This is a genomic window from Pseudomonas algeriensis, from assembly GCF_048847255.1.
Classification (GTDB): Bacteria; Pseudomonadota; Gammaproteobacteria; order Pseudomonadales; family Pseudomonadaceae; genus Aquipseudomonas.
The window spans coordinates 1-105,516 of sequence record NZ_JBKKRK010000020.1 but is presented as its reverse complement, the minus strand read 5'-3'; the positions used below and the strand labels follow the sequence as shown (position 1 = coordinate 105,516).

101 protein-coding genes, 4 tRNA genes, 2 pseudogenes and 2 riboswitches are annotated in these 105,516 nt (G+C 60.8%); of the genes and pseudogenes, 71 read left to right on the top strand and 36 right to left on the bottom strand.

From position 1 onward, the window contains the following. Positions 1-272 precede the first annotated feature (272 nt). A complete protein-coding gene (locus tag ACLK1G_RS23145) occupies positions 273-587 on the bottom strand; it encodes an antibiotic biosynthesis monooxygenase family protein (RefSeq protein WP_420767518.1) in 315 nt (104 codons plus the stop codon). Continuing rightward, positions 584-1,294 carry a CTP synthase C-terminal region-related (seleno)protein gene (locus tag ACLK1G_RS23140; RefSeq protein WP_420767517.1) on the bottom strand — a complete coding sequence of 237 codons (711 nt, stop codon included), beginning with the start codon at positions 1,292-1,294 and terminating at the stop codon, positions 584-586. The genes ACLK1G_RS23145 and ACLK1G_RS23140 overlap by 4 nt, the downstream gene beginning before the upstream one ends. 14 nt (positions 1,295-1,308) lie before the next feature. On the opposite strand from ACLK1G_RS23140, the gene ACLK1G_RS23135 reads away from it, so the two are divergent. Next, positions 1,309-2,256, top strand: a complete 948-nt coding sequence (locus ACLK1G_RS23135; protein WP_420767516.1) for a LysR family transcriptional regulator — start codon at positions 1,309-1,311, stop codon at positions 2,254-2,256. Positions 2,257-2,259: 3 nt separating this feature from the next. Here the strand turns inward: ACLK1G_RS23135 and ACLK1G_RS23130 are convergent, their stop codons facing one another. Next, complete coding sequence (locus tag ACLK1G_RS23130; protein ID WP_420767515.1) at positions 2,260-2,868, bottom strand: TetR/AcrR family transcriptional regulator; 609 nt, start codon at positions 2,866-2,868, stop codon at positions 2,260-2,262. Positions 2,869-3,051: 183 nt separating this feature from the next. On the opposite strand from ACLK1G_RS23130, the gene ACLK1G_RS23125 reads away from it, so the two are divergent. Beyond that, entirely contained in the window at positions 3,052-4,110 is a 1,059-nt protein-coding gene (locus tag ACLK1G_RS23125; protein ID WP_420767514.1) for an MBL fold metallo-hydrolase, read from the top strand. An 18-nt stretch (positions 4,111-4,128) separates the two neighbouring features. On the opposite strand, the gene ACLK1G_RS23120 is transcribed toward ACLK1G_RS23125, so the two are convergent. The 3 genes and pseudogenes from ACLK1G_RS23120 to ACLK1G_RS23110 all read right to left on the bottom strand — a co-directional run bounded on the left by ACLK1G_RS23120 (position 4,129) and on the right by ACLK1G_RS23110 (position 5,655). Then, complete coding sequence (locus ACLK1G_RS23120; protein WP_420767513.1) at positions 4,129-4,446, bottom strand: helix-turn-helix domain-containing protein; 318 nt, start codon at positions 4,444-4,446, stop codon at positions 4,129-4,131. Between the two features lie 82 nt (positions 4,447-4,528). Further along, positions 4,529-4,636, bottom strand: a pseudogene (locus tag ACLK1G_RS23115) (helix-turn-helix domain-containing protein); the annotation flags it as partial. Positions 4,637-4,671: 35 nt separating this feature from the next. Then, on the bottom strand, positions 4,672-5,655 hold the full coding sequence (locus tag ACLK1G_RS23110; protein WP_420767512.1) for a hypothetical protein: 984 nt from the start codon (positions 5,653-5,655) through the stop codon (positions 4,672-4,674). 460 nt (positions 5,656-6,115) lie between these two features. Between ACLK1G_RS23110 and ACLK1G_RS23105 the strand changes: the two genes are divergently transcribed. After that, positions 6,116-6,340 (top strand): hypothetical protein, encoded by a 225-nt coding sequence (locus ACLK1G_RS23105; protein ID WP_420767511.1) that lies wholly within the window; start codon positions 6,116-6,118, stop codon positions 6,338-6,340. 205 nt (positions 6,341-6,545) lie between these two features. On the opposite strand, the gene ACLK1G_RS23100 is transcribed toward ACLK1G_RS23105, so the two are convergent. The 5 genes and pseudogenes from ACLK1G_RS23100 to ACLK1G_RS23080 form a co-directional block, all read right to left on the bottom strand. Next, positions 6,546-6,866, bottom strand: coding sequence for a helix-turn-helix domain-containing protein (locus ACLK1G_RS23100; protein ID WP_046062559.1), 321 nt, complete (start codon positions 6,864-6,866; stop codon positions 6,546-6,548). Then, positions 6,844-7,215: a type II toxin-antitoxin system RelE/ParE family toxin gene (locus ACLK1G_RS23095; protein ID WP_420767510.1), complete on the bottom strand. Its 372-nt coding sequence runs from the start codon at positions 7,213-7,215 to the stop codon at positions 6,844-6,846. The genes ACLK1G_RS23100 and ACLK1G_RS23095 overlap by 23 nt, the downstream gene beginning before the upstream one ends. A 292-nt stretch (positions 7,216-7,507) precedes the next feature. Then, positions 7,508-7,952, bottom strand: a pseudogene (locus ACLK1G_RS23090) (BRO-N domain-containing protein); the annotation flags it as partial. Between the two features lie 63 nt (positions 7,953-8,015). After that, positions 8,016-9,263 (bottom strand): ribonucleotide-diphosphate reductase subunit beta, encoded by a 1,248-nt coding sequence (locus ACLK1G_RS23085; protein WP_024776511.1) that lies wholly within the window; start codon positions 9,261-9,263, stop codon positions 8,016-8,018. A gap of 485 nt (positions 9,264-9,748) precedes the next feature. Next, entirely contained in the window at positions 9,749-10,012 is a 264-nt protein-coding gene (locus tag ACLK1G_RS23080) for a DUF2790 domain-containing protein (protein ID WP_420767509.1), read from the bottom strand. A 420-nt stretch (positions 10,013-10,432) separates the two neighbouring features. Here ACLK1G_RS23080 and acs point away from each other — a divergent pair, with 420 nt between their 5' ends. The 13 genes from acs (at position 10,433) to astE (ending at position 25,408) form a co-directional block, all read left to right on the top strand. Next, positions 10,433-12,388, top strand: a complete 1,956-nt coding sequence (gene acs, locus ACLK1G_RS23075) for an acetate--CoA ligase (RefSeq protein WP_420767508.1) — start codon at positions 10,433-10,435, stop codon at positions 12,386-12,388. Between the two features lie 710 nt (positions 12,389-13,098). Next, positions 13,099-13,872, top strand: a complete 774-nt coding sequence (locus tag ACLK1G_RS23070) for an ABC transporter substrate-binding protein (RefSeq protein WP_420767507.1) — start codon at positions 13,099-13,101, stop codon at positions 13,870-13,872. Positions 13,873-13,961: 89 nt separating this feature from the next. After that, positions 13,962-14,651: an ABC transporter permease gene (locus ACLK1G_RS23065; RefSeq protein WP_420767506.1), complete on the top strand. Its 690-nt coding sequence runs from the start codon at positions 13,962-13,964 to the stop codon at positions 14,649-14,651. After that, on the top strand, positions 14,648-15,346 hold the full coding sequence (locus ACLK1G_RS23060) for an ABC transporter permease (RefSeq protein ID WP_420767505.1): 699 nt from the start codon (positions 14,648-14,650) through the stop codon (positions 15,344-15,346). Before ACLK1G_RS23065 ends, ACLK1G_RS23060 begins: the two co-directional genes overlap by 4 nt. A gap of 56 nt (positions 15,347-15,402) precedes the next feature. Further along, entirely contained in the window at positions 15,403-16,167 is a 765-nt protein-coding gene (locus ACLK1G_RS23055; protein ID WP_420767504.1) for an ABC transporter ATP-binding protein, read from the top strand. Between the two features lie 112 nt (positions 16,168-16,279). Next, positions 16,280-17,260, top strand: a complete 981-nt coding sequence (gene argR, locus ACLK1G_RS23050; RefSeq protein WP_420767503.1) for a transcriptional regulator ArgR — start codon at positions 16,280-16,282, stop codon at positions 17,258-17,260. Positions 17,261-17,538: 278 nt separating this feature from the next. Beyond that, positions 17,539-18,759: an aspartate aminotransferase family protein gene (locus ACLK1G_RS23045; RefSeq protein ID WP_420767502.1), complete on the top strand. Its 1,221-nt coding sequence runs from the start codon at positions 17,539-17,541 to the stop codon at positions 18,757-18,759. Positions 18,760-18,994: 235 nt separating this feature from the next. Continuing rightward, on the top strand, positions 18,995-20,014 hold the full coding sequence (gene aruF / locus ACLK1G_RS23040) for an arginine/ornithine succinyltransferase subunit alpha (RefSeq protein WP_420767501.1): 1,020 nt from the start codon (positions 18,995-18,997) through the stop codon (positions 20,012-20,014). 47 nt (positions 20,015-20,061) lie between these two features. After that, the gene (astA, locus tag ACLK1G_RS23035; protein ID WP_420767500.1) at positions 20,062-21,087 is read left to right on the top strand and encodes an arginine N-succinyltransferase; all 1,026 of its coding nucleotides are present in this window, start codon (positions 20,062-20,064) and stop codon (positions 21,085-21,087) included. After that, on the top strand, positions 21,084-22,553 hold the full coding sequence (gene astD, locus ACLK1G_RS23030; RefSeq protein ID WP_420767522.1) for a succinylglutamate-semialdehyde dehydrogenase: 1,470 nt from the start codon (positions 21,084-21,086) through the stop codon (positions 22,551-22,553). The genes astA and astD overlap by 4 nt, the downstream gene beginning before the upstream one ends. A 131-nt stretch (positions 22,554-22,684) precedes the next feature. Continuing rightward, the gene (gene astB, locus ACLK1G_RS23025; RefSeq protein ID WP_420767499.1) at positions 22,685-24,031 is read left to right on the top strand and encodes an N-succinylarginine dihydrolase; all 1,347 of its coding nucleotides are present in this window, start codon (positions 22,685-22,687) and stop codon (positions 24,029-24,031) included. Between the two features lie 69 nt (positions 24,032-24,100). Continuing rightward, positions 24,101-24,388, top strand: coding sequence for a topoisomerase II (locus ACLK1G_RS23020; protein ID WP_420767498.1), 288 nt, complete (start codon positions 24,101-24,103; stop codon positions 24,386-24,388). A 12-nt stretch (positions 24,389-24,400) separates the two neighbouring features. Beyond that, complete coding sequence (gene astE / locus ACLK1G_RS23015; RefSeq protein WP_420767497.1) at positions 24,401-25,408, top strand: succinylglutamate desuccinylase; 1,008 nt, start codon at positions 24,401-24,403, stop codon at positions 25,406-25,408. A gap of 134 nt (positions 25,409-25,542) precedes the next feature. Here the strand turns inward: astE and ACLK1G_RS23010 are convergent, their stop codons facing one another. After that, a complete protein-coding gene (locus ACLK1G_RS23010; protein WP_420767496.1) occupies positions 25,543-26,052 on the bottom strand; it encodes a 6,7-dimethyl-8-ribityllumazine synthase in 510 nt (169 codons plus the stop codon). 98 nt (positions 26,053-26,150) lie between these two features. Further along, positions 26,151-26,318, bottom strand: a riboswitch (FMN riboswitch). A 182-nt stretch (positions 26,319-26,500) separates the two neighbouring features. On the opposite strand from ACLK1G_RS23010, the gene ltaE reads away from it, so the two are divergent. The 7 genes from ltaE to ACLK1G_RS22975 all read left to right on the top strand — a co-directional run bounded on the left by ltaE (position 26,501) and on the right by ACLK1G_RS22975 (position 32,459). Further along, positions 26,501-27,505, top strand: coding sequence for a low-specificity L-threonine aldolase (ltaE, locus tag ACLK1G_RS23005; protein ID WP_420767495.1), 1,005 nt, complete (start codon positions 26,501-26,503; stop codon positions 27,503-27,505). 146 nt (positions 27,506-27,651) lie between these two features. Beyond that, the gene (gene alaS / locus ACLK1G_RS23000) at positions 27,652-30,273 is read left to right on the top strand and encodes an alanine--tRNA ligase (RefSeq protein WP_420767494.1); all 2,622 of its coding nucleotides are present in this window, start codon (positions 27,652-27,654) and stop codon (positions 30,271-30,273) included. 85 nt (positions 30,274-30,358) lie between these two features. Further along, the gene (locus ACLK1G_RS22995; RefSeq protein ID WP_039591870.1) at positions 30,359-31,600 is read left to right on the top strand and encodes an aspartate kinase; all 1,242 of its coding nucleotides are present in this window, start codon (positions 30,359-30,361) and stop codon (positions 31,598-31,600) included. 184 nt (positions 31,601-31,784) lie between these two features. Next, positions 31,785-31,973, top strand: coding sequence for a carbon storage regulator CsrA (gene csrA, locus ACLK1G_RS22990; RefSeq protein WP_003178872.1), 189 nt, complete (start codon positions 31,785-31,787; stop codon positions 31,971-31,973). 62 nt (positions 31,974-32,035) lie between these two features. Beyond that, a tRNA-Ser gene (locus tag ACLK1G_RS22985) sits at positions 32,036-32,126 on the top strand. Positions 32,127-32,233: 107 nt separating this feature from the next. Then, positions 32,234-32,310, top strand: a tRNA-Arg gene (locus ACLK1G_RS22980). A gap of 72 nt (positions 32,311-32,382) precedes the next feature. Beyond that, a tRNA-Arg gene (locus ACLK1G_RS22975) sits at positions 32,383-32,459 on the top strand. A gap of 40 nt (positions 32,460-32,499) precedes the next feature. Here the strand turns inward: ACLK1G_RS22975 and ACLK1G_RS22970 are convergent. After that, positions 32,500-32,991: a cell envelope protein SmpA gene (locus ACLK1G_RS22970; protein WP_420767493.1), complete on the bottom strand. Its 492-nt coding sequence runs from the start codon at positions 32,989-32,991 to the stop codon at positions 32,500-32,502. Positions 32,992-33,312: 321 nt separating this feature from the next. Here ACLK1G_RS22970 and mgtE point away from each other — a divergent pair, with 321 nt between their 5' ends. After that, the gene (gene mgtE / locus ACLK1G_RS22965; RefSeq protein WP_420767492.1) at positions 33,313-34,755 is read left to right on the top strand and encodes a magnesium transporter; all 1,443 of its coding nucleotides are present in this window, start codon (positions 33,313-33,315) and stop codon (positions 34,753-34,755) included. Between the two features lie 132 nt (positions 34,756-34,887). On the opposite strand, the gene ACLK1G_RS22960 is transcribed toward mgtE, so the two are convergent. Continuing rightward, entirely contained in the window at positions 34,888-35,214 is a 327-nt protein-coding gene (locus ACLK1G_RS22960; RefSeq protein WP_003178899.1) for an Arc family DNA-binding protein, read from the bottom strand. 524 nt (positions 35,215-35,738) lie between these two features. Here ACLK1G_RS22960 and ACLK1G_RS22955 point away from each other — a divergent pair. From ACLK1G_RS22955 to ACLK1G_RS22935, 5 genes are all read left to right on the top strand, one after another. After that, positions 35,739-35,815: transfer RNA gene (locus ACLK1G_RS22955), tRNA-Arg, on the top strand. Between the two features lie 218 nt (positions 35,816-36,033). Next, entirely contained in the window at positions 36,034-37,641 is a 1,608-nt protein-coding gene (locus tag ACLK1G_RS22950; protein ID WP_420767491.1) for a response regulator, read from the top strand. Next, a complete protein-coding gene (locus ACLK1G_RS22945) occupies positions 37,634-38,326 on the top strand; it encodes a sensor histidine kinase (RefSeq protein WP_420767490.1) in 693 nt (230 codons plus the stop codon). The genes ACLK1G_RS22950 and ACLK1G_RS22945 overlap by 8 nt, the downstream gene beginning before the upstream one ends. A 217-nt stretch (positions 38,327-38,543) precedes the next feature. After that, the gene (locus tag ACLK1G_RS22940; protein WP_420767521.1) at positions 38,544-39,785 is read left to right on the top strand and encodes a glutamine synthetase family protein; all 1,242 of its coding nucleotides are present in this window, start codon (positions 38,544-38,546) and stop codon (positions 39,783-39,785) included. A 70-nt stretch (positions 39,786-39,855) separates the two neighbouring features. Next, on the top strand, positions 39,856-41,223 hold the full coding sequence (locus ACLK1G_RS22935) for an MFS transporter (RefSeq protein ID WP_420767489.1): 1,368 nt from the start codon (positions 39,856-39,858) through the stop codon (positions 41,221-41,223). A gap of 66 nt (positions 41,224-41,289) precedes the next feature. On the opposite strand, the gene ACLK1G_RS22930 is transcribed toward ACLK1G_RS22935, so the two are convergent. From ACLK1G_RS22930 to flgA, 4 genes are all read right to left on the bottom strand, one after another. Continuing rightward, positions 41,290-42,036: a flagellar brake protein gene (locus ACLK1G_RS22930; RefSeq protein ID WP_420767488.1), complete on the bottom strand. Its 747-nt coding sequence runs from the start codon at positions 42,034-42,036 to the stop codon at positions 41,290-41,292. A 92-nt stretch (positions 42,037-42,128) separates the two neighbouring features. Next, positions 42,129-42,596 carry a flagella synthesis protein FlgN gene (locus tag ACLK1G_RS22925; RefSeq protein ID WP_420767487.1) on the bottom strand — a complete coding sequence of 156 codons (468 nt, stop codon included), beginning with the start codon at positions 42,594-42,596 and terminating at the stop codon, positions 42,129-42,131. A 48-nt stretch (positions 42,597-42,644) separates the two neighbouring features. Continuing rightward, positions 42,645-42,959, bottom strand: a complete 315-nt coding sequence (gene flgM, locus ACLK1G_RS22920; protein WP_420767486.1) for a flagellar biosynthesis anti-sigma factor FlgM — start codon at positions 42,957-42,959, stop codon at positions 42,645-42,647. Positions 42,960-43,131: 172 nt separating this feature from the next. After that, positions 43,132-43,896, bottom strand: coding sequence for a flagellar basal body P-ring formation chaperone FlgA (flgA, locus tag ACLK1G_RS22915; protein ID WP_420767485.1), 765 nt, complete (start codon positions 43,894-43,896; stop codon positions 43,132-43,134). A gap of 78 nt (positions 43,897-43,974) precedes the next feature. Between flgA and ACLK1G_RS22910 the strand changes: the two genes are divergently transcribed. The 6 genes from ACLK1G_RS22910 to flgE all read left to right on the top strand — a co-directional run bounded on the left by ACLK1G_RS22910 (position 43,975) and on the right by flgE (position 49,057). Next, positions 43,975-44,901 carry a chemotaxis protein CheV gene (locus ACLK1G_RS22910; RefSeq protein WP_420767484.1) on the top strand — a complete coding sequence of 309 codons (927 nt, stop codon included), beginning with the start codon at positions 43,975-43,977 and terminating at the stop codon, positions 44,899-44,901. A 54-nt stretch (positions 44,902-44,955) separates the two neighbouring features. Then, on the top strand, positions 44,956-45,783 hold the full coding sequence (cheR, locus tag ACLK1G_RS22905) for a protein-glutamate O-methyltransferase CheR (protein WP_420767483.1): 828 nt from the start codon (positions 44,956-44,958) through the stop codon (positions 45,781-45,783). Between the two features lie 354 nt (positions 45,784-46,137). Then, complete coding sequence (gene flgB, locus ACLK1G_RS22900; protein WP_420767482.1) at positions 46,138-46,545, top strand: flagellar basal body rod protein FlgB; 408 nt, start codon at positions 46,138-46,140, stop codon at positions 46,543-46,545. Positions 46,546-46,548: 3 nt separating this feature from the next. After that, a complete protein-coding gene (flgC, locus tag ACLK1G_RS22895) occupies positions 46,549-46,992 on the top strand; it encodes a flagellar basal body rod protein FlgC (RefSeq protein WP_039591882.1) in 444 nt (147 codons plus the stop codon). Between the two features lie 15 nt (positions 46,993-47,007). After that, positions 47,008-47,730 carry a flagellar hook assembly protein FlgD gene (gene flgD / locus ACLK1G_RS22890; protein ID WP_420767481.1) on the top strand — a complete coding sequence of 241 codons (723 nt, stop codon included), beginning with the start codon at positions 47,008-47,010 and terminating at the stop codon, positions 47,728-47,730. A gap of 28 nt (positions 47,731-47,758) precedes the next feature. Further along, a complete protein-coding gene (gene flgE / locus ACLK1G_RS22885; protein WP_420767480.1) occupies positions 47,759-49,057 on the top strand; it encodes a flagellar hook protein FlgE in 1,299 nt (432 codons plus the stop codon). Positions 49,058-49,278: 221 nt separating this feature from the next. On the opposite strand, the gene ACLK1G_RS22880 is transcribed toward flgE, so the two are convergent. Next, positions 49,279-52,170, bottom strand: a complete 2,892-nt coding sequence (locus tag ACLK1G_RS22880; RefSeq protein ID WP_420767479.1) for a ribonucleoside-diphosphate reductase subunit alpha — start codon at positions 52,168-52,170, stop codon at positions 49,279-49,281. Positions 52,171-52,995: 825 nt separating this feature from the next. On the opposite strand from ACLK1G_RS22880, the gene ACLK1G_RS22875 reads away from it, so the two are divergent. Both ACLK1G_RS22875 and ACLK1G_RS22870 read left to right on the top strand, forming a co-directional pair. Beyond that, on the top strand, positions 52,996-53,718 hold the full coding sequence (locus ACLK1G_RS22875; RefSeq protein ID WP_420767478.1) for a response regulator: 723 nt from the start codon (positions 52,996-52,998) through the stop codon (positions 53,716-53,718). Then, entirely contained in the window at positions 53,715-55,325 is a 1,611-nt protein-coding gene (locus ACLK1G_RS22870; protein ID WP_420767477.1) for an ATP-binding protein, read from the top strand. The genes ACLK1G_RS22875 and ACLK1G_RS22870 overlap by 4 nt, the downstream gene beginning before the upstream one ends. A gap of 47 nt (positions 55,326-55,372) precedes the next feature. Here ACLK1G_RS22870 and ACLK1G_RS22865 read toward each other — a convergent pair whose 3' ends face one another. Continuing rightward, complete coding sequence (locus ACLK1G_RS22865) at positions 55,373-56,098, bottom strand: 4'-phosphopantetheinyl transferase family protein (protein ID WP_420767476.1); 726 nt, start codon at positions 56,096-56,098, stop codon at positions 55,373-55,375. Between the two features lie 197 nt (positions 56,099-56,295). Beyond that, the gene (locus ACLK1G_RS22860; RefSeq protein WP_420767475.1) at positions 56,296-57,084 is read right to left on the bottom strand and encodes a dienelactone hydrolase family protein; all 789 of its coding nucleotides are present in this window, start codon (positions 57,082-57,084) and stop codon (positions 56,296-56,298) included. A gap of 143 nt (positions 57,085-57,227) precedes the next feature. Here ACLK1G_RS22860 and ACLK1G_RS22855 point away from each other — a divergent pair, with 143 nt between their 5' ends. The 3 genes from ACLK1G_RS22855 to ACLK1G_RS22845 all read left to right on the top strand — a co-directional run bounded on the left by ACLK1G_RS22855 (position 57,228) and on the right by ACLK1G_RS22845 (position 59,941). Next, positions 57,228-57,827, top strand: a complete 600-nt coding sequence (locus ACLK1G_RS22855; protein WP_420767474.1) for a hypothetical protein — start codon at positions 57,228-57,230, stop codon at positions 57,825-57,827. A gap of 93 nt (positions 57,828-57,920) precedes the next feature. Next, positions 57,921-58,598: a response regulator gene (locus tag ACLK1G_RS22850; RefSeq protein WP_420767473.1), complete on the top strand. Its 678-nt coding sequence runs from the start codon at positions 57,921-57,923 to the stop codon at positions 58,596-58,598. Continuing rightward, the gene (locus tag ACLK1G_RS22845; RefSeq protein WP_420767472.1) at positions 58,595-59,941 is read left to right on the top strand and encodes an ATP-binding protein; all 1,347 of its coding nucleotides are present in this window, start codon (positions 58,595-58,597) and stop codon (positions 59,939-59,941) included. Before ACLK1G_RS22850 ends, ACLK1G_RS22845 begins: the two co-directional genes overlap by 4 nt. A 59-nt stretch (positions 59,942-60,000) precedes the next feature. Here the strand turns inward: ACLK1G_RS22845 and ACLK1G_RS22840 are convergent, their stop codons facing one another. After that, positions 60,001-60,999 (bottom strand): AraC family transcriptional regulator, encoded by a 999-nt coding sequence (locus ACLK1G_RS22840; protein WP_420767471.1) that lies wholly within the window; start codon positions 60,997-60,999, stop codon positions 60,001-60,003. Between the two features lie 333 nt (positions 61,000-61,332). Between ACLK1G_RS22840 and ACLK1G_RS22835 the strand changes: the two genes are divergently transcribed. Both ACLK1G_RS22835 and ACLK1G_RS22830 read left to right on the top strand, forming a co-directional pair. Continuing rightward, positions 61,333-62,664 (top strand): dicarboxylate/amino acid:cation symporter, encoded by a 1,332-nt coding sequence (locus ACLK1G_RS22835; RefSeq protein ID WP_420767470.1) that lies wholly within the window; start codon positions 61,333-61,335, stop codon positions 62,662-62,664. A gap of 308 nt (positions 62,665-62,972) precedes the next feature. Continuing rightward, positions 62,973-64,154, top strand: a complete 1,182-nt coding sequence (locus ACLK1G_RS22830; protein WP_420767469.1) for a CaiB/BaiF CoA transferase family protein — start codon at positions 62,973-62,975, stop codon at positions 64,152-64,154. A 116-nt stretch (positions 64,155-64,270) separates the two neighbouring features. Here ACLK1G_RS22830 and ACLK1G_RS22825 read toward each other — a convergent pair whose 3' ends face one another. Both ACLK1G_RS22825 and ACLK1G_RS22820 read right to left on the bottom strand, forming a co-directional pair. Beyond that, the gene (locus tag ACLK1G_RS22825) at positions 64,271-64,765 is read right to left on the bottom strand and encodes a SprT family zinc-dependent metalloprotease (RefSeq protein WP_420767468.1); all 495 of its coding nucleotides are present in this window, start codon (positions 64,763-64,765) and stop codon (positions 64,271-64,273) included. A gap of 159 nt (positions 64,766-64,924) precedes the next feature. Continuing rightward, positions 64,925-65,527, bottom strand: a complete 603-nt coding sequence (locus ACLK1G_RS22820; RefSeq protein ID WP_420767467.1) for a Yip1 family protein — start codon at positions 65,525-65,527, stop codon at positions 64,925-64,927. A gap of 317 nt (positions 65,528-65,844) precedes the next feature. On the opposite strand from ACLK1G_RS22820, the gene ttcA reads away from it, so the two are divergent. Beyond that, positions 65,845-66,669, top strand: coding sequence for a tRNA 2-thiocytidine(32) synthetase TtcA (gene ttcA / locus ACLK1G_RS22815; protein ID WP_030142418.1), 825 nt, complete (start codon positions 65,845-65,847; stop codon positions 66,667-66,669). 66 nt (positions 66,670-66,735) lie between these two features. Next, positions 66,736-67,410: a DNA-3-methyladenine glycosylase I gene (locus tag ACLK1G_RS22810; protein WP_420767466.1), complete on the top strand. Its 675-nt coding sequence runs from the start codon at positions 66,736-66,738 to the stop codon at positions 67,408-67,410. Between the two features lie 114 nt (positions 67,411-67,524). Here ACLK1G_RS22810 and ACLK1G_RS22805 read toward each other — a convergent pair whose 3' ends face one another. From ACLK1G_RS22805 to arsC, 3 genes are read right to left on the bottom strand one after another with little or no spacing between them, the layout of a single operon-like run. Continuing rightward, entirely contained in the window at positions 67,525-67,947 is a 423-nt protein-coding gene (locus ACLK1G_RS22805; RefSeq protein WP_420767465.1) for a DUF2069 domain-containing protein, read from the bottom strand. After that, a complete protein-coding gene (wrbA, locus tag ACLK1G_RS22800) occupies positions 67,940-68,545 on the bottom strand; it encodes an NAD(P)H:quinone oxidoreductase (RefSeq protein ID WP_420767464.1) in 606 nt (201 codons plus the stop codon). Before wrbA ends, ACLK1G_RS22805 begins: the two co-directional genes overlap by 8 nt. Continuing rightward, the gene (gene arsC / locus ACLK1G_RS22795) at positions 68,542-68,895 is read right to left on the bottom strand and encodes an arsenate reductase (glutaredoxin) (protein WP_420767463.1); all 354 of its coding nucleotides are present in this window, start codon (positions 68,893-68,895) and stop codon (positions 68,542-68,544) included. Before arsC ends, wrbA begins: the two co-directional genes overlap by 4 nt. A 104-nt stretch (positions 68,896-68,999) precedes the next feature. Between arsC and ACLK1G_RS22790 the strand changes: the two genes are divergently transcribed. Further along, complete coding sequence (locus tag ACLK1G_RS22790) at positions 69,000-69,467, top strand: TlpA family protein disulfide reductase (protein WP_420767462.1); 468 nt, start codon at positions 69,000-69,002, stop codon at positions 69,465-69,467. A gap of 55 nt (positions 69,468-69,522) precedes the next feature. Here ACLK1G_RS22790 and ACLK1G_RS22785 read toward each other — a convergent pair whose 3' ends face one another. The 3 genes from ACLK1G_RS22785 to ACLK1G_RS22775 all read right to left on the bottom strand — a co-directional run bounded on the left by ACLK1G_RS22785 (position 69,523) and on the right by ACLK1G_RS22775 (position 73,390). After that, complete coding sequence (locus tag ACLK1G_RS22785) at positions 69,523-69,927, bottom strand: META domain-containing protein (protein WP_420767461.1); 405 nt, start codon at positions 69,925-69,927, stop codon at positions 69,523-69,525. Continuing rightward, on the bottom strand, positions 69,927-70,361 hold the full coding sequence (locus ACLK1G_RS22780; RefSeq protein WP_420767460.1) for a hypothetical protein: 435 nt from the start codon (positions 70,359-70,361) through the stop codon (positions 69,927-69,929). The genes ACLK1G_RS22785 and ACLK1G_RS22780 overlap by 1 nt, the downstream gene beginning before the upstream one ends. A gap of 278 nt (positions 70,362-70,639) precedes the next feature. Continuing rightward, positions 70,640-73,390 (bottom strand): response regulator, encoded by a 2,751-nt coding sequence (locus tag ACLK1G_RS22775; protein ID WP_420767459.1) that lies wholly within the window; start codon positions 73,388-73,390, stop codon positions 70,640-70,642. A gap of 217 nt (positions 73,391-73,607) precedes the next feature. Here ACLK1G_RS22775 and ACLK1G_RS22770 point away from each other — a divergent pair, with 217 nt between their 5' ends. From ACLK1G_RS22770 to ACLK1G_RS22740, 7 genes are all read left to right on the top strand, one after another. Next, positions 73,608-74,330, top strand: a complete 723-nt coding sequence (locus tag ACLK1G_RS22770) for a response regulator transcription factor (protein WP_420767520.1) — start codon at positions 73,608-73,610, stop codon at positions 74,328-74,330. Continuing rightward, positions 74,317-75,738, top strand: coding sequence for a histidine kinase sensor domain-containing protein (locus ACLK1G_RS22765; protein ID WP_420767458.1), 1,422 nt, complete (start codon positions 74,317-74,319; stop codon positions 75,736-75,738). The genes ACLK1G_RS22770 and ACLK1G_RS22765 overlap by 14 nt, the downstream gene beginning before the upstream one ends. Before the next feature lie 185 nt (positions 75,739-75,923). Continuing rightward, positions 75,924-76,826 carry a cysteine synthase CysM gene (cysM, locus tag ACLK1G_RS22760; RefSeq protein ID WP_420767457.1) on the top strand — a complete coding sequence of 301 codons (903 nt, stop codon included), beginning with the start codon at positions 75,924-75,926 and terminating at the stop codon, positions 76,824-76,826. Then, positions 76,826-78,196 (top strand): 23S rRNA (uracil(1939)-C(5))-methyltransferase RlmD, encoded by a 1,371-nt coding sequence (rlmD, locus tag ACLK1G_RS22755; RefSeq protein WP_420767456.1) that lies wholly within the window; start codon positions 76,826-76,828, stop codon positions 78,194-78,196. The genes cysM and rlmD overlap by 1 nt, the downstream gene beginning before the upstream one ends. Positions 78,197-78,296: 100 nt before the next feature. Continuing rightward, on the top strand, positions 78,297-80,543 hold the full coding sequence (gene relA / locus ACLK1G_RS22750; protein ID WP_030142406.1) for a GTP diphosphokinase: 2,247 nt from the start codon (positions 78,297-78,299) through the stop codon (positions 80,541-80,543). Between the two features lie 65 nt (positions 80,544-80,608). Next, positions 80,609-81,442, top strand: coding sequence for a nucleoside triphosphate pyrophosphohydrolase (gene mazG, locus ACLK1G_RS22745; protein WP_420767455.1), 834 nt, complete (start codon positions 80,609-80,611; stop codon positions 81,440-81,442). Positions 81,443-81,468: 26 nt separating this feature from the next. Further along, positions 81,469-82,008, top strand: coding sequence for a DUF2058 domain-containing protein (locus ACLK1G_RS22740; protein WP_420767454.1), 540 nt, complete (start codon positions 81,469-81,471; stop codon positions 82,006-82,008). A gap of 140 nt (positions 82,009-82,148) precedes the next feature. Here the strand turns inward: ACLK1G_RS22740 and ACLK1G_RS22735 are convergent, their stop codons facing one another. From ACLK1G_RS22735 to purM, 4 genes are all read right to left on the bottom strand, one after another. After that, complete coding sequence (locus ACLK1G_RS22735; protein WP_420767453.1) at positions 82,149-82,343, bottom strand: hypothetical protein; 195 nt, start codon at positions 82,341-82,343, stop codon at positions 82,149-82,151. Positions 82,344-82,626: 283 nt separating this feature from the next. Continuing rightward, positions 82,627-83,340, bottom strand: coding sequence for a DUF3108 domain-containing protein (locus ACLK1G_RS22730; protein WP_420767452.1), 714 nt, complete (start codon positions 83,338-83,340; stop codon positions 82,627-82,629). Positions 83,341-83,348: 8 nt separating this feature from the next. After that, positions 83,349-83,999 carry a phosphoribosylglycinamide formyltransferase gene (gene purN / locus ACLK1G_RS22725; RefSeq protein WP_420767451.1) on the bottom strand — a complete coding sequence of 217 codons (651 nt, stop codon included), beginning with the start codon at positions 83,997-83,999 and terminating at the stop codon, positions 83,349-83,351. Continuing rightward, positions 83,999-85,057, bottom strand: coding sequence for a phosphoribosylformylglycinamidine cyclo-ligase (gene purM, locus ACLK1G_RS22720; protein ID WP_420767450.1), 1,059 nt, complete (start codon positions 85,055-85,057; stop codon positions 83,999-84,001). Before purM ends, purN begins: the two co-directional genes overlap by 1 nt. 365 nt (positions 85,058-85,422) lie before the next feature. Here purM and ACLK1G_RS22715 point away from each other — a divergent pair, with 365 nt between their 5' ends. From ACLK1G_RS22715 to ACLK1G_RS22695, 5 genes are all read left to right on the top strand, one after another. Continuing rightward, complete coding sequence (locus tag ACLK1G_RS22715; RefSeq protein WP_420767449.1) at positions 85,423-86,481, top strand: DUF2066 domain-containing protein; 1,059 nt, start codon at positions 85,423-85,425, stop codon at positions 86,479-86,481. 32 nt (positions 86,482-86,513) lie between these two features. After that, positions 86,514-87,587, top strand: coding sequence for an AI-2E family transporter (locus ACLK1G_RS22710; protein WP_420767448.1), 1,074 nt, complete (start codon positions 86,514-86,516; stop codon positions 87,585-87,587). 169 nt (positions 87,588-87,756) lie between these two features. Further along, positions 87,757-88,461, top strand: a complete 705-nt coding sequence (hda, locus tag ACLK1G_RS22705; RefSeq protein WP_420767447.1) for a DnaA regulatory inactivator Hda — start codon at positions 87,757-87,759, stop codon at positions 88,459-88,461. Positions 88,462-88,722: 261 nt separating this feature from the next. After that, on the top strand, positions 88,723-89,349 hold the full coding sequence (locus tag ACLK1G_RS22700; protein ID WP_420767446.1) for a C40 family peptidase: 627 nt from the start codon (positions 88,723-88,725) through the stop codon (positions 89,347-89,349). Positions 89,350-89,514: 165 nt separating this feature from the next. Continuing rightward, entirely contained in the window at positions 89,515-90,048 is a 534-nt protein-coding gene (locus ACLK1G_RS22695; protein WP_420767445.1) for a C40 family peptidase, read from the top strand. Positions 90,049-90,127: 79 nt separating this feature from the next. Here ACLK1G_RS22695 and ACLK1G_RS22690 read toward each other — a convergent pair whose 3' ends face one another. Continuing rightward, positions 90,128-91,438, bottom strand: coding sequence for a PQQ-dependent sugar dehydrogenase (locus ACLK1G_RS22690; RefSeq protein ID WP_420767444.1), 1,311 nt, complete (start codon positions 91,436-91,438; stop codon positions 90,128-90,130). 185 nt (positions 91,439-91,623) lie between these two features. After that, positions 91,624-92,208, bottom strand: coding sequence for a hypothetical protein (locus ACLK1G_RS22685; RefSeq protein WP_420767443.1), 585 nt, complete (start codon positions 92,206-92,208; stop codon positions 91,624-91,626). A gap of 160 nt (positions 92,209-92,368) precedes the next feature. After that, positions 92,369-92,578, top strand: a riboswitch (cobalamin riboswitch). 81 nt (positions 92,579-92,659) lie between these two features. Here ACLK1G_RS22685 and cobO point away from each other — a divergent pair. From cobO to ACLK1G_RS22615, 14 genes are all read left to right on the top strand, one after another. Continuing rightward, positions 92,660-93,271: a cob(I)yrinic acid a,c-diamide adenosyltransferase gene (cobO, locus tag ACLK1G_RS22680; RefSeq protein ID WP_420767442.1), complete on the top strand. Its 612-nt coding sequence runs from the start codon at positions 92,660-92,662 to the stop codon at positions 93,269-93,271. Then, positions 93,268-94,680: a cobyrinic acid a,c-diamide synthase CobB gene (locus tag ACLK1G_RS22675; RefSeq protein WP_420767441.1), complete on the top strand. Its 1,413-nt coding sequence runs from the start codon at positions 93,268-93,270 to the stop codon at positions 94,678-94,680. The genes cobO and ACLK1G_RS22675 overlap by 4 nt, the downstream gene beginning before the upstream one ends. Beyond that, the gene (gene bluB / locus ACLK1G_RS22670; RefSeq protein WP_420767440.1) at positions 94,677-95,327 is read left to right on the top strand and encodes a 5,6-dimethylbenzimidazole synthase; all 651 of its coding nucleotides are present in this window, start codon (positions 94,677-94,679) and stop codon (positions 95,325-95,327) included. The genes ACLK1G_RS22675 and bluB overlap by 4 nt, the downstream gene beginning before the upstream one ends. Next, complete coding sequence (gene cbiB, locus ACLK1G_RS22665; RefSeq protein WP_420767439.1) at positions 95,324-96,232, top strand: adenosylcobinamide-phosphate synthase CbiB; 909 nt, start codon at positions 95,324-95,326, stop codon at positions 96,230-96,232. The genes bluB and cbiB overlap by 4 nt, the downstream gene beginning before the upstream one ends. After that, positions 96,225-97,217 carry a threonine-phosphate decarboxylase CobD gene (gene cobD / locus ACLK1G_RS22660; protein WP_420767438.1) on the top strand — a complete coding sequence of 331 codons (993 nt, stop codon included), beginning with the start codon at positions 96,225-96,227 and terminating at the stop codon, positions 97,215-97,217. Before cbiB ends, cobD begins: the two co-directional genes overlap by 8 nt. Further along, positions 97,214-98,665, top strand: a complete 1,452-nt coding sequence (locus tag ACLK1G_RS22655) for a cobyric acid synthase (RefSeq protein ID WP_420767437.1) — start codon at positions 97,214-97,216, stop codon at positions 98,663-98,665. The genes cobD and ACLK1G_RS22655 overlap by 4 nt, the downstream gene beginning before the upstream one ends. Before the next feature lie 132 nt (positions 98,666-98,797). Further along, positions 98,798-99,319 (top strand): bifunctional adenosylcobinamide kinase/adenosylcobinamide-phosphate guanylyltransferase, encoded by a 522-nt coding sequence (gene cobU, locus ACLK1G_RS22650; protein WP_420767519.1) that lies wholly within the window; start codon positions 98,798-98,800, stop codon positions 99,317-99,319. Then, the gene (gene cobT, locus ACLK1G_RS22645; protein ID WP_420767436.1) at positions 99,316-100,371 is read left to right on the top strand and encodes a nicotinate-nucleotide--dimethylbenzimidazole phosphoribosyltransferase; all 1,056 of its coding nucleotides are present in this window, start codon (positions 99,316-99,318) and stop codon (positions 100,369-100,371) included. The genes cobU and cobT overlap by 4 nt, the downstream gene beginning before the upstream one ends. Continuing rightward, on the top strand, positions 100,368-100,943 hold the full coding sequence (cobC, locus tag ACLK1G_RS22640) for an alpha-ribazole phosphatase family protein (RefSeq protein ID WP_420767435.1): 576 nt from the start codon (positions 100,368-100,370) through the stop codon (positions 100,941-100,943). The genes cobT and cobC overlap by 4 nt, the downstream gene beginning before the upstream one ends. Positions 100,944-100,945: 2 nt before the next feature. Further along, positions 100,946-101,677 (top strand): adenosylcobinamide-GDP ribazoletransferase, encoded by a 732-nt coding sequence (locus ACLK1G_RS22635; RefSeq protein ID WP_420767434.1) that lies wholly within the window; start codon positions 100,946-100,948, stop codon positions 101,675-101,677. 71 nt (positions 101,678-101,748) lie between these two features. Beyond that, entirely contained in the window at positions 101,749-102,153 is a 405-nt protein-coding gene (locus tag ACLK1G_RS22630) for a MarR family winged helix-turn-helix transcriptional regulator (RefSeq protein ID WP_030142382.1), read from the top strand. A 52-nt stretch (positions 102,154-102,205) separates the two neighbouring features. Beyond that, positions 102,206-103,414 carry an MFS transporter gene (locus tag ACLK1G_RS22625; RefSeq protein WP_420767433.1) on the top strand — a complete coding sequence of 403 codons (1,209 nt, stop codon included), beginning with the start codon at positions 102,206-102,208 and terminating at the stop codon, positions 103,412-103,414. A 182-nt stretch (positions 103,415-103,596) separates the two neighbouring features. After that, a complete protein-coding gene (locus ACLK1G_RS22620) occupies positions 103,597-104,145 on the top strand; it encodes a glutathione peroxidase (protein WP_420767432.1) in 549 nt (182 codons plus the stop codon). A 112-nt stretch (positions 104,146-104,257) separates the two neighbouring features. Next, positions 104,258-105,480 (top strand): IS3 family transposase gene (locus tag ACLK1G_RS22615; protein WP_420765165.1). Its coding sequence is split into 2 segments (ribosomal slippage): positions 104,258-104,609 and positions 104,609-105,480, totalling 1,224 coding nucleotides; the frame shifts between segments, so codons are not numbered across the junction. Positions 105,481-105,516 lie beyond the last annotated feature (36 nt).

The following is a 105,516-nucleotide window of genomic DNA, read 5'->3' as shown; positions in this document are numbered from 1 at the left end:
CCCCCACCCGTGGGGGTGACCCCGGGTTTGTTGGGGGGGGCGCGCGCCTGCTCGCGATAGCGGTGGATCAGCCAGCATCATCGTGACCGGCACGCCGCCATCGCGAGCAAGCTCGCTCCCACTAGGAATTGGTGCTGAACAACGAAGGTGTGACCACCGGGGAATAGTGTGGGAGCGAGCCTGCTCGCGATAGCGGTGGATCAGCCAGCATCATCGTGACTGACACACCGCCATCGCGAGCAAGCTCGCCCCCACTGGTTTTGTGGCCGATATCAAGTCTGGCGTTGGAAGGCATAGTCCCGTTCGACTTTGCACACCCTCGTCTGGCAATGGGCATACCAGGTCGCGCGGCCTCGCTCACGGATCGCGCTGTGTTCAGGATGCTGCTTCCACGCCAGGATTGCAGCTTCATCGCGCCAATAGGACACGGTGATTCCCAGGCCGTCGTCGCCACGGGCTGATTCGATGCCGAGAAATCCGGGTTGCTCCTGGACAAGGGTCAACATGTGCTCGGCGGCTTCGGCGTAGCCTTGGTCCCCGTCGGTACGCAGGGAAGTGAAAATCACGGCGTAATAATGGGCGCTCATGTCCTTTCCTCCGCGCAGGCTTCGACAAACGCGCTGACCAGCGGCGGCACGCGGCCTTCCAATGCTGCGCGTTCAGGCTGGAACAGCGTCGCGACAAAAAACGGATGGCCTTGAAGTTCAACCGCTCGCAGGCCGCCGTCCGAATCCCGGGCAACGGCGTGCAGCCGCTGATTCAACAAATCCTTTTCCAAATCCGGGTTGACGCCAAAACGGCAATGGTAGCCCTCCGATACCGTCCGGCGGCCGTAAGCCTTGGCAATCAACGACTCCGCATCGAGTTGAAGGCTGTCGATGGTTTCCACCAGCGCACAGCTCAGCGGCGTCAACAGTGCCCGTTCAGCTTCGGGGGAAGTTTCGCCGTGGACGGCGTCGGCCCAGCCCATCACGTTGCGGGCGTATTCCAGCACCGCATGCTGAAAACCGCCGCAGGTGCCGAGGAAAGGCCGACGCTGTTCGCGGGCAAAACGAATGGCCCGTAAGGCCCCTTCTTCATGTTGGTACGGGCTGCCGGGTACGCACCAGACACCGTCGAAATCCTCCAGCACGGCGGTGTTGGTGATGTGCGACGTTCCCAGCCATTGGAAGCGGATTTCATGGCTGGTTTGCTTGCCCGCGAGCTCGAGTGCGAGGGGGATCGCCCGGTGAGCGGTGATTTGAGGGTCGTGATCGCCGATCAGGGCGATGTTTAAAGGACGTTGTTTATCCATGGGAGGCTCGCCGCTTGTTGATTCCTGGTGGCCACTATAGATTGGCGTTCACGCAATCAATATTGGCGTTCACCCAAGTGATCAATGCAGCGACGCACTATCGTCTGGACTACCCCGATCTATCCCTGATCCTCGCGCTGGTCCGTGGCGGCTCGCTGTCCCGGGCCGCTCGCCTCCTGCAGGTGGACGTGTCCACGGTGTTTCGTTCGGTACGTCGGCTGGAGGCGGCCTTGGGCCTGCCCTTGTTTGAAAAAAGCCGCTTTGGATATTTGCCCACGAGCCTGGCCCAGGCGTTGGCCGAACAAGCCGAGCGCGCCGAGCAGGCGTTGGAGGCGGCGCGAGTGGGCGTGGAGCAGGGCGGTGAGGTGATTAGCGGGACGGTACGCCTGACCTGCAGCGACTCAGTCCTGCAAACGTTGTTGCTGCCGGCGCTGGCGCGTTTCATGCCCGCTTATCCGGCGTTGAGTCTTGAGTTGAGCACTTCGAACGACTTCGCCAACCTCAGCCGCCGCGATGCCGACATTGCGTTGCGACTGACCCGTACACCGCCGGAACACCTGGTCGGTCGCAACCTGGGTCATGTGGCTTACCGGGTATGCGCCGGCGCTACGTATCTTCGCGCGGCGAATGCAGATGACCTGGCCGCCATGACCTGGATCGCGCCGGATGATTTCCTCCCCGACCACCCCACGGTGGCCTGGCGTCGCCAGCATCTACCCGGCGTGGTGCCCGCCTATCGCTGTAACAGCATGCTCTCGGTCACCGAGCTGGTGCGGGCCGGCCTGGGGGTTGCGGCGCTGCCGGACTTCTTGATCGATGAAGGCAAGGGCCTGATGCCTTTGGGCGAACCGCTGGAGGGTTACGACACGGCGCTGTGGCTGCTGACCCGTCCGGACTGCCGGGCCTTGCGTTCGGTGGTGACCTTGTTCGATGAATTGGGGCGCAATTTGCGGTGGGGCTGAGGTTCAGGCTTGGTACCGATTCAGGAACATGTCGAGGGCCGATTCGATCACGTGGGTTTGTTCCTCCTGGGTCAGGCTCGGTTGCCCCATCGACACCTGTGGCCAGAACGCAAACGTCTTGAGCAACCCGTGCATCTGTTGGGCGGCAAATGCCGGCTCCACGGGTTTCAAGCGGCCATCGGCCTGGGCTTGGCGAATCCAGGCAGCCAGGCCTTCCTCGCGCTGCCCCATGCGCGACACCATGTCCTGGGCTCGCTCCGGGGAATGAATGGTTGCGGCGATGGCGATGCGCGCCAGGTCGAGAAAATTCTCGTTCGCCAGCAATTGCAGTTTGGCTTGCAGCAACGTTTGAAGCTGCTCCCGTAGCGGCGTTTGCGGGCTGTAGGGCATGTCCTGTTCTGCGGTGATGCTGTTCCATAACCGATTCAGGATTTCGGCAAACAGTTCTTCCTTGCTTGGAAAGTGGTTGTACACCGTGCGCTTCGACACGCCTGCCGTCGCCGCGATCTTGTCCATGCTGGTGATTTCGAAACCGCTGTTGCGGAATTCAGCAATCGCGGCCTGGAGAATGGCTTCGCGTTTTCGCTCGGTAAGGCGCTGCGGTGCGGTCATGGGCAGTTCGTCGGCAAAGGAAAATTACACTCGGTAGTTTACTTGCTCTTTCGATTCATGCAATCTGGAAACTACACCGAGTGGTGTAGTTTTGAATAAGGCGGCTGAGCGTACATGCAACGGCCATTCAGCGTCCCGCAACGGCGAAGCGCATACGTGCGGACGCCCTGGAGTTATCGCACCATGACCCATCCCTCTTGTTCGACCAACCATCCTCCTGCCCATGAGTCCTCGCGGCAAGACCAGGGCAAATATCGCAACCATGTCTTCACGCCGCGTGAAGGATTTGGCACGACCCTGCGCATCATCTGGAACATGATTTTCCACAAGCCCCGCTCCACCCGTCCTGCGGGCGCCATCGATGTACAACCGTTGAGTCGAGCCGCGCTGCTGGCCGCGCCGAATCACAGCGCCTTCCGCCTCGGTCATTCCACGGTGCTGCTCAAGCTGCGGGACAAGTTCTGGCTGACCGACCCGGTGTTCTCCGAGCGTGCTTCACCCGTGCAATGGGCCGGCCCGAAGCGTTTTCATCAACCACCCATCAGCCTGGAAGAATTGCCGCCGATCGAAGCGGTGATCCTGTCCCACGATCATTACGACCACCTCGACCATCAAGCCATTCTCAAGCTGGCGGCCAAGACCCGTCACTTCCTGGCGCCCCTGGGCGTGGGCGACACTCTGGTCAAATGGGGCGTCGACGCCGGCAAGGTGCGCCAGTTGGACTGGTGGCAGGGCACCGAGGTGGACGGTATCGATTTCATCGCCACGCCTTCCCAACATTTTTCCGGTCGAGGCCTGTTCGACAGCAACAGCACCTTGTGGGCCTCATGGGTAATGATCGATGGCGACACGCGAATCTTCTTCAGCGGCGACACCGGTTACTTCGAAGGTTTCAAGCGCATCGGCGAGCAATACGGCCCTTTTGACCTGACGCTGATGGAAACCGGCGCCTATAACGTGGATTGGCCCCATGTCCATATGCAGCCGGAGCAGACCTTGCAGGCCCATATCGATCTCAAGGGCCGTTGGCTACTGCCAATCCACAACGGCACATTCGACCTGGCGATGCATGCCTGGTATGAGCCTTTCAATCGCATCCTGGCCCTGGCCGCGGAACGCAACGTTTGTATCACCACGCCGCAAATGGGCGAAGCCTTCACCCTGACGCAACCGCAACGTGGCCGCGCCTGGTGGCTAGACGTGAAGCCCTCGGCATATCAGGACCAAGCCGGTATTGCCTAGCACCTGCGCAAGTCGATGTTATTCGATCATCCCGTAATCGGGCCGCCCCATAGGGTCTGGCGTCGCGCCCTTGATGTTCATGCCGCGCCCCGGTGCGAAGCCAGGGAAGAACACCAGACCCTCGGCTTCCAGACGAAACGCCAAGGCCAGGCGGGTCACGTCTAGCAACTCGCCACCGGCCTCGAAGCGGCGGATGGCCTTGACCGAGACGCCGGATTGCCGGGACAACTCCTCGACACTCCAGCCCAGCATGGCTCGGGCCTGCGCACTGTGGGCGGGGGTGAATTGATAGACAGCGATGCGTTCCAGGGTGGTTTTGATTGCGAGAGAGGCCATGGGGTGCTCCAAAGCTGTGGGATTCGAAAATACTGTGTTTTTGTACAGTTGTTTTGAGTCCCGATCAATCTCATTTTTTTGATCAATGACCGGCGGTCATCTCCAGCCAGGTGCTCGGAGCATGGCTAAGCGTCCAGCGAAACATGGTGGAAAACGCCGCTGGGCTGTCATAGCCCAGGTCCAGGGCAATGGGTTTACGCAGGCTCGTACGGGCCTTCAGCCGGATCAGTCTTCAGCCAACCCCGGCGCCTCCCGAATAATGAAGTGATCCAGGTTCTCGATATTGGCACTGAACACCCCGAACGTTTCTTCGGGGTTCTTCTTGCTCGGCACCTGCTTCAACTCCGGCGTGACGCCATAAAAGAAGCAATACAACGGCGCATCACTGTCGATGGCGTGCTTGATCTCTGCCAGGAACGCCTTGCGCTTGCGGTAGTTATCGATCAGCTTCTTGCTCAGGTAAGCGTTGACCGAGTAAGGTTTTTTCTTCGCCTCGTCCGGCTGCTTGAACCAGACCTTTGCTTCGAAGTCGATGCGAAAGCTCAGGGTGTAATCCTTTATCTCCTTGATCTTGCCCCAGTAAATCAAGCCCTTATTGTCCTGCAAATACTCGATCTTCTTGAAGAACGATCCGTAGGGCGCCGTGTGCTCGCCAATCTTCAACGGCATGCGCTTGAGCAGGTCCTTGTTATCGAAATTCGAAACGAAACATTCCACCGGGTGGGCGAAGACACTGGTTTTGTCCGGTGTTGAATCCTGCGCGGAATGAGCGTTATCACCGTGGGAAGATACGGATGAGAGCGTAGGCCGATTCGCTTCAACGTTGTCAGACGGGGCGGACGGCTTGCGCACGTACTGACGCCGAGTCAGTAACAACTCCGACGGAAAATGCTCCTCGCGGTCGTCATCTGCTTCAACGCTTTGCGCATCAAGCCCTGGCGTTTTCGGACTGACATAAGGGCAGCCTTCGATATGCTGGGTCGTCGGCTGATTCTTGAAATGCGGCGTGCGGATGTAATTGACGTTCTTGGCATTGAACGTCGTCAGCCGATTCCCCTCATCAAACGCCGCCCGACAGGCATCGTTGGGGCACTGAAAGCGCTCCTTGGCCGAATCGAAGGCCATGGTCTCGTCGAAATTCAGGTCCCGAACGTCATAGATCGAAAGCTTGGCATCGAGGCTGAGGCAATAGGCGGTGTCGAATTTCATCGGGGCTCGGGTCGGTGAGAGGAGGTGTATTAATACCGAAGGGCAGGGCGGGATGCACCCAAAGTTTCAACCCATCACAAAGCTCCTGTGGGAGAGCTTGCTCGCGATTCCCAAAACCAACCCGACCATCAAACTTGCTACCCACCTGTGCCCTGACATTAACCAGTGCCGAGGGAGCTTGCTCCCGTTGGGCTGCAAATCGGTCCCCCGGTTTTACGGCCCCAAACTTGTATGAATCGGTATCATAATGCCGGTTATACCCTGACCTTTCAGATAATCGGCAATATACTGCCGGAAACAGCGAATAAGAAACTTCGATGAAAAAGAATACCGGTGAACGGCGCAGGGAAATTATTGACGATATCGTCATACAGCATGTGACGGGGATCGAAACCTTGGGAACCGCTGTTCGCCGGCTACGGCTTGAGGTGACCGGACTGGATCAGGAGACCTTGCTGCCATGTGCAAGATGTCGACCAAGGCCCTGTACCAGATCGAGAAGGACAAGGGTAACCCGACCATCAATACCCTCGAAGCTATTCTGAGAAAGTTCGGGCTGCGACTGGGGCTGACCAAGGCTGCCACAAACCTTTACGCGCCGCCTCCTGAACAGAGAAAAATGGACGCCAGAATGCCCGTTCGCGGCGCCAATCCTAAACGTAAGTCGCTAGATAGCTCGGGATAGTTGCCGCTCCACGAGTTACTGGGAAGGACGCTGGTGACAAGGAGGCGACCGAATAAGTGTATGGCCTGTCTCGGAGCTGGTGGGCAGGTTCATTCATGAAAAAGCCCCCTACAGGGGCTCAATTTAATCTTGCGGTGGTTTTTGATTGTTGTCCGGTGGATTTTTCACACCTTCGGTCGTCAGTTCGTCTCCGGCTCCGTGCCTGCTAGGCCAGTATTTCGATACCGTGTTTTTCCACGATACTGAGCAGCTTAAGGGCCATCCCTCCTGGACGTTTGTCGCCGGCTTCCCACTGCTTAACTGTCGATGCGCTTGTGTTCAGGTAGCGGGCAAAAACCGGCTGACTGACGTGACTGCGCAGACGAATTTTCTTGATCTGGGCAGGTGGGATCTCAGCAGGCACCTCAGCAATGCAGGTCTCATCGAATTCCCGCATGGTGGCCTTGTCGATAGCGCCGATTTTCAGCAGTGCCTCAGCCGAGCTATGAATCGACTCGAAAGCCTCACTTTTGAATTTTTTCGCCATTACATATCTCCAAAAATTCTTTTCCATCCAGCAGATGCTGGACTTGCTCCTTGCTCAAGCCTTTATAGGCATCAGCAAGCATCTTAAACGCGGCCAGCTCTTTTTCAGTGATGTTGTCCTGGTCTTTCTTAGCAAACAGAAACTGATAAACCCAATAGCTACGACCCTTGGCAAGGATGATCGAGCGGTGACGATTTTTATTGAGGCGTTTTTTCCAGACGCCTCCGCCCAAATCATCGGCTTGTCCGTTCACTACCTCCTGCACCGCCTTGCAGAGAGCAGCATCTGTGATCGTTGCCTTCTTTGCTGCAGCAGCAAAGGTCTTCGTTTTGAATACCCTCATTGGCATAAGCTTTCCCTTTGATGTGTAAAGCTACCACTCAGTGGTATAGGTGTCAAAAACCTGAATCTTGCAGATAGCGTCATCTAGTATGGGGACGGGGAACGCGGCCGTGAGGGAGCGGGGCTCTGATATTGTTTCAACACATCGCAAAACCTGTGCGAGTGAGCAGCAATCGAGCCACATCACCAACGCCAGTGGCGAGGGAGCTTGCTCCCGCTGGGCTGCGCAGCAGCCCCAATTCCATATGACCAACAAAAAGCCGTCCCCCGAACACGGGCGACGGCTTCCGATTGAACGCTCAAAACCCTCGCAAAATCCGAGAAGCTTTCCGCCACCAGGATTCATGCTGGCTAAACGGATCATCCACCAACACCGCCGGCATATCCCGCAAGCGAATCCATGGCTCATCCTGCCAGTGCAGCATGCAGAGCGACATCTTCGGCCAATCCAACACGCTCAACGTAGGCCGTTCCACCTTATGGGAGTAGCGCTCATCCCGCAGGGTTGGCACCACCTGATGCGTGATCCACTCACGCAGCAATCGATCTTCAGGGCAGTAGTGATAAACCAGCAATGCATAGACGCCTGACTCGCTCAGCATCACGTTCTTCGGTCAAGCCGTGGACATGCACGAGCATGATCCGGCGCTGGACAGGATCAAGCTTTCGGGTCATGCGTTCATCGAGGTGCTTGCTCATCAAACGCCCCAAATCGGATGCGCTGAACCAAGCCTGGTTTTGAATGTAAAAAACCCCGCTTTCACGGGGTTTTCAGTGACGCATGCAGCCTAGGATTTTCCTTTCGAATCAATCCCAGCTCAAAGCCCCACCCGTTTGATACTCAATCACCCGCGTCTCAAAGAAGTTCTTCTCTTTCTTCAAGTCCATGATCTCGCTCATCCAAGGGAACGGATTCGTCGTGCCCGGATACTCTTCCTTCAAGCCAATCTGCGACAGACGACGGTTGGCGATGAACTTGAGGTAGTCCTCCATCATCGCCGCGTTCATGCCCAGCACGCCGCGAGGCATGGTGTCGCGGGCGTATTCGATTTCCAGTTGGGTCCCTTGCAGGATCATCTGGGTCGCTTCTTCCTTCATCTCGGCGTCCCACAGGTGTGGGTTTTCGATTTTGATCTGGTTGATCACGTCGATGCCGAAGTTCAGGTGCATGGATTCGTCGCGCAGGATGTACTGGAACTGCTCGGCGACGCCGGTCATTTTGTTGCGGCGGCCCATGGACAGGATCTGGGTGAAGCCGCAGTAGAAGAAGATGCCTTCCAGAACGCAGTAGTAGGCGATCAGGTTGCGCAGCAGCTCTTTGTCGGTTTCCGGGGTGCCGGTTTCGAACTTCGGATCGGAGATCGAACGGGTGTATTTCAGGCCCCAGGCGGCTTTCTTCGCGACCGATGGGATCTCGTGGTACATGTTGAAGATTTCGCCTTCATCCATGGCCAGCGATTCGATGCAGTACTGGTAGGCGTGGGTGTGGATCGCCTCTTCGAACGCCTGGCGCAGGATGTACTGGCGGCATTCCGGGTTGGTGATCAGGCGGTACACGGCCAGGACCAGGTTGTTGGCAACCAGGGAGTCGGCGGTGGAGAAGAAGCCCAGGTTGCGCATTACGATGCGGCGTTCGTCGTCGGTCAGGCCTTCCGGGTTTTTCCAGAGGGCGATGTCGGCGGTCATGTTGACTTCTTGCGGCATCCAGTGGTTTGCGCAGCCGTCCAGGTACTTCTGCCAGGCCCAGTCGTATTTGAATGGCACGAGCTGGTTGAGGTCGGCGCGGCAGTTGATCATGCGCTTTTCATCGACGGCGACACGGGCGGAGGCGCCTTCGAGTTCGGCGAGGCCTTCGGCGACGTCGAGTTTGTCGAGGGCCGCCTTGGCGCGAATGATCGCGGCCGAGTCGCTGGCCGTCACGGCGCGGGCTTCGAGGGCGGCGGCACCGCCGGCGCTGTCGAGGCGGTCCATGTTGGCTTCAGAAGCGTGGCCGGCGTTGGCGCCTTTTACGGCAACTTCGCCGTCTTCTTTGTCGAATTCGTCCCAGCTCAGCATGACGTGTCGTCTCCTGCGTGAGGGCCAGATGCCCGATAAGGCCTACTGGCCGCGGTGGATCTTGAAAAATCGTTTGTTGCAGCAGCTGACGCAGGCAATAAACAGAAAAATGTACGGGTCATTCCGGAGCGGCGGTAGAGCGGGAAGGCGATTGCCCCCTGCGTTGGCTCCAGGCTGGCGTGATCCCTGTAAGGGAATATTGCAGGCCCGTTTAAGGCGGCATTATAAGGACTTTTTTGCCTACGTGGTGCGGCGAAATAGCTCACGGGAGGGGTGGTGAGGGGCGTATCCGCATGGGAGCGCGGGTTTACAAGGCTTTGGCCGCTGAAGTTTTTTTTCGCATGGATAGGGCGACGACTTTTTTTGATCACAAAATGATCGATTTTTGCCTTTTTGCACTACATGTTGTGTTTTCTGGCGCTTTTTGGTGGCTCCAGACACAACCAGGCCCGATCGGTATCGGGCCGTGGGATTGCTGGTTGTGATCAGCTGTCGGAACAACCGTTGCCCAGCACGCGGTAGCGCAGGATGTGGCGTTGGCCCTTGGAGTCTTCGTATTCCATTGTTGCCGGGACCACTTCGCAAACGTTCGGGATCGTGCTCATGGAAAGGACCTTGGCAATGTCCAAGTGGCTGGAGTAGGTGTACTCCTCGATAGCCGGTTTTTGCTGCGCGAGATCGGTCGGGGTTTCGTCAGCCATCGCGGTGGTGCAGAGGCTGCCGAGGACCAGAACCCATAAAGCTTTCATCTGTATTTCACCTTTGTTGAGGTCGAGTGGGGGCACGCAGCCTTTTTGGGGCTGCGTGTGGAGCGAGTTTTGGAAGTTGGATCAACGGCCTTCGTGGGGGCTGTGTTGCGTCAATCGTGTTTGCCGGTTGGCGAGGTGGATTTTAGAAGTTGGGGGCGGGGGCAAACAGACTCGGTTTTGATAAACACTGTTGGTTGATCTGGTAACAATCGGCTGACTTTTCGTTGGATCGATGATGGCTGACCCAGCGCCTTCGCGAGCAGGCTTGCTCGCCACATGAAGATATCTTCAAGTGCGTTTGCCAGTTAGTACCGACATTTTGTAGGGACTTGTTACTACCATCGTCGAATGGTTCTATAGGCCCGCCCCGGGCTACAACGGGATCATACAAAAACAACTATTGTCACCGAGGTAAGAAAGATGAGTGCGGCTTCTGTGTATCCCGTTCGTCCCGAGGTAGCGGCCAATACGCTGACTGACGAGGCGACCTACAAGGCCATGTACCAGCAGTCGGTCGTCAACCCGGACGGCTTCTGGCGCGAGCAGGCCAAGCGCCTCGATTGGATCAAGCCTTTCACCACGGTGAAGCAGACTTCTTTCGACGACCACCATGTCGACATCAAGTGGTTTGCCGATGGCACCTTGAACGTTTCCTATAACTGCCTCGACCGACACCTGGCCGAGCGCGGCGATCAAGTCGCGATCATCTGGGAAGGCGACGATCCTTCCGAGAGCCGCAATATCACCTATCGCGAGCTGCACGAAGAAGTCTGCAAGTTCGCCAACGCCTTGCGCGGCCAGGACGTGCATCGCGGCGACGTGGTGACCATCTACATGCCGATGATCCCCGAGGCCGTGGTAGCGATGCTGGCCTGTACCCGCATCGGCGCGATTCACTCGGTGGTATTCGGTGGCTTCTCTCCCGAGGCCCTGGCCGGTCGGATCATCGACTGCAAATCCAAAGTGGTGATCACCGCCGACGAAGGCATTCGTGCTGGCAAGAAAATCCCGCTCAAGGCGAACGTCGACGATGCGCTGACCAACCCGGAAACCAGCAGCATCCAGAAAGTCATCGTGTGCAAGCGCACGGCGGGCAACATCAAGTGGAACCAGCACCGCGACATCTGGTACGAGGACCTGATGAAGGTCGCCGGCACCGTATGCGCGCCGAAGGAAATGGGCGCCGAAGAGGCCCTGTTCATCCTCTACACCTCCGGTTCCACCGGCAAGCCCAAGGGCGTGCAGCACACCACGGCTGGCTACTTGTTGTACGCCGCGCTGACCCATGAGCGGGTGTTCGACTACAAGCCAGGCGAGATCTACTGGTGCACCGCCGACGTGGGCTGGGTCACCGGCCACAGCTACATCGTCTATGGCCCGCTGGCCAACGGTGCGACCACGGTGCTGTTCGAAGGCGTGCCGAACTACCCGGACATCACCCGGGTGGCCAAGGTGATCGACAAGCACAAGGTCAATATTCTCTACACCGCGCCTACCGCCATTCGCGCGATGATGGCCTCTGGCACCGCCGCCGTCGAAGGCGCCGATGGCAGCAGCCTGCGCCTGCTGGGTTCGGTGGGCGAGCCAATCAACCCGGAAGCGTGGGATTGGTACCACAAGAATGTCGGCAAGGAGCGTTGCCCGATCGTCGATACCTGGTGGCAGACCGAAACGGGCGGTGTGCTGATCAGCCCGTTGCCAGGCGCTACGGCGTTGAAGCCAGGTTCCGCTACTCGGCCGTTCTTCGGTGTTGTGCCGGCACTGGTGGACAACCTCGGCAACCTGGTCGAAGGCGCTGCCGAAGGCAACCTGGTGATCCTCGATTCGTGGCCAGGCCAGGCGCGTACCCTGTACGGCGACCATGACCGTTTTGTCGATACCTATTTCAAGACCTTCAGCGGTATGTATTTCACCGGCGACGGTGCGCGTCGCGACGAGGACGGCTACTACTGGATCACCGGCCGGGTGGATGACGTACTCAACGTGTCGGGTCACCGCATGGGCACCGCCGAGATCGAGAGCGCAATGGTCGCCCACCCGAAAGTCGCCGAAGCGGCGGTCGTGGGTGTGCCGCATGACATCAAGGGGCAGGGCATTTATGTCTACGTCACCCTCAATGCCGGCGAAGAGACCAGCGAGGCCCTGCGCCTGGAACTGAAGAACTGGGTGCGCAAGGAGATCGGTCCGATTGCCTCGCCGGATGTCATTCAGTGGGCGCCGGGCCTGCCGAAGACCCGTTCCGGCAAGATCATGCGCCGCATCCTGCGCAAGATTGCCACGGCGGAATACGACGGTTTGGGTGATATTTCCACCCTGGCCGATCCGGGTGTGGTGGCGCACCTGATCGAGACGCACAAGACCATGAACGTCGCCTGACGGTCGCATGTAGTACCCAAGAGCCCCGCCCGGTATTTGCCGGGTGGGGTTTTTTATATAGGCCTGCGGCGCTCACTTTTGTGGCGAGGGGATTTATCCCCGTTGGGCTGCGAAGCAGCCTTAAAGCCAGGCAACTCGGTGTATCAGAAAGAATGAGTGGTGTGACTTGGGGCTGCTTTGCAGCCCAGCGGGGATAAATCCCCTCGCCACAGGGTTTGGTGTTGGCTGGCGGGATGGATGAATAAATATCGGCGTTCAATGTAAGAAGCGTCGGAACGTTACCGGTGTTTCGAAATGTGTAACCAAAGGCGCCACAACGGGGCGATGTGAAACGCCAAGCCCCGTCGCAGGGCGTTTTCACGCACCTCGAAAAACAAGCCGACACGCTGTGCTTGCCGGATTAGAAGGGTTTGCCAATAATGGGCCCGCTATTTGCAGCATGGATCGGTTCCCTTTCCTTTGCTCTTGCATGTATTTGCGGGGCTGTCAATGTGCTCGAACAGCTTTCTCGGTGCTTCTGTAATTTGTTGTCGCATTGAAGAAATATCGGCTTCGGGCCTGTCGTTAGAATGCCGATCACTCGCTCGTCGTGGCCTGCGTTGAATAAAATGCGCGCTTGTCGGACGCAGCACCAAAGTTCGTTCCACCCATTCGCATATTGGGCTGTTGCTCACTCTGCCGTTTTCGCCCTTTACCGATGGAGTCCCAAGATGAAGAAACTTGTGCTGCTTGGCGCCCTGGCACTGTCCGTGCTGTCCCTGCCGACCTTCGCTGATGAGAAGCCCCTGAAAATCGGTATCGAAGCCGCTTACCCTCCGTTTGCCTCCAAGGCTCCGGACGGCAGCATCGTCGGCTTCGACTACGACATCGGTAATGCGCTGTGTGAAGAGATGAAGGTCAAGTGCGTGTGGGTCGAGCAAGAGTTCGACGGCCTGATTCCGGCGCTCAAGGTACGCAAGATCGACGCGATCCTGTCGTCGATGTCGATCACCGAAGATCGCAAGAAATCCGTTGATTTCACCAACAAGTACTACAACACCCCGGCCCGTCTGGTGATGAAGGCCGGCACCCAGGTCAGCGACGGCCTGGCCGAGCTCAAGGGCAAGAACATTGGCGTGCAGCGCGGTTCGATTCACGAGCGTTTCGCACGTGAAGTCCTGGCCCCGCTGGGTGCCGAGATCAAGCCGTACGGTTCGCAGAACGAGATCTACCTGGACGTCTCCGCCGGTCGCCTCGACGGCACCGTGGCCGACGCCACGCTGTTGGATGACGGTTTCCTGAAGACTGACGCGGGCAAAGGCTTTGCGTTTGTTGGCCCGGCCTTCACCGATGTCAAATACTTCGGTGACGGCGTGGGTATCGCGGTTCGCAAGGGTGACGCGTTGAAAGACAAGATCAACACTGCAATCGCTGCCATTCGCGAGAACGGCAAGTACAAGCAGATCCAGGATAAATACTTCGCCTTCGACATCTACGGCAAGTAACACGTCCCGCCACTGCGGCGAAATGGCGCAAGCAACAGGATTTCTGCGGTTTGCGCCATTTTTTCATCCCACTTTCGAGGACCTGAATCATGTTGAAAGGCTACGGGGCTGTCATCCTCGATGGCGCATGGTTGACGCTTCAGCTCGCCTTGTCGTCCATGGCCCTGGCCATCGTCCTGGGGTTGATCGGTGTCGCGCTGCGCCTCTCGCCGGTCCGTTGGCTGGCGTGGCTGGGCGACCTGTATTCGACGGTAATCCGCGGCATTCCGGACCTGGTGTTGATCCTGCTGATTTTCTACGGCGGCCAGGACTTGCTCAACCGTGTGGCGCCGATGCTTGGCTATGACGACTACATCGACCTGAATCCGCTGGCGGCCGGTATCGGCACCCTGGGTTTCATCTTCGGCGCCTACCTGTCGGAAACCTTCCGCGGCGCGTTCATGGCCATCCCCAAGGGCCAGGCGGAGGCGGGCATGGCGTACGGCATGAGTGGGTTCCAGGTGTTTTTCCGAGTGATGGTGCCGCAGATGATCCGACTGGCGATCCCGGGCTTCACCAACAACTGGTTGGTACTGACCAAGGCCACCGCGCTGATTTCCGTGGTGGGCCTGCAGGACATGATGTTCAAGGCCAAGCAGGCGGCGGATGCCACCCGCGAGCCTTTCACCTTCTTCCTCGCAGTTGCGGCGATGTACCTGGTGATCACCAGCGTTTCGTTGCTGGCATTGCGTCACCTTGAGAAGCGCTACTCGGTAGGCGTAAGGGCGGCTGATCTATGATCTTCGACTACAACGTCATCATTGAAGCCTTGCCGCTGTACTTCAACGGCTTGCTGACCACCCTGAAGCTGTTGGCCTTGTCGCTGTTCTTCGGCCTGTTGGCGGCGCTGCCCCTGGGGCTGATGCGGGTGTCCAAGCAGCCGGTCGTCAACATGACGGCGTGGCTCTACACCTATGTGATTCGCGGCACGCCGATGCTGGTGCAGTTGTTCCTGATCTATTACGGGCTGGCGCAGTTCGCCGTCGTGCGCGAAAGCTTCCTCTGGCCGTGGCTGTCCAGCGCGACGTTCTGTGCGTGCCTGGCGTTCGCCATCAATACCAGCGCCTACACCGCCGAAATCATCGCCGGCAGCCTGCGGGCCACGCCCAACGGTGAGATCGAGGCGGCCAAGGCGATGGGGATGTCGCGCTACAAGCTGTATCGCCGGATCCTGCTGCCCTCGGCCCTGCGCCGGGCGCTGCCGCAATACAGCAACGAAGTGATCATGATGCTGCAGACCACCAGTCTCGCGTCCATCGTCACCTTGATCGACATCACTGGTGCCGCGCGCACGGTGAATGCGCAGTACTACTTGCCGTTCGAGGCCTACATCACGGCCGGCGTGTTCTACCTGTGCCTGACCTTCATCCTGGTGCGCCTGTTCAAGCTGGCCGAGCGCCGCTGGCTGGGTTACCTGGCCCCGCGCAAGCACTGATAACGCATCGATCCGATCGACTGCTCAACGATTGACGTTTTGTGAGAACCGACCGCATGTACAAGCTTGAAGTCCAAGACCTGCATAAACGCTATGGCAGTCACGAAGTGCTCAAGGGCGTGTCCTTGAAAGCCGCCGCCGGCGATGTGATCAGCATCATCGGCTCCAGTGGCTCCGGCAAGAGTACCTTCCTGCGTTGCATCAACCTGCTTGAGCAACCCCATGCCGGCAAGATCTTCCTCAACAACGAAGAGTTGAAGCTCGTAGCAGGCAAGGACGGCGCCATGAAGGCCGCGGACCCAAAGCAACTGCAGCGCATGCGTTCGCGGTTGTCGATGGTGTTCCAGCACTTCAACTTGTGGTCCCACATGACCGCCCTGGAAAACATCATGGAAGCGCCGGTGCATGTATTGGGCGTGGCCAAGGCCGAAGCGCGGGAGAAGGCCGAGCACTACCTGAACAAGGTCGGCGTGGCCCATCGCAAGGACGCCTACCCAGGCCACATGTCCGGCGGCGAGCAGCAGCGCGTGGCGATCGCCCGGGCGCTGGCGATGGAGCCGGAGGTGATGCTGTTCGATGAACCGACTTCGGCCCTCGACCCTGAATTGGTGGGCGACGTGCTCAAAGTGATGCAGGCGTTGGCGCAGGAAGGCCGGACCATGGTGGTGGTGACTCATGAAATGGGCTTTGCCCGCGAAGTGTCGAACCAGTTGGTATTCCTGCACAAAGGCATCGTTGAAGAAAGCGGCAACCCACGGGAAGTGCTGGTCAACCCGCAATCGGAGCGCCTGCAACAATTTCTGTCGGGCAGCCTCAAGTAATCGCTCCCGTTACGCACCGGATTGGATCATGCTGCGCGCCATGCGCCAGATGGTCTAGTTTGGTTGCAGCCGCTTTCGGCTTTAACACTGTTTTCGCTTCGGATTGCCCGCCATGACTGCCCATCGAATAGGTTTCCTGATTTGGCCCAGCACTAAAGCCTTGACGCTGGCGCTGGCCGAGGAGGCCTTGCGTGTCGCCCAGCGCGTGCATCCGGACGTGGTCTACGAATTGTCGTTCCTGCAAGCCGAGCCACCGGCCGAGGGCGCCTGGCAGTTACCCGGTGAATCCTGGGTCGGCAAGCTCGAAGGTCTTCAGAAACTGTTTCTGGTGGCCGACGAGCCACCAACGACGCTGGCCTCGCCGCTGAGCAGCGCCCTCAAGCAATTGGTGCGCGCAGGTTGCGTCATCGGCGGTTTGTCCGCTGGCGTCTATCCGCTGGCGCAGTTGGGTTTGCTCGATGGCTATCGAGCTGCCGTTCACTGGCGCTGGCAAGATGACTTCTCCGAGCGCTTCCCCAAGGTCATCGCCACCAGCCATTTGTTTGATTGGGACCGCGATCGCCTGAGCGCTTGCGGCGGCATGTCGGTGCTTGATCTGCTGTTGGCGGTGCTGGCCCGGGACCACGGCGCCGAACTGGCTGGCGCGGTGTCGGAAGAACTGGTGGTCGAGCGCATCCGTGAAGGCGGCGAGCGCCAGCGTATTCCGTTGCAGAACCGCCTGGGTTCCAGTCATCCGAAGCTCACCCAGGCCGTGCTGTTGATGGAAGCCAACATCGAAGAGCCGTTGACCACCGACGAGATCGCCCAACATGTGTGCGTGTCCCGCCGGCAGCTGGAGCGGATCTTCAAGCAGTACCTTAATCGCGTGCCGAGCCAGTATTACCTGGAGCTGCGCCTGAACAAGGCCCGGCAGATGTTGATGCAGACCAGCAAATCCATCATCCAGATCGGCCTGTCCTGTGGTTTCTCCTCGGGGCCACACTTCTCCAGCGCCTACCGCAACTTCTTCGGCGCGACACCGCGGGAAGATCGCAACCAGCGGCGTAGCAGCAGCCCGTTCGAATTGTCCTCGGTTCCGTCCGAGCGCGGCTAAATGGTAAGACTGCGGATAGAGCGGTCAACACAAAAACTGCTCCCACAGGTGTTTTGTGCCTGGCAGTGGAAATGTGGATGCAGGCACCTCAAATACACCGGCAACGTTTAAACTGCGCCATTGCGACGCTATTTGTCGCATTGCCGTAAACCCGCGCAAAACGTGGGTTGGCGCTATAAGAAGTTGTCGCTTGGCGGCAAGGCCGGGCTGAAAACTGTCCTTACAATCCTTACCAAGCTCGCCAGTTCCAGGCGGGTGTTCCTCTTCAGGAGACTCCGATGTCCGTTGAGCAAGCCGCGGTACAACGCGCCGATTTCGACCAGGTGATGGTTCCCAACTATGCACCTGCAGCCTTCATTCCTGTGCGTGGTGCCGGTTCCCGCGTGTGGGACCAGTCCGGTCGCGAGCTGATCGACTTTGCGGGCGGTATCGCGGTCAACGTACTGGGCCATGCCCACCCGGCGCTGGTCGGTGCACTGACCGAGCAGGCCAATAAGCTGTGGCACGTATCGAACGTGTTCACCAACGAGCCAGCCCTGCGCCTGGCGCATAAACTGGTCGATGCGACCTTCGCCGAGCGCGCATTCTTCTGCAACTCCGGCGCCGAAGCCAACGAGGCCGCTTTCAAGCTGGCCCGCCGGGTCGGGTTCGATCGGTTCGGCAGCGAAAAATATGAAATCATCGCCGCGCTCAACAGTTTCCACGGCCGGACGCTGTTCACCGTCAACGTAGGCGGGCAGTCGAAGTACTCCGATGGTTTCGGCCCTAAAATTACTGGCATCACCCACGTTCCTTACAACGACCTGGCGGCTCTGAAAGCGGCGGTCTCGGACAAGACCTGCGCCGTGGTGCTGGAACCCATCCAAGGCGAGGGCGGTGTGTTGCCGGCCGAGTTGGCCTACCTGCAGGGCGCCCGTGAACTGTGCGATGCACACAACGCACTGCTGGTTTTCGACGAAGTGCAGACAGGCATGGGCCGTAGCGGCGAGCTGTTCGCCTACATGCATTACGGCGTGGTCCCGGACATCCTCACCAGCGCCAAGAGCCTGGGCGGTGGTTTCCCGATCGCGGCGATGCTCACCACCGAAGCGCTGGCCAAGCACCTTGTCGTCGGCACCCACGGCACCACCTACGGCGGCAACCCGCTGGCCTGCGCGGTGGCCGAAGCGGTAATCGATGTGGTCAATACCCCTGAAGTGCTCAATGGCGTCAAGGCCAAGCACGACAAATTCAAGACCCGGCTGTTGCAGATCGGCGAGAAGTACGGCCTGTTCACCCAAGTGCGTGGCCTGGGTCTGCTGATCGGTTGTGTGCTGAACGACGCCTGGAAGGGCAAGGCCAAGGACATCTTCAACGCCGCCGAACAGGAAGGCCTGATGATCCTGCAAGCCGGCCCGGACGTGATCCGCTTCGCTCCGAGCCTGGTGGTGGAAGACGCCGACATCGACGCCGGCCTGGACCGCTTCGAGCGGGCCGCGGTGAAGTTGACCCAAGGCTGAAGCTGGACTGGATCCCTTGTGGGAGCGAGCTTGCTCGCGATGGCGGCGGATGAGCCAGTATCAAAGTGACTGACACACCGCTATCGCGAGCAAGCTCGCTCCCACAGGAGTCTTGCAGTGGCTGAAAAATCGAAGACCGCCGCAAATGTAGTCATGGGCCAGGGTATTCGTTTAGTTTTTTTCTGTGTATCGATCTTACGGTCGAACCCTTTATTTCAAGTTAAGGAGTGACACCATGCTGGTGATGCGCCCCGCGCAAATGGCTGATCTGGGCGAGGTACAGCGTCTGGCTGCGGACAGCCCGATCGGTGTCACTTCCTTGCCGGATGACGTGGAACGCTTGAGCGACAAGATCGCCGCAAGCGAGGCCTCGTTTGCCGCCGAAGTCAGCTTCAATGGTGAAGAAAGTTATTTCTTCGTTCTCGAAGACACCGCCACCGGCAGATTGGCCGGCTGTTCGGCCATTGTCGCTTCGGCGGGTTATTCCGAACCGTTCTACAGCTTCCGCAACGAGACCTTCGTCCACGCTTCCCGTGAGCTGAAGATCCACAACAAGATCCACGTACTCTCCCAGTGCCACGACCTGACCGGCAATAGCTTGCTGACCAGCTTCTACGTGGTCCCGGAACTGGTGGGTTCGCCGTGGTCGGAGCTGAACTCGCGCGGGCGTCTGCTGTTTGTCGCCAGCCACCCGGAGCGTTTCGCCGATTCGGTGGTGACCGAGATCGTCGGCTATAGCGACGAAAACGGCGACTCGCCATTCTGGGACGCCATCGGTCGCAACTTCTTCGACCTCAACTATGCCGCAGCCGAGCGCCTGTGCGGGTTGAAAAGCCGGACCTTCCTCGCCGAGCTGATGCCGCATTACCCGATCTACGTGCCGCTGTTGCCGGATGCCGCCCAGGAAGCCATGGGCCAGGTCCACCCGCGCGCGCAGATCACCTTCGACATCCTGATGCGCGAGGGTTTCGAGACCGATCACTACATCGACATCTTTGACGGCGGCCCGACCCTGCACGCTCGCGTCTCGGGGATCCGCTCGATCGCCCAGAGCCGCGTGGTGCCGGTGAAGATCGGCGAAACCGTCAAGGGCGCCGGGCGGCAGTACCTGGTGGCCAATGCCCAACTCCAGGATTACCGCGCCGTGTTGCTCGACCTCGACTACGCGCCAGGCAAACCTGTGACGCTGGACATGGAAGCAGCCGAAGCCCTGGGTGTTGGCGAAGGCGCCAGCGTGCGCCTGGTAGCGGTTTAAACAGCAGTTTTCGCGGGTGGCATGAGCGGCCCGTTCGAGGAGATAGCATGATCGTTCGTCCCGTACGCAGCAGCGATTTACCCGCTCTGATCGCCCTGGCCCGCAGCACCGGCACCGGCCTGACCACCTTGCCGGCCAATGAAGAGCGTCTGGCCCATCGGGTTGGCTGGGCCGAAAAGACCTTTCGCGGCGAAGCTGGGCGTGGCGACGCGGACTACCTGTTCGTGCTCGAAGACGATGACGGTCGCGTGGTGGGTATTTCCGCCATCGCAGGCGCCGTGGGGTTGCGTGAGCCTTGGTACAACTTCCGGGTTGGCCTGACAGTCAGTGCTTCCCAAGAGCTGAACATCTATCGGGAGATCCCGACGTTGTTCCTGGCCAACGACCTGACGGGCAATTCCGAGCTGTGCTCGCTGTTCCTCCACGCGGACTACCGCAATGGCCTCAATGGCCGGATGCTGGCGAAGGCGCGGCTGCTGTTCATCGCCGAATTCCCACAGCTGTTCGGCAACAAGATCATCGCCGAGATGCGCGGCATGTCCGACGACAACGGGCGCTCGCCGTTCTGGGAAAGCCTGGGCCGGCACTTCTTCAAGATGGAGTTCAGCCAGGCCGACTACCTGACCGGGGTCGGTAACAAAGCGTTCATCGCCGAGCTGATGCCCAAGTTCCCGCTGTACACCTGCTTCTTGTCCGAGGACGCCCGGGCGGTGATCGGCCAGGTCCATCCCGACACCGAGCCGGCGCTGTCGATGCTCAAGAGCGAAGGATTCAGTTACCAGGGCTACGTCGACATCTTCGACGCTGGCCCGGCCATCGAGTGCGAGACCGGCAAGATCCGCGCGATCCGCGACAGCCAGGCGCTGGTTCTGGCCGTTGGCACGCCCGGCGATGACGCCACGCCATTTCTCATTCATAACCGCAAATGCCAGGACTGCCGCATCACGGCTGCGCCGGCGCGTTTCGCCGCGGGCACCCTGGTGGTCGATCCACTGACCGCCAAACGTCTTCAACTCAACGCTGGCGACCAGGTGCGTGCCGTGGCGTTGTCTGCCGCTCGGGAGTCGAAATAATGAAATCGTTGTACATCGCTGGAAGTTGGCTGGAAGGCCAGGGCGACGTCTTTGAGTCGTTGAACCCGGTGACCCAGCAAGTGCTGTGGTCTGGAAAAGGCGCGACGGCGGCGCAGGTGGAGTCCGCCGTGCAGGCGGCGCGCCAGGCATTCCCGGACTGGGCGCGACGCTCGCTGGATGAGCGCATCCAGGTGTTGGAAGCGTTCGCCGACACCCTGAAGACGCACGCTGACGAATTGGCCCGTTGCATTGGTGAGGAAACCGGCAAGCCCTTGTGGGAAGCCGCCACCGAAGTCACCAGCATGATCAACAAAGTCGCCATCTCAGTGCAGAGCTACCGCGAGCGCACCGGCGAGAAAAGCGGCCCTCTGGGCGACGCTACCGCCGTGCTGCGCCACAAGCCCCACGGTGTGGTGGCGGTGTTCGGTCCTTACAACTTCCCCGGTCACTTGCCCAACGGGCACATTGTGCCTGCGCTGCTGGCGGGCAATTGCGTGTTGTTCAAGCCCAGTGAGCTGACGCCGAAAGTCGCCGAGCTGACGGTCAAGTGCTGGGAGGAGGCGGGCCTGCCGGCAGGTGTGTTGAACCTGCTGCAAGGCGCGCGGGAAACCGGTATTGCCCTGGCGGCGGAACCAGGGATCGACGGGCTGTTCTTCACCGGGTCCAGCCGTACCGGCAATCTTCTGCACCAACAGTTCTCCGGTCGCCCGGACAAGATCCTCGCCCTGGAAATGGGTGGCAACAATCCGTTGGTGGTCGATGAGGTGGCCGACGTCGATGCGGCGGTGTACACCGTCATCCAGTCCGCATTCATTTCCGCCGGCCAGCGCTGCACCTGCGCGCGCCGCCTGCTGGTGCCGGAAGGCGCCTGGGGCGATGCCTTGCTGGCGCGCCTGGTGCAGGTCAGCTCGACCCTCGACGTCGGGGCCTTCGACCAGCAACCGGCGCCGTTCATGGGCTCGGTGGTTTCCCTTGCCGCCGCGAAGGCCCTGATGGATGCGCAAAACCATTTACTGGGCAAGGGCGCCGTGCCGCTGCTGGCCATGACCCAGCCGCAACCCCAGGCTGCGTTGTTGACGCCAGGGATCCTCGATGTCACTGCCGTGGCCGAGCGCCCCGACGAGGAATTGTTCGGGCCGTTGCTGCAGGTCATTCGCTACAAGGATTTCGCGGGGGCGATCAGCGAAGCCAACAATACTCAATATGGCCTGGCCGCCGGCTTGCTTTCGGATTCCCAGGAACGCTACGAGCAGTTCTGGCTGCAAAGCCGCGCCGGTATCGTCAACTGGAACAAACAACTGACCGGCGCCGCCAGCAGCGCGCCGTTCGGCGGCGTTGGTGCCTCGGGCAACCACCGCGCCAGCGCTTATTACGCGGCGGATTATTGCGCGTATCCGGTGGCTTCGTTGGAGACACCAAGCCTTGTGATGCCGGCTGCCCTGACCCCCGGCGTGAGAATGGTGTGAACCCCGATCGCGAGCAAGCTCGCTCCCACAAGGATTGCGCAGAACCTTGTGGGAGCGAGCTTGCTCGCGAAGGCCGCGCCGCGGTTGTTACTTGATGCCAATAAAAAACAGATTCTCGTGGAGCCTCGCTGATGAAATCCTATGAAGTCAACTTTGACGGTCTGGTGGGGCCGACCCATAACTACGGCGGGCTTTCCTACGGCAACGTCGCCTCCCAGAGCAACAGCCAGCAATCTTCCAACCCCAAGGAAGCGGCATTGCAGGGCCTGGCGAAAATGAAAGCGCTGATGGACATGGGGTTCCAGCAAGGGGTGCTGGCGCCGCAGGAGCGCCCGGACGTAGCGGCTTTGCGCCGGCTGGGCTTTGCCGGCAGCGATGCCCAGGTCATCCAGCAGGCCGCCAAAGAAGCCATGCCGCTGCTCGTTGCCAGTTGCTCGGCCTCGAGCATGTGGGTTGCCAATGCCGCCACCGTCAGCCCGAGCGCCGACACGGCTGACGGTCGCGTGCATTTCACCGCCGCCAACCTCAACTGCAAATACCACCGCAGCATCGAACACCCGACCACCAGTCGCGTGCTGGGGGCGATGTTTGCCAACGCGCAACACTTCGCCCACCACGCCGCATTGCCGGCGGTGGTACAGTTCGGCGACGAAGGCGCGGCCAACCACACGCGTTTCTGTCGCGCCTATGGCGAAGCCGGTGTCGAGTTCTTCGTGTTCGGTCGCAGTGCATTCGACAGCCGTTTCCCGTCGCCACAGAAATACCCGGCGCGCCAGACCCTCGAAGCGTCCCGCGCCGTTGCCCGCCTGCACGGCTTGAGCGAAGAGGGCGTGGTCTACGCCCAGCAGAACCCGGCGGTGATCGACCAGGGGGTTTTCCACAACGACGTGATCGCAGTGGGCAATGGCGAGGTGTTGTTCTATCACGAGGATGCGTTCCTCGAGACCGACAAGATGCTGGCCGAGCTGAGCAACAAACTCGCCAAGGTTGGTGGGAAATTTCAGTCGGTGTGTGTACCGCGTTCGGCGGTCACCGTGGATGACGCGGTGCGTTCCTACTTGTTTAACAGCCAATTGCTTTCGCGTCCCGATGGCTCGATGCTGTTGATCGTGCCGGAAGAGTGCCGCAGCAACGAACGCGTCTGGCAGTACCTGCAAGGCCTGACGGGTTCTGGCGGGGTCATCCGGGAAGTGAAGGTCTTCGACCTCAAGCAAAGCATGCAGAACGGTGGCGGCCCGGCGTGCCTGCGGTTGCGCGTGGCGTTGAACGAAACCGAACTGGCCGCCGTCAACCCAGGGGTTATCATGACCGCGCCGCTGTACGATTCGCTGACCCAGTGGGTCGAGCGCCACTACCGCGACCGCATGGCCGAAAACGACCTGGCGGACCCGCAGTTGCTGCTTGAATGCCGGTCGGCCCTGGATGAGCTGACACAAATCCTTAAACTTGGCTCGGTCTATCCTTTCCAGATCAATTGAAAGCGCGCGCGACCTGACTACAGTCAAAGCAGGGCGCGTTGCCTTATCCCCAGACGAGAATGTAAAAACATGAGCGATACCCTGCAGCTGATTCTTGAAGACACCGACGGCACGCAACTGGAAACCTCCTGCACCCGCGTCGCGGTGATGTGGCAGGGCAAGGAACTGTGGATCCAGCAGGACGGCCGTGGTCAGTTGCTGATCGGCGTCGACGTGGAGGAAGGAGACGAGGAATACGCCAACCTGCTGTTGCGTCCGTTGGCGACCAACCTGGTCAGCCTGCAACTGGAAATGGAACCGGCAGACGTCGGCGACGATGACCATATCCATGGCCCGGATTGCGGCCACGACCATTAAGGAAACCGCATTATGCTCGCCCTCGGCAAACTGCTTGAACTGACCCTCGCCGGCCGTGAACCAGCGGAGAAGACTCAACTGACTGTCGAAGGCGTACGGATGCGCTGGCTGAGCGAGGGCGCGCTGGAGGTCAAGCCGCCCGAAGCCCGGGATAATGGCCTGGATCTGCTGCTGTCGGCGGGTATCCACGGCAACGAAACCGCGCCGATCGAATTGCTTGACCGGCTGTTGCATGACGTTGCCCGTGGCGACCTGAAGCCCCGGGCGCGCATTCTGTTCCTGTTCGGAAATCCCGAGGCAATCCGTCGCGGCGAGCGCTTTGTCGAGCAGGACGTCAACCGGCTGTTCAATGGTCGTCATGAGTTGAGTGGCGGGCCCGAAGCGTTGCGCGCCTGTGAGCTGGAGCGCCTGGCCGCAAGTTTTTTCAGCGTGCCGGACCGCAGCCGTCTGCACTACGACCTGCACACCGCCATTCGCGGCTCGAAGATCGAGCAGTTCGCCCTGTACCCCTGGAAAGAAGGCCGCCAGCACTCACGCCGTGAACTGGCGCGCCTGCGCGCGGCGGGCATGGAAGCGGTGTTGCTGCAGAACAAGCCCTCCATCGTATTCAGCGCCTACACCTACGACCAGCTCGGTGCCGAATCCTTCACCCTGGAACTGGGCAAGGCCCGGCCGTTCGGGCAAAACGACGGCGTCAACGTCAACTTGCTGGAAACCCGTCTGCAGCAGATCATCGAAGGCAATGAACCCGAGCTGGAGGACAGCCTGGACGGCCTGCAACTGTTCAGCGTGGCGCGGGAAATCATCAAGCACAGCGACAGCTTCCGCCTGAATCTGCCCGCGGACATCGAGAATTTCTCGGAACTGGATAAAGGCTATGTGCTGGCCGAAGACATCGCCCAGACCCGCTGGGTGATCGAAGAAGAGGGCGCCCGGATCATCTTCCCGAACCCCAAGGTGAAGAATGGTTTGCGGGCCGGCATCCTGATCGTGCCAGCGACTGACGAAAACTTGGCCTGACCCGAATCTCACGCACGCCGCTGAACCCCTGTGGGAGCGAGCTAGCTCGCGATAGCTGAGTGTCAGCGACAAGGATGTCGGCTGGAGCACCGCTATCGCGAGCAAGCTCGCTCCCACAGGTTTTTTAGCGGCTTTTAAACCGCTACCGCCCGCTGCTCACTGCGACGCAACGCCCGAGTCTTATGCAGCGTATCGGCACACGTCTTCGCCGCTTCCTGACCCTTGTGTACGAAGTGCTCGAAGAAAAACTTCTGGTGTTCTTCGCCTGCATGGAAGTGATGCGGCGTCAACACGACCGAGAACACCGGTACCTCGGTTTCCAATTGGACCTGCATCAGGCCGCTGATGACCGATTGGGCGACAAACTCGTGGCGGTAGATCCCGCCATCCACCACCAGGCCGGCAGCGACGATACCGGCGTAACGGCCGGATTTGGCCAGCAACTTGGCGTGAAGCGGGATTTCAAAGGCACCGCCGACTTCGAAGAAGTCGATGTCGCTTTCCTGGTAGCCCTGGCTGATCATTTCGGCGACGAAGCCTTTGCGGCTCTGGTCGACGATTTCCTTGTGCCAGCAGGCCTGGATGAACGCGACGCGCTCGCCCGGATGGGTTTTGGTCTTGCTGTCGATTGCGGTGGGTTGCATGTTCTGGTTCCTGTTTGTGTAAAAAACAGGGCGTCATGAATCGAAGGGGATTCGAGGGTACGCCGCGCGCAGAGTCGCAGTCGGCCCTTGGGTGTCGATCCCGTTCTCTCTTCATCCGGACTATGACCGTCGGCCCCGGGATCACACCGAGTCTGCTGACCTTGCCGCTGCACCGCGAAAGCCGTGTAGTGCCAAGCGCTCGCGGGCTATGCGCATTGCGCGCAATTACCGCCGGTGGGGAATCGCACCCCGCCCTGAGAACGTTTTGCCGACACATTTTGTGACGGCGGAGGATTTTTAACACATAACCCCTGTGGGAGCGAGCAAGCTCGCTACCACAGGTGATTTGGATGGTTCGTGTGGTCCTGGGCTTGATTATTCCGCGCCATGCCCGCAGTAATTGCCCTTAGAAAGGGAATTTTCCCCACCAGAACCCGAGGCCAGATTCATGAGTGTTATCGATCTTCGCAGCGACACGGTCACCCAACCCTCCGCCGGCATGCTGGATGCCATGGCCAGCGCGCCGACCGGCGACGATGTGTATGGCGAAGACCCGACTGTCAACCGTCTCGAAGCCGAGCTCGCCGAGCGCTTGGGTTTTGCCGCGGCACTGTTCGTGCCCTCAGGCACCATGAGTAATCTGCTGGGGTTGATGGCCCATTGCGAGCGCGGCGACGAATATATCGTCGGCCAGCAAGCCCACACCTACAAATACGAGGGCGGCGGCGCGGCGGTGCTTGGTTCGATCCAGCCGCAACCTCTCGAAGTGCAGGCGGATGGCTCGTTAGACCTGGCGCACGTCGCGGCGGCGATCAAGCCCCACGATTTCCACTTTGCCCGCACACGACTGCTAGCCCTGGAAAACACCATGCAGGGCAAGGTGCTGCCGCTGGATTACCTGGCCCGAGCCCGGCGCTTTACCCAGGAGCATGGGCTTGCCCTTCATCTGGACGGGGCACGGTTGTACAACGCCGCCGTCAAGCTGAATGTCGATGCCCGGGAAATCACCCAACATTTCGATTCGGTGTCGGTGTGCCTGTCCAAGGGGCTGGGGGCTCCGGTGGGCTCGGTGCTGTGCGGCACGGTCGAGCTGATCGGCAAGGCCCGCCGGCTGCGTAAAATGGTTGGCGGGGGGATGCGCCAGGCCGGGATCCTCGCTGCGGCGGGGCTGTATGCCCTGGACCATAACGTCCAGCGCCTGGCTGATGACCACGCCAATGCTCAGAGGCTCGCCGAAGGCTTGCGCGCGGCGGGCTACGAGGTCGAGCCGGTGCATACCAACATGGTCTACGTGCAAATGGGTGAGCGGGCCGAGGCGATCAAGGCGTTTGCCGATGAGCGGGGCGTCAAGCTCAGCGCGGCTTCACGGCTGCGAATGGTGACGCACATGGACGTGAGCGCGGCGCAAATCGATCACGTGATCACCACTTTCGTCGAATTTTCCCGCCAATGACCCGGGAACCGGGGTAATTGATAGTTTCTATCGCATAAACACGCTGTACCCCACGCGAAGGGCCGATATAATGCGGCCCTTTGCCGTTGCTCCGTCTGTTGACGTTTTGCACAGGCCTTTGGCCGCAGCCTCCGTGGAAGAACCTAATGAAAAGCGCAGAAATCCGTGAAGCCTTCCTTCGCTTCTTCGAAGAGCAAGGCCACACCCGAGTAGCCTCCAGCTCTTTGATTCCGGGCAACGACCCGACCCTGCTGTTCACCAACGCGGGGATGAACCAGTTCAAGGACTGCTTCCTGGGCCAGGAAAAACGTGCCTACACCCGTGCGGTGAGCAGCCAGAAGTGCGTGCGCGCCGGCGGCAAGCACAACGACCTGGAAAACGTCGGCTATACCGCTCGTCACCACACGTTCTTCGAGATGCTGGGCAACTTCAGCTTCGGTGATTATTTCAAGCGTGACGCCATTACCTTTGCCTGGACGTTCCTCACGTCTGACAAATGGCTGAACCTGCCCAAGGAAAAACTTTGGGTAACGGTCTATGCCACCGACGACGAAGCCTATGACATCTGGACCAAGGACGTCGGTGTCCCGGCTGAGCGCATGGTGCGCATCGGCGACAACAAGGGTACGCCCTACGCGTCGGATAACTTCTGGACCATGGGTGACACCGGCCCATGTGGCCCTTGCACCGAGATCTTCTACGATCACGGCGCCGACATCTGGGGTGGCCCACCGGGCTCGCCGGAAGAAGACGGTGACCGCTATATCGAAATCTGGAACAACGTCTTCATGCAGTTCAACCGCACCGCCGATGGCGTGTTGCATCCGCTGCCAGCACCGTCGGTGGACACCGGCATGGGCCTGGAGCGGATCAGCGCGGTGCTGCAGCACGTTCACTCCAACTACGAAATCGACCTGTTCCAGAGCCTGCTGAGCGCGTCGGCCAAGGCCATCGGCTGCACCAACGACAACCAGGCTTCGCTGAAAGTAGTCGCTGACCACATCCGTTCCTGCGGCTTCCTGATTGCCGACGGTGTACTGCCTTCCAACGAAGGACGCGGTTATGTGCTGCGCCGGATCATCCGCCGCGCCTGCCGCCACGGCAACAAGCTGGGCGCCAAGGGCAGTTTTTTCTATCAGATCGTCGGGGCGCTGGTGGCCGAGATGGGCGAAGCCTTCCCGGAACTCAAGACCCAACAGGCGCATATCGAGCGCGTGCTCAAGGGCGAAGAAGAGCAGTTCGCCAAGACCCTGGAGCAAGGCCTGAAGATCCTCGAGCAGGACCTGGCCGAACTCAAGGGCAACGTGGTCCCGGGCGATGTGGTGTTCAAACTGTACGACACGTACGGCTTCCCGATGGACCTGACTGGCGACATCGCCCGCGAGCGCAACCTGACCCTCGACGAGGAAGGTTTCGAGCGCGAGATGGAAGCCCAGCGTGTGCGTGCGCGCTCCGCGAGCTCCTTCGGCATGGACTACAACAGCCTGGTCAAGGTTGACGTGGCGACCGAGTTCACTGGCTACGCCGCGACCACCGGTTCGGCCAAGATCGTCGCCATCTATAAGGATGGGCAGTCGGTCGACATCCTGAGCGAAGGCCAGGAAGGCGTGATCGTGCTGGACAAGACACCGTTCTACGCCGAATCCGGCGGCCAGATCGGCGACAGCGGTTACCTGCAGGCGGGCAACTCGCGCTTCGATGTACGCGATACCACCAAGACCGGCGGTGCCTTCCTGCACCACGGCGTGCTGGCTTCCGGCAGCCTGATGATCGCCGCCCCAGTGGCCGCTCATGTCGATGCCGAGGTTCGCCACGCGACTTCCCTGAACCACTCCGCCACGCATTTGCTGCACGCAGCGTTGCGCCAGGTGCTGGGCGAGCATGTCCAGCAGAAAGGCTCCTTGGTGGACAGCCAGCGCCTGCGCTTCGACTTCAGCCACTTCGAAGCCATCAAGCCTGAGCAGATCAAGGCGCTGGAAGACATTGTCAACGCGCAGATCCGCAAGAACTCACCGGTAGAAACCGAAGAAACCGATATCGAGACCGCCAAGCGCAAGGGCGCGATGGCGCTGTTCGGCGAGAAGTATGGCGACAGTGTCCGTGTACTGAGCATGGGCGACTTCTCCGTTGAGCTGTGCGGTGGCATCCATGCCAATCGCACCGGCGACATCGGCCTGCTGAAGATCATCAGCGAAGGCGGCGTGGCCTCCGGCGTGCGACGTATCGAGGCCGTCACTGGCGCAGCGGCGCTGGCGTACCTCAACGCGGCGGAAGAACAACTCAAGGAAGCGGCCAGCCTGATCAAGGGCAGTCGCGACAACCTGATCGACAAGCTGTCGGCTGTGCTGGAGCGCAACCGCGCGCTGGAAAAGCAACTCGAGCAGTTGCAGGCCAAGGCCGCCAGCGCCGCGGGCGACGATCTGTCGGCCCAGGCCGTGGATGTCAAGGGCGTGAAAGTGCTGGCCGCGCGTCTCGACGGCCAAGACGGCAAGGCCTTGTTGGCGCTGGTCGATCAACTGAAAAACAAACTCGGCCGCGCAGTGATCCTGCTCGGCGGTGTCCATGAGGAAAAGGTCGTTCTCGTCGCAGGCGTGACCAAAGACCTGACTGGCCAACTCAAAGCCGGTGATTTGATGAAGCAGGCCGCTGCGGCAGTGGGCGGGAAGGGCGGTGGTCGTCCAGACATGGCGCAAGGCGGCGGTACCGATGCCGGCGCCCTGGACGCGGCATTGGCCCAGACCGTTGCATTTGTAGAGCAGGGTATTTAAGGCGGCGCCCCGGGTTCGCCAAGGCGGACCCGGCCGCTGTTGAGTGATTATTTGGGCGCCCTTCACGGGCAGAGGCGGCTTTGAAATGGCTTTGATCGTACAGAAATTTGGAGGCACCTCGGTCGGCACCGTCGAGAGAATCGAACAAGTCGCCGACAAGGTTAAGAAATTCCGTGACGCTGGCGATGACCTGGTGGTCGTGCTGTCGGCAATGAGCGGCGAGACCAACCGTCTGATCGATCTGGCCAAGCAAATCAGCGGCGACCAGCAACCGGTCCCCCGCGAGCTGGATGTGATCGTTTCCACCGGCGAGCAGGTGACCATCGCCTTGCTGGCCATGGCGCTGATCAAGCGTGGCGTGCCGGCGGTGTCCTACACCGGTAACCAAGTCCGTATCCTGACGGACAGCGCGCATAACAAAGCGCGTATCCTGCAGATCGACGATCAGAAAATTCGTGGTGACCTGAAGGCCGGTCGTGTCGTGGTTGTCGCCGGTTTCCAGGGCGTGGATGAGCACGGCAACATCACCACCCTTGGTCGTGGCGGTTCCGATACCACTGGTGTCGCGCTGGCAGCAGCCCTCAAGGCTGACGAGTGCCAGATCTACACCGATGTGGATGGCGTCTATACCACCGACCCACGGGTTGTGCCCGTGGCTCAGCGCCTGGACAAGATTACCTTCGAAGAGATGCTGGAAATGGCCAGCCTCGGTTCCAAGGTATTGCAGATCCGCGCGGTTGAATTCGCCGGCAAGTACAACGTTCCGCTGCGCGTCCTGCACAGCTTCAAGGAGGGTCCGGGCACCCTCATTACTATTGATGAAGAGGAATCCATGGAACAGCCGATCATTTCCGGCATCGCTTTCAACCGCGATGAAGCCAAGCTGACCATCCGTGGCGTGCCAGACACTCCCGGCGTGGCCTTCAAGATTCTGGGGCCGATCAGTGCCGCCAACATTGAAGTCGACATGATCGTGCAGAACGTTGCGCACGATAACACCACCGACTTCACCTTTACCGTGCACCGCAACGACTACCAGTCCGCCGAAGCCGTGCTCAAGAAGACGGCCGACGAGATTGGCGCCCGGGAAGTGGTGGGCGATACCAAGATTGCCAAGGTCTCGATCGTTGGTGTTGGCATGCGCTCCCACGCGGGCGTGGCGAGCCGCATGTTCGAGTCCCTGGCCAAGGAAAGCATCAATATCCAGATGATCTCCACCTCGGAAATCAAGGTTTCCGTGGTAATCGAGGAGAAGTACCTGGAACTCGCCGTGCGCGCCCTGCACACGGCTTTTGAACTCGACGCCGCAGCCCGACAGGGCGAGTAAGGCGTTGCCTGAGGGCGCGGCTTCGACCGCGCCCTTTGTTTTTCTGAATGGCATGTTCCAAAACTGTTCTTTTGCACCCGCTGGTCAATACTAGGCCTGTGGGCCGCGAGCGTTTCGGTTGTAGGACCCATGCCCTTTTTTTGCAGACTGTTGTTCCTGAACTGAATCGCGTGAGGAGAAACGTATGCTGATTCTGACCCGTCGGTGCGCAGAGAGCCTGATTATTGGCGATGGCGAAATCACCGTGACCGTGCTCGGCGTCAAAGGAAACCAAGTGCGTATCGGCGTCAATGCGCCGAAGGAGGTCGCTGTGCACCGGGAGGAAATCTACCTGCGTATCAAGAAAGAGAAGGACGACGAACCAAGCCATTAATTTTTATCGATTTTTATGTTTGCAAACGGGGATGAAGGTGGTTAATATACGCCCCGTGTTGCGGAGAGCTGGCCGAGTGGCCGAAGGCGCTCCCCTGCTAAGGGAGTACACCTCAAAAGGGTGTCGGGGGTTCGAATCCCCCGTTCTCCGCCATTATTCGTTTAGTGCGCTGTTATCTTGCTTGATCGGTAAGTGGTTGAAATTACTGAAAAAAGCGCTTTACAAAAAGATTCGGCGACCTATAATGCGCGGCAACAAATGCACTCGTAGCTCAGCTGGATAGAGTACTCGGCTACGAACCGAGCGGTCACAGGTTCGAATCCTGTCGAGTGCACCATTTAAGAGTTGCTTGCAGCAATGCAAATAACTTGGCTTCAACCAGTTGTGATCTGGTATAAAACCACAACTTGCACTCGTAGCTCAGCTGGATAGAGTACTCGGCTACGAACCGAGCGGTCACAGGTTCGAATCCTGTCGAGTGCACCATACACCAAGAAGCCCGCGTTTAACGCGGGCTTTTTGCTGTCTACGATTTGCCTTTCACGCATCCCTTCTCGTCGAACACGACCTCTGCGCTCCGACCTTTCTGTGTCTTGTAGGTGTACCGAGTGCTCGAATTTCGAACCTTGATCGTATCCGGTTTGCCAAGCGCGCTGACGACGTCTTGTTCGCTCATGCCGACAACGATTCGTCGCTTCAGGATGGCTTCGCGGCGCTGGTTGGTGTTGATCTGGTTTCCACAGCTGTCCTCGAGTTGGCCAACAATGGTCGGTTCCTTGCGTCTGGTTTTGTTGCTGGATGTTTGCCGACCTTCGGCTTCGGGCAGCATCGGCTCGATAGGGGGCGGGCTGTATGTATGAACCTGCTGCATTGTCAGGGTTTCTCCCGGCTCGCAACTGAGGGTTGTGAACGTGATTTTCCCAGCACTGTTCTCGCAGCGGTGCACAACGTGATCGGCAGCCCAGAGAGGCAGGGAGGGCAGGGTGGCGAGCAGAAACAGATAGCGGCTTACGGGCATGCTGCCGTCCTCCTTGACGGTAAATAAAAAAGGATAGCTGTGACATTTCTCCCTGGGGCTGTGTTTTCTTTTCAGGATAAGTCGTCGTAGAAACAGACGTTCAGCCTGTGTTCAGGTTTGTCTCGCAAGCACTTGTTCTTGCCATGATTTTTTAACGTGTTACGGCGCCAAGCGGTGTATGATTGCGCCCGTCAGCCCCGCCGGGGCTTTGGAATATCTTCATGGACTTACCCAGTAGTTACTCAATATCTCTTTTTGCCAATCATGAATTAACTGATTGATCCTTCCGGCGTGCTCCACTGCTGGGAGTGGAGTTCGCCTATGACTGAAATAGAAGTAAAAAAAACGCAGGAAAGCCTTCAGGATCGCCTCGCTCAAGTCGTTGAGCTGTTGCATCGCCAGCGCGTCGTGGAAGACCTCACGCATCGCCAGGAAGGTCCGCATTCCGATCGGGTCGAGAACCTGGTACATCGGCAGAATCTCGTCGAGTTGCAACGTAAGCTCGATGATCTGCACTCGGCCGACGTTGCCTACATCCTTGAAGCCTTGCCGCTGGAAGAGCGTCTGACCGTCTGGCAATTGGTCCAGGCCGATCGCGACGGCGACATCCTGCTCGAAGTGTCCGACTCGGTTCGTGAAACCCTGATCGCAGACATGGATGACCATGAGCTTCTCGCCGCGGCCAAGGAGATGGACGCCGACGAGCTCGCCGACCTTGCTCCCGAATTGCCACGCGACGTTGTCCATGAGCTGATGGAAGCTCTTGATGGTCAACAGCGCGAGCGTGTGCGTTCGGCATTGTCCTATGACGAGGAGCAGGTCGGTGCGCTGATGGACTTCGAGATGGTGACGATCCGCGAGGATGTCAGCCTTGAAGTGGTTTTGCGTTATCTGCGGCGACTCAAGGAATTGCCGGGCCATACCGACAAACTCTTTGTGGTCGATTATGACGGCGTGCTCAAAGGCGTTCTGCCTATCAAGCGTCTTTTGGTCAACGATCCGGAGAAGCAAGTGGCCGAGGTGATGGCCAGCGACCCTGTGAGCTTCCATCCTGACGAAAACGCCTACGATGCGGCCCAGGCATTCGAACGTTACGACCTGATTTCTGCGCCGGTGGTGGACAAGAACGGCAAGCTGATCGGCCGTCTCACCATCGACGAAATGGTGGACTTGATCCGTGAGGAAAGCGAAAGCGAAGTCCTCAGCATGGCGGGTCTGCGGGAAGAAGAGGACATTTTCGCCTCGGTCTGGAAGTCCCTGCGTAACCGTTGGGCCTGGCTGGCGATCAATCTGATCACGGCTTTTGTCGCGTCCCGCGTCATCGGCCTGTTCGAAGGCTCCATCGAAAAGCTGGTCGCACTGGCGGCGTTGATGCCCATCGTTGCCGGTATCGGTGGTAACTCCGGCAACCAGACCATCACCATGATTGTCCGCGCCATGGCATTGGACCAGGTCAGTACCGGCAATACGTCGCGTTTGATGCGCAAGGAACTGGCCGTTGCGTTGATCAATGGCGTCATCTGGGGAGGGGTGATCGGGGTCGTGGCGTACTTGCTGTATGGCAGCTGGTCGCTGGGCGTGGTCATGACTGCGGCGATGACGCTCAATCTGCTGTTGGCCGCGCTGATGGGCGTCTTGATCCCCATGACCCTGGCGCGCCTGGGGCGCGACCCAGCAATGGGTGCGAGCGTAATGATCACCGCCATGACGGACAGCGGCGGGTTTTTCATCTTCCTGGGCTTGGCGACGATTTTCCTGCTCTGAGTGGCTTATCAAGAAGCCCGCCTGACTGGCGGGTTTTTTTCTGGGCGATGGTTTCCCCGCCCCCCCTCCAGGTCGCCAAACGCCGGGCGAAAAAAAGCCAGCGTTAAGCTGGCTTTATTACCCTGGACACGATCAGGACGCGTCAGCGGCCATTTCGGCATCATGAGCAATCAGCGAAACGAGGGCGTTCTGCTGGCGATGGGAGAGTTGTCGGAAGCGTTGAAGCAACTCGCGCTCGTGCAGCGACAGCTCCGGGCTGTCCAGGCGCATGCTCAATTCTTCACCCAACGCACCTTCCTGAATCAGGCTTTGCTCAAGGCGCGCGATGATTTCAGAGTTCATGCTGCGGTGATGATTACGAGCCACCTCGGCAATGCGTTCCCGCATTCCGTCTGGCAGACGCACGACGAACTTGTCAGCCGTACGGCTGGAATAAATTGCCTGTTTCAATGGGCGCATATTTATTTAACCGGTTAGTTCAGGGGAGCGGTTCTGGGGATTGGCCGCAGGATGTCGATAGGACAAGGCCCGTTGCCAAATGTTCAACCTGAATGTTAGGAGGCCGCATCATGCCTCAAAATTGCCAGATCATTGGCGCCAATTCTGTGACAAATTCTGATCCGGGTAAAGGCGTTATGCCAGTACTCTTCTCAAAAAATGCGGACTGGTTTGAAAAACACACAGGTTCCGCATTTTGTGACCACTGCATCGTGTCGTTGTGCCATACCGTTGGGCGGATAACCGATACGCAACTAAACGTCTGCCGTTCTAGTTACGTATAGGATAGTGGCAAAAGGCCGATTTACTAGGCCCGGAGGCTGTGGACAGATGAATGGCGCCATATTTGGGCGGCCTTCCCTTGGCGTGGCGTAAGGGCCGTACTATTTGCCTACACTTAATAGGCAGCGACGACATGACAAACGCGAGAGTGGCCGTTAACATGCTCGCCGTCCAACGCACCGCGTTTCTCGTGGTCGACCCGTGTCTCAGTAGCTCAATTGGATAGAGCATCCCCCTCCTAAGGGGAAGGTTGGCAGTTCGAACCTGCCCTGGGACACCATTATTATCCCGCAGCCCTGCAAGTCCCCACGATCTTCTAACGGAACCCCGTTTGCGGCCGATAACCCGATGAGTCTCCTTTCCTGACGTCCCGGCGTCCTGGAACGGCTCGCGGTATGCGTCGCGGCTGTCTATCATCTGCGCGCTTTGCCGGCCGTGAGACGGTGTTTCGTTTGTTTTGCCATTGAGTTCATTTTCTTATTTGCCTGGACATCCTTGATGCTGGCGTACCACCAAAAAAGTTTTCTGATCGTCGATGATTTCTCGGATTTCCGCAGCTCCGTCCGGTCGATGTTGCGGGAGTTGGGCGTCAAGGACGTGGACACCGCCGATACCGGTGAAGTAGCGCTGCGCATGTGTTCGCAGAAGCGTTATGACTTCATCTTGCAGGATTATCACCTGGGCGACGGGCGCAAGAACGGCCAGCAGGTGCTGGAAGACCTGATGGTCGAGAAGTTGATCAGCCATGAGAGCGTGTTTCTCATGGTGACCGCCGAGACCAGCCAGGCCATGGTGCTCAGCGCCCTGGAACATGAGCCGGATGCGTACCTGACAAAACCATTCAATCGCTCCGGCCTGGCCCAGCGGTTGGAGCGCCTGGAGCAGCGCAAAACGTTGCTCAAACCGATCCTGCAGGCGCTCGATCGTGGCAAGCCGATGGAAGTGCTCAATGCTTGCATCGCCCTGTGCAAGCAGGACCCGCGCTACGGCCCACTGTGCCTGCGTTATCGGGCCGATGCGCTGCGCGACTTGAATCAGAACGAGGCCCTTGAGCGGTTGTACAACTCCATCATCGCGGATCGCCCGTTGCCGTGGGCGTACGCGGGGTTGGGAAAGTTGTTGTTCAAGCGCGGGCAGATAGGCGAAGCCAAGGCTGTCTATGAAAAGGCCCTGAAAGTCTTTCCGATGATGCCGGCCCTGTACGACGGCATGGCCGACGTGTTGGTGGCTGAAGGCGACACGAAGCAGGCCCAGAACGTATTGGAGGAAGCGGTGCGGTTGTCGCCGTTGGCGGTGCGTCGGCAGTCGCTGCTGGGCAAGCTGGCGATGACCAACGAGGATTACGAGACCGCGTCGAAAGCCTATCGCCAGGCGGTCGGGCAGGGCGCGCAATCGCGATTCAAGGATCCGGAGAGCAACCTTGGCCTGGCCCATGCCTTGATCAGCAAGGGCAGCGAGAAGGGCCTGGACACCCGGACGAGGCTGGAAATCAACACCACGCTTAGCGCGGTGGCGAAAGATAACCCCAGCGATCCGGGCCTGCAGGTCCGGGCGCGGCTGATGAAAGCAACGAGCCTGTTGCTCAATGATGCCGAAACCGCCGAAAAGCTCACCGAGCAAGCCTTGCAGCGTCTCGACGGCATGGAACAGTTCATGAGCGCCGAAGCCGCGCTGCTGGTGGCCAAGCAGCTACAGATGCTCGGCCAGACCAGCGCCGGCGAATCGATGCTCAAGAACTGCGCGGAGATCTATGGCGATGATCCGACGGTGATGCAGGGCATTGCCAAGCTCACCGACGACCCGAATATCCTTAACCAGGGCAACGCCGCCGCCGAGCTGAATCGCGAAGGCGTGCGTGTCTACAAGACCGGCGCGTTGCCCGAGGCGCGGGAATTGTTCCGGCGTGCACTGAAGCTGCAGCCGAAGAACATCAGTATTGCCCTGAACATGGCGCAATCCCTGCTGCACGGCACCGATACCAGTGTTGAATCGCAGCTGCTGCAGGAATGCCGTGCCTGCCTGAAACTGGTGGGCATGATGCCCGACACCGATGCGCGTTTTGCGCGTTATCAGAAACTGCGAAGCAAGGCATTTGGCGATGAATGACAGCGAACAAGCTCTCGATTTCTCCACGGTGATCGCGTCTACCGTGCATGACATGAAAAACTCCCTGACTCTGCTCATGCAGGCTCATACGCAATGGCTCGAGCGCCTGCCGGAACCTGCGCGGCAGACCTCGGAGCAGGGCGTGATGGAGTTCGAGTTTGCCCATCTCAATGGGCTGCTGGTGCAGTTGCTCGGGTTGTACAAGCTGGGCGTGAATCAATTGCCGCTGCATCCGGCCTACCACGAACTGGATGACTTCATCGAAGCGCAGTTGGCCGGCCATCAGGACGTGTTCCGCAGTCGCGGGATCATGGCCACCTATGAGGTCGATCCGCTGAGCCCGCTGGGTTTCTTCGACCGTGAGCTGATCGCGTCGGTGCTCGACAACATGATCAACAATGCCATTCGCCACGCGCGCCAGGCGTTGTTGATCAGCGTGAGCGACGAGGCTGGGCAATTGGTGCTGACCATCAATGACGACGGCGAAGGCTACCCGGCCGAAATGATCGAGCGCCAGGCCGAGTATGTGCAGGGCATCAACCACAGCAGCGGCAGCACCGGCCTAGGCCTGTACTTCGCCGCCCGGATCGCCGGGTTGCATCAGCGTGGCGGCTTGAGCGGGCATACCGAGATTGCCAATGGCGGTGTTCTGGGCGGTGGGGTGTTCAGGCTTTACCTGCCCTGAGCTGTCCATATCCCCGTCAGATGTTTATTGTCTCGGGATGCTTGATATTCCGAACAGCCGGAGCCTATTTTGTACGGGTTGCCGTTCGCGGCTCGCACATAACAAGGATTGCGTCATGACGACCGATGGCCAGTGTTCACTCGCACAGCGATTGACGGGCATTGATGAGATTGAATGTGTCACGCCGGATTTGAATGGCGTACCCAGGGGCAAGGTAATGAGCGCCGAGGGCTTCCTTGAAGGCCGGCGGTTGCAGATGGCGCGCGGTGTGCTGCTGCAATGCATCATGGGCGGATATCCGCCAGCGCGCTTTTACGGCAGTGACGACGGCGACCTGGCGTTGGTGGCCGATCCACAGCAGATCCACCGGCTGCCGTGGAGCCATCCGCCACGCGCCTTGGCGATCTGCGACGCCGATGAGCTCAGCGGCGAAAGCTCACCTCTGTCGACGCGCGGTCAGCTCAAGGCCGTGATCGCTCGATATGCGGCGCTCGGGCTAGCGCCGGTAGTGGCGACGGAGCTGGAGTTTTTTGTGTTCGCGCCCAACCCGGATCCTTCCCAGCCATTCCTGCCGCCGATGGGCCTGGATGGTCGTCGCGAAGATGGCCAATCGGCGTTCAGCATCAGTTCCAACAACGGCCTGCGACCGTTCTTCACCGAAGTCTATGAATGCATGGCGGCGCTAGGCCTGCCGCGTGACACGTTCATGCATGAAATGGGCGTCAGCCAGTTTGAAATCAATCTGCTCCACGGCGATGCTCTGCTGTTGGCCGACCAGACGTTCCTGTTCAAGCATTTGCTCAAGGAGGTGGCCCTCAAGCATGGCCTGACGGTGGTCTGCATGGCCAAGCCGCTGGCGCGAACGCCGGGCAGTTCGATGCACATTCACCAGAGCATCGTCGAGCTGGGCAGCGGTCGCAATGTATTCAGCGACGATGCGGGCGAGCCGACCGCGACGTTCCGGCACTTCATTGGCGGGCAGCAGGCCGGCATGGCGGATTTCACCGCGCTGTTCGCGCCAAACGTGAATTCCTACCACCGCCTCTGCCATCCATTCGCGTCGCCAAACAATGCCTGTTGGTCCCATGACAATCGTTCGGCCGGGCTGCGCATTCCTGCGAGTGCGCCGGTAGCCCGGCGGGTCGAGAACCGCTTGCCGGGAGCCGATGCCAACCCTTACCTGGCGATTGCCGCCAGTCTGGCGGCGGGGCTCCATGGCATCGAGAATCGCCTGGAACCGGGTGCCGCGATCCAGGGCGAGTTCGAGGTGCCGGAGAATCTGTCTTTGCCATGTACCTTGCATGCAGCGCTTGAACGTCTCAAGCGTAGCCACTTGGCGAAGGAACTGTTCGGTAGCGAGTTCATCGAAGGTTACGTTGCCTCGAAAACCCTGGAACTGACCAGTTTCTTTGACGAAATCACGCCCTGGGAGCGGCGCGTTTTGGCGGCCCAGGCATAACGAACCGTCGCATTCGGGCTATCTTCCAAAGATAGCCCTTACTTACCTCAAGGAGCCGCTCGGAACGCCGATGCGCCAAATCTGGAAACCTTTTCGAGCGCTTTATTTCGCCTCGCTGATGATGCTCATCGGCTCAGGCCTTCTGAGTACTTACCTGGCCCTGCGCCTGGCCGCCGACAACGTGGACAGCCTGTGGGTCGGTGCGCTGATGGCGGCGAACTATTTCGGCCTGGTGCTGGGCGGCAAGATCGGCCACCGGCTGATTGGCCGCGTTGGGCATATTCGCGCCTATTCGGCTTGCGCCGGGATCGTCGGTGCGGCGGTATTGGGCCATGGCCTGGTGAACTGGCTGCCGGCCTGGATCGTGCTGCGGATGATTGTCGGCCTGGGCATGATGTGCCAGTACATGGTTATCGAAAGCTGGCTCAACGAGCAGGCCGATGCCAAGCAACGCGGGGTAGTGTTCAGCGGCTATATGATTGCTTCCTACCTGGGACTGGTGCTGGGCCAACTGATCCTGGTCATGCATCCGGCCCTGGGCCTTGAATTGCTGATGTTGGTGGCGTTGTGTTTCGCCCTGTGCCTGGTGCCGGTGGCATTGACCCGGCGGATTCACCCGGCGCCGTTGCATCCGGCGCCGATGGAGCCGCGCTTCTTTATCAAGCGCGTACCGCAATCGTTGACCACGGTGTTGGGCTCCGGGCTGATCGTCGGCTCCTTCTACGGCCTGGCACCGCTGTACGCCTCCCAGCAGGGCCTGAGTACCGAGCAGGTCGGCTTGTTCATGGGCTGCTGCATCTTTGCCGGCCTGCTGGTGCAATGGCCGCTGGGTTGGCTGTCGGATCGTTACGATCGGGCCCTGTTGATCCGCTGCTTCGCACTGGCCCTGGTGGTGTGTGCCTTGCCGCTGGCCATCCTGTCGAAGGCGCCGCTGGAAGTATTGTTCATCGCCGGTTTCTGCTGTTCGTTGGTGCAGTTTTGCCTGTACCCGCTGGCGGTCGCGTTTTCCAATGACCACGTCGAGGGTGATCGCCGGGTGTCGCTCACCGCGATGCTGCTAGTGACCTACGGCGTGGGCGCCAGCATCGGCCCGTTGGTGGCCGGGGTGCTGATGAAACTGTACGGCAGCCAGATGCTCTATGGCTTTTTTGCCCTGTTTGCGTTGCTGCTGGTATGGCGGATCCGGCCGAAAGCGGTCACCAACCTGCACCAGGTCGACGACGCGCCGCTGCATCACGTGGCCATGCCGGACAACATGACCAGTTCACCCTTGGTGGCGTGCCTCGATCCGCGGGTCGACGAGCAAGTGGTGCAGGAGCAGATGCAGGCCTCGCCCAATCCGGACGTCGAGCCCGAGCCTCAACCTGAATTGGAGCCGGTCACCGAAGGCGCCGACGACGAACTGCCACCGTCCGATTTCACCCAGGCCAGGCCCTGAGACCGGCATAAAAAAAACGGGCAATCCTTGCAAAGGGATTGCCCGTTTTTTATAGCGCGCCGGAAATCAGAAGTCGTCTTTATCGAACCGACGGGCTTCACGCTGCAATTGATACACGAAGCGTTCCACCTGGCGTTGTACCAGGCCGCTGATGTTATGGAAGCGCACGCCTGCGAACGTGGTGTTGATCCGCTCTTCGAAATGCAGGTAGCGCAGCTCCACCGGCGCGGTCATGCTGCCAAACGGTAGGGCGGCGATGAAGCGCTCGTAAACCTGGCCCAGCTGCAGCCGTTCAGTGATATCGCCATCGAAGCGCAGCTTGCAACCGGTTGCGGAAATATCCAGCAGCTTGCCATTCACCGGTGATTTGAGCTTGTCGCCACCCAACTCCACGTTCACCAGTTGCGCCAGTTTCAATGCGGCCCGGAAGGCGTTGCGGCGCTGGTGATAAACCACTTCTTCAGGCAAGGCGCCGCGATAGCAGCGGCCATCGCTCGATTCCTGAATGGTCAATGGGCCGTTGCCCTCCCACGCGATGCGCACGCCGTCATGGAAACCCTCGACGCGAAACGGCTCGCCGGCCAGTAGGAAACGTTCACCGTCCCGAGGAATCATTTCGTCCAGGGCGATGGTGTTGGTTTCGCGATCGACATCCACCAGGTAACTCTGGAACCGCTGGCTGCGCTCGTGGAAGGTGATGATCAGCGGGTCGTGACTGTCTTGCAGCATCCGCAGATTGCCGGAGATTTCCAGAGGGGTGGCGAGGACCTTGGGCGGCTGCGGAGCATCATCCGCGTTTGAGGCATTGAACACGGTGGGTCAATCTCCAGGCAAAATACGACTACAAAGAGCCAGCATTTTGCCAGCATGTATCGCGCGTTGATAGTGCTCCGGCATCGTTCGCTTCATGCCTGGCTGAGCGGGCGGTGCTTGACCATTTTCGCGGTCGAGCCGCGAGCGTCATAGAGCGTCGGGATTTCGCCGCCATTGAGAATACGCAACTGATTGGCGGTGGCGGCCTGTTGCATCAGGATAGACTGGCCGTTTCGAGCATTGGCGGCCTGGCACTGGTTGAGCAGGTCGTTGAGCACGGCGCTTTGCGACAACAGCTGATCGCCGATCGACGATTGGCTTGCCAATTGCTCAAGGCCACTGTTATCGGCGGGCAGGTTGAGGCTGGCGAGGATTTCGCTGCGCTTGCGGCCATGCTGGTCGAGCAAAATGATCAATGCCTGCTTTTGCGCCAGAATATTTTCCAGCAGGGGCATGTCCCGCCCGTGCAATGCCAGGGCTTCGGTCTGCAACAGCTCCAACAATTGTTGCGCTGGAGCAAAGTCGTCGATGATCAGTTGCAATAAATGAGTGTCGTGCATGGCTGGCCTTGGGTCTTAAGCGTCCAAAAGCCTGGCGCGGGCGGGGGCCTAGCGCTGGGCTTCGAAGTTGAGCAGCTTGCTGGCTACACGGTTGCTGTCGACTTGATAGCTGCCATCGGCGATTGCTGCTTTCAACGCGGCCACGCGGGCGTTGTCGACGACAGGTTGATCGCGCAGCTTGTCAGTGACCTTCTGCAACTGTTGAGCCTCATTGCTGAGGTGTACCGATTCCCCGTTGCTGACAGTGGCGGCCTGGTCGGCTGGCTTGGATTTGTCGGTTTCGACGGTTTCCTTGCTGGCGCTGGTGCGCGCAGTGCCTGTCAGGGGCGAGGAGCTGTTTAAACGATTGAAATCGATGACCATGGTAAAAAACCTCTGGGTATTTGGACGCTTGCCATGTTTTCGGCCATCCCCAAAAAAACTTTAGGCTCATTTTTCAAATGAACGAGCGCACGTCCGCGCTTGCCTTCGTACAAGGCACAGTCTAGGGAACACCGAGGTCAAGCGCCAGCCTGTCTACCCTCCTTACAGCCTCTTACATAGCCACTTCCACCTGGCCAGGCGCTATCACCTGTGCCTTGATGACCCGTTGGGAATTGAGGTTTTTCACCCGAATCTGTTCGCGCATGCCACCGTTGGCCAGGGCCTCGCCGGGCATCCGCACGGCCAGGGTGCCGCTGCGAGCGGTGATGACCACCTGGTCGCCCTTGCGAACCACCTCGGCCTGTTCCAGATGCACCTGGGTCACCACCTGGTCGGCGACCATTGGTCGGACAAGTTTCTGCCCAATGGCCTCATCGACGGAGGTCAGGAAACCCTGGCTGATCTGGCTGACGTCGCGCTCACGCAGGACCACGTCCTGCGGCTCGACGATCCCGGCCCGCTTGAGTGGCCGAGTGGTGGTGACAATTTCCCGGTACAGGCGCACTTGAGCGGGCACGAACACCGTCCAGGGCGCGGCGCTATCGCAACGAACCTTCACCGTGACGCGGCCCAGGGGCCTGGCCGGGCTCTCCAGCGAGGCAGTCAATTCCTTGTCGCACATCGGCATCCGCAGGCGCGGGTCGAGCTGGTTGACTTCAATCTCGTAGCGACCTTCGGTTTGACTGGTTGCCAGATAGTCTTCTACGGTGAACTCAAGAAAGCCCTGAGTGACGCCGATAAGGAGATCAGGCAAGGTTACCGCAGCGGCACCAAGGGCAGGACCGCCCGAAGCGAGCAGGCAGGCAGCCAGCAATGCACCGAGCCAGTGGCGGCAGTGAGTGGTCAGGCGTCGAGAAAATGTCGTTTGTGCGTTCATGCCGGTTCAATAGCAAGCCCCGTGCCGTTTAGTGATGAATGCGCGTCGGACACATTAGCGTTAGGTAGGAGTCAGGGCATGGCGGGAGTGATGGATTCGGTAAACCAGCGCACACAGCTGGTGGGTCAGAATCGCCTGGAGCTGTTGTTGTTCCGTCTCGACGGCCGACAATTGTATGGGATCAACGTGTTCAAGGTTCGCGAGGTGCTGCAATGCCCCAAGCTGACCCTGATGCCGAAATCCAGTCCCGTCGTGTGCGGTGTGGCGAATATCCGGGGAGCGACCATCCCGATTCTCGACCTGGCGATGGCGACCGGTTCCGGCCGACTGCTGGACCAGAGCAATCCGTTTGTGATCATCACCGAGTACAACACCAAGACCCAAGGGTTCCTGGTGCGATCGGTGGAGCGCATCGTCAACATGAACTGGGAAGAGATCCATCCACCACCCAAGGGGACCGGCCGCGACCACTACCTCACGGCGGTGACCCGGGTCGATAACCAGTTGGTGGAAATCATCGACGTGGAGAAAATCCTCGCCGAAGTGGCGCCGACCCCGGAAACGATTTCCGTTGGCGTGATAGATGCCGAGACCCAGCACAAGGCGGTTTCCCTGCGGGTGCTGACCGTCGACGATTCCTCGGTGGCCCGTAAGCAGGTCACGCGTTGCCTGCAAACGGTCGGCGTCGAAGTGATTGCGCTGAACGATGGGCGGCAAGCGCTGGATTACCTGCGCAATCTGGTCGACGAAGGCAAGAAGCCGGAAGAGGAGTTCCTGATGATGATCTCCGACATCGAGATGCCGGAGATGGACGGCTACACGCTGACATCGGAAATCCGCAGCGACCCGCGCATGCAAAAGCTGCACATCATCTTGCATACTTCGTTGTCTGGGGTGTTCAACCAGGCAATGGTCAAGAAGGTCGGCGCCGATGACTTCCTGGCCAAGTTCCGGCCCGATGACCTCGCTTCCCGAGTCGTCGAGCGAATCAAGTCAGCAGGCTAAAGGTCGGGCGCGTTGTGCGCCCGGCAAGTCAATACAGTGAAAAGAGGCGGTATTTTGTCTACGGGTAATTTGGATTTCGAACAGTTCCGGGTCTTCCTGGAAAAAGCCTGTGGCATCTTGCTTGGTGAAAACAAGCAGTACCTGGTGTCGAGCCGTCTCAATAAGTTGATGGAACAACAGGGCATCAAGTCATTGGGCGAGTTGGTTCAGCGTATCCAGACCCAGCCGCGCAGTGGCTTGCGCGAGATGGTCGTGGACGCCATGACCACCAACGAAACCCTGTGGTTTCGTGACACCTATCCCTTTGAGGTATTGAAGAACAAGGTATTGCCGGCGGCCATCAAGGCCAGCCCGGGCCAGCGCCTGCGGATCTGGTCGGCGGCCTGTTCGTCGGGGCAGGAACCTTATTCCTTGTCGATGTCCATCGATGAGTTCGAGCGCACCAACATTGGCCAGTTGAAAGGCGGCGTGCAGATCGTCGCCACCGACCTGTCCGGGACCATGCTCAACAACTGCAAGACCGGCGAGTACGACAGCCTGGCCATCGGCCGCGGCCTGTCGCCCGATCGCCTGCAACGTTATTTCGACGCCAAGGGACCGGGCAAATGGGTGGTCAAGGCGCCCATCAAGAGCCGCGTGGAGTTTCGCTCGTTCAACCTGCTGGACAGTTACGCCAGCCTGGGCAAGTTCGACATCGTGTTCTGCCGCAACGTGTTGATCTACTTCTCCGCTGAGGTGAAGAAGGACATCCTGATGCGCATCCACAGCACCCTGAAACCGGGTGGTTATTTGTTCCTGGGTGCATCCGAGGCGTTGAACGGTTTGCCGGACCATTACCAGATGGTCCAGTGCAGCCCGGGGATCATTTACCAGGCGAAGTGATTGGTTTGGATGGTAGAACGGGAGTCCCTAGGGGCTCCCGTTTTTTTTTGCGTGCTCATATTCAATCACCACTGTCCCCTGTGGGAGCGAGCTTGCTCGCGATAGCGGTATTGCAGACGACATCTACGTTGACTGACAGACCGCCATCGCGAGCAAGCTCGCTCCCACATTTTGATTTCCTTTGCCTGGATGAAAGCGGCAGAAAAGCGGCATCCGGCGGAAACCGATTGCCGCTTTTCTGGCATTGCCGCTTTGCCGTTGCCCGCAAAGCCCCGGTTTACGGGCTTTCGGAAAGTGGCACGGCGCTTGCTAAAGCCTTCGTACGTACATTCTGGTCACCCAAAGGTTTCCGACATGAGCATCAGCTTCGATAAAGCGCTCGGTATCCACGAACAGGCCCTGAGCTTCCGCGCCCAGCGTGCCGAAGTCCTGGCCAACAACATCGCCAACGCCGACACGCCGAACTACAAGGCCCGTGACCTGGACTTTTCCAAGGTACTCGCCGAGCAGAACGAGAAGACCAAGAACGGCCACTTCGCCTTGAACATGACCAACAGCCGTCATATCGAAGCCGAAGGCGTAGGCAGCGGCGACGAATCGTTGATGTATCGCACGCCGATGCAGCCCTCGGTCGACCAGAACACCGTGGACGCTCAACTGGAACAGTCCAACTACGCGGAAAACTCCGTGAACTTCCAGGCCAGCTTCACCCTGCTCAACAGTAAATTCAAAGGGCTGGTATCGGCCCTGCGTGGAGAGTAAGTCATGTCGATCGCGAGCGTTTTCAACATCGCCGGCAGTGCCATGAGTGCCCAGACCACTCGCCTGAACACCGTCGCCAGTAACATCGCCAACGCCGAGACCGTTTCGTCAAGCATCGACCAGACCTACCGCGCCCGTCACCCGGTGTTCGCCACCATGTTCCAGGGTGGCCAATCCGGCGGCAGCGATTCGCTGTTCCAGGACCAGGACGCGGCGGGGCAGGGCGTACAGGTGCTCGGCGTCGTTGAAGACCAGAGCAACCTCGAAGCACGTTACGAGCCAAACCATCCGGCCGCGGACGCCAAGGGTTATGTCTATTACCCGAACGTCAACGTCGTCGAAGAAATGGCCGACATGATTTCCGCCAGTCGTTCGTTCCAGACCAACGTCGAAATGATGAACACCGCCAAAACCATGATGCAGAAGGTCCTGACCCTCGGTCAGTGATAAGGGGCGATTCATATGAGCGTCACCAATACAACAGGCGGTTTGAGCCTCAACGAGATTCTGGCCAACTCCTCGGTCAAGACCAATACCAAGGCCGATGGCCTGGGTGCGGCGACCAATGCGGCGAGTGGCAACCAGGAATTGGGCAAGGACGCGTTCCTGCAACTGCTCGTGACCCAGCTGAAAAACCAGAACCCGCTGGAACCCCAGGACAACGGTGAGTTCGTGGCCCAACTGGCGCAATTCAGCAGCCTGGAAGGCATCACCACGCTCAACGAAACCGTGAGCGGCATTGCCGGCAACTACAACTCGTCACAAGCGTTGCAGGCTTCGTCCCTGGTCGGCCGCTCGGTGATCGCTCCGGGAGACAAGGCCGTGGTCGACACCTCCAAGAGCCTCAACGGCACCGTGGTGGTTCCGGCGGCGGTGTCCTCCCTCACCGTCAAGATCATGGACAAGGATGGCAAGACCGTCCGCACCATCGACCTGGGCAGCCAGAAGTCGGGCAACTCTGCCTTCATCTGGGACGGCAAGAACGACGCGGGCACGACGGTAGAGTCGGGCACGTACACCTTCGCGGCCTCGACCACCATCGATGGCAAGGCCACGTCGCTGATCACCAACCTGCCGGCCACGGTCAGCAGCGTGACGATCAGCCAGACGGGCGGTGAGCTGATGCTCAACCTGGCCGGGCTGGGCAGCATCGCCCTGTCCAAAGTACAAACTATTGGTATGTAGAGCCGACTAACCGGCAAAAGGAGTCAACATGTCTTTCAACATCGGCCTTAGCGGTCTCTATGCAGCCAACAAACAGCTGGACGTGACCGGCAACAACATCGCCAACGTGGCGACCACCGGTTTCAAATCGTCCCGCGCGGAATTCGAAGACGTCTACTCGGCCACCAAGCTGGGTTCGGGCAGCAAGACCGTCGGCAACGGCGTGCGCCTGGCCAACGTTTCCCAGCAGTTCGGCCAGGGTGACGTGAACAACACCGGCAACGTGCTGGACATGGGGATCCAGGGCCAGGGCTTCTTTGTCCTGAGCAACGACGGCTCCCTGAGCTACACCCGTGCCGGTACTTTCAAGACCGACAAGGAAGGCTACGTCACCAACAGCGATGGCACGGCTCGTTTGCAGGGCTATGGCGTGGATGCCAACGGCAAGATCCTCAACGGTATCCTGACCGACCTGCGTATCGACACCTCGAACCTGCCGCCGCAAGCCACCAGCCTGGTTTCGTCGACCATCAACCTGAACTCGACGGCGACGCCGATCACTGCCGCGTTCAACCCGGCTGACACGGCGACCTTTACCAAGCAGTTCACCACCCCGATCTACGACACCCAGGGTAACCAGCACTCGATGGACCAATACATGGTCAAGACAGGCTCCAATACCTGGAACGTCTATACCTTGATCGATGGTCGTAACCTCGATGGCAGCTTGCCGACCACGACCGGTGCGACCGCGCCTGTTCCTTCGACCATGAACTTCGATTCGAGCGGCAAGTTGACCACGGTCACCACTCCGCCAGCGACCGTTAACAGCGATCTGGTGTTGACCGGCTGGGTTCCGGGCACCGTGACCAACGGAACCTGGACCGCCAACGGCGCCGCGAGCGCACCGACCATCACGATTTCGATGGGCAACACCACTCAGTTCAACGCCGACACCGCTCGTTCGATTCCTGCCCAGAACGGCTACGCCACCGGCCAGATTACCAACCTGACCATCGATGGCAGCGGTGTGATGCTCGCCAACTTCAGCAACAACCAGACCAAGCCGATCGGCCAGATCGCCCTTGCCAGCTTCACCAACGAGCAAGGCCTGCAGCCAGTAGGCGGCACCAGCTGGAAGGAAACGTTCGCCTCGGGTATCCCGGGCTACGATGCTCCACAGACCGGCACCCTGGGTTCGATCGTCTCCAACTCCCTGGAGGAGTCCAACGTCAACCTGACCAACGAACTGGTCGAGCTGATCAAGGCGCAGAGCAACTACCAGGCGAACGCCAAGACCATCTCTACCCAGAGCACCATCATGCAGACCATCATTCAGATGGCTTGATGCCGAAGGTCGCTTGAAAGCTGCATAAGGAGCCCCTCGAAAGAGGGGCTTTTTCATGAGCTTCAGTTTTGTATTGTTTGGGCCTGCCTCTTCGCGAGCAGGCTCGCGAAGAGGCAGGCCCAGGCGCCTACTTTTCGCCAGGCAAAAGAAAACCCCCGATAAACCAGCGGTCTATCGGGGGCTTCTTTCAGCGGGCGCCTTTAGGCGCCTACCCGCTCAGCTTATTGGCAAGCTTCGCAATCCGGCTCATCGATCGCGCAGGCTTTTGGCACTGGCGCAGGTCCTGCTGGAGCAGCCAGGACTGAGTCATCACCGTGGTTGCCGCCAGCGGAAACCGCGTTCAGCTTGCCGGTGTTGATGGTCGACTTCTCGGTGCTGGTGGCGGCCAAGGCACGGAGGTAGTAAGTCGTTTTCAGGCCACGGTACCAAGCCATGCGGTAGGTCACGTCCAGCTTCTTGCCCGAGGCGCCGGCGATGTACAGGTTCAGCGACTGAGCCTGGTCGATCCACTTCTGGCGACGGCTGGCGGCGTCTACGATCCACTTGGTGTCCACTTCGAACGCGGTCGCATAGAGCGCTTTGAGCTCTTGCGGGATGCGCTCGATCTGCTGCACCGAACCGTCGTAGTACTTCAAGTCGTTGATCATGACCGAGTCCCACAGGCCGCGGGCCTTGAGGTCGCGAACCAGGTACGGGTTGATCACGGTGAATTCGCCCGACAGGTTCGATTTCACGTACAGGTTCTGGTAGGTCGGTTCGATCGACTGCGACACGCCAGTGATGTTGGCGATGGTGGCGGTCGGTGCGATGGCCATGATGTTGGAGTTACGGATGCCTTTCTGCACACGGGCGCGAACCGGTGCCCAGTCCAGGGTTTCCTTCAGATCCACGTCGATGTACTTCTCGCCGCGCTGGGCGATCAGGATCTGTTGCGAGTCCAGCGGCAGGATGCCCTGGGACCACAGCGAACCCTGGAACGTCTCGTACGAACCGCGCTCGTCGGCCAGGTCGCAGGAAGCCTGGATCGCGTAGTAGCTGACCGCTTCCATGGACTTGTCGGCGAACTCGACCGCAGCGTCCGAACCGTACGGGATGTGCTGCAGGTACAGCGCGTCCTGGAAGCCCATGATGCCCAGGCCGACCGGACGGTGCTTGAAGTTGGAGTTCTTCGCTTGCGGCACCGAGTAGTAGTTGATGTCGATCACGTTGTCGAGCATGCGCACGGCGGTGTTCACGGTGCGTTGCAGCTTGGCGGTGTCCAGCTTGCCGTCGACGATGTGGTTCGGCAGGTTGATCGAGCCCAGGTTGCAGACCGCGATCTCGTCCTTGTTGGTGTTCAAGGTGATCTCGGTGCACAGGTTCGAGCTGTGGACCACGCCCACGTGCTGCTGCGGGCTGCGCAGGTTGCACGGGTCCTTGAAGGTCAGCCATGGGTGGCCGGTTTCGAACAGCATCGACAGCATCTTGCGCCACAGGTCTTTGGCCTGGACGACTTTGAACAGCTTGATCTTGTTGTACTCGGTCAGGGCTTCGTAGTACTCGTAGCGCTCTTCGAAGGCCTTGCCGGTCAGGTCGTGCAGGTCTGGCACTTCGGACGGCGAGAACAGGGTCCACTTGCCGTCATCGAAGACGCGCTTCATGAACAGGTCAGGGATCCAGTTGGCGGTGTTCATGTCGTGGGTACGACGACGATCATCACCGGTGTTCTTGCGCAGCTCGATGAACTCTTCGATGTCCATGTGCCAGGTTTCCAGGTAGGCACAGACCGCGCCCTTGCGCTTGCCGCCCTGGTTGACCGCAACGGCAGTGTCGTTGACCACTTTGAGGAACGGCACGACGCCCTGGGATTTGCCGTTGGTGCCCTTGATGTACGAGCCCAATGCGCGGACCGGGGTCCAGTCGTTGCCCAGGCCACCGGCGAATTTGGACAGCATGGCGTTGTCGTGGATTGCGCCGTAGATGCCCGACAGGTCGTCCGGCACGGTGGTCAGGTAGCAGCTCGACAGCTGTGGACGCAGGGTGCCGGCGTTGAACAGGGTCGGGGTCGAGGCCATGTAGTCGAAGGACGACAACAGGTTGTAGAACTCGATCGCACGGTCTTCACGCTGCTTCTCTTCGATCGCCAGGCCCATGGCCACGCGCATGAAGAAGACCTGCGGCAGTTCGAAGCGCACGCCATCCTTGTGGATGAAGTAACGGTCGTACAGGGTTTGCAGGCCCAGGTAGGTGAATTGCTGGTCACGCTCGTGGTTGATCGCCTTGCCGAGTTTTTCCAGGTCGAATTCGGCCAGGACAGGGTTCAGCAATTCGTACTCGATCCCCTTGGCGACATAGGCCGGCAGGGCCTTGGCGTACAGGTCGGCCATTTCGTGGTGGGTCGCGCTCTCGGCGACTTCCAGGAAGCTCAGGCCTTCGGCGCGCAGGGTGTCCATCAGCAGGCGCGCGGTCACGAACGAGTAGTTCGGCTCGCGTTCCACCAGGGTCCGCGCGGTCATCACCAGGGCGGTGTTGACGTCCTTGAGGGCGACGCCGTCATAGAGGTTCTTCAGGGTTTCGCGCTGGATCAGGTCGCCATCGACTTCTTCCAGACCTTCGCAGGCCTCGGTGACGATGGTGTTCAGGCGGCCCATGTCCAGCGGCGCGAGGCTGCCGTCGGCGCGTGCGATGCGGATCGAAGGGTGAGCCTGGACCGGCGCGTCGGCCGGCGCGCGGGTGGCGCGCTCCTTGGCGCGGGAGTCACGGTAGATCACGTAGTCGCGAGCCACTTTCTGCTCGCCGGCACGCATCAGGGCCAGTTCGACCTGGTCCTGGATTTCTTCGATGTGGATGGTGCCGCCCGAAGGCATGCGACGCTTGAAGGTCGCGGTGACCTGTTCGGTCAGGCGGGCGACGGTGTCGTGGATTCGCGACGAGGCGGCAGCGGTGCCGCCCTCAACTGCGAGGAACGCTTTGGTGATGGCGACGGTGATCTTGTCATCGGTGTAGGGAACGACAGTGCCGTTACGCTTGATCACGCGCAGTTGGCCCGGCGCGGTGGCGGACAGATCCGGGCTCGAATCGGCGGCCAGCGGCGCGGTGCCCTGCGGGTTCTCGCGAGTTGTGTCGGTGTGCATGGGTGTCTCCACGTTCTCTATGTTTATTTGGGCACCATCACGGTGCCCACCGTTCCGTCCTGAAGCACTACAACCGACTGGCGCCGGGTATAACAACTTCGGGACAGTAGGGCGCGGGCCTGCGGCGTCGCGTCCATCCGAAGTTCTTGGATCGCGAGCCTGGGCTCGGAACCTGGTTTATCAAGGTGGCAGCAAAGGACTGCAACACCCGTACCGTTCCGGTCGTTTTCGACCTTGGAAACGGCTGCCATCCGCAGGGGCGGTCTGGACTTGTGAAACAGCGGTGTTGCAGAAGGACAGAGGCGAGAAAAGCGCTTGAATTCTCTATCCGACTTGTGTTTGGTTTTTGGCCGAAAACCCTACATGTAGGGTTTTTTACGCGGCGGGCTACAAGATAATGCGTTTTCGGACATGAATCAACGTGCTGCCTGTGGATAAGCCTGTGCGTAATTTGTGTGCGAAACGAGGAACTCCTCTGTAGGCCGCGACCTAGCTGGAGCGAGCCTTTTTTCAACGATTCTGACGACTCGAAAACCGGCCGGAGTTTTTTGCGGGCGCGGACGTTACCACACAAATCCAGCCCGACCGAACGCATTTGTCCGCTTGTTTTCTGCGCAAGCCGCGTTTATACAATCGGCCGGTGCATGGGCGTGTTTATCCTCCTTTAACATGACAAACGATGGAGGGGCGGTGGGCATTGTGGGAGCGAGCTTGCTCGCGATAGCGTCGGACCGGTAACGGTGATGCTGGCTGACCCACCGCCATCGCGAGCAAGCTCGCTCCCACAGAGTTCCATGTGCCCCCACAACAATAAGAGGCCCCCCAGTGGAACAAGAAGCCTGGCAGATATTGATCGTCGAGGATGACCAGCGTCTGGCTGAGCTGACCCGCGAATACCTGGAAAGCAATGGCCTTCGCGTCGCCATCGAGGGCAACGGCGCGGTCGCGGCGCAGCGGATCATCGACGAGCAGCCGGACCTGGTGATCCTCGACCTGATGCTGCCCGGCGAAGACGGCCTGAGCATCTGCCGCAAAGTGCGCGAGCACTACGACGGCCCGATCCTCATGCTGACGGCGCGTACCGACGACACCGACCAGATCCAGGGCCTGGACCTTGGGGCTGATGACTATGTCTGCAAGCCGGTGCGGCCACGCCTGTTGCTGGCGCGCATCCAGGCCCTGTTGCGGCGCAGCGAGCCGGAGCCGTCCGTGCCGCAGAAACCGCGCCGCCTGGAGTTCGGGCCGCTGGTGGTCGACGACGCCTTGCGCGAAGCCTGGTTGCAGGACAAGGGGATTGAGCTGACCAGCGCCGAATTCGACCTGCTGTGGCTGCTGGTGTCCAATGCCGGACGCATCCTGTCTCGCGAGGAGATTTTCACTGCCCTGCGCGGGATCGGCTACGACGGCCAGGACCGCTCCATCGACGTGCGCATCTCGCGCATCCGCCCCAAGATCGGTGACGACCCCGACCATCCACGGTTGATCAAGACCATTCGCAGCAAAGGCTACCTGTTCGTTCCCGAAGCTTGCGTAGACGCCGCTCCGTGAACTCGATCTTCCTGCGCATCTATGGCGGCATGTGCGCGGCCCTGGTGTTGGTCGCGGTACTGGGCGTACTGGCGCTGCATCAGCTCAACCAGACGCGTGCCGAGCAGTACCGCGAGCGCCTGGCCCATGGCACGTTTTCCTTGATGGCCGATAATCTGCGGCCGATGAACGGCACGGAGCGCCGTCGTGCCCTGGCGGTGTGGGCGCGCCTGCTGGGCATCCCGCTGGAACTGCAGGCGCTCAGCCAGGCCGACCTCGACCTGGGCCAGCGCACCCGCGTGCTGCGCGGGCAGGTCCTGGTGGAACAGACCGGCCCCCACGCGGCGAAGGTCTATCGGCTGGTCAGCGACGGCGAGCAGTTGACATTGGTAGGGGAGGTTCGCCAGATCAGTGAGCAATTGGCCCGGGCGACAATCTATTTACTGGCCGACGAACTGGTGCGTTACCCGGTGGCCGAGCAGCCCGAGCGGCTTGCACAACTCAAACAGGAAAAGGGCTTCGGTTTCGACCTGCGCCTGATGACCGTCGACCAGGCGGACATGGACGAAGACCAGCGTCGTCGGGTGTCCGAGGGCGATACGGTGATGGCCCTGGGCAAGGGCGGCGACTCGATCCGGGTATTCGCCGGGATGGTTGGCACGCCGTGGGTCCTGGAAATCGGCCCCTTGTACCAGATGAATCCGTACCCGCCCGAATGGCTGGTGCTGATCGCGGCGCTGGGCTTGAGCCTGATCGGTTTGATCGTCTACCTGCTGGTACGCCAGTTGGAGCGACGGCTGCGCGGCCTGGAATCCGCCGCCACCCAGATTGCCCAGGGCAGCCTGGAGACCCGCGTGCCGGCCCGGGGCGCCGATTCGGTGGGGCGTCTGGCCGCTGCGTTCAATGCCATGGCCGAGCACTTGCAGCAGTTGTTGGCGATCCAGCGGGAGCTGGTGCGCGCGGTGTCCCACGAATTGCGCACGCCTGTGGCGCGCCTGCGCTTCGGCCTGGAAATGCTCGGCAGCGCCAGCACGCCCGAGGCCCGGGACAAATACTTGGCGGGCATGGACCACGACATCGAAGACCTGGATCGGTTGGTGGATGAAATGCTGACGTATGCGCGCCTGGAGCAGGGGTCGCCGGCGTTGAACTTCCAGCGGGTGGATCTGGATGCGCTGGTCAATCAGGTCATAGAAGAACTGGGACCTTTACGCGCCGGGATCACGGTGGAGCGTGGCCTGTGCCTGTCGGCCGCCGATTGCGACGACGCCTGGGTCGAGGCTGAGCCGCGTTTCCTGCATCGCGCCCTGCAGAATCTGGTGGGCAACGCCATGCGCCATGCCCGATCACGGGTGACAGTGAGTTACCAGGTGGGCCAGTTGCGCTGCCGGGTCGACGTCGAGGATGACGGGCCGGGGGTGCCGGAGGCCGCGTGGGAACGGGTATTCAAGCCGTTCCTGCGCCTGGACGACAGCCGGGCCCGCGCCTCGGGTGGCCATGGATTGGGGCTGTCGATCGTGCGCCGGATCATTCATTGGCATGACGGCCGGGCCTTGATCAACAAGAGCAAAAGCCTGGGCGGGGCGTGTTTCAGCTTGAGTTGGCCGAGGCATCAGGATCGGTCCTGAAAGGTGCGGCGCCTATGCCGCCCCTTCGCGAGCAGGCACTGAAGGTCTCAGGCCTCGATCCCCACCAGGCTCAACAACTGCCCATCCTTCACCCCGAACTGCCCTTGCAACTCACTGCCATGGCGCCACTCGGGCGAAAGATCGGTCAGTAGTCGTAGCCGCACCTGCCCATCATGGGACCACTCCAGCACCTCGGCATGTTCGAAATAGAAACGTTGCCCAACGATCGGGTACAGCGCCTTGAACAGGCTTTCCTTGACCGAGAAGGTCAGCGTAACCAGCAGCGCACGATCATCGCGCGAGACGGTCGCCATGCGCAGCAGTTCCGCAGGCGTGAGGATCTCACCCGCCAGGCGTTCGGCGCGTTCGGGGTCGAGCAGGTTTTCCAGGTCCATGCCCAGCCCTTGCCAACGCTGCTTCTGCGCGACAATGGCGGCCGCCCGGCCGGTACTGTGGGTGATCGAACCGCTGACATGGGCGGGCCACACCGGCGCGCGGTCTTCGCCGATGGCGGGAATACAGGCGATACCATCAAGCCGATGCAAGGCCGCCCGGGCGCAGACTCGCCCGGCGAGGAACTCCGCCTGGCGCTTGGCCACCGAGCGCTGGATGCTCGCTGGCGGTTCGATGGCGCTGTTGGGGAAATCGGCGGCGACGAGCAGCAGCGGATCGAAACGCGTACTGAGCAGCACCGTATCGGCCAGGGCATCGGGCAGCAGCCACTGTTCATCCAGAGGCGAGCAGCAGGCGGGCAGGGCGGGGAGTGGGTTCATGCCCGGCATTTTGCCGGGTTGGCTTGAGGCTGGATAGTGGGGACGTTTGTGTGGAGCATGGCTGTCGTTTGTGGCGAGGGGATTTATCCCCGCTGGAGTGCGAAGCGCTCCCAATCGATCGGCCACCGCAGTGTGTCAGGCCTGACGAAGGGGCCGCTTCGCAGCCCAGCGGGGATAAATCCCCTCGCCACGGGGTGTCAGAAAATCTTCTTGAAGAACTTCTGCATGTCCGCCCATGACTTCTCATCGGCTTCCTTGTTGTAGCCGATGTCCGGCCCGCCATGTTCGCCGTGGCTCAGACGGTCGGCGTCGGGGTTGCTGAAGCCGTGCTTGGCGCCGTCGAGGCTGACGAACTTATAGTCGGCGCCGGCCTTGTCCATCTCGCTCTTGAACGCGGTCACGTTGTCTTCGGTGACCATGCTGTCCAGCGCGCCGTGCTCCACCAGGATCTTGGCTTTGACACTGCCTGGGGTGGCCGGGGTTTTGGTGACGAGGGCGCCATGGAAACTCACCACGCCAGCCAATGGGACGCCCTGGCGAGCGGCGTCCAGCACCACCTTGCCACCGAAGCAATAGCCGATGGCGGCAAGTTTGTCCGGATCGGTCTGCGGTTGTTTCTTCAGCAGGTCGAGCCCGGCCTGGAAGCGCGCGCTGGCCGCATTGCCGTCCTTGAGCGCGGCCTGCATGAAGGCCAGGGCGTCCTTGGGGTGCTCGGTATTCTTGCCGTCACCGTACATGTCGATCGCCAGGGCGCTGTAGCCCAGGCCGGCAAGGTCGCGGGCGCGGCGCTTGGCGTAATCATTCAGTCCCCACCATTCATGCACCACCACCACGCCCGGGCGCGGGCCCTTGACCGCGTCGTCGTAGGCGTAATAGCCGATCAGCTTCGTGCCGTCGGCACTGGTGTAGGGAATCTCCTGGGTCTGGATGGCGGCGTGGCTGGCGCTGCTCAAGGCCAGAAGTACAACGGCAAGCAATCTGCGCATGATCGATCTCCTTAAAAAAGTGGGTGCACACAGACTAGCCGATTCATTCAGCCCAGGTTCAGAGAACGTTCAAGGAGGGTTCAGGGAGCAATGGCTATCGTGGCGGCGACTTCACACAACCCTTGCTTCAAAAGGAACTGATCATGACTCATATGAAAAAACTGCTGCTTGCATTCACTGTATTGGGTGCCACCGCCATGGCCCATGCCGATGACAATTTCGCCAGCCTGACCCTCGGCCAGACCAGTGACAAGGTCAAGAAATCCAACGCGCTGGACCGGAACCTGGGCAATCCGAACGCCGATGGCGTCATTGGCAAGGACACCACCTACGGCCTGCGCCTGGGCCGGCAGAACGATCAAGGCCGCTACTACGCCACCTATGACAACGTGTCGGGCAGCCACAACGGCATCAAGCTGCGCCAGGAAAACCTGCTGGGTAGCTACGATGTGTTTTATCCAGTGACCAGCAGCACCAAATTGTTCGGGGGGGGCACGGCGGGGCTGACCAAGTTGACCCAGGACTCCCCGGGCTTCAGCCGCGACACCGACATCGGCTACGCCGTTGGCTTGCAGGGCGGCGTCCTGCAACAAATTTCGCGAAACACCTCGGTGGAACTGGGGTACCGTTACCTGCGCAGCAATGCCAGCACTGAGATGAGCCCGCACGGGGGCGCGAAGGTCGGCTCCCTGGACCTGACCAGCAGCGCCCAGACTTACCTGTCCGCGAACTACACGTTCTAGGCGGCAGGCAATGGAGACGTGCAGCCGGGTCGGCCCAAGACGACCCGGCGCCTTTTTCGATACCTGCTGTCTTGAATCGCCTGGGAGAGGCCCATGAAACTATTGGTTGTCGAAGACGAAGCGCTGTTGCGTCATCACCTGCAAACCCGTCTCACCGACAGCGGCCATGTGGTGCAGGCCGTGGCCAATGCCGAAGAGGCCATGTATCAGGTCCGCGAGTTCAATCATGACCTGGCGGTGATCGACCTGGGCCTGCCGGGCATCAGCGGCCTGGAACTGATTCGCCGCCTGCGTTCCCAGGACAAGTCCTTCCCGATCCTGATCCTGACCGCCCGCGGCAACTGGCAGGACAAGGTCGAAGGCCTCGCCGCCGGGGCCGACGACTATGTGGTCAAGCCGTTCCAGTTCGAAGAGCTGGAGGCCCGGCTCAACGCCCTGCTGCGCCGCTCCAGCGGTTTCACCCAGTCGACCATCGTCGCCGGGCCATTGCTGCTCGACCTCAACCGCAAGCAGGCGTCCCTCGATGAAGAACCGCTGGCGCTGACGGCCTACGAATACCGCATCCTCGAATACCTGATGCGCCATCACCAGCAGGTCGTCGCCAAGGACCGCTTGATGGAGCAGCTGTACCCGGATGACGACGAGCGCGATCCCAATGTCATCGAAGTGTTGGTCGGCCGCTTGCGCCGCAAACTGGAAGCCCCGGCCGGCTTCAAGCCGATCGACACCGTGCGGGGCCTGGGTTACCTGTTCAACGAGCGCTGCCAGTGATTCGTTCCCTGCGGCTGCGCTTGATGCTGTCCGCCATGACCCTGGCGGTGTTGTTCATGCTGGCGTTGCTGCCGGCGATGCAAGGCGCGTTCAGCCTGGCGTTGCAGGAATCCATCGAGCAACGCCTGGCGTCGGATGTGACCACGCTGATTTCCGCCGCCCGGGTGGAAAACAATCGACTGAAGATGCCGGCGCAATTGCCCGACGAACGCTACAACCTCGCCGATGCCCGGCTGTTGGGCTACATCTATGATCGCGACGGACGCCTGGTCTGGCGTTCGAAGGCGACCCAGGAAGAGCGCATCAATTACGTGCCGCGCTACGACGGGCAGGGCAACCAGTTCGCGCGGATCCGCGAGGATAACGGCCAGGAGTTCTTCGTCTATGACGTCGAGGTCAAGTTGTTGGGCGGCCAGAGCGCGGCGTTCAGTATCGTTACCCTGCAGCCGGTGCGCGACTATGAGGTCACCTTGCAAGGACTGCGGGACAATCTTTACCTGGGGTTTGGCGCTGCCCTGGCGGTATTGCTGGCGCTGTTGTGGATCGGCCTGACCTGGGGGTTGCGCGCCTTGCGGCGCCTGAGCCAGGAGCTGGATGAAATCGAAGCAGGCACCCGCGAAAGCCTCAGCTCCGCCCACCCCCGCGAACTGTTGCGCCTGACCGGCTCCCTCAACCGCCTGTTGCACAGCGAGCGCGAGCAGCGCAGCCGTTATCGGGACTCCCTCGATGACCTGGCTCACAGCCTGAAGACCCCGCTGGCGGTGTTGCAAGGTGTCAGCGAAGACATGGCCCGGCGTCCCCAGGACCGTGGACAGGCGTGGGTGCTGCAAACCCAGATCGAACGCATGAGCCAGCAGATCGGCTATCAGTTGCAGCGCGCCAGCCTGCGTAAAAGCGGTCTGGTGCGGCACCAGGTGCCCTTGCGTCCAGTGCTGCAAAGCCTGTGCAACACCCTCGACAAGGTCTATCGCGACAAGCGCGTTCGGGTCGATTTCGATCTGCCTGAGCAGGGCCAGGTGCCGATCGAACAGGGCGCCCTCCTGGAGATGCTCGGCAACCTTTTGGAGAACGCTTATCGGCTATGCCTGGGGGAGGTTCGGGTCAGCATGCACCAGACCCTCGGCGGTACGGAGTTGAGCGTCGAGGACGACGGCCCGGGTGTGCCACCGGACCAGCGTGCGCGGATTCTCCAACGGGGCGAGCGATTGGATCGCCAGCATCCGGGGCAGGGAATCGGGTTGGCGGTGGTCAAGGACATCATCGAAAGCTACGGCGCGCGATTGACCCTGGGGGATTCGGAGTTGGGCGGCGCGGCGTTTCGGATTCTTTTTCCGGTGGTTTGAGTGGCGTTTCAGTGTGCTACAGGAATCGGTACATGCAGCAAAGATGCAGGATGTCCCCCTCAGTTCTCCAACTCCCGATAAGCCCCCGGCGTCACCCCGGTCCACTTCTTGAACGCCCGATGAAACGCCGACGGCTCGGAGAATCCCAACTGTTCGGCAATCTGCTGCAACGACAGATCCGCCCGGCCCAAATGGTAGATGGCGATATCCCGCCGCAACTGATCCTTGAGCTCCTGAAAGCTGGTGCCTTCTTCGCGAAGGTGCCGGCGCAGCGTCTGGGCGCTGATGTGCAGGTGTGCGGCGACGGTGTCCAGGTCGGGCCAGCGCGCCGTGTCGCGGCTGAGGAGGCGGCGCAGTTGGCTGGTCAGGCTGTGGCCGTCGTCTGGGCGCGACAGCAGGTCGGCGGGGGAGCGTTCGAGAAAATGCTTGAGGGTTCGCTCGTCCTGCAGCAAGGGCATTTCCAGGTAGCGACCATGGAACAACAAGCTGCTGCGTCGGGCCTCGAAGACCAGCGGGCAAGGGAACAGCAGGTCGTATTCTGCGCCGTGGCTGGGCTTGGCGTAGCTGAAGGTGGCCTGTTCCAGGCCGATCCGTTGGCCGATCAGCCAACTGCCGAGGCGATGCCAGATGACCAGCAGGCTTTCCGCCAGGAAGTGATCAGGGTCGCGTAGCGTCGACTCGTCCAGGGTCAACCGTACCCGGTCGCCTTCGCTCTCCAGGATCAGGCTCGGCGCATCGGGAAACAGGCTGTAGAACAACAGGCCGCGTTGCAGGGCTTTGCCCAGGGTCCGACAATGGATCAACGTGTGACACATCATGGCAAACGTCCCCGGTTTACTCGGGGCGCTGCCGAATCCCAGGTATTCGTCCCCCAACGCCACCCACAGCGCCTGCAACAGGCGGGCGAACTGCTCGGGCGCGATGCGTGCCCGCGGCTCGTCGAGCAACTCCGGGCTGATGCCCAGCTGTTGCAGCAGCGACGAATAGTCAAAGCCTTGCCGGCGCGCGCCACCCAGGGCTGCGCGGGCGAAATGGCTGGCAATTGTGCGTTGGCGCATGAGGCATAGATCCGTCCGTTAGGCGAGCGATGGTAGCAGGGCGTCTGCGCTGGGCAAGGCGGATATCCGCCAAATCCAGGAGTGAGAAATGGAGTCTTGGCGGGAATCCGCCATCCTTCGCCACCTGTTTAATCGACGATGAATAAACAAAAACGTTATGGGACGCGGGTTGTAGGGCATTTCTTAAAAATGGCACGGGCCTTGCGATGTCCTGTGCAGGTCTGCCCCGTGCAGCCGACAAAACAAATCCCTCCAGTGCAGGAGGGTTCGCAATTGAGGTGTCGTGGACAACAGGTGGATGTTGTCATACGGGACTCTTGAGGAAGGTTTGCCATGACGACTCGTCAGCCCTTGTACAAATCCCTGTATTTCCAGGTAATCGTAGCCATTGCCATCGGCATTTTGCTCGGCCACTTCTACCCGCAGACCGGCGTTGCCCTCAAGCCGTTCGGTGACGGGTTCATCAAGTTGATCAAGATGGTCATCGCCCCGATCATCTTCTGTACCGTCGTCAGTGGTATCGGCGGCATGCAGAACATGAAGTCGGTCGGCAAGACCGGCGGCTACGCGCTGCTGTATTTTGAAATCGTCTCTACCATTGCCCTGCTGATCGGCCTGGTCGTGGTCAACGTCGTGCAACCGGGCAACGGCATGCACATCGACGTAACGACCCTGGACACCAGCAAGATCGCCGGCTTCATCAATGCCGGTAAAGACCAGAGCATCGTTGCCTTCATTCTCAACGTGATCCCTAACACCATCGTCGGCGCGTTCGCCAACGGTGACATCCTGCAAGTGCTGATGTTCTCGGTGCTCTTCGGTTTCGCCCTGCATCGCCTGGGTTCTTATGGCAAGCCGGTGCTGGACTTCATCGACCGTTTCGCCCACGTGATGTTCATCATCATCAACATGATCATGAAGCTGGCCCCGATCGGTGCGTTCGGCGCCATGGCCTTCACCATCGGCGCCTACGGTGTCGGTTCGCTGGTGCAACTGGGCCAGCTGATGATCTGCTTCTACATCACCTGCGTGGTCTTCGTGCTGGTGGTGCTGGGCGCCATCTGCCGCGCCCACGGCTTCAGCGTGGTCAAGCTGATCCGCTACATCCGTGAAGAACTGCTGATCGTGCTGGGTACCTCTTCCTCGGAATCGGCCCTGCCGCGCATGCTGATCAAGATGGAGCGCCTGGGTGCCAAGAAATCCGTCGTGGGTCTGGTGATCCCGACTGGCTACTCGTTCAACCTCGACGGTACTTCGATCTACCTGACCATGGCCGCGGTGTTCATCGCCCAGGCCACCGACACTCCAATGGACATCACGCATCAGATCACCCTGTTGCTGGTCCTGCTGCTGTCGTCCAAAGGCGCTGCCGGCGTGACCGGTAGTGGTTTCATCGTGCTGGCGGCGACCCTGTCGGCCGTGGGCCATCTGCCTGTGGCGGGCCTGGCGCTGATCCTGGGTATCGACCGCTTCATGTCCGAAGCCCGTGCCCTGACCAACCTGGTGGGCAACGCCGTTGCCACGATCGTAGTCGCCAAGTGGGTCAAGGAGCTGGACGAAGACCAGCTGCAGACCGAACTGGCCTCCGGTGGTCGCGGTATCTCCGACGTGCGTGAAGACGACGACGCGGTTGCAACGGCCGAAACCGCGCTGCCAACCAAGTAAGCTTCAGCCCGTAACAAGAAACCCGCTTCGGCGGGTTTTTTGTTGGGCCGTGCTTTCCGGGTGAAGTGCTTTTTGTGGCGAGGGAGCTTGCTCCCGCTGGGTTGCGGAGCGACCCCAGGATCTACCTGCCACTGAGGGGCTTCGTGTAATACGCAAGGGGCTGCTGCGCAGCCCAGCGGGAGCAAGCTCCCTCGCCACGACGGCCCTCTGGATTGAGCGGATTTGTCAGCCTAAACGACACGCTTGGTAGTTGCCTCAACGCAAGCCCCTGCCTAGTCTTGGATGCACATCCGAAGCGGAGATTTTCCATGCAAGGCCCACTGGCATCGCTCAAGGTACTGGATTTCTCGACCCTGCTGCCGGGGCCGTTCGCCTCGCTGTTGCTGGCAGACATGGGCGCCGAGGTGCTGCGGATCGAGTCGCCGGACCGTCCGGATCTGCTGCGGATTCTGCCGCCCCATGACCAGGACGTCTCGGCCAGCCATGCCTACCTCAACCGCAACAAGCGCAGCCTGGCCCTGGACCTCAAGCAACCGGCGGCGCTGGAAATCATCAAGCGACTGTTGGATGACCATGACATCTTGCTGGAGCAGTTCCGGCCCGGCGTGATGGAGCGATTGGGGTTGGGGTATGAAGCCCTGAAGGCGATCAATCCCCGGCTGATCTACGTATCGATTACCGGTTATGGCCAGACCGGTCCTTATAAGGAGCGCGCCGGCCATGACATCAATTACCTGGCCCTGGCGGGTTTGGCGAGCCACACCGGGCGTGTCGACAGCGGGCCGTTGCCGCTGGGGATGCAAGTGGCGGACGTCGCCGGCGGTTCTTTGCATGGGGTGATCGGGCTGTTGGCGGCGGTGATTGCCCGCCAGCAGACCGGACAGGGCCAGCACCTGGACGTGAGCATGACCGATTGTGTCTTCAGCCTGAACGCACTGGCTGGCGCCGGTTACCTGGCTTGCGGTGTGACGCCGGGGTGGGAAAACCATGTGCTCAACGGCGGCAGCTTCTATGACTATTACCGTACACGCGATGGCCGGTGGATGTCGGTGGGCAGCCTGGAACCGGCTTTCATGCAGGCCCTCTGCGAGGCGTTGGGACGGCCGGAGCTGGCAGTCCAGGGGTTATCGCCCAAGCCTGAACAGCAACAGGGCCTTAAGCTGGCGCTGCAAGCCGAGTTCGAGAAACATGACTTCGATGAGCTGCGCCGCTTGTTCGCAGGGGTCGATGCCTGCGTCGAGCCGGTGTTGAGCCTGGAGGAAGCCGTGGGACATCCGCAGTTGCAGGCTCGGGAACTAGTCAAGCAGGTGCCCCGTGGGGATGGTTCGACTCAGGCGCAAATGGCCTGTCCGTTGAAGTTTTCAGAAGGGCTGCCCGAGCCTCGGCATATCGGCGCGAGGCTGGGGGCGCATACGGACCAGGTGTTGGGGGAGTTGGGGTTCAGTGCGGAGCGGATCAGCCAATTTCGCAGTGACAGGGTGGTTGTGTAGCGACCGTCAGGGCCCTATCGCGAGCAAGCTCGCTCCCACAGGGATTAATGCCCCACGGATCCAGTGTGGGAGCGAGCTTGCTCGCGATGAGGCCAGTCCAAACACTACAAAAAGCACTATTCGACCCGCGTCTCCCCACTGAACACCAAGGTATTGCGGCAGCTACGGCACAAGTACCGCCGGCCCTGGCGCACCAGGCGGTGGCGTTGCGCCGTGAACGGGAAGTCGCTGCCGTCGCAGGGGCATTTGTAGATGTACCGGGTTGCGGAACGGCGTTTGATCTCGTAGGTGTGGCAACGATTGGGTGGCAGTTCGTAGACCCCACGCATGATCAACTGCCATTCCTCGCCATGGGCCTGGATACGGTCGCCGAACAGCTGGTGGGCGATCAGGTGTGCGACCTCATGGGCCACCGTCTGCTTGAGGAAATCCTCGGCATTCTCCTGGTACAGCTGTGGATTGAAGCGCAGCAGATTTTCATGAAGGTGCGCGACACCGGCCTTCTGGCCGCGCAACTTGAGGCTGACCACCGGACGTTTGAAAGGACGTTTGAAAAAGGATTCGGCTTGTTGGTAACACTCTTCGACGCGGGTATTGAGTTGCTCGAGCATGCTTTACGGGTCTCCAGAAAGCCGAGTATGCCGCAAGCGTTGGCCGTTGCGAATCGTTGAGGCGCCCAGCGGTCGTCCAGGCAGAACCACGCACAGAGGAAGGCCGCCTTGCGGCGGCCTGTGGTGGCAGATCGATTTTTGTTGGAGAGCCTCAATCCTTCAATTGGTGTAGACCGGGCCCACGCCCAGCCCCCAGACAATCACCGTGAACGCCATGATGGCCACCAGCACCACCAGGCCGACGGCCAGCACCGAACTGGAAAACAGGAAACCTTCGTCCTGAGGGATGTTCATGAAGGTCGGAAGCCCTACGTACAACAGATAGACCGTGTAGCAGATGGCCGCAGTGCCGACGATCATCCCTAGCCACATGTGCGGATAAAGGGCCGCCAAGCCGCCGATAAACAATGGTGTCGCGGTGTAGGTGGCGAACGCGACGCAGCGGGCCAGGCTCGGGTTGGCGTCATAGGTGCGAGCCATCCAGTGGATGAACGCTCCCATCACCGCCACGCCGCCCAACATGGCCAGGTAAGACATGATGGTCATCCACAGGGCGCTTTCCTGGGTGAGCATGACCGGTGGACGACTGCCGATGACCCATCCTACCTGCGTGGTACCGATGAACGCCGATACCGCCGGGATGGCCGCCAGGATCAGCGTGTGGGTGAGGTACATGTGGCTGATGCTTTCCTCCTGATCGCCACGGATTTCCTTCCATTCTTGATCAGGGTGGGTAAAGAGCCCCACGACATGATGGATCATAGTCAGTCACTCCTTTGTTATTGCCATCGCCCCCCGACGGAGCGCCTACGGGCCAATTGGCCAGGTAAGTAAAGGTCTGTAAGTGTGTGCGACCTTATGCCGCAGTATAGGAAGGAGTGGCCCTCAAGGGGATGGGGCGCTTAGAGCAAATCGCGCTGTAGTCGGGAACGCTAATCGCCGTTAGGTCTGTGCGCAGGGTTGCGCAACCCGACGGGGATAAATCCCTCGCCATAAAGGCACCTGTCGTCAGCCTTCGCCGACAGCCAGTTTTTTGCGTAAAATGCCGGCCTTTCGTCACACCTCACGGATTTCGCGTCATGGGCACTCTTACGGTCAACCAGAACAAACTGCAAAAGCGCCTGCGCCGCCTGGCCGGTGAGGCGGTCGCCGACTACAACATGATCGAGGACGGCGACAAGGTCATGGTCTGCCTGTCCGGCGGCAAGGACAGCTACACCTTGCTCGACGTGCTGATGCATTTACAGAAGGTTGCACCGATCAAGTTCGACATCGTCGCGGTCAACATGGACCAGAAGCAGCCTGGGTTCCCGGAACATGTGCTGCCGGCCTACCTCGAGTCGCTGGGCGTCGAGTACCACATCGTCGAGAAAGACACCTATTCGGTGGTCAAGGAACTGATTCCCGAAGGCAAGACCACTTGTTCGCTGTGCTCACGCTTGCGCCGCGGAACGCTCTACACCTTCGCCGACGAGATTGGCGCGACCAAAATGGCCCTGGGTCACCACCGCGACGACATCGTCGAGACCTTTTTCCTCAACATGTTCTACAACGGCTCGCTCAAGGCCATGCCACCCAAGCTGCGGGCCGACGATGGGCGCAACGTGGTGATTCGCCCGTTGGCGTATTGCAACGAGAAGGACATCCAGGCCTATTCGGATTTCAAGCAATTCCCGATCATCCCGTGCAACCTGTGCGGCTCCCAGGAAAACCTGCAGCGCCAGGTAGTCAAGGAAATGCTCCAGGAATGGGAGCGCAAGACTCCGGGCCGTACCGAGAGCATTTTCCGCGGCTTGCAGAACGTCATCCCGTCGCAACTGGCGGACCGCAACCTGTTCGACTTCACCAACCTGCGCATCGACGAAAACGCCACGCCGCGGTTCGTCAATGTGGTGAACCTGTAAGGTTGCCAACCGGTTTTATCCACGGCGCTTGCGAGCGCCGTTTCTTTTTCAATACCAGGAGAGGGCATGCGCGATTACAAGTGGCTGCACGAGTATTGTCTGAACCGCTTCGGTTCGGCGGCTGAACTGGAAGCCCACCTGCCTGTACCCAAGACCCCGGCGCAACTGCGCAAGATCAGCGACGACCGCTACCTCTCGACCATGGCCCTGCGGGTGTTTCGCGCCGGGCTCAAGCACAGCCTGGTTGACGCCAAGTGGCCGGCGTTTGAAGAGGTGTTCTTCAAATTTGATCCGGAGAAAGTCGTGCTGATGGGCGCCGAGCACCTGGAGCGGCTGATGCAGGACGCGCGGATCATCCGCCACCTGGGCAAGCTCAAGAGCGTGCCGCGCAACGCGCAGTTGATCCTGGACGTGGCCCACGAAAAGGGCAGCTTTGGGGCGCTGGTCGCCGACTGGCCTGTGACTGACATAGTGGGCCTGTGGACTTATCTGAAGAAACACGGCCATCAACTGGGCGGCCTGTCGGCACCGCGTTTCCTACGGATGATGGGCAAGGACACATTCGTGCCCAGTTATGACGTGGTAGCGGCGCTCAATGCCCAAGACATCATCGACAAAGCCCCAACGAGCCTGCGGGATCTTGCGACGGTGCAGGCAGCTTTCAATCAGTGGCATGAAGAGAGTGGCGGGCGGCCGATGTCACAGATTTCGATGATGCTGGCTTACACAGTGAATCATTGAGGCCAAGTTGCGGCCATCGTCGGAACGCCGCCCGGAGCAAGCTCGCTTTCACAGGGGATTTTCGGCGTTTACAAGTCCACTGTGGGAGCGAGCCCTGCTCGCGAAGGCGGCGTATCAGGCGGCGATATCGCCTTCGCCAGCCAACCGCCGATTCAACTGAAACCGCCAGCGTACGTACAGCAACGCCGAGCAGAACACCGCCACGCTCGCTGCCATTTCCAGCAAGCCGAACACATGCCGGTTCGGATCGTAGGCGGCCAGGGCGCCCTTGATGAAATACAGATTGACCACGAAACACATCCAGGAATGCCCGCGGGCGCTGCCGCTGAGCATGCCCGGCGCGAGGATCAGCAGGGGTACCAATTCGATCAGCAAAATCACCCACGGGCGCGCGCCGTGCAGGTCGGCGATGAGCAGGTAATACGCGCTGAGCAACCCCACCAAGCCGAAAAAGCACAGCAGGCTGACGGCGCGGGCGATGCGTACGCGTGGCTCCAGCCATTGGATGGGCGGCAGGATTTTCGGCTTCTTAGCCACGGCCGTTCTCCAGCAACAGGGCGGTTTTCGCCAGGCGCAATCCCAAGGCGCGGCACAAGGCAACTTCGTGTTCGTTCAAGCCGCTTTTGCCATCGGCGCCAGCATGGTGGCTCGGCCCGTAGGGCGTACCGCCGCCCTGGGTGTCGATCAAGGCCGACTCGCTGTAGGGCAGGCCGGTGATCAGCATGCCGTGATGCAGCAGTGGCAGCATCATCGACAACAAGGTGGTTTCCTGGCCGCCATGCAGGCTCGCGGTGGAGGTAAACACGCCGGCGGGCTTGCCGACGAGGGCTCCGGTGAGCCAAAGGTTGCTGGTGCCGTCGAGGAAGTATTTCAGCGGCGCGGCCATGTTGCCGAAACGGGTCGGGCTGCCGAGGGCCAGGCCGGCGCAATTTTTCAGGTCATCGAGCGTGGCGTACAGCGGGCCTTGTTCCGGAATGTCCGGCGACACCGCCTCGCACTCGGCGGAGATCGCCGGCACCGTACGCAACCTCGCTTCCAGGCCGGCCTGCTCGACGCCCCGGGCAATCTGCCGGGCCATTTCGTTGGTAGAGCCGCTGCGGCTGTAATACAACACCAGGATGTACGGCGTGCTCACGGCAGGATCTCCAGAATCTTTTCCGGCGGACGGCCGATCACGGCTCTGTCGCCGGCTTCGAGGATCGGCCGTTCCATGAGCTTTGGATGGGCGACGATGGCAGCGATCAGATCGTTCTCGCCCAGGTTCTCGTTGGCCAGGTCCAGCGCCTTGTACTCGTCCTCGCCGGTGCGCAGCAATTGCCGCGCGCTGATGCCAAGCTTGCCCAGCAAGGCCTTGAGCTGCTCGGCGTCGAGCGGGGTTTCCAGATAACGAATGACGGTGGGCGTCAGGCCGCGGGCCTCCAACAGTTCCAGCGCACCGCGGGATTTGGAGCAGCGCGGGTTGTGATAAAGCGTCAGATCAGTCATGAGCAGGTCGCATCTTGCGTAAGGTGGCGGCTATTCTACTGTGCAGCGCGGCGCCTAGCACGTGATGGGCGGCCAGCGTTCACATTTCAGACAAGGATTGGCACATGACAAGGCGATTGGCGGCGGCACTGGCTTTTTTCGGCATTCTATTGCTCGCCGGCTGTGGAAACGATTATGGGGTGGACCAGAACGGCCAGCCGATCGCTTCGAAGCGGTTGGACAAACAATGGGTGGTGCTCAATTACTGGGCCGAATGGTGCGCACCCTGCCGCACTGAAATTCCGGAATTCAACGCGCTCGCCGAACAGCTCGAGGGTCGAAACGTGGGCGTGTTCGGTGTCAACTTCGATCAGGTACAGGGTGAAGAGCTCAGGAGCGCCAGCGAAAAAATGGGGATTCGCTTCAGCGTATTGGCCCAGGACCCGGCCGAATTCTTCGATATCCCTCGCAGCGAAGGATTGCCGGTGACCTACATCATCGATAACCAGGGCAAGGTGCGTGAGCAATTGCTTGGGGAGCAGACGGCGGCGGCGGTGATGGCGAAGCTGGAGGCGTTGCAGGCGCTGAAATAGCGGGGTTCAGTGGCGAGGGAGCGAGTCCCTCGCCACTGCCTGGTCAGGCAAGGCCTCAGCCTTCCTCCAACCACCAGCGCAGCGGCTTGCCCTGGGCGGGCCAGAAACGCATCTGTTCGATGGGGGAAACATCCCAGCGTTCGACTTTCTGTAGCGCCTGCAAGAATCGCGTCTCCTGCTCCATCACTGCCGGGGGGCAGAGTTTGCGGGTGCTGCCGATCTTGCCGAAACTCAGCCGGTCGCCTTCCAGGGTGTAGGGCGCAAACCAATGGTTGCAGCCGGCATTGCCATAGGCCCGGCCATCATCGCCGAGGGTGATGGTCAGGTGGCTGTAGTCCATCAATGGCCGCTCACCGATCCATTCAAGAATATAGCTGCGGTTTTGCTGCAGCTGCACCGGATCGGCGGCGCAACCCATCAGGCCAGCGCCGACCAGCGTGGCCAGGAACAGGCGTTTCATCAAGCGGCTTCCTGGCATTGGGGGCACAGATGCTTCTCGCCGACCGTCTGCCAGCCCAACTCGGCAATGCGCGCGGTGGCGGCCGGTTTCTGGGCCTTGGTGCCGAGCTTGGCATCGACGGCGAATTCGAAGCTCAGTTCCTTGGTGCAGCGGTCGCAATTGACCTGCCAGGTGTGGATCGCCAGTTCGCCGAATACCGGGCCGGTAGTCATGGCGGTCCACTGGCCCATTGGCTTGAGCAGATGGCGAACGGTGTCCACGGTCAGGCGCATGGACAGGTCCTTGCTGCCCTTGAGGGTCACGAGCAATACGTCGTTGGCCTGGATCGAACCGCCATTGCCAGTGACCTGGTAACGGCCTGGCGCCAGGGCGCGGACCTCGGTCAAGGTGTGCTGCGGGTTCATCAGGGTGTAGCGAAAATCGTGTTCGGCCATGGGTCCTCCAAATAGGCGCGACATGCTAGCACGGGGCATGGCTGGGGCATGGACTCGATGAAAGGTTGGCCGACGAAACTCCATCCACTGTGGGAGTGAGTTTGCTCGCGATAGAGGTGTGTCAGTCACTTCAAAGCTGGCTGATCCATTGCTATCGCGAGCAAGCTCACTCCACAGAAAGGCGAGACAGCTAGCTATCAGGTTCTGCGGCGCGCCGGCGGCCCAGGCTGCGATGTTATCCAGTGTGGTCGTGGCGATGGCGGCCAACGCTTCGTGGGTCAGGCACTGATGCGAGCCTCGCTGGCCAGGCGATTGATGGCCAGCTCCAGGTCTTCCAGGGCCGCCGCGGCCTTCGGATCCTTCTGCTTGAGCAGGGTTTCGCTGCGCTGGCAGGCGGCGCGCAGTTGCGGTACGCCGCAGTAGCGCGTGGCACCGTGCAGGCGGTGGACCCGCTCGATCAGGGCGTTGTGATCGTTGGCTTCGCTGGCCTGGCGAATCGCCTCCCGGTCGGCTTCGAGGGATGCCAGCAGCATCGCCAGCATATCCGCCGCCAAGTCGGCCTTGCCGGCGGCCAGGCGCAGGCCTTCTTCATGATCGAGCACCAGCAACTCACCGCTGCGATGGGCGTCCGCGCCCCGGTCCGGCACCTGGTTGCGCAAGGCCAGGCCGGTCCATTTGAGCACGACCTGGGCCAGCTGCCGCTCGCTGATGGGCTTGGTCAGGTAGTCATCCATACCGCTTTGCAGCAGGGCGCGTTTTTCGTTGGCCATGGCGTGGGCAGTGAGGGCGACGATCGGCAGCGGTGTGCAATGCCGCCCACTTTCCCATTGGCGGATCGCCTCGGTGCTCTGGCGACCGTCCATGCCGGGCATCTGCACATCCATCAGGACCAGGTCGAAGGTTTCCTGTTGCACCGCCTCGACCGCGGCGTACCCGCTTTCCACCGCCAGCACCCGGGCGCCCAGGTCCTCGAGCAGGGTTTGCACCAACAGCAGGTTCGCCGGGTTGTCGTCCACGCACAGCACCTTTGGCGCTCGGCTGGCGACCGGTTCATTGGGTTCGTTGCGCGTTGGGCGGGGGTTGACCAGGTCGGAAAGCGACCGCCGCAACTTGCGCGTGCAGGCCGGCTTGGCCTGCAATTGGCTGTGGGGGTTCGGGACGGAGAGGTGGTACAGCGTTTGTTCGGTGGTAGGGCACAGCACGAGGACTTTGCAGCCCAGGTGTTCCAAGTCCCAGATGTGCTGGTTCAAGCGCTCGGGTGGCATGTCGTTGCTGGTGATGCCGAGCACCGCCAGGTCGATGGCCTGTTCGGTCTGGTGAGCAACCGTGACCCCGTTGGTCAGGTTCTCCAGCGTGTTGAACGGCGTGACTTGCAGGCCACAGTCTTCGAGCTGGTGCTGCAAAGCCTGGCGCGCCAACTCGTGATTTTCCAGGACGGCCACCCGCCGGCCCAGCAACGGCGGGCCGGGGAGATCCTCGGCGTCGTCGCGGGTCTTGGGCAGGCGCAGGCTGATCCAGAACTCCGAGCCTTCGCCTGGCGTGCTGTCCACGCCGATCTCGCCGCCCATCTGTTCCACCAGCCGCTTGGAAATCACCAGGCCCAGCCCGGTGCCGCCGGGTTGCCGGGACAAGGAGTTGTCGGCCTGGCTGAACGCCTGGAACAACGCGCGAACGTCCTGGCTGGACAGGCCGATACCGGTGTCCTGGATGCTGATGCGCAGCTGCACGCTGTCTTCGTGCTCGTCTTCGAGCATCGCGCGGGCGACGATGGTGCCTTCCCGGGTGAACTTGATGGCGTTGCTCACCAGGTTGGTGAGGATCTGCTTGAGACGCAGCGGGTCGCCCACCAGCGACAGCGGCGTGTCCCGGTAGACCAGGCTCACCAATTCCAATTGCTTGGCATGGGCGGCGGGGGCGAGGATGGTCAGGGTGTCCTGCAACAGGTCCCGCAAGTTGAACGGGATGCTGTCGAGCACCAGCTTGCCGGCCTCGATCTTCGAGAAGTCGAGGATTTCGTTGATGATGCCCAGCAGGCTGTCGGCGGATTTTTCGATGGTGCCCAGATAGTCGAGCTGGCGCGGGGTCAGTTCGCTTTTTTGCAATAGATGGGTGAAACCCAGGATGCCGTTGAGCGGCGTGCGAATCTCATGGCTCATGTTCGCCAGGAACTCGGATTTGATCCGGCTCGCTTCCAGGGCTTCCTTGCGGGCCAGGTCCAGCTCGATGTTCTGGATCTCGATGGTTTCCAGGTTCTGGCGCACGTCTTCGGTGGCCTGGTCGATGCTGTGTTGCAATTCCTCCTGGGCGTTCTGCAAGGTCCCGGCCATGCGATTGATGCCCGACGCCAATTCATCCAGCTCTTGACTGCCCAGCGGTGGCAGGCGGGTTTCCAGGTGCCCATCCTTGAGCTGCGCCACGGCCTGCTTGATCTGGCTCAGCGGACGGTTGATGGTGCGGCCCATACGCAAGGCCAATAGCCCGGTGCATCCCAGCCCGGCGGCGATCAGAAGCAGGCTGGCGAACAGGCTGCGGTAACCGCGCAGCAACATGCCGCTGTGGGACAACTCCAGCTCGACCCAGCCCAGCAGGCGGTCGGCCTCTTCGGGGATCAGTTCGCCGGCCAGGTTGCGGTGCTTGCCGAACACCGGCAGCAGGTAGCGGGTGGCGTCGTTGCCGGTGCGTTGCAGCAGTTGACTGCTGTTGCCTTCCGGTGCCCGGTTGAGCATGGTCGGGCCGGCGTGGGCCAGCGGAGCGCGGTCGGGGGCCAGGAAGGTCACGGCCCGGACATCGGCTTGCTCGAGGGACTGGGTGGCGATGCGCTCCAGCAGTTCGGTGTCTTGGCGGCTAAGGGCGGGGGCGACGAGCGGCGCCAACTGTTCGGCGATCATTTCGCCCCTTTGCAGCAGTTGGGCATGCAGGTCCGATTGCTGCATCCAGGTGAAATAGCCGCCCAGAACCAGCGCCATCAGGCTGGTTGGCAACAGGGTCAGCAACAGCACACGGCCTTTGATTCCCAGTTTCTTGAGCACACCTTGTCTCCTGCATCCAGCGGTCTGATTGAGCTTTGCGCGCATCCGGCACGCAACACCTGCGCAGTGTAGCGATTTGCAGGCGAGCCTTCTCCGTAAAATTCATGTCGCCGTGCATCCGCGTCGCTGCCAGGATTGAGCGGGGCGATACGCGGCGGTTGCCTGTAGGGAAGCGATCTTGAATAATTGCTCAACTGAGAATTATTTGCAGAAACTGATGAGCCCCCACGCCGCCGTGCCGCCCCGTATCCTTTCCATAGAAGACGACCCCGTACTGGGTGCTTATGTTCATGAGCATCTGGGCCGCAGCGGGTTCGACGTCACTTGGTGCCAGAACGGCCAGGAAGGCCTGGATATCGCCTGCCGGCAGGCTTTTGACGTCGTGTTGATGGACATCCTGCTGCCCGGCCTGGACGGTCTCGCGGTGTTGACGCATTTGCGCAAGCGCCAGGCGACGCCGGTGTTGCTGATGTCCGCGCTGGGCGCCGAAGCGGATCGCATCAGTGGCTTTCGCCTTGGTGCTGACGACTACTTGCCCAAGCCCTTCAGCATGGTGGAGCTACGGGTGCGCATCGAGGCCATCCTGCGGCGAGTCGCGCTGGACCGACGTCCGGCCCAGGTGGCGATCCTGCGCCAGAGCCAGGATCTGGGTTTCGACGAAGAGCGCAGCGATGTGCAGGTCCAGGGACAATGGGCGGGGTTGACGCGCAGCGAATATCGCTTGCTGGACGTGCTGCACCGCAGTGGCGAAGAAGTGTTGAGCAAGGCCTTCCTGTACCAGCACGTGTTACAGCGCGGTTACGCCCCCCACGATCGCAGCCTGGACATGCATGTCAGCCAGATACGTCGCAAGCTCAAGGCCATCGGCTATACCCAGCGCGAATTGCGCACGGTGTGGGGCAAAGGCTATGTCTTGAGTGTTGTCGATGAAGTGGTCTGACCTGCCCGGCAGGCACTCGCTTTTCTGGAAGCTGGCATGCCTGCTGGTAGCGTTCTGCTTGCTGATGATCTGGCTGAGCTGGTCCTGGGGGCGCTACATGGAAGTGCGCAATCAGTTCCTGTCGGACGAAGCCCGCGGCACCCTCACGCGTTACGCCGCCGAAGCTGAGCAGGCGTGGCTGACCGATGGAAGCGCGGGCGTCGATCAATGGGTCTACGCTATGCAATACCGTGAAGCGAGCTGGGTAGGGGTGATTGGCGGTGACTTGCAGTCACTGAGCGAACACCCGCTCACGGACAGGGAAATCGAGCGCCTCACCTTTCTGCGCGGCCTCGATTGGCCCATCCACAAAAAGGGACGGCCGTGGTTGCGGGTGCCTTTCCCAGAGAATCCATCGATCGGCAGCCTGGTGATCGAACTGCCCGAGCGTTTCCTGCCAGGACGTTATCGAGTGTTCTGGCGCGTGATCACCAACGGCGTCATTCCTGGGCTGTTTACCCTGCTGCTGTGTGTCGGGCTGTATCGCTTGCTGGTGGTGCCGCTCAATCAGCTGCGCGAACAGGCCAATGCCTGGCGCGCCGATCAGTTGAACGTGCGCCTGCCTGCCCGTACCACCGATCGAGCCGACGAACTGGGCGAACTGGGCCGCGCTTTCGATCAAATGTCCGAACGCCTGCAATCCACCGTCGCCTTGCAACAGCAACTGCTGCGAGACCTGTCCCATGAATTGCGCACGCCCTTGAGTCGCTTGCGGGTGGCGGGCGACAGTGAGCAGGACCTGATTCGCCTGCGCGAGCGCGTCGCCCGGGAAGTCGACTGCATGCAGGGGCTGGTCGAAGACACCTTGCAACTGGCCTGGCTCGATACCGACCGGGCGCCGTTGCCCGCCGAGGCGATCCAGGTCCAGGCGCTGTGGGAAATGCTCACCGAAAACGCCTGCTACGAAACCGGCTGGCCGGCGAGCCAGTTGCAATGCGCCGTCGACGCCAGCTGCTGGGTGCAAGGCAACCTCAATACTTTGGCTCAGGCCTTGGAAAACATCCTGCGTAACGCTATTCGCCATTCACCGCCCGGCGGCATTGTGCGCCTGGATGGTCGGCGTGAGGATGGGTTCTGGCTGCTGTGGCTGGAAGATGAAGGCGGCGGCGTGGCCGAGCAGGATCTCAACCGCATCTTCGATCCGTTCATCCGCCTGGATGGCTCCCGGCCAGGGAACGGCGGGTTTGGATTGGGGTTGAGCATCGCTCGCAACGCGGTGGAGCGCCAAGGCGGGCGGGTGTGGGCGCACAATGGCGTGAAAGGGTTGCGCTTGAATCTGCGGCTGCTGGCCGTTGAGCCGCACACCGCCGACGTGGCGAGAGAGCTTGTTCCCGCTGGGGCGCGAAGTGGCCCCTTACAAACGGCCTGAAATACCGCGAAGTCCCGATTGGGGCGGCTTTGCCACTCAGCGGGAGCAAGCTCCCTCGCCACGGGACTGCACCGATTCCTAAAGGCTTATTCCCATAAGCCATAACCCCCTCACTTTGCGTGATATGGCCTCGCCCGGTTTGCCGGTATGATAGGCGCCCCCGCAGTCCGGATTGCGAATACGCCATGACTTTGCAGTACCCAACCATCGCCGATTGCGTCGGCAACACTCCGCTGGTTCGCCTGCAGCGCCTGCCTGGCGCGACCAGCAATACGCTTTTGCTCAAGCTCGAAGGGAATAACCCGGCGGGTTCGGTCAAGGACCGACCGGCGCTGTCGATGATCACCCGCGGCGAGTTGCGGGGCCAGATCCAGCCCGGCGATACGCTGATCGAGGCGACGTCTGGCAATACCGGCATCGCCCTGGCGATGGCGGCGGCGATCAAGGGCTACAAGATGATCCTGATAATGCCCGACAATTCCAGCGCCGAGCGTAAGGCCGCGATGACAGCCTATGGCGCCGAATTGATCCTGGTAACCCAGGAAGAAGGCATGGAGGGCGCCCGGGACTTGGCCGAACGCATGCAGGCCGAGGGGCGTGGCAAAGTGTTGGATCAGTTCGCCAACGGCGACAATCCAGAAGCCCACTACACCACCACCGGCCCTGAGATCTGGCGCCAGACCGACGGCACGATCACCCATTTCGTCAGCTCGATGGGCACCACCGGCACCATCATGGGCACGTCGCGCTATTTGAAAGAACAGAACCCGAACGTGCAGATCGTTGGCCTGCAACCAATGGAAGGCTCGGCCATCCCCGGCATCCGCCGCTGGCCCGAAGAGTATCTGCCGAAGATCTACCAGGCCGACCGCGTGGACCGCATCATCGACATGGCCCAGAGCGAAGCCGAGGACGTGACCCGGCGCCTGGCGCGAGAAGAAGGCATCTTCTGCGGCGTGTCTTCGGGCGGTGCCGTGGCGGGCATGCTGCGCCTGTCCCGGGAAGTCGAGAATGCGGTGATCGTCGCGATCATCTGCGACCGTGGCGACCGTTACCTGTCGACCGGCATTTTCGACGCGCCCAACTGATGGCCAAACAAGAAAGAGGCTTGCGCTTCCAGCCCAGCGGCGGAAGCCGGGCCCCGCAAGTGCCCACCGGTAAAAAGCAGCGCTTGACCATCGAACGCCTGGCCAACGATGGCCGGGGCATTGCGTTTGTCGACGGGCGCACCTGGTTTGTCATCGGCGCCCTGGCCGGTGAAGAAGTCGAGGCGCGGGTGCTCGGTGCCCACGGCAAGGTGGTCGAGGCCCGCACTGAACGGGTGTTTTCGCCCAGCGAGCTGCGTCGTGCCGCGCCGTGTGTCCATGCCGGTCGCTGCGGTGGATGCAGCGTGCAGCATCTGCCCCACAACGAACAACTCGCCCTTAAACAGCGCATGCTCGCCGAGCAGCTGTCACGGGTGGCGGGCGTTGAGCCGCAAGAATGGGCCGAGCCCTTGAGCGGGCCGGAGTTTGGCTACCGGCGTCGAGCCCGCGTGGCAGTGCGTTGGGATCAGAAAGCGAAGAAGCTCGAAGTGGGTTTGCGTGCCGTCGGCAGCCAGGAAATTGTCGCCATCGACCAATGTCCGGTGCTGGTACAGCCCTTGCAACCGATCATGAGCCGCTTGCCCCAGATGCTTCGTCGCCTGGGCAAGCCCCAGGCGCTGGGCCATGTGGAATTGTTCGCCGGCTCGTCCCTCGCGCTGCTGTTGCGGCATATGGCGCCACTGTCGGAAGCCGACCTGACGATCCTCAAGGATTTTTGTGCGTTCCACGAAGCCCAACTGTGGCTGCATGGCGAAGGCGAGCCGCAACCGGTCGATCCGGGACGCTCCCTGGGCTATCGCCTGGAAACCTGGGACCTGGACCTGGCTTACCGGCCAGGGGACTTCATCCAGGTAAACGCCGCCGTCAACGAAGCGATGGTCGCCCAGGCCTTGCAATGGCTAGCGCCTCGCTCCGAAGAGCGGGTGCTGGACCTGTTCTGCGGCCTGGGCAACTTTGCCTTGCCACTGGCCAAAAGCGTGCGCGAGGTGGTGGCGGTGGAAGGCGTGCAAACCATGGTCGACCGTGCCGCGGCCAACGCCGTCAGCAACAATTTGCATAACACTGCTTTTTTTCAGGCCGATTTATCCCAGCCGTTGGCGGGTGCCGAATGGATCGGCGAAGGCTTTTCTGCGGTACTCTTGGACCCACCCCGTGACGGTGCTTTCGAGGTGGTGCGCAAGTTGGCATCCCTGGGTGCCAGACGGTTGGTTTATGTATCGTGCAACCCGGCAACTTTGGCGCGGGACACGGTCGAATTGACCAAGCAGGGCTACCGGTTAAAACGTGCCGGGATTCTCGATATGTTTCCTCAGACGGCGCATGTCGAGGCCATGGCGTTATTTGAAGCGAGCCAGGATGGCTTGTCCGACTGACCCGTTCGTGCACTCCGCCACGGCCCTGGGCGGAAACACGGGCAACGAAGGTCAGCGATGTTGACGCATTGAATCTGCGTCGTAGGGAAGGTAAGTAAAGATGGTACAGGTGAGAGCACACCAGCCGATCAACACTGACGGCAGTATCAATCTCGAGGCTTGGCTCGATCACGCGGTCAGTATCGACACGGCACTGGATCGCGAAGCCTTGAAGGCCGCTTGCGAGTTCGCTCGCGAGGCGGAGCAGCAACACAATGCGGCGAAGAACCTGTGGTCCGAAGGCACCTCGAGTTTCCAGACGGGCCTGGAGATCGCCGAGATCCTCGCCGACCTCAAGCTGGACCAGGATTCGCTGGTCGCCGCGGTACTGTACCGCGGCGTGCGCGAAGGGCAGATCCAACTACCGGTCGTCAGCCAGCGCTTCGGCACCGTGGTCGCCAAGCTGATCGACGGTGTGCTGCGCATGGCGGCAATCAGCGCCAGCCTCAGTCCGCGGCAGTCCATGGTGCTGGGCACCCAGGGCCAGGTGGAAAACCTGCGCAAGATGCTCGTTGCCATGGTCGACGACGTGCGTGTCGCGCTGATCAAGCTCGCCGAGCGTACCTGCGCGATCCGCGCCGTGAAATCCGCCGACGACGAGAAGCGCAATCGGGTTGCCCGGGAAGTATTCGACATCTACGCGCCGCTGGCTCATCGACTGGGTATCGGTCACATCAAGTGGGAGCTGGAGGATTTGTCCTTCCGCTACCTGGAGCCCGACCAGTACAAGCAGATCGCCAAGTTGCTGCACGAGCGACGCCTGGATCGCGAACGCTTCATCACCGACGTCATGACCCAGTTGCGCGAAGAGCTGCAGGCCACAGGCGTGGAAGCCGATATCAGCGGCCGGGCCAAGCATATCTATTCCATCTGGCGAAAAATGCAGCGCAAGGGCCTGGAATTCAGCCAGATCTACGACGTTCGCGCCGTTCGCGTGCTGGTCCCTGAAATGCGCGACTGCTACACCGCGCTGGGTATCGTCCACACGTTGTGGCGGCACATCCCGAAGGAATTCGACGACTACATCGCCAACCCCAAGGAAAACGGCTACCGCTCGTTGCACACCGCCGTGATCGGCCCGGAGGGCAAGGTGCTGGAAGTGCAGATCCGCACCCACGCCATGCACGAGGAAGCAGAGCTGGGGGTCTGTGCCCACTGGAAATACAAGGGTACCGACGTCAAGTCCGGCTCCAACCATTACGAAGAAAAAATCTCCTGGCTGCGCCAAGTGCTGGAATGGCACGAGGAACTGGGCGACATCGGCGGCCTCGCCGAGCAATTGCGGGTCGATATCGAACCGGACCGGGTCTACATCTTCACGCCTGACGGCCATGCCATCGACTTGCCCAAAGGCGCGACGCCGCTGGATTTCGCCTACCGGGTGCACACCGAGATCGGCCACAACTGCCGTGGCGCCAAGATCAACGGGCGGATCGTGCCGCTCAACTACAGCCTGCAAACCGGTGAGCAGGTCGAGATCATTACCAGCAAGCACGGCACGCCGAGCCGCGACTGGTTGAACCCGAACCTGGGCTACATCACCACCTCGCGGGCACGGGCGAAAATCGTCCATTGGTTCAAGTTGCAAGCCCGCGACCAGAACGTCGCCGCCGGCAAGACCTTGCTCGAGCGTGAGCTGAGTCGCCTGGGCCTGCCGCAGGTGGACTTCGACAAGCTGGCCGAAAAGGCCAACATGAAGACCGCCGAGGACATGTTCGCCGCCCTTGGTGCCGGCGACCTGCGCCTTGCGCAACTGGTCAACCTGGCCCAGCAGCTGGTGGAGCCGGAGCGGGGCAACGAGCAACTGGAGCTGATTCCGCGCAAGGCCACCGGCTACAAGCCGGGCAAACGCGGCGACATCCAGATCCAGGGCGTGGGCAACCTGATGACCCAGATGGCCGGTTGCTGCCAGCCGCTGCCGGGGGATGCGATCGTCGGCTACATCACCCAGGGTCGCGGCGTGAGTATCCACCGCCAGGACTGTGCGTCAGTGCTGCAATTGGCGGGTCGCGAACCGGAACGGATCATCCAGGTCAGCTGGGGCCCGGTGCCGGTGCTCACTTATCCGGTGGACATCGTCATCCGCGCCTACGACCGTTCCGGCTTGCTGCGTGACGTGTCCCAGGTTTTGCTCAACGAGCGCATCAACGTGCTCGCGGTGAATACCCGCTCGAACAAGGAAGACAACACCGCGCTGATGTCCCTGACCATCGAGATTCCGGGGTTGGACGCGTTGGGGCGGTTGCTGGGGCGGATTTCCCAGTTGCCGAACATCATCGAGACCCGGCGTAATCGGACGCCGGGCTGATCGCTGGTTGTCTTGGTTGATGTGGGAGCTCGCTCCCACATGTTTTTTTGTGACGGGACGGATTGATGTACAGCCTCGAAGACCTGCTCCACCTGATGAACCGGCTGCGGGACCCGCAGTACGGTTGCCCCTGGGACATCAAGCAAACATACGCCACCATCGTTCCCCATACCCTGGAAGAAGCGTATGAAGTGGCTGACGCGATCGAGCGTGGCGATCTTGATCATTTGCAGGGTGAGTTGGGCGACCTGCTGTTCCAAGTGGTGTATTACAGCCAGTTGGCCCGGGAGGAGAACCGTTTCGAATTCGCCGGCGTGGTCGACAGCATCACCCGCAAGCTGATCCGTCGCCATCCCCACGTGTTTCCCACCGGCGAGTTGTATGCGCCCGTGGATATTCCGCGCCTGAGCGAAGAGCAGGTGAAGCAGCGCTGGGAGGAAATCAAGGCACAGGAGCGAGCTGAAAAGACGTCGGCGCCCGAGCAATTGTCGCTGCTCGACGATGTGCCAGCGGCGCTGCCGGCCTTGTCCCGTTCGGCAAAGTTGCAGAAGCGTGCCGCACAGGTGGGGTTCGACTGGCCGGGGCCGTTGCCGGTACTGGACAAGGTTCGCGAGGAGCTGGACGAAGTGCTCGAAGCCATGGCGGACAATGATCCGGCTGCCATCAATGACGAGGTGGGTGACCTGTTGTTCAGCGTGGTCAACCTGGCGCGACACCTCAAGGTCGATCCCGAGACTGCCCTGCGTGGCGCCAACGCAAAATTCGAGCGACGGTTCCGATTTATCGAACAGGCATTGCGCGACACCCGTCGTCCCATGGAAGATTGCACCCTCGAAGAGTTGGACGCCTTGTGGGGCGAAGCCAAACGTCAGGAAAAGAATTTGCCCAGCTGCGGCTGAGGCCGTTGCCTAAGTGAGTAAGCACCATGAGCCTTTCCCTTCGCGACCAGTTGCTCAAAGCAGGGCTGGTCAACCAAAAGCAGGCCAAGCAGGTCGGCAAAGAGAAACAGAAACAGCAGCGCCTGGCCCACAAAGGCCAGGTCGAACTGGATGATTCCCAGCAGCGGGCGGCTCAGGAAGCCATGGCCGAAAAGGTCAAGCGCGACCAGGAGCTCAACCGTCAGCAGCAGGAAAAGGCCGAGCAGAAAGCCCGTGCGGCGCAGATCAAGCAATTGATTGAAGTCTCGCGCCTGCCAAAGCTGACCACTGACGACTACTACAACTTTGTCGATGACAAGAAGGTCAAGCGCATCTCGGTCAACGCGCTGATGCGCAACAAGCTGAGCAGCGGCTCCCTGGCGATCGTCCACCACGCCGGCGGCTATGAAGTGATCCCGCGTGAAGCGGCGCTTAAAATCCAGGAGCGCGATCCCAAGCGCATCGTCCAGCTCAACACCCAGACTGAAGAAGTCGATGCCGATGATCCGTACGCGGCTTATCAGATTCCTGATGATTTGATGTGGTAAGCGGGACGCGATTCCATTGAGCTGAAACACAAAACCTGTGGGAGCGAGCTTGCTCGCGATAGCGGTATATCAGTGACAGAGACATTGACTGATACAACGCTATCGCGAGCGAGCTCGCTCCCACAGGTGTTTTGTGTGGTTCAGGATTGCGCGGTCTCACGCAAGCGCTGCAGTTCCTCTCGCTCCAGCTCGGCCTTATAGCTGTGGGCGTCCGTTTCGGAGTGGAACATCCCCACCAGCAAATCCTGTTGATGCACATCCCAGATCCGGATGCCGGCGGCAATGCCTTCGTGGGACATGTGGGCGTCGTCGCGTTCAGTTACTTTCACAGTCATCTTGCAAGCTCCAATCTCTGTTATCTGCAGCAAGGCGTGTGCAGGGTTTTGTTATAGATTTTGATAGCGTGCTAGGTAAATCCCTCGGTTCGTTAAGAAGTTTTCATGGAAAGTCCAACGATCCTGGAGGCCAGGCGGTGCGCGGCATTCGGTCGCAGGTGATTTTTCATGAAGAAGTTTTCATGTCACCAAGCAGGCTCGCTCCCACAGGGGTAGGTGGTGGGCTTGGAATTGCGAACAAAAAAAGCCCCGCATATGCGGGGCTTCGTGTTGTTGATGTGGATCAGCTGCCTTTCACAGCCTTGCCGTTGACCGTGCCGTCCTGGAGCATGATGTTGTACTCCTTGCCGTCAGTCTCGACCTGTTGCAGGCGTACCAGCAGGTAGTCCCAGTCCTTGGCGAACCAAAGCACGGTGATGCGCTTGCTCTGTGTCGGGTCGCGCACGCGCTCGACCTTGATCGCGTCGATCTGGCCGGCCTTGGTGTCGACTTTCTCCGAGCCCAGCACGCGGAAGTCATAGGTATCGACTTCGCCATCATCAACGACCTGGTAGCTCATGCTTTTCTTGCCGGCCGCGACGTCATGCTGAAGGGCGAGCTGATAAGTGGATTTGTCGACCATGCCCCGGTTCAGCGGGATCTTCACCGCGTCACCGCGATCGGTGCCGGTGACCATCTTGGTGTTCCAGTCGAAGTCCAGATCAGCCTTCTTTGCCTTGCCCAGACCACCGCGCTCGAAGTGGTAGGACTGTGGCAGGAGAGTGTCCTTGTCCAGGGTCAGGGTGCTTTCTTCGGTCAGGCTGGCGATCATCATCGAAGCCTTGAAGCTCAGCTTCCAGATGCCGTTGGCCTCTTTGGTCAGGCTGCGTTCGGCGGTGCCGCTCATGGGCAACTGCTTCCAGTCGGCGGTGTAGCTGGCGGAGAACGGTTGAAGGTCTGCCGCTTGTGCCAGGGGCAGGGCAAGCAGAGCGCAAGCGAAGAGCAGGGCGCGACGCATAAAATCTCCTAGTATCGAATCAAATGGCCGCTGGCGGCGAGCAACTGGCCGTCCAGTGAGGCTCCCCGATCGTCGAGGGCCAGCCGGCCTTCGGCAAACCAACGCACGGCCATCGGGTAGATCTGGTGCTCGCGGGCATGGACCCGTTGCGCCAGGCTTTGCGGCGTGTCGTGCAACTCTACCGGTATTACTGCCTGTACGACCAGTGGTCCGCCATCGAGTTCCTCGGTGACGAAGTGCACCGAGCAGCCATGCTCCGTGTCTCCGGCCTCCAGCGCCCGCTGGTGAGTGTGTAACCCTTTGTATTTGGGCAGCAGCGAAGGATGGATATTGAACAGGCGGCCTTGGTAATGACGCACGAAGCCGGCGCTGAGGATGCGCATGAAACCGGCCAATACCACCAGTTGCGGATTGAAGGCGTCGATCTGTTCGATCAACGCGGCATCGAAGGCTTCGCGGCCTTCGTATGCCTTGTGATCCAGGACGCGGGTATCGATCCCTGCGTCCGTGGCACGTTGCAGGCCGTAGGCATCTGCGCGGTTGGAAATCACCGCGCGGATACGGACCGGGCTGTCGCCGGTCCGCGTGCTGTCGATCAGGGCCTGCAAGTTACTGCCGGTGCCGGACAGCAGCACCACCACGTCACAGGGTGCGGACATCAGTGTGCCTTAAGGTTTTGCAGCTCGACTTGCGCAGCGCCTTCGGCCGCGGTGGCGATCTGGCCGATGACCCAAGGCTGTTCGCCTGCGTCACGCAGCACGTTCAGGGCAGTCTCGACGTGCTCCTGGGCCACGCAGATGACCATGCCCACGCCGCAGTTCAACACGCGGTGCATTTCGGTTTCGTCGACGTTGCCTTTTTCCTGCAGCCAGTCGAATACGGCCGGGCGGGTCCAGCTCGCCACGTCGACCACGGCCTGGGCGCCTTTTGGCAGCACGCGCGGGATGTTGTCCAACAGGCCACCACCGGTGATGTGGGCCATGGCCTTGACGGCGCCGGTGTCCTTGATCAGCTTGAGCAGCGGCTTGACGTAGATGCGGGTCGGGGCCATCAGCAGGTCGGCCAGCGGCTTGCCGTCGAGCTGGGTGTTCTCGATGTCCGCGCCCGAGACTTCGATGATCTTGCGGATCAGCGAGTAGCCGTTGGAGTGCGGGCCGGAAGAAGGCAAGGCAAGCAGGGCATCGCCGGCGGCAACTTTCGAGCCGTCGATGATTTCGGCTTTTTCCACGACGCCTACGCAGAAACCTGCCAGGTCGTAGTCTTCGCCTTCATACATGCCAGGCATTTCAGCGGTTTCGCCGCCCACCAGGGAGCAGCCGGACAGCTCACAGCCGGCGCCGATGCCGGTCACGACCTGGGCAGCGGTGTCGACGTTCAGTTTGCCGGTGGCGTAGTAATCGAGGAAAAACAGCGGCTCGGCGCCGCAGACCACCAGGTCGTTCACGCACATGGCCACCAGGTCGATGCCGATGCTGTCGTGCTTGTTCAGGTTCAGGGCCAGGCGCAGCTTGGTGCCGACGCCGTCGGTGCCCGAGACCAGTACCGGTTGCTTGTAGCCGGCCGGGATCTCGCAGAGGGCGCCGAAACCGCCCAGGCCGCCCATGACTTCCGGCCGCGCAGTGCGCTTGGCGACGCTCTTGATGCGTTCGACCAATGCTTCACCGGCGTCGATGTCCACACCGGCGTCCTTGTAGCTCAGGGAAGGTTGCTTGCTCATGATCCAGGCCTTTAAAGGGGGGAATTCTGGGTAACGACCGATCGCCGGGGCCCTTGGATAACCGATGTACGATTATTCCGGATGCCCAGCCATTGCCGGTCTGCGAAGGCGCGCGATTTTATCAGGCTTGTGGGGCAGCGGCCATCCTCGCGCCGACGGGCAGGGTCATATCCGCCAAAAAAACCGATATTTCTTCTGTTGGTACTGCACGGCGCGTCTGTATAAGGTGTAGCGGTAAGCGACTGTGGTTGTGACGGTGTCGAAACTTGCCTCGGGCGGCTGAATGTTTTGCCGGGCGCCGTGTCACAGCCATGCTCAGTCTTCTCCACACGGCCGGTGCCAGCCGTTTTGTCCGGGAATTTTCCATGCGTTTGTTCAAACTCTTGTCTGTTGGCTGCCTGTCGCTGATCAGCCTGGCGAGCCATGCCGAAACCCTCAACAACCTTTATCAGGTACGTGAACCGGTCAGCAGCCAGGCACCGGACGAGCGTAACCAGGCAACATTGCGAGCGCTGGATACCCTGGTGCTGCGCCTGACCGGCGACGCCAAGGCCGCGCAGAACCCTGGCCTGGCGGCGATCCGCAAGGACCCGCAACAAATCATTCTTCAATATGGCTACGACGCCGGCCCGCCGGAAAGTCTGCAGGTGGATTTCGATCCCGCCAGCACCGACCGGGCGTTGCGTTCGGCGGGGTTGTCGCTGTGGGGCGCGAATCGCCCCTCGATCCTGGGCTGGTGGCTCAACGACTCGGTAGAAGGTTCCAGCCTGGTGGGGGATGGACAGGCCAGCGCCACGCCGTTGCGCCGCGCTGCCCAGCACCGGGGCTTGCCGCTGCACCTGCCGCTGGCGGACTTGAGCGAGCAGATTGTCGCCACTGCGCCGAACCTTGAAGGCAACGACCCGGCGCCGTTGCGCGAGGTGTCGGAGCGTTATGGTTCCGACGCGTTGCTGGCGGTCCACGCCAAGGAAGAGGGTGGGCAGTGGCAAGCGACGTGGCGCCTGTGGCTGGGCGACCAGCGCGAGCAGGGCAGTGCCCAGGGCGGCGATCCTGCCGCACTGGCCGACGCCGTGATGTTGGCGGTGAGCCAGCGCCTGGCGCCGCGCTTCGTGGCCAAGCCGGGGGTGGCGACGGAACAATTGCTCGAAGTGCAGGGCATGAACCTCGAACGTTACGCGGCGCTAGGGCGGTTGCTCGAACCGTTCGGTGGGCAGTTGCAGCGGGTCGAAGGCGACGTGATCGTCTACAAGGTCAATGGCAGCGCCGAGCAGTTGAAGGCACAACTGGCCTTGGCGAAACTCCAGGAAGTACCTGCCGGTGAGGTTGTCGCGCCGCCGGCCGTGGCTCAGCCTGCTGCCGATGGAACAATCTCGCCCGCGCAGCCAACACCGGCGCCGACCCCGAACCTGCGGTTTCGCTGGTAGGATTTCTTCCTTTATAGAGTCAGGAGTGGTTCATGGGCGATACGCGGCGTTGGTTCTGGTTGGGTGGGGTCGCCCTGCTGATTGCGTTTATCTACTTGCTGCACCCGATTCTCACGCCGTTCCTGGTTGCGCTGCTGTTGGCCTATCTGTTCGATCCGGTGGTGGATCGCCTGGAAAAACTCGGCTTGTCCAGGACGTGGGGCGTGGTGGCGGTGTTCGCGCTGTTCACCTTGATCGTCAGTGCCCTGTTGCTGGTATTGATCCCCATGCTCGCCAAGCAACTGTTGCGCCTGTATGAGCTGGCGCCGCAGATGCTTGATTGGCTGCAACACACCGCGGTGCCTTGGGTGCAGTCGAAACTGGGGCTGGCCGATGGCTTCTGGAAGTTCGACAAGGTCAAGGCGGCCATCAGCGAACATATGGGACAAACCACCGACATCGTCGGCGTGGTGTTGAGCCAGGCCACGGCTTCGAGCCTGGCGTTGATCGGCTGGCTGGCGAACCTGGTGCTCATTCCGGTGGTAGCTTTCTATCTGCTGCGCGACTGGGACCTGATGATGGCCAAGATCCGCAGCCTGCTGCCGCGTCACCGTGAAGAACGCATCATGACGCTCACCGGCGAATGCCATGAAGTGTTGGGGGCGTTCGTGCGCGGGCAACTGCTGGTCATGGTCGCGCTGGGCTTTATTTATGCGGCGGGGTTGATGCTGGTAGGGCTGGAGCTGGGGTTGCTGATTGGCATGATCGCCGGATTGGCGGCCATCGTGCCCTACATGGGGTTCGTCATTGGAATTGGCGCGGCGTTGATCGCCGGACTCTTCCAGTTTGGCGGGGACCTGTATCCCATGGTTGGTATCGTGGCGGTGTTCATGGTCGGGCAGGCCCTGGAAGGCATGGTGCTGACGCCGTTGCTGGTGGGTGATCGCATTGGCCTGCATCCGGTGGCGGTGATCTTTGCGATCCTGGCGGGGGGCGAGCTGTTCGGCTTTACCGGGATCCTGCTGGCGCTGCCGGTGGCGGCGGTGATCATGGTGCTGGTGCGGCATATGCACGATCTGTACAAGGATTCGGACATCTACAGCGGCGTTGAAGACCCTGAACTGTAGGTTAAATCCAGGGCGGGGCGTCAGGGAAACTGACGCTTCGCTCCCTTGTCGCTGCAAACCTTTGATTTTGCTCGTGGTCCGGCGCATTGTGCGGTCTGCGTCACGGGTATAAACTTTGCAAACTTTACACAGAGGCCACTAATGGTTCCTTTGGAGCCGTTCAGTCAGCATGAAACCGATTCAGCTGCCCCTTGGTGTGCGTCTGCGTGATGACGCCACCTTTATCAACTACTACCCAGGCGCCAATGCCGCTGCACTCGGCTATGTCGAGCGGCTTTGCGAAGCCGACGCTGGCTGGACCGAAAGCCTGATATACCTTTGGGGCAAGGACGGAGTAGGGCGCACGCACCTTTTGCAGGCCGCCTGCTTGCGGTTCGAGCAGCTGGGCGAGCCGGCCGTCTACCTGCCGTTGGCGGAACTGATGGATCGCGGCGTTGAAATCCTCGACAACCTCGAGCAGTACGAACTGGTCTGCCTGGATGACCTGCAGGCCGTGGCCGGCAAGGCGGACTGGGAAGAGGCGCTGTTTCATTTGTTCAACCGACTGCGCGACAGCGGCCGACGCCTGTTGATCGCCGCATCGACCTCGCCACGGGAATTGCCGGTGAAGCTGGCGGACCTGAAATCGCGCCTGACCCTGGCGCTGATTTTCCAGATGCGTGCGCTTTCCGATGAGGACAAGCTACGGGCATTGCAACTGCGTGCTTCGCGACGTGGCCTGCACCTGACCGACGAGGTTGGTCATTTCATCCTCACCCGCGGCACGCGCAGCATGAGCGCATTGTTCGAATTGCTCGAACGCCTCGACCAGGCATCGCTCCAGGCCCAGCGCAAGCTGACGATTCCTTTTTTGAAAGAAACCTTGGGGTGGTGAAAATTTTTTGGACGAGATCTTTTGTGGCGAGGGAGCTTGCTTCCGCTTGAGCTGCGGAGCGCTCATAAAAGGGGCCGCTGCGCCCGAGGCGTCGGACCGGCCCAACGGGAGCAAGCTCCCTCGGCACCGTTCAAAATGGGCTTAAGCGCTTAGATGTAAACGAAAAACCGAGAAGTCACATTTGCATCGATTGAATTTGCAAATGAGGTCGATAGAAGGCATAGTCTCGCCATCTTTACTACTTCAGCCACGGTCGTGCCCATGCTCAGTCGCTTCGCACCCCTCGTGCCTCTCGCACTCGTTACCCTGTTGTTCGGTTGCGCTGCCCACTCTCCAGTGTCCCAGCAAGCGCAGCAACCCCAAGTCAAGAGTTCTGTAACTGCCCAATCTTCCTCCGTTGCGTTCCAGGAAGAAGTGGCCTCCGATAAAGAGCTGGCAGACTTCGCCGGCAGCAAGCCTTATCAGCTTCCGGTGCTGGCAGACAGCATCCTGGAACGCGGCATGTCCTTGATCGGCACTCGTTACCGTTTTGGCGGTACCTCCGAGGCCGGCTTCGATTGCAGTGGCTTCATCGGTTACCTGTTTCGTGAAGAGGCGGGCATGAACCTGCCCCGTTCCACCCGCGAAATGATCAACGTAAATGCCCCGCTGGTTGCTCGCAACCAGCTTGAGCCTGGCGACCTGCTGTTTTTCAGCACCAATGGTCGTCGCGGTCGGGTCAGCCACGCCGGTATCTACCTGGGCGACAACCAGTTCATCCACTCCAGCAGCCGCCGCAGCGGTGGGGTGCGAATCGACAGCCTGGGCGACAGCTACTGGAGCAAGACCTTCATCGAAGCCAAGCGTGCCCTTGCCATGGCACCGACCGTGGTCACGGCTCGCAAGTAAGCGCACAGTTTGTAGGGCAAACTTAAAGTCTTACTTGAAGTTTGTCCCATAGCCGCTAGAATCCTAGATCATTGATTGATGGCAATCCGCCTGCGTACTACGCGGGCGGATTTGTTTCCATCTCCACGGCAGAAAAGCCGCATCCAGATCAGGATTGTTCCGCATATGTCGACGTCGGCCCGCCTCGTTCTGATTGTTCTTGCCGCGCTGCTCAGCGCCTGCGCCAGTCGCACCCCACCGCCCGCGCCGGTGCGGGCTCCAGTGGTATTCGCGCCCTCCCAGACTTTTTCTCCCGCCGCTGAAGACGTGCTTTTCCGTGCGCTGGGCTTGGTGGGGACGCCCTATCGTTGGGGTGGCAACACGCCGGACTCAGGTTTCGATTGCAGCGGTTTGATCGGCTATGTGTACCGTGACGCTGCCGGGATCTCTTTGCCGCGTTCCACTCGCGAAATGATCAGCATGCGTGCGCCAGAGGTCGGCAAAGATGCGTTGCAGACGGGCGACCTGGTGTTCTTCGCCACCAATGGTGGATCCCAGGTCAGCCATGCCGGGATTTATGTAGGGGAGGGACGTTTCGTCCACGCACCGGCCACCGGCGGCACGGTCAAGCTCGACAGTCTGTCCAAGGCCTATTGGCAGAAGGCCTACCTCGGTGCCAAGCGGGTGTTGCAACCGGAACATCTGGCGCGTAATCCCTGACCCTGATTGATTTTATGCGACGCTGGATCGCTCTTGTGGCGAGGTAGCTTGCTTCCTCGCCAGGGAGTCGGTTTGAGCGTTAATTTTTCGATACCCGCCAGATCTTGTTGCCTACGTCATCAGCCACCAACAACCCACCTTGTTTATCGATCACCACGCCCACCGGCCGCCCCTGGGCTTTTTCGTCTGCGTTGAGGAAACCGGTCAGCACGTCCACGGGCTGGCCCGCGGGTTTGCCGGCATTGAACGGGACGAAGATTACTTTGTAGCCACTGTGGGGCTTGCGGTTCCAGGAGCCGTGTTGCCCGATGAAGGCGCCTTCTGTAAACGGCGCGGGCAATGTGCTGCCTTCGGCGAAGGTCAGGCCCAATGAAGCCGTATGAGGGCCGACGGCATAGTCGGGAGCAATGGCCTTGGCCACAAGTTCGGGATTTTGCGGCTCGACGCGCACGTCGATGTTCTGCCCGTAGTAGCTGTACGGCCAGCCATAAAAGCCGCCGTCCTTCACCGAGGTGATGTAGTCCGGCACCAAGTCGCTGCCGATCTCATCCCGTTCGTTGACCGCCGTCCACAGGGCGCCGCTGCGGGGCTCCCATGCCAGGCCGTTGGGGTTGCGCAGCCCTGAGGCGAAGATGCGGTGACTGCCGGTGGCCCGATCCACCTCCCAGATGGCCGCGCGGCCTTCTTCCGCGTCCATGCCATTTTCCGCGACGTTGCTGTTGGAGCCGGTCGTGACGTACAACTTATTACCGTCCCGGCTGGCAATGACGTTCTTGGTCCAGTGGTGGTTGAGGGGGCCGCCGGGCAAATCGACAACCTTGGTGGGTTGCGCCTTTATTTGCGTATCGCCTTCCTTGTAAGGGAAACGGATCAACCGGTCGGTGTCGGCCACATAGAGGTCATTGCCCACCAGCGTCATGCCGAACGGGGAGTTGAGGTTTTCCAGGAAAATCGTCCGGGTTTCGGCGACGCCGTCGTGATTGGCGTCCCGCAGCAGGGTGATGCGATTGGGGCTGGGGACGCCAGCGCCGGCGCGGTCCATGACTTTCTTCATGACCCAGCCACGAATGCCTTGGGTATCGTCGGGCTTGGGGGGAGCGTTGGTTTCGGCCACCAGCACATCGCCGTTGGGTAGCACGTAAAGCCAGCGCGGATGATCCAGGCCTTCGGCAAAGGCAACCACCTTCAGGCCTGGGGCCGGGGTTGGCTTGGCGCCGTCCGGCCATCCGATGGCTTCAGCGATATTCACCGTGGGCATCAGGGTCTTGTTCGGCTCGGGCAGTTTCGGTGACGGGCCGATGCCGTCGGAAACCTGCAATGTCGACGACTCGCCGCAAGCGACAAGCCCTGTAGCAAGGGCGGCGATCAACAGGTGATTTGGCTTGAGCATGCGGACTTCCCTATGAGTGCATGTGATTACTCATAGAGAAGCGTAGACGTGGGATGGTTCAACGGTGGGGCGACCCGCCTGGCAAACGAATTTCCTGAGGGAGCGAGCCTGCTCGCGAAAGCAGGTCAACCTGGCAGTGAAATGCGGATTGCTCCCCCGTCTAGCGAGCAGGCTCGCTGCCACAATCAACCATGAGCCTGCTTGAACAGCACCGCGACCCCTGGGTGATAGTGTCCGGCCTCGTTGCGCAACTTGCGGTAGGCATAAGGGAAGTACCAGGCCACGGCGCAGGTGTTTTCCTTTTGCAGGTCATCGATCATGTCCTGCAACTCTTCTGGCGTCGCGCTTTGCTGGGCTTTTTGCGGGGCGATGAACAGGCAACCCAGTTTCAGGTCGCTGGCGTAGCTGATCCGCTTGGCGTCGCTGGTGGCTTCCAGCAACGGTTGGGTCAGGTTCAGGTTGTTGACCTTCGGCCAGCGCTGCGTGCTCTGGATGTAGGCGCGTTCATCGCTGCTGGCAATCAACAGATCGGCGCTGACATTACGTTCGCCTTCTTCATTCTGCTTGCGAGTCGCTGCGTCCTGCAGCGTGACCATCTCCGCCATCCAGGCTGCGGCCGACAGCAGGCCGAGATTGGCTGTTTCATTGTGCCAATAGGGTGTGTCGTTATCGCCGCGCACGGCGTTGTAGCGGTCGATACAATCGAACCAGCGTTCCAGCACCGGGCGCAGGAATTCCAGTTTCGGATTGCTGATGATCATGCCTTGCATCGCGTTTGCCCTCTTGTTCTTGTGATATCGGGTCGTAGTGTCTCTTTGATATCATTTGCCGCAGCATCACACAAGATTGACGTCAGCTTATTGATCCCGGCCAATATCCATTGCGCTGCCCATCGCGGCTTTAATTGACGCTCAACCCCCAACCCTCTAACCTTCGCGGCTTGTTTCAGGTGCTCTATGGCAATGGCCGATAGGGTGAAACAGGGAAGCCGGTGCGTGCACACAAACCCGGCGCTGCCCCCGCAACGGTAAATGAGTCAAGGCTGCGTATAGGCCACTGTGTCGCATGACATGGGAAGGCGCACAGCCAGGCGTTACGCCGCTCATGAGCCCGGAGACCGGCCTGATTCATCCAACGGCATCACGGTGGGCGATGCCAGGCTCGTTGCCGTCCTTTTTTATGCCCGCCCGCCGTTATCCAGTCCCAACGGAGAGCTCCCCCATGACCGACACGCCCGATCGCGACGAACGCCACCTGGCGCGCATGCTGCGCAAGAAAGCCGTGATTGACGAGCGCATCGCCAATTCGCCCAACGAGTGCGGCCTTCTGCTGGTGCTGACCGGCAACGGCAAGGGCAAGAGCAGTTCTGCGTTCGGCATGCTGGCCCGGGCCATGGGGCACGGCATGCAATGTGGCGTGGTGCAATTCATCAAGGGTCGCAACAGCACCGGCGAGGAGCTGTTTTTCCGCCGCTTCCCGGAGCAGGTGCGCTTCCATGTCATGGGAGAGGGCTTTACCTGGGAAACCCAGGATCGCCAGCGCGACATTGCCGCCGCCGAAGCCGCGTGGGCGGTGTCCCGTGAGTTGCTCAGCGACCCGTCCATTGGGCTGGTGGTGCTCGACGAACTGAACATCGCCCTCAAGCACGGTTACCTCGACCTGGATCAGGTCTTGAGTGATCTGCAGGCTCGTCCGCCCATGCAACATGTGATCGTGACCGGCCGCGGCGCCAAGCCCGAGATGATCGAGCTGGCCGACACCGTGACCGAAATGGGCATGATCAAGCACGCTTTCCAGGCCGGGATAAAGGCGCAGAAAGGCGTCGAACTGTGAGCCGAGTGTCGACCGCCAGCCGCCATTGCCCGGCGGTCTTGATTGCCGCCCCGGCTTCAGGCCAGGGCAAGACCACCGTCACCGCGGCTCTGGCCCGGTTGCACCGCAACCAGGGGCGCAAGGTGCGCGTGTTCAAGTGTGGTCCCGACTTCCTCGATCCAATGATCCTTGAGCGAGCCAGTGGCGCGCCGGTCTATCAGTTGGACATGTGGATGGTCGGAGAGCAGGAAAGTCGCCGGTTGTTGTGGGAAGCCGCCGCAGAAGCGGACCTGATTTTAATTGAAGGCGTGATGGGGCTGTTCGACGGCACACCGTCTAGCGCCGACCTGGCCCGGCATTTCGGCGTGCCGGTGCTGGCGGTTATCGATGGCACAGCCATGGCCCAGACATTCGGTGCCTTGGCCTTGGGCCTGGCACGGTATCAGCCGGATTTGCCCTTCGCCGGGGTCTTGGCCAATCGGGTCGGCACCTTGCGCCACGCGCAATTGCTCGAAGGGAGCCTGACCGAAGGCTTACGCTGGTACGGCGCGCTTTCGCGGGAAACCGGCATCGAGCTGCCGAGCCGCCATCTTGGCCTGGTGCAGGCCAGCGAATTGAATGACCTGGACGTGCGTCTCGATGCCGCCGCCGAGGCGCTGGCGGGCAGTTGTGAAGTGGCATTGCCGCCTTCGGTGGAGTTCGCGGCGCCGGAACTGACGGCGGTTGAGCGGTGGCTCGACGGCGTCCGCATCGCCGTGGCCCGTGATGAGGCATTTGCCTTTACCTATGGCGCCAGCCTCGATCTGCTGCAAGCCATGGGCGCGCAGTTGAGTTTCTTTTCGCCGATCCACGACACCCAATTGCCCGAGGCGGACAGCCTCTATCTACCCGGTGGATATCCCGAGCTGCACCACGTTGCCCTGGCGCAAAACGCGCCCATGCTGGCGGCGATCCGCGCCCACCATGCATCCGATAAGCCCTTGCTCGCCGAATGCGGCGGCATGCTGTACCTGCTCGATTCACTCACCGACGTCGAAGGCACGCGCGCCGAACTGCTGGGTATGCTGAGCGGCGATGCGCAGATGCAAAAACGCTTGGCGGCCCTCGCGCTGCAATCGGTGGATCTGCCGGAAGGCAACCTGCGCGGGCATACCTATCATCATTCCTTGACCAGCACCACGCTTGAGCCGATTGCCCGTGGGCATAGCCCCAATGGCGGGCGAGGGGCGGAGGCGGTTTTCCGACAAGGGCGGATGACGGCTTCGTACGTGCATTTTTATTTTCCGTCCAATCCGAGGGCGATTGCCGCTTTGTTTGCGCCGGACCGAGAAGCAGCCTTCGCGAACAGGCTCGCTCCCACAGGGGATGGTGTGATCCCCAGTACGACGCCTGCCAGTGTGGGAGCGAGCCTGCTCGCGAATCGGCCATGACAGACAGCACTTTTTCCCAGGCCGAACGCGAGGCCGTCTACCGCGCCATCGCCGAACGCCGAGACATGCGTCATTTCATCGGCGGCAGCGTCGAGCCGCAATTGCTGCGCCGCCTGCTCGAAGCCGCGCACCAGGCGCCTAGCGTCGGGCTGATGCAGCCGTGGCGGTTTCTGCGCATCAGCGATCGCGCCTTGCGCGGCGAAATCCAGAACCTGGTGGAAGAAGAGCGCATTCGCACCGCCGAAGCCCTGGGCGAGCGTAGTGATGAATTCATGAAGCTCAAGGTGGAAGGTATCCACGACTGCGCCGAAGTGCTGGTGGCCGCGTTGATGGACGACCGCGAGCGGCACATTTTCGGTCGCCGGACCTTGCCGGAAATGGACTTGGCCTCGCTGTCCTGCGCGATCCAGAATCTGTGGCTGGCGGCCCGCGTCGAAGGGCTGGGGATGGGCTGGGTGTCGTTGTTCGAGCCCCACGCCCTGGCCGATCTGTTGGGCCTGCCGGAAGGCGCAAAACCCCTGGCGATCCTGTGCCTGGGGCCGGTCGAGGGCTTTTACCCAGCGCCCATGCTCGCCTTGGAAGGCTGGGCGAAACCGCGGCCGCTCGAGGAACTGATTTATGAAAATCGCTGGGGAGTGCGTCCATGAGCGTAGCGTTGCTCAGTGCCGCCGCGGTGGCGCTGGATGCGTTGCTGGGCGAGCCCCGGCGCTGGCATCCTCTGGTCGCGTTCGGCCGTCTTGCCAATCGTATCGAACAGCGTTTCAACTCCGGTGGACGGGGCTGGCGCAGTCACGGTGTCACGGCGTGGATCATCGCCGTGCTGCCCTTGACGTTGCTGGCCACAGCCTTGTCCTGGGCGCCCCTGGTAGGGTGGCTGGTGGACATTCTCGCGTTGTATTGCGCCCTCGGCTTGCGCAGCCTTGGTGAACATGTCGAGCCAGTGGCCCGGGCGTTGCGCAGTGGCGATCTGGACGAGGCACGCCAGCGGGTGAGTTATCTGGTCAGCCGCGAAACCGCCGAGTTGGATGAAAACGCCGTGGCCCGCGCCGCCACCGAGTCGGTGCTGGAAAACGGCAGCGACGCGGTGTTCGCCGCCTTGTTCTGGTTCGCGGTGGCTGGCGCGCCTGGCGTGGTGTTGTATCGGTTGAGCAATACCCTCGACGCCATGTGGGGTTATCGCAACGAGCGCTTCGAACGTTTTGGCTGGGCGGCGGCAAAGATCGACGACGTGCTCAACTATATTCCCGCGCGCCTGGTGGCCCTGACCTACGCGTTGCTCGGCAAGACCCGACTGGCATTCAGATGCTGGCGCACCCAGGGGCCAACCTGGGACAGCCCCAATGCCGGGCCGGTGATGGCCGCCGGCGCCGGAGCGCTGGGCGTGGAGCTGGGCGGCGCGGCGATCTACCACGGCGAGCTGCATCAACGTCCGCCCTTGGGTGAAGGCGTGCCGGCCAGTGCCGATTCCATTGATCGCGGCTGGCAATTGGTGCAACGCGGCGTATGGTTATGGCTGCTGATTCTCTGCCTCGGAGCCGAGTTTTATGCTTGAGCATGGTGGACGACTGCGCAAGGCTTCCCGGCAATATGGCATTGCCGAGGCCGACTGGCTCGACCTGTCCAGCGGCCTGGCGCCCTGGCCGTTCGACGTTCCGCCGATCCCGCTGCGGGCCTGGGCGCGCCTGCCCGAGGCCGAAGATGGATTGGAGCAGGCCGCCTGCGATTATTACGAAGCGACGCACGTGTTGCCGGTGGCCGGTTCGCAGATGGCCATCCAGCTGTTGCCGCGCCTGCGCCGGGCCGGCAAGGTGGGTGTTTTGTCGCCCTGTTACGCCGAGCACGCCGAAGCCTGGCGCCGCAGCGGGTACATCGTGCGCGAAGTGCTGGAGACGGAAGTCGATTTTTTCCTCGACAGCCTCGACGTGCTGGTGGTGGTCAATCCGAACAACCCCACGGGCCTGAGCCTGAGCCCCGAACGCTTGCTGAATTGGCACGCACGGTTGGCCCAGCGCGGTGGCTGGCTGGTGGTGGATGAAGCGTTCATGGACATGACACCGCATCTGAGCCTCAGCGCCCACGCCCATCAGGTCGGGCTGATTGTATTGCGATCGTTTGGCAAGTTCTTTGGCCTGGCCGGGGTTCGCCTGGGGTTTGTCCTGGCGGAGCGGCGTTTGCTCAAGCTGCTCGCCGAGCAAGTCGGACCCTGGGCGGTGAGCGGGCCGACCCGGGTCCTGGGCGAGGCGTGTCTTCTGGATACCGAGGCCCAGGTTCGTCAACGACAGCGCTGCGAAGAAACCAGCCAACGCCTGGCATCGACGCTGCAACGCTTCGGCTTCAAGCCCCAGGGCGGCTGCGCATTGTTCCAGTGGCTGGTCACCCCGCACGCCCATGCCCTGTATGAATTCATGGCCCATCGCGGCATTCTGCTGCGCCTGTTCACCCACACCAGCAGCCTGCGTTTCGGGTTGCCCGCCGATGATGCCGGGTTCCTGCGCCTCGAGCAGGCTTTCGAGGCCTACGCCAAGGACATTCGATGACAACCTTGATGGTGCAGGGCACCACCTCCGATGCCGGCAAAAGTACCTTGGTCACGGCGCTCTGCCGTTGGGTTACGCGCCAGGGTGTGAGGGTGGTGCCGTTCAAACCGCAGAACATGGCGCTCAACAGCGCGGTGACTGCCGACGGTGGCGAAATCGGCCGGGCCCAGGCTGTTCAGGCACAGGCCTGTGGCCTCGAGCCCCATACCGACATGAATCCGGTGCTGCTCAAGCCCAACAGCGATACGGGCGCCCAGGTCATCATCCATGGCCGTGCCGTGACCACCATGAATGCGGTGGCCTATCACGATTACAAAGCCGTCGCGATGCAAGCGGTACTGGCCTCCCACGCCCGCTTGAGCGCGACATACCCGGTCGTCATGGTGGAAGGCGCGGGATCGCCGGCGGAGATCAACCTGCGGGCCGGGGACATCGCCAATATGGGCTTTGCCGAGGCGGTGGACTGCCCGGTGCTGCTGATCGCCGACATCAATCGTGGCGGGGTATTCGCCCATCTGGTCGGCACACTGGAGTTGCTTTCGCCCAGCGAGCAGGCGCGGGTAAAGGGTTTCATCATCAATCGTTTTCGCGGCGATATCGCCTTGCTGCAGCCGGGGCTGGATTGGTTGGAAACGCGCACTGGCAAACCGGTGATCGGCGTGTTGCCGTATGTAATGGACCTGCACCTGGAGGCCGAGGATGGCCTCGACCAGCGCCAGGCCGACAAGGCTGAACAGGTGCTCAAGGTGGTGGTGCCGGTGCTGCCGCGCATCAGCAACCACACCGATTTCGACCCGCTGCGCCTGCATCCGCAGGTCGACCTGCAATTCATCGGCCCTGGCCAGGCCATCCCGCCTGCCGACCTGATTATCCTGCCCGGGTCCAAAAGCGTGCGCAGCGATTTGGCCTACCTGCGGGCTAATGGCTGGGAAACGGCCATCCAGCGCCACTTGCGCTACGGCGGCAAGTTATTGGGTATCTGCGGCGGTTTGCAGATGCTCGGTCAGCAGGTCCACGATCCGCTCGGGCTGGAAGGCGTGGCGGGTTCCAGCGCCGGGTTGGGCTTGTTGGATTTCGAAACGACCCTGGAGCGCGAAAAGCAACTGCGCAACGTCCGCGGGCGACTGAACCTGGAAGACGCCGAGGTCAGCGGCTATGAAATCCACGCGGGCGTCACCGTCGGCGCGGCCCTGGAACATGCGGCGGTGCGCTTGGACGATGGCCGTTGCGATGGCGCCCAGAGCCGCGATGGGCAGATTTTTGGTACTTATCTGCATGGGCTCTTTGAGTCGCCGGCAGCCAGCAGTGCATTGCTGCGTTGGTCGGGTCTGGAGGACGTACAGACGGTGGATTACCACGGCTTGCGCGAGCGAGATATCGAGCGGTTGGCGGATTTGGTGGAGCGGCATCTGGACACCGGGCTGCTGCGTGAGCTCTGTGGGATCTAGGGTGGCTGGGCTGGCGTCATCGCGAGCAGGCTCGCTCCCACATTGGTCTTGCGGCGCACAGAGATCCTGTGGGAGCGAGCCTGCTCGCGAAGGGGCCGGCACCCACACCGCCTATTTTGAAAGGGTATGAACATGCTCCAACTGATCCTCGGCGGCGCCCGCTCGGGCAAGAGTCGCCTGGCCGAAAAACTTGCCGCGAGCACAGGCTTGCCGGTGACTTACATCGCCACCAGCCAACCCCTGGACGGCGAAATGAACGAGCGTGTCGCCCAGCACCGCGCCCGGCGCCCGGCCGAATGGGCGCTGGTGGAGGAACCGTTGGCGCTGGCGCGGGTGCTGGAAGAAAACGCCGCGCATGATCAATGCCTGTTGGTGGATTGCCTGACGCTCTGGCTCACCAACCTGCTGATGCTTGATGACGCCGACCGGCTGGTCGCCGAGCGTGAAGCGCTGCTGGACTGCATCAGTGCGCTTCCCGGCGAGGTCATATTCGTCAGCAACGAGACCGGCATGGGCGTCGTGCCGCTGGGGGAGTTGACCCGTCGTTATGTCGATGAAGCCGGTTGGCTGCATCAAGCCCTGGCCGAACGTTGTCAGCGCGTCGTGTTGACCGTCGCCGGCTTGCCCCTGACCCTTAAAGGAACTGCGTTATGAATCACCGCTGGTGGCTGGACCCGTGCAAGCCCGTCGATACCCAAGCGCTGGAGCAGGCCGCGGCCCGTCAGCAACAGCTGACCAAACCGGCCGGCTCCCTGGGGCGGCTGGAATCGGTGGCGGTGCAACTGGCGGGCCTGCAAGGGCAGGTCAAACCGAACCTCGACCGGTTGTGGGTTGCGATTTTCGCCGGTGATCATGGCGTCGTGGCCGAAGGTGTCTCGGCGTATCCCCAGGAAGTCACCGGGCAGATGTTGCTCAACTTCGTCAACGGCGGCGCGGCCATCAGCGTTCTGACGCGGCAATTGGGCGCGTCCCTGGAAGTGATCGACCTGGGCACTGTAACGCCTTCGCTGGATTTGCACGGCGTGCGCCATTTGAACCTGGGTCCTGGCACGGCGAATTTCGTCCGGGGGCCGGCGATGACCCTGGCGCAAGGCGAACAGGCCCTGCAAGCCGGACGCGACAGCGTGGCGCGCGCGGTCGCGGCTGGAACGCAATTGTTCATCGGCGGCGAGATGGGCATCGGCAATACCACTGCCGCCAGTGCCCTGGCCTGTGCCTTGCTCGACTGCCCGGTGACGCACCTGGTCGGGCCGGGCACGGGCTTGGACGCGGCAGGTGTCAGCCGCAAGGCCCAGGTGATCGAGCGGGCCCTGGCGTTGCACGGTGGTGCGAGCGGCGACCCGTTGCAGACATTGTTCAACCTCGGCGGTTTCGAAATCGCGGCGTTGGTCGGTGCGTACCTGGCCTGCGCTCAGCAGGGCGTCGCCGTGCTGGTGGATGGGTTTATCTGCAGCGTAGCGGCGCTGGTGGCGGTGCGGTTCAATCCCGGATGCCGCCCATGGCTGCTGTTCGGTCATCGCGGTGCCGAGCCGGGTCACCGGCACGTGCTGGAAACCCTCGGCGCCGAACCGCTGCTGGACTTGGGCTTGCGCCTGGGCGAGGGCAGTGGCGCGGCGCTGGCGGTGCCGTTGTTGCGCCTGGCCTGTGACCTTCACGGGCAGATGGCGACGTTTGCCGAAGCGGCCGTGGCGGATCGCCCGGCATGATCTTGCGCCTGGACCTGCTGCGTCACGGTGAAACCGAGCTGGGCGGCGGCTTGCGCGGCAGCCTCGACGACGCCCTGACGGCCAGGGGCTGGGAGCAGATGCACGAGACGGTCGCCCAAGGCGGGCCGTGGGATCGCCTGGTGTGCTCGCCATTGCAGCGATGCGCCCGTTTCGCCGAACAACTTGGCGCCCGGCTTGGCGTTCCGGTGCAGGCGGACAAAGACTTGCAAGAGTTGCATTTCGGCGCCTGGGAAGGTCGCAGCGCGGCGGCATTGATGGAGACCGACGCCGAGGCCCTCGGTCGCTTTTGGGCCGATCCTTACGCCTTCACACCTCCCGGAGGTGAGCCGGTATTAGCGTTTTCGGCGCGGGTGCTGGCGGCGGTCGAGCGCTTGCACCTCGCATATGCCGGTCAGCGCGTGTTGCTGGTCAGTCATGGCGGCGTGATGCGCTTGCTACTGGCCCAGGCCCGGGGGTTGCCACGCGAGCAATTACTGAATGTCGAAGTCGGCCATGGTGCGCTGTTTTCCCTGGCGGTGTCCTCCGGCCCCGTGCTTAGAGAGGCTGGCTGAGCATGTTGCCCTTCTGGATCGCCCTGCAATTTCTCAGCAGCTTGCCGATTCGCTTGCCGGGCATGCCTGAGCCCCGCGAGCTGGGGCGTTCGCTGTTGTTCTATCCCGTGGTGGGGCTGTTGTTCGGCGGTTTGCTGTGGTTGCTCGATGCACTGTTGGCGGGCGCGCCGGTGATGCTGCATGCCGCGCTGCTACTGATGGCGTGGGTGCTGCTCAGCGGCGGGCTGCACCTGGACGGCCTGGCCGACAGCGCCGATGCCTGGCTCGGCGGTTTCGGCGATCGTGAGCGTACGTTGCTGATAATGAAAGATCCACGCAGCGGGCCGATCGCCGTGGTCACGCTGGTGCTGGTGTTGCTGCTCAAATGGACCGCGCTGGTGGCGCTGATCGAGCAGGGGGATGCGTTGGCCTTGCTCGTTGTGCCGGTGCTGGGGCGTAGCGCCTTGCTGGGGTTGTTCCTCACCACGCCGTATGTGCGTGCCGGCGGGCTGGGCCAAGCGTTGGCCGATCATTTGCCGCGCCGCTCGGGCTGGCAGGTGTTGTCGGCCGGAGCGCTGGGGTGCGTGCTGGTGATGGGATGGGCGGGGCTGTGGACGTTGGCGGTCGCCGTGCTGGTATTTATCGGTTTGCGTCACATCATGCTGCGCAGGCTGGCGGGATGCACCGGCGACACCGCGGGCGCCTTGCTGGAATTGCTGGAAATGGCGGTTCTGGTGGCGTTGGCCTTGAGCTGAATCCCGGCTTGTCAGCGGTCAGGGCCTCATTTAAATTTGCATTCATTTAGTCGCGGGTATATACACGCATCATGCTTCCTTCCCAATGTCTGTGCATCAACCTGCGTCGCGCCGCGCGTGGCGTCAGCAGGTACTACGACGGCGCTCTCGATGGCTTCGGGATCAACGTTGCCCAGTATTCTTTGCTCAATAACCTGGCGCGCCTGGACCAGCCGAGCATTTCGTCCCTGGCCGAGGCCATGGGCCTGGACCGCAGCACCCTAGGGCGCAACCTACGGGTGCTGGAAGGCGAGGGGTTGGTGAAGTTGGCTGAGGGCGACGATTTGCGCAACCGCATCGTTGTGCTCACCGAGGCGGGAAATGCACGGTTGGCGGCGGCATTGCCGGCCTGGGAAGCGGCACAACAGAAATTGATCGACAAGCTCGGTGCCGAAAAGCGCGCGACCTTGCTGGCCTTGCTGGATGAGTTGGCGTGACGCCGGTTCGTCCGATGATAAGTGGGTATATACCCGCGACCGGAGAACAAGAATGACATCGATGTGGCGTACCTGTGGTTGGGTCCTGGTGGGCAGTGCGCTGATCCTGGCGTTGTCCCTGGGCGTGCGGCATGGCTTCGGGTTGTTCCTGGCGCCGATGAGCGCCGAATTCGGCTGGGGCCGGGAGGTGTTTGCCTTCGCCATCGCTTTGCAGAACCTGATCTGGGGCCTGGCGCAGCCTTTCACGGGCGCCTTGGCGGATCGCTTCGGTGCGGCAAAAGTGGTGTTGATCGGTGGTGTCCTGTATGCGGTCGGCCTGGTCTTCATGGGCATGGCCGACTCGTCCTGGTCACTGTCGTTGAGCGCCGGCCTGTTGATCGGCATCGGCCTGTCCGGCACTTCGTTCTCGGTAATCCTTGGTGTGGTTGGGCGGGCCGTGCCGCCAGAGAAACGCAGCCTGGGCATGGGTATCGCCAGTGCGGCCGGCTCGTTTGGCCAGTTCGCGATGTTGCCGGGCACGCTGGGGCTGATTGGTTGGCTCGGCTGGTCCGCGGCGCTGTTGGCGCTGGGCCTGCTGGTGGCGTTGATCGTGCCCTTGGTCAGTATGCTCAAGGATGCACCGGCACCCCTGAGCGGCAACGAGCAGACCTTGTCCGAAGCGTTGCGCGAGGCGTGCAGTCATTCCGGTTTCTGGCTGTTGGCGGTCGGTTTTTTTGTCTGCGGTTTCCAGGTGGTGTTCATCGGCGTGCATCTGCCGGCCTATCTGGTGGACCAGCACCTGCCGGCCAGCGTCGGCACCACCGTGTTGGCGCTGGTCGGTCTGTTCAATATCTTCGGCACTTACACCGCCGGCTGGCTGGGCGGGCGCATGTCCAAGCCGCGCCTGCTGACTGGCCTGTACCTGGTGCGGGCGGTGGTGATCGGCCTGTTCCTGTGGTTGCCGGTGACGATGACCACGGCTTATCTGTTCGGCATGGCGATGGGTTTTCTCTGGTTATCGACGGTGCCATTGACCAACGGGACGGTCGCCACGTTGTTCGGTGTACGAAATCTCTCAATGCTGGGTGGGATCGTGTTCCTGTTCCACCAGTTGGGCTCGTTCCTCGGTGGTTGGCTGGGCGGCGTCGTGTACGACCGCACGGGCAGCTACGACTTGATCTGGCAGGTGTCGATTTTGCTCAGCCTGCTCGCGGCTGCGTTGAACTGGCCGGTGCGTGAGCGCCCGGTTGCCCGCCTGCAAGCCCAGGCGGGTGCGGCATGAGCCGCGTCGGCCCATGGTTGATCGCAGCCGGCGCCGCCGCGCTGCTGGCGGTCGCCTGGTGGGGCTGGCGCCAGGGCGGGTTGGCTTTGATGCAGCTGGGCATGGGCAGCTGCTGACGTGTGGACGGCATCGGGCGCGCGGAGTAACGTCGTGGTCTGACAGGCTTACAAGGAAAATCCGACATGATGCGTTGGTTTGCTGTTCCCACCCTGTTGCTGGCTATGACCGGGCATGTATGGGCGGCTGAATGCCCGTCACTCTTGGAGGGTTCGCTGCCCAAGCTGCGGGCCAAGGAAACCGTCGATTTGTGCCAGCGTTTCGCTGGCAAACCCTTGGTGGTGGTCAACACGGCCAGCTTCTGTGGGTTCGCTCCACAATTCAAAGGGCTCGAGGCGCTTAACCAGCGCTATAAAAGTGAAGGGTTGGAAGTGCTGGGCGTGCCGTCCAACGACTTCAAGCAGGAATCCAAGGACGGCGCGGAGACCGCCAAGGTTTGCTACGTCAACTATGGTGTGACCTTTACCATGACCGAACCGCAACCGGTACGGGGCGCGGATGCCATTCCCTTGTTCAAGCACCTGGCCGAACAGTCCAGCGCGCCGAAATGGAATTTCTACAAATACGTCGTGGATCGCCAGGGCAAGGTGGTTGGCAGCTTTTCCAGTCGGATAAAACCCGACGATCCTGACTTCATCAAGGCGGTGGAGACGGCTATCGCTTCCAAACCTTGATCCTCAACCACGAAAAAGCCCCGCTTTCTTTACAGAGAGCGGGGCTTTTTTTTCGCTTCTGTCTCGTCCTGAATAAGGTTTACACCTTCTGACCTATCCTCAGGAGGAACCAATGGAATCAGGAAAAAGGCGCAGTCAGCGTGATTACACGCTGGGCTTTAAATTGGCGGTCGTCGATCAAGTTGAAAAGGGCGAACTGAGTTATAAAGAGGCTCAACGGCGTTATGGGATTCAGGGTCGGTCGACTGTGTTGGTGTGGTTACGCAAGCATGGAAGGCAGGACTGGAGCCAAGGCGCCTCCATTCGTGCCCAGAGGAATCGACCGATGGCCGAGCCAAATTTGCCGCTGACACCAGAGCAGCGAATCAAGGAGCTGGAAGAAAAGCTGGCCCTTGCCAACCAGAAAGCCCAATTTTTTGAAGCTGTCGTTGACGTGCTGAAGAACGATTACGGTGTTTCTGTCGTAAAAAAGCGATCCGGCAGGTCCTCAGCCAAGGGCAAATCGAAGGCCTGAGTGTTACCAGGGCTTGCCAGTTTTTGGGCATCTCACGGCAGGCGTATTACAAGCGCAATCGAGCTTACGACGCGCAAGCTAGCCACGCGCAAAAGGTGCTGGGGTTTGTGCTGGAGACACGCCTTGAAATGCCCCGGTTGGGCACCCGCAAGCTGCATGGCCTCATGCAGTCCGAACCTGAACTGACGCGAACGGTAGGTCGAGATCGGTTGTTCGATATCTTGCGAGACCATCGACAACTGGTCCTACGCAAACGCGCTTATCACAAGACTACCGATAGTCATCATCGCTTCCGTCGACATCCGAATCGGCTCAAACCCGGCCCTGACCAAGTCACTGCCACGGGGCCTGAACAGGTATGGGTAGCAGATATAACCTACTTGCCTACCGAACAAAGCGTCGCTTATGTGAGCCTGGTCACCGATGCGTTTTCGCGCAAAATAGTCGGCCATCATGTGCATGAAAGCCTGCATACCGAGTCAGTCATCCAGGCAATGACCAAAGCCCTTCGGCATCGAAGAAGCAATCAGCCGCTGGTACATCACTCTGATCGGGGCTCGCAATACTGCTCTGATCTCTACCAGAGGCTGCATGCCAAGCACGGCGTCAGGTGTTCGATGACTGATGGCTACGACTGCTACCAGAATGCCCTAGCGGAACGGGTGAATGGGATTCTGAAAACGGAGTTTCTTTTACACCGTCCCAAAGACCTTGCCCAAGCCAAGCGCATGGTCGAGGAGTCGATAGAAATTTATAACCGTAAGCGACCTCATTTGTCTCTGAAATACAAAACGCCCGATGCGGTGCATCGGGCGCTTTGAGATGAAACAGGTGTAAACCTATTTCAGGACTAGACA

Coding starts and splice junctions, on each gene's coding strand:
- ACLK1G_RS23145 (WP_420767518.1), bottom strand. CDS start 587: ATGAGCGCCCATTATTACGCCGTGATTTTCACTTCCCTGCGTACCGAC.
- ACLK1G_RS23140 (WP_420767517.1), bottom strand. CDS start 1,294: ATGGATAAACAACGTCCTTTAAACATCGCCCTGATCGGCGATCACGAC.
- ACLK1G_RS23130 (WP_420767515.1), bottom strand. CDS start 2,868: ATGACCGCACCGCAGCGCCTTACCGAGCGAAAACGCGAAGCCATTCTC.
- ACLK1G_RS23125 (WP_420767514.1), top strand. CDS start 3,052: ATGACCCATCCCTCTTGTTCGACCAACCATCCTCCTGCCCATGAGTCC.
- ACLK1G_RS23120 (WP_420767513.1), bottom strand. CDS start 4,446: ATGGCCTCTCTCGCAATCAAAACCACCCTGGAACGCATCGCTGTCTAT.
- ACLK1G_RS23110 (WP_420767512.1), bottom strand. CDS start 5,655: ATGAAATTCGACACCGCCTATTGCCTCAGCCTCGATGCCAAGCTTTCG.
- ACLK1G_RS23105 (WP_420767511.1), top strand. CDS start 6,116: ATGTGCAAGATGTCGACCAAGGCCCTGTACCAGATCGAGAAGGACAAG.
- ACLK1G_RS23100 (WP_046062559.1), bottom strand. CDS start 6,866: ATGGCGAAAAAATTCAAAAGTGAGGCTTTCGAGTCGATTCATAGCTCG.
- ACLK1G_RS23095 (WP_420767510.1), bottom strand. CDS start 7,215: ATGCCAATGAGGGTATTCAAAACGAAGACCTTTGCTGCTGCAGCAAAG.
- ACLK1G_RS23085 (WP_024776511.1), bottom strand. CDS start 9,263: ATGCTGAGCTGGGACGAATTCGACAAAGAAGACGGCGAAGTTGCCGTA.
- ACLK1G_RS23080 (WP_420767509.1), bottom strand. CDS start 10,012: ATGAAAGCTTTATGGGTTCTGGTCCTCGGCAGCCTCTGCACCACCGCG.
- acs (WP_420767508.1), top strand. CDS start 10,433: ATGAGTGCGGCTTCTGTGTATCCCGTTCGTCCCGAGGTAGCGGCCAAT.
- ACLK1G_RS23070 (WP_420767507.1), top strand. CDS start 13,099: ATGAAGAAACTTGTGCTGCTTGGCGCCCTGGCACTGTCCGTGCTGTCC.
- ACLK1G_RS23065 (WP_420767506.1), top strand. CDS start 13,962: ATGTTGAAAGGCTACGGGGCTGTCATCCTCGATGGCGCATGGTTGACG.
- ACLK1G_RS23060 (WP_420767505.1), top strand. CDS start 14,648: ATGATCTTCGACTACAACGTCATCATTGAAGCCTTGCCGCTGTACTTC.
- ACLK1G_RS23055 (WP_420767504.1), top strand. CDS start 15,403: ATGTACAAGCTTGAAGTCCAAGACCTGCATAAACGCTATGGCAGTCAC.
- argR (WP_420767503.1), top strand. CDS start 16,280: ATGACTGCCCATCGAATAGGTTTCCTGATTTGGCCCAGCACTAAAGCC.
- ACLK1G_RS23045 (WP_420767502.1), top strand. CDS start 17,539: ATGTCCGTTGAGCAAGCCGCGGTACAACGCGCCGATTTCGACCAGGTG.
- aruF (WP_420767501.1), top strand. CDS start 18,995: ATGCTGGTGATGCGCCCCGCGCAAATGGCTGATCTGGGCGAGGTACAG.
- astA (WP_420767500.1), top strand. CDS start 20,062: ATGATCGTTCGTCCCGTACGCAGCAGCGATTTACCCGCTCTGATCGCC.
- astB (WP_420767499.1), top strand. CDS start 22,685: ATGAAATCCTATGAAGTCAACTTTGACGGTCTGGTGGGGCCGACCCAT.
- ACLK1G_RS23020 (WP_420767498.1), top strand. CDS start 24,101: ATGAGCGATACCCTGCAGCTGATTCTTGAAGACACCGACGGCACGCAA.
- astE (WP_420767497.1), top strand. CDS start 24,401: ATGCTCGCCCTCGGCAAACTGCTTGAACTGACCCTCGCCGGCCGTGAA.
- ACLK1G_RS23010 (WP_420767496.1), bottom strand. CDS start 26,052: ATGCAACCCACCGCAATCGACAGCAAGACCAAAACCCATCCGGGCGAG.
- ltaE (WP_420767495.1), top strand. CDS start 26,501: ATGAGTGTTATCGATCTTCGCAGCGACACGGTCACCCAACCCTCCGCC.
- alaS (WP_420767494.1), top strand. CDS start 27,652: ATGAAAAGCGCAGAAATCCGTGAAGCCTTCCTTCGCTTCTTCGAAGAG.
- ACLK1G_RS22995 (WP_039591870.1), top strand. CDS start 30,359: ATGGCTTTGATCGTACAGAAATTTGGAGGCACCTCGGTCGGCACCGTC.
- csrA (WP_003178872.1), top strand. CDS start 31,785: ATGCTGATTCTGACCCGTCGGTGCGCAGAGAGCCTGATTATTGGCGAT.
- ACLK1G_RS22970 (WP_420767493.1), bottom strand. CDS start 32,991: ATGCCCGTAAGCCGCTATCTGTTTCTGCTCGCCACCCTGCCCTCCCTG.
- mgtE (WP_420767492.1), top strand. CDS start 33,313: ATGACTGAAATAGAAGTAAAAAAAACGCAGGAAAGCCTTCAGGATCGC.
- ACLK1G_RS22960 (WP_003178899.1), bottom strand. CDS start 35,214: ATGCGCCCATTGAAACAGGCAATTTATTCCAGCCGTACGGCTGACAAG.
- ACLK1G_RS22950 (WP_420767491.1), top strand. CDS start 36,034: ATGCTGGCGTACCACCAAAAAAGTTTTCTGATCGTCGATGATTTCTCG.
- ACLK1G_RS22945 (WP_420767490.1), top strand. CDS start 37,634: ATGAATGACAGCGAACAAGCTCTCGATTTCTCCACGGTGATCGCGTCT.
- ACLK1G_RS22940 (WP_420767521.1), top strand. CDS start 38,544: ATGAGCGCCGAGGGCTTCCTTGAAGGCCGGCGGTTGCAGATGGCGCGC.
- ACLK1G_RS22935 (WP_420767489.1), top strand. CDS start 39,856: ATGCGCCAAATCTGGAAACCTTTTCGAGCGCTTTATTTCGCCTCGCTG.
- ACLK1G_RS22925 (WP_420767487.1), bottom strand. CDS start 42,596: ATGCACGACACTCATTTATTGCAACTGATCATCGACGACTTTGCTCCA.
- flgM (WP_420767486.1), bottom strand. CDS start 42,959: ATGGTCATCGATTTCAATCGTTTAAACAGCTCCTCGCCCCTGACAGGC.
- flgA (WP_420767485.1), bottom strand. CDS start 43,896: ATGAACGCACAAACGACATTTTCTCGACGCCTGACCACTCACTGCCGC.
- ACLK1G_RS22910 (WP_420767484.1), top strand. CDS start 43,975: ATGGCGGGAGTGATGGATTCGGTAAACCAGCGCACACAGCTGGTGGGT.
- flgB (WP_420767482.1), top strand. CDS start 46,138: ATGAGCATCAGCTTCGATAAAGCGCTCGGTATCCACGAACAGGCCCTG.
- flgC (WP_039591882.1), top strand. CDS start 46,549: ATGTCGATCGCGAGCGTTTTCAACATCGCCGGCAGTGCCATGAGTGCC.
- flgD (WP_420767481.1), top strand. CDS start 47,008: ATGAGCGTCACCAATACAACAGGCGGTTTGAGCCTCAACGAGATTCTG.
- flgE (WP_420767480.1), top strand. CDS start 47,759: ATGTCTTTCAACATCGGCCTTAGCGGTCTCTATGCAGCCAACAAACAG.
- ACLK1G_RS22880 (WP_420767479.1), bottom strand. CDS start 52,170: ATGCACACCGACACAACTCGCGAGAACCCGCAGGGCACCGCGCCGCTG.
- ACLK1G_RS22865 (WP_420767476.1), bottom strand. CDS start 56,098: ATGAACCCACTCCCCGCCCTGCCCGCCTGCTGCTCGCCTCTGGATGAA.
- ACLK1G_RS22860 (WP_420767475.1), bottom strand. CDS start 57,084: ATGCGCAGATTGCTTGCCGTTGTACTTCTGGCCTTGAGCAGCGCCAGC.
- ACLK1G_RS22855 (WP_420767474.1), top strand. CDS start 57,228: ATGACTCATATGAAAAAACTGCTGCTTGCATTCACTGTATTGGGTGCC.
- ACLK1G_RS22850 (WP_420767473.1), top strand. CDS start 57,921: ATGAAACTATTGGTTGTCGAAGACGAAGCGCTGTTGCGTCATCACCTG.
- ACLK1G_RS22840 (WP_420767471.1), bottom strand. CDS start 60,999: ATGCGCCAACGCACAATTGCCAGCCATTTCGCCCGCGCAGCCCTGGGT.
- ACLK1G_RS22835 (WP_420767470.1), top strand. CDS start 61,333: ATGACGACTCGTCAGCCCTTGTACAAATCCCTGTATTTCCAGGTAATC.
- ACLK1G_RS22830 (WP_420767469.1), top strand. CDS start 62,973: ATGCAAGGCCCACTGGCATCGCTCAAGGTACTGGATTTCTCGACCCTG.
- ACLK1G_RS22825 (WP_420767468.1), bottom strand. CDS start 64,765: ATGCTCGAGCAACTCAATACCCGCGTCGAAGAGTGTTACCAACAAGCC.
- ACLK1G_RS22820 (WP_420767467.1), bottom strand. CDS start 65,527: ATGATCCATCATGTCGTGGGGCTCTTTACCCACCCTGATCAAGAATGG.
- ttcA (WP_030142418.1), top strand. CDS start 65,845: ATGGGCACTCTTACGGTCAACCAGAACAAACTGCAAAAGCGCCTGCGC.
- ACLK1G_RS22810 (WP_420767466.1), top strand. CDS start 66,736: ATGCGCGATTACAAGTGGCTGCACGAGTATTGTCTGAACCGCTTCGGT.
- arsC (WP_420767463.1), bottom strand. CDS start 68,895: ATGACTGATCTGACGCTTTATCACAACCCGCGCTGCTCCAAATCCCGC.
- ACLK1G_RS22790 (WP_420767462.1), top strand. CDS start 69,000: ATGACAAGGCGATTGGCGGCGGCACTGGCTTTTTTCGGCATTCTATTG.
- ACLK1G_RS22785 (WP_420767461.1), bottom strand. CDS start 69,927: ATGAAACGCCTGTTCCTGGCCACGCTGGTCGGCGCTGGCCTGATGGGT.
- ACLK1G_RS22780 (WP_420767460.1), bottom strand. CDS start 70,361: ATGGCCGAACACGATTTTCGCTACACCCTGATGAACCCGCAGCACACC.
- ACLK1G_RS22770 (WP_420767520.1), top strand. CDS start 73,608: ATGAGCCCCCACGCCGCCGTGCCGCCCCGTATCCTTTCCATAGAAGAC.
- ACLK1G_RS22765 (WP_420767458.1), top strand. CDS start 74,317: ATGAAGTGGTCTGACCTGCCCGGCAGGCACTCGCTTTTCTGGAAGCTG.
- cysM (WP_420767457.1), top strand. CDS start 75,924: ATGACTTTGCAGTACCCAACCATCGCCGATTGCGTCGGCAACACTCCG.
- rlmD (WP_420767456.1), top strand. CDS start 76,826: ATGGCCAAACAAGAAAGAGGCTTGCGCTTCCAGCCCAGCGGCGGAAGC.
- relA (WP_030142406.1), top strand. CDS start 78,297: ATGGTACAGGTGAGAGCACACCAGCCGATCAACACTGACGGCAGTATC.
- mazG (WP_420767455.1), top strand. CDS start 80,609: ATGTACAGCCTCGAAGACCTGCTCCACCTGATGAACCGGCTGCGGGAC.
- ACLK1G_RS22740 (WP_420767454.1), top strand. CDS start 81,469: ATGAGCCTTTCCCTTCGCGACCAGTTGCTCAAAGCAGGGCTGGTCAAC.
- ACLK1G_RS22735 (WP_420767453.1), bottom strand. CDS start 82,343: ATGACTGTGAAAGTAACTGAACGCGACGACGCCCACATGTCCCACGAA.
- ACLK1G_RS22730 (WP_420767452.1), bottom strand. CDS start 83,340: ATGCGTCGCGCCCTGCTCTTCGCTTGCGCTCTGCTTGCCCTGCCCCTG.
- purN (WP_420767451.1), bottom strand. CDS start 83,999: ATGTCCGCACCCTGTGACGTGGTGGTGCTGCTGTCCGGCACCGGCAGT.
- purM (WP_420767450.1), bottom strand. CDS start 85,057: ATGAGCAAGCAACCTTCCCTGAGCTACAAGGACGCCGGTGTGGACATC.
- ACLK1G_RS22715 (WP_420767449.1), top strand. CDS start 85,423: ATGCGTTTGTTCAAACTCTTGTCTGTTGGCTGCCTGTCGCTGATCAGC.
- ACLK1G_RS22710 (WP_420767448.1), top strand. CDS start 86,514: ATGGGCGATACGCGGCGTTGGTTCTGGTTGGGTGGGGTCGCCCTGCTG.
- hda (WP_420767447.1), top strand. CDS start 87,757: ATGAAACCGATTCAGCTGCCCCTTGGTGTGCGTCTGCGTGATGACGCC.
- ACLK1G_RS22700 (WP_420767446.1), top strand. CDS start 88,723: ATGCTCAGTCGCTTCGCACCCCTCGTGCCTCTCGCACTCGTTACCCTG.
- ACLK1G_RS22695 (WP_420767445.1), top strand. CDS start 89,515: ATGTCGACGTCGGCCCGCCTCGTTCTGATTGTTCTTGCCGCGCTGCTC.
- ACLK1G_RS22690 (WP_420767444.1), bottom strand. CDS start 91,438: ATGCTCAAGCCAAATCACCTGTTGATCGCCGCCCTTGCTACAGGGCTT.
- ACLK1G_RS22685 (WP_420767443.1), bottom strand. CDS start 92,208: ATGCAAGGCATGATCATCAGCAATCCGAAACTGGAATTCCTGCGCCCG.
- cobO (WP_420767442.1), top strand. CDS start 92,660: ATGACCGACACGCCCGATCGCGACGAACGCCACCTGGCGCGCATGCTG.
- bluB (WP_420767440.1), top strand. CDS start 94,677: ATGACAGACAGCACTTTTTCCCAGGCCGAACGCGAGGCCGTCTACCGC.
- cbiB (WP_420767439.1), top strand. CDS start 95,324: ATGAGCGTAGCGTTGCTCAGTGCCGCCGCGGTGGCGCTGGATGCGTTG.
- cobD (WP_420767438.1), top strand. CDS start 96,225: ATGCTTGAGCATGGTGGACGACTGCGCAAGGCTTCCCGGCAATATGGC.
- ACLK1G_RS22655 (WP_420767437.1), top strand. CDS start 97,214: ATGACAACCTTGATGGTGCAGGGCACCACCTCCGATGCCGGCAAAAGT.
- cobU (WP_420767519.1), top strand. CDS start 98,798: ATGCTCCAACTGATCCTCGGCGGCGCCCGCTCGGGCAAGAGTCGCCTG.
- cobT (WP_420767436.1), top strand. CDS start 99,316: ATGAATCACCGCTGGTGGCTGGACCCGTGCAAGCCCGTCGATACCCAA.
- cobC (WP_420767435.1), top strand. CDS start 100,368: ATGATCTTGCGCCTGGACCTGCTGCGTCACGGTGAAACCGAGCTGGGC.
- ACLK1G_RS22635 (WP_420767434.1), top strand. CDS start 100,946: ATGTTGCCCTTCTGGATCGCCCTGCAATTTCTCAGCAGCTTGCCGATT.
- ACLK1G_RS22630 (WP_030142382.1), top strand. CDS start 101,749: ATGCTTCCTTCCCAATGTCTGTGCATCAACCTGCGTCGCGCCGCGCGT.
- ACLK1G_RS22625 (WP_420767433.1), top strand. CDS start 102,206: ATGACATCGATGTGGCGTACCTGTGGTTGGGTCCTGGTGGGCAGTGCG.
- ACLK1G_RS22620 (WP_420767432.1), top strand. CDS start 103,597: ATGATGCGTTGGTTTGCTGTTCCCACCCTGTTGCTGGCTATGACCGGG.